The sequence below is a fragment of the Stenotrophomonas sp. 1278 genome, assembly GCF_029892765.1.
In the GTDB taxonomy this organism is placed as follows: domain Bacteria; phylum Pseudomonadota; class Gammaproteobacteria; order Xanthomonadales; family Xanthomonadaceae; genus Stenotrophomonas; species Stenotrophomonas indicatrix.
Window position 1 is genome coordinate 1 of sequence record NZ_JARXWD010000010.1, and the last position, 115,343, is coordinate 115,343.

General features: G+C 67.4%; 100 protein-coding genes and 1 rRNA gene (1 of these 101 running past the window's edge). 68 read left to right on the forward strand and 33 right to left on the reverse strand.

Annotation, left to right across the window (positions count from 1 at the left end; all coding sequences use genetic code 11):
• Window positions 1-129 precede the first annotated feature (129 nt).
• Window positions 130-244: ribosomal RNA gene (rrf, locus tag M2299_RS10940) — 5S ribosomal RNA — on the forward strand.
• 385 nt (window positions 245-629) lie between these two features.
• Here the strand turns inward: rrf and M2299_RS10945 are convergent.
• From M2299_RS10945 to hemH, 4 genes are all read right to left on the reverse strand, one after another.
• Window positions 630-2,726: a methyl-accepting chemotaxis protein gene (locus tag M2299_RS10945; protein WP_280884343.1), complete on the reverse strand. Its 2,097-nt coding sequence runs from the start codon at window positions 2,724-2,726 to the stop codon at window positions 630-632.
• Window positions 2,727-2,740: 14 nt separating this feature from the next.
• A complete protein-coding gene (locus M2299_RS10950) occupies window positions 2,741-2,890 on the reverse strand; it encodes a hypothetical protein (protein ID WP_165780423.1) in 150 nt (49 codons plus the stop codon).
• A 127-nt stretch (window positions 2,891-3,017) separates the two neighbouring features.
• Window positions 3,018-3,875, reverse strand: coding sequence for an alpha/beta hydrolase (locus M2299_RS10955; RefSeq protein WP_033832562.1), 858 nt, complete (start codon window positions 3,873-3,875; stop codon window positions 3,018-3,020).
• Window positions 3,872-4,834, reverse strand: coding sequence for a ferrochelatase (hemH, locus tag M2299_RS10960; RefSeq protein WP_033832561.1), 963 nt, complete (start codon window positions 4,832-4,834; stop codon window positions 3,872-3,874). The genes M2299_RS10955 and hemH overlap by 4 nt, the downstream gene beginning before the upstream one ends.
• Window positions 4,835-5,000: 166 nt before the next feature.
• On the opposite strand from hemH, the gene M2299_RS10965 reads away from it, so the two are divergent.
• From M2299_RS10965 to tatC, 4 genes are all read left to right on the forward strand, one after another.
• A complete protein-coding gene (locus M2299_RS10965; protein WP_025878761.1) occupies window positions 5,001-5,891 on the forward strand; it encodes a YSC84-related protein in 891 nt (296 codons plus the stop codon).
• A 74-nt stretch (window positions 5,892-5,965) separates the two neighbouring features.
• Window positions 5,966-6,193 (forward strand): Sec-independent protein translocase subunit TatA, encoded by a 228-nt coding sequence (tatA, locus tag M2299_RS10970; protein ID WP_025878762.1) that lies wholly within the window; start codon window positions 5,966-5,968, stop codon window positions 6,191-6,193.
• 15 nt (window positions 6,194-6,208) lie between these two features.
• Entirely contained in the window at window positions 6,209-6,682 is a 474-nt protein-coding gene (gene tatB / locus M2299_RS10975; protein ID WP_280884344.1) for a Sec-independent protein translocase protein TatB, read from the forward strand.
• Window positions 6,679-7,428, forward strand: coding sequence for a twin-arginine translocase subunit TatC (tatC, locus tag M2299_RS10980; protein WP_025878764.1), 750 nt, complete (start codon window positions 6,679-6,681; stop codon window positions 7,426-7,428). The genes tatB and tatC overlap by 4 nt, the downstream gene beginning before the upstream one ends.
• 90 nt (window positions 7,429-7,518) lie before the next feature.
• On the opposite strand, the gene M2299_RS10985 is transcribed toward tatC, so the two are convergent.
• The 3 genes from M2299_RS10985 to M2299_RS10995 are packed head-to-tail and all read right to left on the reverse strand — an operon-like array spanning window position 7,519 to window position 11,035.
• Window positions 7,519-8,430 carry a BPSS1780 family membrane protein gene (locus tag M2299_RS10985; protein ID WP_280884345.1) on the reverse strand — a complete coding sequence of 304 codons (912 nt, stop codon included), beginning with the start codon at window positions 8,428-8,430 and terminating at the stop codon, window positions 7,519-7,521.
• 51 nt (window positions 8,431-8,481) lie between these two features.
• Window positions 8,482-9,228: a glutamine amidotransferase gene (locus M2299_RS10990; protein WP_099785911.1), complete on the reverse strand. Its 747-nt coding sequence runs from the start codon at window positions 9,226-9,228 to the stop codon at window positions 8,482-8,484.
• Window positions 9,200-11,035, reverse strand: a complete 1,836-nt coding sequence (locus M2299_RS10995) for a GspE/PulE family protein (protein WP_280884346.1) — start codon at window positions 11,033-11,035, stop codon at window positions 9,200-9,202. The genes M2299_RS10990 and M2299_RS10995 overlap by 29 nt, the downstream gene beginning before the upstream one ends.
• Window positions 11,036-11,118: 83 nt before the next feature.
• On the opposite strand from M2299_RS10995, the gene glyQ reads away from it, so the two are divergent.
• From glyQ to M2299_RS11025, 6 genes are all read left to right on the forward strand, one after another.
• The gene (glyQ, locus tag M2299_RS11000; RefSeq protein ID WP_025878768.1) at window positions 11,119-12,030 is read left to right on the forward strand and encodes a glycine--tRNA ligase subunit alpha; all 912 of its coding nucleotides are present in this window, start codon (window positions 11,119-11,121) and stop codon (window positions 12,028-12,030) included.
• Between the two features lie 88 nt (window positions 12,031-12,118).
• Window positions 12,119-14,194 carry a glycine--tRNA ligase subunit beta gene (glyS, locus tag M2299_RS11005; RefSeq protein WP_280884347.1) on the forward strand — a complete coding sequence of 692 codons (2,076 nt, stop codon included), beginning with the start codon at window positions 12,119-12,121 and terminating at the stop codon, window positions 14,192-14,194.
• A gap of 253 nt (window positions 14,195-14,447) precedes the next feature.
• Complete coding sequence (locus tag M2299_RS11010) at window positions 14,448-16,244, forward strand: autotransporter assembly complex family protein (protein WP_280884369.1); 1,797 nt, start codon at window positions 14,448-14,450, stop codon at window positions 16,242-16,244.
• Complete coding sequence (locus tag M2299_RS11015; RefSeq protein WP_280884348.1) at window positions 16,241-20,107, forward strand: translocation/assembly module TamB domain-containing protein; 3,867 nt, start codon at window positions 16,241-16,243, stop codon at window positions 20,105-20,107. Before M2299_RS11010 ends, M2299_RS11015 begins: the two co-directional genes overlap by 4 nt.
• Before the next feature lie 168 nt (window positions 20,108-20,275).
• Window positions 20,276-22,423, forward strand: a complete 2,148-nt coding sequence (locus M2299_RS11020; RefSeq protein WP_099785906.1) for a S46 family peptidase — start codon at window positions 20,276-20,278, stop codon at window positions 22,421-22,423.
• 215 nt (window positions 22,424-22,638) lie between these two features.
• Complete coding sequence (locus tag M2299_RS11025; protein ID WP_099785904.1) at window positions 22,639-26,082, forward strand: PAS domain-containing hybrid sensor histidine kinase/response regulator; 3,444 nt, start codon at window positions 22,639-22,641, stop codon at window positions 26,080-26,082.
• Between the two features lie 39 nt (window positions 26,083-26,121).
• On the opposite strand, the gene M2299_RS11030 is transcribed toward M2299_RS11025, so the two are convergent.
• The 3 genes from M2299_RS11030 to acs form a co-directional block, all read right to left on the reverse strand.
• Entirely contained in the window at window positions 26,122-26,697 is a 576-nt protein-coding gene (locus M2299_RS11030) for a manganese efflux pump MntP family protein (protein ID WP_032976929.1), read from the reverse strand.
• Window positions 26,698-27,164: 467 nt separating this feature from the next.
• Complete coding sequence (locus tag M2299_RS11035; RefSeq protein ID WP_006477308.1) at window positions 27,165-27,830, reverse strand: response regulator transcription factor; 666 nt, start codon at window positions 27,828-27,830, stop codon at window positions 27,165-27,167.
• Between the two features lie 81 nt (window positions 27,831-27,911).
• On the reverse strand, window positions 27,912-29,855 hold the full coding sequence (gene acs, locus M2299_RS11040) for an acetate--CoA ligase (protein ID WP_280884349.1): 1,944 nt from the start codon (window positions 29,853-29,855) through the stop codon (window positions 27,912-27,914).
• Between the two features lie 245 nt (window positions 29,856-30,100).
• Between acs and M2299_RS11045 the strand changes: the two genes are divergently transcribed.
• Window positions 30,101-31,522: a DcaP family trimeric outer membrane transporter gene (locus M2299_RS11045; protein ID WP_025878777.1), complete on the forward strand. Its 1,422-nt coding sequence runs from the start codon at window positions 30,101-30,103 to the stop codon at window positions 31,520-31,522.
• Window positions 31,523-31,635: 113 nt separating this feature from the next.
• The gene (locus tag M2299_RS11050) at window positions 31,636-33,291 is read left to right on the forward strand and encodes an MFS transporter (protein ID WP_025878778.1); all 1,656 of its coding nucleotides are present in this window, start codon (window positions 31,636-31,638) and stop codon (window positions 33,289-33,291) included.
• A gap of 281 nt (window positions 33,292-33,572) precedes the next feature.
• Here the strand turns inward: M2299_RS11050 and M2299_RS11055 are convergent, their stop codons facing one another.
• From M2299_RS11055 to M2299_RS11070, 4 genes are read right to left on the reverse strand one after another with little or no spacing between them, the layout of a single operon-like run.
• The gene (locus tag M2299_RS11055; RefSeq protein ID WP_157804436.1) at window positions 33,573-34,208 is read right to left on the reverse strand and encodes a hypothetical protein; all 636 of its coding nucleotides are present in this window, start codon (window positions 34,206-34,208) and stop codon (window positions 33,573-33,575) included.
• Window positions 34,209-34,262: 54 nt separating this feature from the next.
• The gene (locus M2299_RS11060) at window positions 34,263-34,958 is read right to left on the reverse strand and encodes a hypothetical protein (RefSeq protein ID WP_280884350.1); all 696 of its coding nucleotides are present in this window, start codon (window positions 34,956-34,958) and stop codon (window positions 34,263-34,265) included.
• Window positions 34,959-34,972: 14 nt separating this feature from the next.
• Window positions 34,973-35,413, reverse strand: a complete 441-nt coding sequence (locus tag M2299_RS11065) for a hypothetical protein (protein WP_157804435.1) — start codon at window positions 35,411-35,413, stop codon at window positions 34,973-34,975.
• The gene (locus M2299_RS11070) at window positions 35,380-35,811 is read right to left on the reverse strand and encodes a hypothetical protein (protein ID WP_100437093.1); all 432 of its coding nucleotides are present in this window, start codon (window positions 35,809-35,811) and stop codon (window positions 35,380-35,382) included. Before M2299_RS11070 ends, M2299_RS11065 begins: the two co-directional genes overlap by 34 nt.
• 292 nt (window positions 35,812-36,103) lie before the next feature.
• On the opposite strand from M2299_RS11070, the gene M2299_RS11075 reads away from it, so the two are divergent.
• Together M2299_RS11075 and xth are read left to right on the forward strand one after the other, a co-directional pair.
• Window positions 36,104-37,513, forward strand: a complete 1,410-nt coding sequence (locus M2299_RS11075) for a coniferyl aldehyde dehydrogenase (protein WP_100437092.1) — start codon at window positions 36,104-36,106, stop codon at window positions 37,511-37,513.
• A 267-nt stretch (window positions 37,514-37,780) separates the two neighbouring features.
• The gene (gene xth / locus M2299_RS11080; protein ID WP_280884351.1) at window positions 37,781-38,548 is read left to right on the forward strand and encodes an exodeoxyribonuclease III; all 768 of its coding nucleotides are present in this window, start codon (window positions 37,781-37,783) and stop codon (window positions 38,546-38,548) included.
• Between the two features lie 72 nt (window positions 38,549-38,620).
• On the opposite strand, the gene M2299_RS11085 is transcribed toward xth, so the two are convergent.
• Window positions 38,621-38,872 carry a GlsB/YeaQ/YmgE family stress response membrane protein gene (locus M2299_RS11085; protein WP_025878785.1) on the reverse strand — a complete coding sequence of 84 codons (252 nt, stop codon included), beginning with the start codon at window positions 38,870-38,872 and terminating at the stop codon, window positions 38,621-38,623.
• A gap of 84 nt (window positions 38,873-38,956) precedes the next feature.
• Between M2299_RS11085 and M2299_RS11090 the strand changes: the two genes are divergently transcribed.
• From M2299_RS11090 to M2299_RS11130, 9 genes are all read left to right on the forward strand, one after another.
• A complete protein-coding gene (locus M2299_RS11090) occupies window positions 38,957-39,556 on the forward strand; it encodes a 4'-phosphopantetheinyl transferase superfamily protein (RefSeq protein ID WP_099785896.1) in 600 nt (199 codons plus the stop codon).
• A 39-nt stretch (window positions 39,557-39,595) separates the two neighbouring features.
• A complete protein-coding gene (gene rsmG / locus M2299_RS11095; protein WP_025878787.1) occupies window positions 39,596-40,234 on the forward strand; it encodes a 16S rRNA (guanine(527)-N(7))-methyltransferase RsmG in 639 nt (212 codons plus the stop codon).
• Window positions 40,235-40,346: 112 nt separating this feature from the next.
• The gene (locus tag M2299_RS11100) at window positions 40,347-41,144 is read left to right on the forward strand and encodes a ParA family protein (RefSeq protein WP_025878788.1); all 798 of its coding nucleotides are present in this window, start codon (window positions 40,347-40,349) and stop codon (window positions 41,142-41,144) included.
• A complete protein-coding gene (locus M2299_RS11105) occupies window positions 41,144-42,067 on the forward strand; it encodes a ParB/RepB/Spo0J family partition protein (RefSeq protein WP_025878789.1) in 924 nt (307 codons plus the stop codon). The genes M2299_RS11100 and M2299_RS11105 overlap by 1 nt, the downstream gene beginning before the upstream one ends.
• A 142-nt stretch (window positions 42,068-42,209) precedes the next feature.
• Window positions 42,210-42,935 (forward strand): suppressor of fused domain protein, encoded by a 726-nt coding sequence (locus tag M2299_RS11110; protein ID WP_080149550.1) that lies wholly within the window; start codon window positions 42,210-42,212, stop codon window positions 42,933-42,935.
• 64 nt (window positions 42,936-42,999) lie between these two features.
• Window positions 43,000-43,965, forward strand: coding sequence for an NAD-dependent epimerase/dehydratase family protein (locus tag M2299_RS11115; RefSeq protein ID WP_025878791.1), 966 nt, complete (start codon window positions 43,000-43,002; stop codon window positions 43,963-43,965).
• Window positions 43,966-44,055: 90 nt separating this feature from the next.
• On the forward strand, window positions 44,056-44,778 hold the full coding sequence (locus tag M2299_RS11120) for a glycosyltransferase family 2 protein (protein WP_223486998.1): 723 nt from the start codon (window positions 44,056-44,058) through the stop codon (window positions 44,776-44,778).
• Window positions 44,778-45,125, forward strand: a complete 348-nt coding sequence (locus tag M2299_RS11125) for a lipid-A-disaccharide synthase N-terminal domain-containing protein (protein WP_025878793.1) — start codon at window positions 44,778-44,780, stop codon at window positions 45,123-45,125. Before M2299_RS11120 ends, M2299_RS11125 begins: the two co-directional genes overlap by 1 nt.
• A 661-nt stretch (window positions 45,126-45,786) precedes the next feature.
• The gene (locus M2299_RS11130; protein WP_025878076.1) at window positions 45,787-47,559 is read left to right on the forward strand and encodes a DUF885 family protein; all 1,773 of its coding nucleotides are present in this window, start codon (window positions 45,787-45,789) and stop codon (window positions 47,557-47,559) included.
• 122 nt (window positions 47,560-47,681) lie between these two features.
• Here the strand turns inward: M2299_RS11130 and M2299_RS11135 are convergent, their stop codons facing one another.
• The 5 genes from M2299_RS11135 to M2299_RS11155 all read right to left on the reverse strand — a co-directional run bounded on the left by M2299_RS11135 (window position 47,682) and on the right by M2299_RS11155 (window position 54,314).
• Window positions 47,682-50,891 carry a CusA/CzcA family heavy metal efflux RND transporter gene (locus M2299_RS11135; RefSeq protein WP_223486995.1) on the reverse strand — a complete coding sequence of 1,070 codons (3,210 nt, stop codon included), beginning with the start codon at window positions 50,889-50,891 and terminating at the stop codon, window positions 47,682-47,684.
• A 9-nt stretch (window positions 50,892-50,900) separates the two neighbouring features.
• The gene (locus M2299_RS11140; protein WP_099844167.1) at window positions 50,901-52,100 is read right to left on the reverse strand and encodes an efflux RND transporter periplasmic adaptor subunit; all 1,200 of its coding nucleotides are present in this window, start codon (window positions 52,098-52,100) and stop codon (window positions 50,901-50,903) included.
• Window positions 52,097-53,350, reverse strand: a complete 1,254-nt coding sequence (locus tag M2299_RS11145; protein ID WP_100437085.1) for a TolC family protein — start codon at window positions 53,348-53,350, stop codon at window positions 52,097-52,099. Before M2299_RS11145 ends, M2299_RS11140 begins: the two co-directional genes overlap by 4 nt.
• A 56-nt stretch (window positions 53,351-53,406) precedes the next feature.
• On the reverse strand, window positions 53,407-53,751 hold the full coding sequence (locus M2299_RS11150) for a hypothetical protein (RefSeq protein ID WP_032976781.1): 345 nt from the start codon (window positions 53,749-53,751) through the stop codon (window positions 53,407-53,409).
• A 164-nt stretch (window positions 53,752-53,915) separates the two neighbouring features.
• Entirely contained in the window at window positions 53,916-54,314 is a 399-nt protein-coding gene (locus M2299_RS11155) for a RidA family protein (protein WP_059065633.1), read from the reverse strand.
• Window positions 54,315-54,424: 110 nt separating this feature from the next.
• Here M2299_RS11155 and M2299_RS11160 point away from each other — a divergent pair, with 110 nt between their 5' ends.
• Window positions 54,425-55,318 (forward strand): LysR family transcriptional regulator, encoded by an 894-nt coding sequence (locus tag M2299_RS11160; protein WP_280884354.1) that lies wholly within the window; start codon window positions 54,425-54,427, stop codon window positions 55,316-55,318.
• Here the strand turns inward: M2299_RS11160 and M2299_RS11165 are convergent.
• A complete protein-coding gene (locus M2299_RS11165) occupies window positions 55,287-56,519 on the reverse strand; it encodes a glycosyltransferase (protein ID WP_280884355.1) in 1,233 nt (410 codons plus the stop codon). The two genes, M2299_RS11160 and M2299_RS11165, sit on opposite strands and share 32 nt — an antisense overlap.
• A gap of 203 nt (window positions 56,520-56,722) precedes the next feature.
• Between M2299_RS11165 and dnaQ the strand changes: the two genes are divergently transcribed.
• The 7 genes from dnaQ (at window position 56,723) to M2299_RS11200 (ending at window position 63,585) form a co-directional block, all read left to right on the forward strand.
• Window positions 56,723-57,232 (forward strand): DNA polymerase III subunit epsilon, encoded by a 510-nt coding sequence (gene dnaQ, locus M2299_RS11170; RefSeq protein ID WP_100437082.1) that lies wholly within the window; start codon window positions 56,723-56,725, stop codon window positions 57,230-57,232.
• 240 nt (window positions 57,233-57,472) lie between these two features.
• Window positions 57,473-57,709, forward strand: a complete 237-nt coding sequence (gene rpmB / locus M2299_RS11175) for a 50S ribosomal protein L28 (protein WP_005411638.1) — start codon at window positions 57,473-57,475, stop codon at window positions 57,707-57,709.
• A gap of 10 nt (window positions 57,710-57,719) precedes the next feature.
• Window positions 57,720-57,887, forward strand: a complete 168-nt coding sequence (gene rpmG / locus M2299_RS11180; RefSeq protein ID WP_170272460.1) for a 50S ribosomal protein L33 — start codon at window positions 57,720-57,722, stop codon at window positions 57,885-57,887.
• A gap of 207 nt (window positions 57,888-58,094) precedes the next feature.
• Window positions 58,095-59,513: a cardiolipin synthase gene (gene cls / locus M2299_RS11185; protein WP_032976786.1), complete on the forward strand. Its 1,419-nt coding sequence runs from the start codon at window positions 58,095-58,097 to the stop codon at window positions 59,511-59,513.
• A 24-nt stretch (window positions 59,514-59,537) separates the two neighbouring features.
• Window positions 59,538-60,959: an FAD/NAD(P)-binding protein gene (locus M2299_RS11190; protein ID WP_280884356.1), complete on the forward strand. Its 1,422-nt coding sequence runs from the start codon at window positions 59,538-59,540 to the stop codon at window positions 60,957-60,959.
• Window positions 60,960-60,968: 9 nt separating this feature from the next.
• Complete coding sequence (gene uvrD, locus M2299_RS11195) at window positions 60,969-63,161, forward strand: DNA helicase II (protein ID WP_032976788.1); 2,193 nt, start codon at window positions 60,969-60,971, stop codon at window positions 63,159-63,161.
• 97 nt (window positions 63,162-63,258) lie between these two features.
• Complete coding sequence (locus M2299_RS11200) at window positions 63,259-63,585, forward strand: low molecular weight protein tyrosine phosphatase family protein (protein ID WP_099844158.1); 327 nt, start codon at window positions 63,259-63,261, stop codon at window positions 63,583-63,585.
• A gap of 12 nt (window positions 63,586-63,597) precedes the next feature.
• On the opposite strand, the gene M2299_RS11205 is transcribed toward M2299_RS11200, so the two are convergent.
• Entirely contained in the window at window positions 63,598-64,224 is a 627-nt protein-coding gene (locus M2299_RS11205) for a hypothetical protein (RefSeq protein ID WP_080149560.1), read from the reverse strand.
• A 141-nt stretch (window positions 64,225-64,365) separates the two neighbouring features.
• Here M2299_RS11205 and M2299_RS11210 point away from each other — a divergent pair, with 141 nt between their 5' ends.
• On the forward strand, window positions 64,366-64,920 hold the full coding sequence (locus tag M2299_RS11210; protein WP_099844155.1) for a hypothetical protein: 555 nt from the start codon (window positions 64,366-64,368) through the stop codon (window positions 64,918-64,920).
• A gap of 89 nt (window positions 64,921-65,009) precedes the next feature.
• On the opposite strand, the gene M2299_RS11215 is transcribed toward M2299_RS11210, so the two are convergent.
• Together M2299_RS11215 and rtcR are read right to left on the reverse strand one after the other, a co-directional pair.
• Window positions 65,010-65,168 carry a hypothetical protein gene (locus M2299_RS11215; protein WP_165780913.1) on the reverse strand — a complete coding sequence of 53 codons (159 nt, stop codon included), beginning with the start codon at window positions 65,166-65,168 and terminating at the stop codon, window positions 65,010-65,012.
• Window positions 65,169-65,246: 78 nt separating this feature from the next.
• Window positions 65,247-66,839, reverse strand: a complete 1,593-nt coding sequence (gene rtcR, locus M2299_RS11220) for an RNA repair transcriptional activator RtcR (protein ID WP_025878051.1) — start codon at window positions 66,837-66,839, stop codon at window positions 65,247-65,249.
• Window positions 66,840-67,026: 187 nt separating this feature from the next.
• Between rtcR and M2299_RS11225 the strand changes: the two genes are divergently transcribed.
• The 4 genes from M2299_RS11225 (at window position 67,027) to M2299_RS11240 (ending at window position 72,066) form a co-directional block, all read left to right on the forward strand.
• Window positions 67,027-68,574 (forward strand): VWA domain-containing protein, encoded by a 1,548-nt coding sequence (locus M2299_RS11225; RefSeq protein ID WP_280884357.1) that lies wholly within the window; start codon window positions 67,027-67,029, stop codon window positions 68,572-68,574.
• Window positions 68,575-69,102: 528 nt separating this feature from the next.
• A complete protein-coding gene (locus M2299_RS11230; RefSeq protein ID WP_025878047.1) occupies window positions 69,103-70,329 on the forward strand; it encodes an RtcB family protein in 1,227 nt (408 codons plus the stop codon).
• Window positions 70,330-70,410: 81 nt separating this feature from the next.
• Complete coding sequence (rtcA, locus tag M2299_RS11235; RefSeq protein WP_025878045.1) at window positions 70,411-71,427, forward strand: RNA 3'-terminal phosphate cyclase; 1,017 nt, start codon at window positions 70,411-70,413, stop codon at window positions 71,425-71,427.
• 192 nt (window positions 71,428-71,619) lie between these two features.
• Window positions 71,620-72,066, forward strand: a complete 447-nt coding sequence (locus tag M2299_RS11240) for a universal stress protein (RefSeq protein WP_025878044.1) — start codon at window positions 71,620-71,622, stop codon at window positions 72,064-72,066.
• Between the two features lie 337 nt (window positions 72,067-72,403).
• Here M2299_RS11240 and M2299_RS11245 read toward each other — a convergent pair whose 3' ends face one another.
• Window positions 72,404-72,688 (reverse strand): DUF2782 domain-containing protein, encoded by a 285-nt coding sequence (locus M2299_RS11245; RefSeq protein ID WP_025878043.1) that lies wholly within the window; start codon window positions 72,686-72,688, stop codon window positions 72,404-72,406.
• Between the two features lie 97 nt (window positions 72,689-72,785).
• Between M2299_RS11245 and polA the strand changes: the two genes are divergently transcribed.
• Both polA and M2299_RS11255 read left to right on the forward strand, forming a co-directional pair.
• The gene (polA, locus tag M2299_RS11250) at window positions 72,786-75,560 is read left to right on the forward strand and encodes a DNA polymerase I (RefSeq protein ID WP_223486982.1); all 2,775 of its coding nucleotides are present in this window, start codon (window positions 72,786-72,788) and stop codon (window positions 75,558-75,560) included.
• Window positions 75,561-75,875: 315 nt separating this feature from the next.
• Window positions 75,876-76,358, forward strand: coding sequence for a YetF domain-containing protein (locus M2299_RS11255; RefSeq protein ID WP_025878041.1), 483 nt, complete (start codon window positions 75,876-75,878; stop codon window positions 76,356-76,358).
• A 96-nt stretch (window positions 76,359-76,454) separates the two neighbouring features.
• Here M2299_RS11255 and hemF read toward each other — a convergent pair whose 3' ends face one another.
• Genes hemF through M2299_RS11285 form a run of 6 tightly spaced genes read right to left on the reverse strand, consistent with a single transcriptional unit; the run spans window position 76,455 to window position 83,198 of the window.
• Window positions 76,455-77,351 (reverse strand): oxygen-dependent coproporphyrinogen oxidase, encoded by an 897-nt coding sequence (gene hemF, locus M2299_RS11260; RefSeq protein ID WP_100437076.1) that lies wholly within the window; start codon window positions 77,349-77,351, stop codon window positions 76,455-76,457.
• 10 nt (window positions 77,352-77,361) lie between these two features.
• Window positions 77,362-78,543: a hypothetical protein gene (locus tag M2299_RS11265; RefSeq protein WP_280884358.1), complete on the reverse strand. Its 1,182-nt coding sequence runs from the start codon at window positions 78,541-78,543 to the stop codon at window positions 77,362-77,364.
• A 41-nt stretch (window positions 78,544-78,584) separates the two neighbouring features.
• On the reverse strand, window positions 78,585-79,778 hold the full coding sequence (locus M2299_RS11270; RefSeq protein ID WP_280884359.1) for a hypothetical protein: 1,194 nt from the start codon (window positions 79,776-79,778) through the stop codon (window positions 78,585-78,587).
• 37 nt (window positions 79,779-79,815) lie between these two features.
• Window positions 79,816-80,379: a hypothetical protein gene (locus tag M2299_RS11275; RefSeq protein ID WP_033832530.1), complete on the reverse strand. Its 564-nt coding sequence runs from the start codon at window positions 80,377-80,379 to the stop codon at window positions 79,816-79,818.
• A gap of 30 nt (window positions 80,380-80,409) precedes the next feature.
• Complete coding sequence (locus M2299_RS11280; protein ID WP_099785858.1) at window positions 80,410-80,829, reverse strand: NUDIX domain-containing protein; 420 nt, start codon at window positions 80,827-80,829, stop codon at window positions 80,410-80,412.
• A complete protein-coding gene (locus tag M2299_RS11285) occupies window positions 80,826-83,198 on the reverse strand; it encodes a S9 family peptidase (protein WP_280884360.1) in 2,373 nt (790 codons plus the stop codon). Before M2299_RS11285 ends, M2299_RS11280 begins: the two co-directional genes overlap by 4 nt.
• A gap of 167 nt (window positions 83,199-83,365) precedes the next feature.
• On the opposite strand from M2299_RS11285, the gene M2299_RS11290 reads away from it, so the two are divergent.
• The 26 genes from M2299_RS11290 (at window position 83,366) to M2299_RS11415 (ending at window position 108,183) form a co-directional block, all read left to right on the forward strand.
• Window positions 83,366-83,695, forward strand: a complete 330-nt coding sequence (locus M2299_RS11290; protein WP_025878030.1) for a hypothetical protein — start codon at window positions 83,366-83,368, stop codon at window positions 83,693-83,695.
• Between the two features lie 37 nt (window positions 83,696-83,732).
• Entirely contained in the window at window positions 83,733-84,377 is a 645-nt protein-coding gene (locus M2299_RS11295; protein ID WP_117311737.1) for a sigma-70 family RNA polymerase sigma factor, read from the forward strand.
• The gene (locus M2299_RS11300; RefSeq protein WP_032976798.1) at window positions 84,374-84,589 is read left to right on the forward strand and encodes a membrane protein; all 216 of its coding nucleotides are present in this window, start codon (window positions 84,374-84,376) and stop codon (window positions 84,587-84,589) included. The genes M2299_RS11295 and M2299_RS11300 overlap by 4 nt, the downstream gene beginning before the upstream one ends.
• Before the next feature lie 304 nt (window positions 84,590-84,893).
• Window positions 84,894-86,291 (forward strand): cytochrome ubiquinol oxidase subunit I, encoded by a 1,398-nt coding sequence (locus M2299_RS11305; protein ID WP_280884361.1) that lies wholly within the window; start codon window positions 84,894-84,896, stop codon window positions 86,289-86,291.
• Between the two features lies 1 nt (window position 86,292).
• Window positions 86,293-87,306 (forward strand): cytochrome d ubiquinol oxidase subunit II, encoded by a 1,014-nt coding sequence (gene cydB / locus M2299_RS11310; RefSeq protein ID WP_025878022.1) that lies wholly within the window; start codon window positions 86,293-86,295, stop codon window positions 87,304-87,306.
• Between the two features lie 229 nt (window positions 87,307-87,535).
• Window positions 87,536-88,282, forward strand: coding sequence for a beta-ketoacyl synthase chain length factor (locus tag M2299_RS11315; protein ID WP_025878021.1), 747 nt, complete (start codon window positions 87,536-87,538; stop codon window positions 88,280-88,282).
• Window positions 88,275-89,072: a lysophospholipid acyltransferase family protein gene (locus M2299_RS11320; RefSeq protein ID WP_280884362.1), complete on the forward strand. Its 798-nt coding sequence runs from the start codon at window positions 88,275-88,277 to the stop codon at window positions 89,070-89,072. Before M2299_RS11315 ends, M2299_RS11320 begins: the two co-directional genes overlap by 8 nt.
• Window positions 89,059-89,316 (forward strand): phosphopantetheine-binding protein, encoded by a 258-nt coding sequence (locus M2299_RS11325; RefSeq protein WP_005411610.1) that lies wholly within the window; start codon window positions 89,059-89,061, stop codon window positions 89,314-89,316. The genes M2299_RS11320 and M2299_RS11325 overlap by 14 nt, the downstream gene beginning before the upstream one ends.
• 16 nt (window positions 89,317-89,332) lie before the next feature.
• Window positions 89,333-89,590 (forward strand): acyl carrier protein, encoded by a 258-nt coding sequence (locus M2299_RS11330; protein ID WP_025878014.1) that lies wholly within the window; start codon window positions 89,333-89,335, stop codon window positions 89,588-89,590.
• Between the two features lie 22 nt (window positions 89,591-89,612).
• The gene (locus M2299_RS11335) at window positions 89,613-90,164 is read left to right on the forward strand and encodes a membrane protein (protein ID WP_025878012.1); all 552 of its coding nucleotides are present in this window, start codon (window positions 89,613-89,615) and stop codon (window positions 90,162-90,164) included.
• On the forward strand, window positions 90,157-91,845 hold the full coding sequence (locus M2299_RS11340) for an AMP-binding protein (protein ID WP_218788187.1): 1,689 nt from the start codon (window positions 90,157-90,159) through the stop codon (window positions 91,843-91,845). Before M2299_RS11335 ends, M2299_RS11340 begins: the two co-directional genes overlap by 8 nt.
• Window positions 91,835-92,605, forward strand: a complete 771-nt coding sequence (locus M2299_RS11345; RefSeq protein ID WP_080149573.1) for a glycosyltransferase family 2 protein — start codon at window positions 91,835-91,837, stop codon at window positions 92,603-92,605. Before M2299_RS11340 ends, M2299_RS11345 begins: the two co-directional genes overlap by 11 nt.
• Window position 92,606: 1 nt before the next feature.
• A complete protein-coding gene (locus M2299_RS11350) occupies window positions 92,607-93,548 on the forward strand; it encodes an acyltransferase (protein ID WP_280884363.1) in 942 nt (313 codons plus the stop codon).
• Window positions 93,538-95,088, forward strand: a complete 1,551-nt coding sequence (locus tag M2299_RS11355; protein WP_280884364.1) for an aromatic amino acid ammonia-lyase — start codon at window positions 93,538-93,540, stop codon at window positions 95,086-95,088. The genes M2299_RS11350 and M2299_RS11355 overlap by 11 nt, the downstream gene beginning before the upstream one ends.
• On the forward strand, window positions 95,075-95,506 hold the full coding sequence (locus M2299_RS11360) for an acyl-CoA thioesterase (protein WP_025878003.1): 432 nt from the start codon (window positions 95,075-95,077) through the stop codon (window positions 95,504-95,506). Before M2299_RS11355 ends, M2299_RS11360 begins: the two co-directional genes overlap by 14 nt.
• Window positions 95,503-96,132, forward strand: a complete 630-nt coding sequence (locus M2299_RS11365) for an outer membrane lipoprotein carrier protein LolA (protein WP_099785846.1) — start codon at window positions 95,503-95,505, stop codon at window positions 96,130-96,132. The genes M2299_RS11360 and M2299_RS11365 overlap by 4 nt, the downstream gene beginning before the upstream one ends.
• A complete protein-coding gene (locus M2299_RS11370) occupies window positions 96,125-98,470 on the forward strand; it encodes an MMPL family transporter (protein WP_088101872.1) in 2,346 nt (781 codons plus the stop codon). The genes M2299_RS11365 and M2299_RS11370 overlap by 8 nt, the downstream gene beginning before the upstream one ends.
• A 62-nt stretch (window positions 98,471-98,532) precedes the next feature.
• Complete coding sequence (locus tag M2299_RS11375; RefSeq protein ID WP_032976809.1) at window positions 98,533-99,807, forward strand: NAD(P)/FAD-dependent oxidoreductase; 1,275 nt, start codon at window positions 98,533-98,535, stop codon at window positions 99,805-99,807.
• Entirely contained in the window at window positions 99,795-100,349 is a 555-nt protein-coding gene (locus M2299_RS11380) for a DUF3261 domain-containing protein (protein ID WP_100437070.1), read from the forward strand. Before M2299_RS11375 ends, M2299_RS11380 begins: the two co-directional genes overlap by 13 nt.
• Entirely contained in the window at window positions 100,346-101,533 is a 1,188-nt protein-coding gene (locus tag M2299_RS11385) for a beta-ketoacyl-[acyl-carrier-protein] synthase family protein (protein ID WP_100437069.1), read from the forward strand. The genes M2299_RS11380 and M2299_RS11385 overlap by 4 nt, the downstream gene beginning before the upstream one ends.
• On the forward strand, window positions 101,530-101,988 hold the full coding sequence (locus M2299_RS11390; protein ID WP_025877993.1) for a hotdog family protein: 459 nt from the start codon (window positions 101,530-101,532) through the stop codon (window positions 101,986-101,988). Before M2299_RS11385 ends, M2299_RS11390 begins: the two co-directional genes overlap by 4 nt.
• Window positions 101,985-102,716 (forward strand): 3-ketoacyl-ACP reductase FabG2, encoded by a 732-nt coding sequence (locus M2299_RS11395; protein ID WP_025877991.1) that lies wholly within the window; start codon window positions 101,985-101,987, stop codon window positions 102,714-102,716. Before M2299_RS11390 ends, M2299_RS11395 begins: the two co-directional genes overlap by 4 nt.
• On the forward strand, window positions 102,716-103,954 hold the full coding sequence (locus M2299_RS11400; protein ID WP_025877989.1) for a beta-ketoacyl-ACP synthase: 1,239 nt from the start codon (window positions 102,716-102,718) through the stop codon (window positions 103,952-103,954). The genes M2299_RS11395 and M2299_RS11400 overlap by 1 nt, the downstream gene beginning before the upstream one ends.
• A 37-nt stretch (window positions 103,955-103,991) precedes the next feature.
• Complete coding sequence (locus M2299_RS11405) at window positions 103,992-104,432, forward strand: hypothetical protein (RefSeq protein ID WP_025877987.1); 441 nt, start codon at window positions 103,992-103,994, stop codon at window positions 104,430-104,432.
• Window positions 104,433-104,591: 159 nt separating this feature from the next.
• Window positions 104,592-104,852, forward strand: a complete 261-nt coding sequence (locus tag M2299_RS11410; RefSeq protein ID WP_280884370.1) for a YcgL domain-containing protein — start codon at window positions 104,592-104,594, stop codon at window positions 104,850-104,852.
• The gene (locus M2299_RS11415; RefSeq protein ID WP_025877985.1) at window positions 104,845-108,183 is read left to right on the forward strand and encodes an ankyrin repeat domain-containing protein; all 3,339 of its coding nucleotides are present in this window, start codon (window positions 104,845-104,847) and stop codon (window positions 108,181-108,183) included. The genes M2299_RS11410 and M2299_RS11415 overlap by 8 nt, the downstream gene beginning before the upstream one ends.
• A gap of 119 nt (window positions 108,184-108,302) precedes the next feature.
• Here the strand turns inward: M2299_RS11415 and M2299_RS11420 are convergent, their stop codons facing one another.
• Window positions 108,303-110,081, reverse strand: a complete 1,779-nt coding sequence (locus M2299_RS11420; RefSeq protein ID WP_280884365.1) for a monovalent cation:proton antiporter-2 (CPA2) family protein — start codon at window positions 110,079-110,081, stop codon at window positions 108,303-108,305.
• 344 nt (window positions 110,082-110,425) lie between these two features.
• On the opposite strand from M2299_RS11420, the gene mgtE reads away from it, so the two are divergent.
• Complete coding sequence (mgtE, locus tag M2299_RS11425; protein WP_093819494.1) at window positions 110,426-111,796, forward strand: magnesium transporter; 1,371 nt, start codon at window positions 110,426-110,428, stop codon at window positions 111,794-111,796.
• Between the two features lie 136 nt (window positions 111,797-111,932).
• Complete coding sequence (locus M2299_RS11430) at window positions 111,933-114,659, forward strand: bifunctional acetate--CoA ligase family protein/GNAT family N-acetyltransferase (protein ID WP_099844117.1); 2,727 nt, start codon at window positions 111,933-111,935, stop codon at window positions 114,657-114,659.
• 42 nt (window positions 114,660-114,701) lie between these two features.
• Here M2299_RS11430 and M2299_RS11435 read toward each other — a convergent pair whose 3' ends face one another.
• Window positions 114,702-115,082 carry a YbjQ family protein gene (locus tag M2299_RS11435; RefSeq protein WP_089237720.1) on the reverse strand — a complete coding sequence of 127 codons (381 nt, stop codon included), beginning with the start codon at window positions 115,080-115,082 and terminating at the stop codon, window positions 114,702-114,704.
• Between the two features lie 45 nt (window positions 115,083-115,127).
• Here M2299_RS11435 and M2299_RS11440 point away from each other — a divergent pair, with 45 nt between their 5' ends.
• Window positions 115,128-115,343: the 5' portion of an alpha/beta hydrolase gene (locus tag M2299_RS11440; protein ID WP_223482991.1), read on the forward strand. Its footprint extends 486 nt past the window's final position; only the first 216 of its 702 coding nucleotides appear in the window; the start codon lies at window positions 115,128-115,130; its stop codon lies off the right edge, out of view.

The following is a 115,343-nucleotide window of genomic DNA, read 5'->3' on the forward strand; positions in this document are numbered from 1 at the left end:
ATCCAAGTGCACGCTACGTCACAAGACCAAACGAGAGGCAGGCGCTCAGGCGCGTCTCTTTGCATCGCAGGCAGCATCATGCCCGCCCCCTGCAAGGACACGACGCCCAGGCGACACTCCAACCGCCTCCCTGGTGAAATTAGCGCTATGGAACCACCCGATCCCATCCCGAACTCGGAAGTGAAACGTAGCTGCGCCGATGGTAGTGTGGCCTAAGCCATGCGAGAGTAGGTCATCGCCAGGGTTTATACCCAAAAACCCCGCTGCTCACGCAGCGGGGTTTTTCTTTGTGCGCGGGAAACCGAGGGTAGTGCCGGCCGCTGGCGGGCAACCACGTGCAGCCGCGTGATGTTCATGAGGTTGCCGGCCAGCGGCCGGCACTACCGGGACTCAGCACCCACGCGTAGATGCGGCGCCCAGAGGGTGCCGCATTCTTTGGAGCGCAGCAGCTGGCGGATATGCTTCGCCGCAGTGGCAGGTGCCCCGCCCCTCATCATCGTGTCGCGGGCAGCCTTGAACGGATTGCGTTCGTACCCGTTGAGCCAACGAGAACCCTGTCGCGAACCACGCCCAACAAAAAGGCGGCGCCCTGCGGGCGCCGCCTTTCTTCAAGGGAGCAGGCCTGCGGCTCAGTCGATCAACGCGGCCTCGCGCTGCCGGAACACCGATACCGCCTGGTTCAGTGCACCTGCCTGCGATTGCAGTTCACGTGCCGCCGCAGTGGCTTCTTCCACCAGCGCCGCGTTCTGCTGCGTGGCCTGGTCCATCTGCACCACCGTCTGGTTGATCTGCTCGATACCGGAGGACTGCTCCTGTGACGCCGCCGAGATCTCGCGCATGAGGTGGCTTACGTTCTCCACGCCGCCGACGATGCCCTGCATGCGCTGTCCGGCATCGGCCACCAACTGGGCGCCCTCGCCGACCTGACGTCCTGCCTCGTCGATGAGGACCTTGATCTCCTGGGCCGCCGCCGCCGATCGCTGCGCGAGCACACGGACCTCGCTGGCGACGACCGCGAACCCGCGTCCCTGTTCGCCGGCGCGTGCCGCTTCAACCGCTGCGTTGAGCGCGAGGATGTTGGTCTGGAAGGCAATGCCGTCGATCACGCCGGTAATGTCGCCGATCCGCTTCGACGCGCCTTCGATGGCCTGCATGGTGTCGACCACCCGCTGCATGGCGTGGTTGCCATCACTTGCTGCGCCCTGGGTGGAGGCGGCCAGCTCGCTGGCCTGGCGCGCATGCGCTGCGTTCTGGCGCACGGTGGCGGTCAGCTCCTCCATCGAGGCGGCCGTTTCCTGTAGATGAGCGGCCTGTCGCTCGCTGCGCTCGGACAGCGCGCCGTTGCCGGCGGCGATTTCGCTGGCGGCCGTGCTGATGGTGGTGGCGCAGTGCTGGATGTGGCCGACCATGCGCGCCAGCTGGCCGGCGGTGGCGTTGGCATCGCGCTGGATGGCGGCGAACGCGCCGTGGTACTCGCCCTGCATGCGACGGTCGAGATCGCCGTTGGCCATCGCCGAAAGCATCTGCCGGACTTCGTCGACCGTGCTGCCCAGTGTGTCCAGCAGCTGGTTGATGCCCCCGGTCAGGCCGTCGAGGAAGCTGGCGCCTTCGCTGGCCTGCAGGCGCTGTTCCAGATCACCCTGCGCGGCGGCATCGACAATCCCGGCGACGGCATTCTCCAGCGTCAGTTCGTGGGTACGGTCATGCCATTCCACCGCAAAACCCAGGCGCGCGCCCTGTGCGTCGAACACCGGGGTGACGACCTGGGCGAAGTGCACCGGCCCGATCCGCACCTTGCCGTTGTGTGTCGCCTGCAGCTCATTGAGGATGCCGCGGATGCGGTCAGGGTTGGCATGGAAGCGATGGATGCTGCTGCCGACCAGCCGCTCGGCGTCGAAATCGGGGAAGGCCTGGCGCAGCGTGGCCTGCTGGTTGCGCAGCAGCGCCACCACCGAGCGGTTGACGTAGCGGATGACGTGATCGTTGTCGGCAATCATCATCGCCGTGCGCGAGGCATCCAGTGCCTGGCGGATCTGCGCGTTCTCGGCATGTGCTTCGGCCTCGCGGCCGCGCTGCGCCTGCACATGGCGTGCGGTATCGGCCAGCGCGTGGGCCAGGGAACCGGGTGCGTAGTTGCGTGCATCGCTGTGTGCGCCGAGGTCGGCGCCCGTGGCGATGTCACGTGCCAATGCGGCCAGGCGGTGCGGTCCGTGACCCAGCGCCTCACTCTGATGGCGCAGGCGCGCGGCGGTCTGGCCCAGCACCAGCGTCAGCACCGCCAGGGCCATGGCATTCAACAGCTGCGGCAGGACGGCCGCCCCATCAAGCAACGGCGCCAGCAACGCACCGACACCCACGGCGCCGGCCAGCCACAACGGCATGCGGTCACGCTGGATGAGCAGCACGCCCAGCAGCAGCGCGATGGGCAATGCGGCATTCAATCCGCTGATATGGCAGAGCAGGCTCAACTGCAGTGAAAGCACTACGGCCAGGCCGTTGCGCGCGAGCGCATGGCCGGCCTGGCGCCAGCCCAGCCAGGCGGCTGGCAGTACCGCGGCGGCAACGGCGCTCGCAGCGGGCACCGACGCGCCGCGCACGGCAAGCACAAGGCCGATCGCTGCGAATACCACGCTGCCCAGCAGCAGGCGACGATCGCCTCGCTGGGCCAGCTGTTGCAGATAAGGGACACGGCCCTGGTCGGGCGGGCGGGAGGACGCAATGGACATCGGCAACTCCTGGATCAACGGACGGCAGCGGCCATGCAACGCCCTGCGCGGATGAGCGCAACGACGGCACGGTCGGGGAATTCGGGGAATGCGGCGCAGGCAGCGACGCGGAGGACGGACACCGTGACCACATCCTGTGGATGACGGTGCAGCAGACGGGACATGCGGTCTTCCTTGCAGAACCAGGAACGAGCCGCAGGCACAAAGGGCCTGCGTGCTGTGGACGCAGGGGCCCACTACCGTTCTATCGGCCGCACTGGCGCAGAGTGAAGTGCGCGCGGCCGACGATGGTCAGCGTGCGTTGGCGTTTTCGCTCAGGAACGCATCGATGACGGCGGCAATACGCGCCGGGTGTTCCATGTGCAGGTGATGGTTGCCGGGGAATACCGCCAGGCGGCCATCACGCAGATGCTGCAGGCGCTCGCTGCGCATCGGCTCGGGATAATACGACTGTGCAGGCGTGGCATAGATCACCTGGGTAGGACAGGTGATGGCCTGCAGCAGGTTGTCGATCTGGCCTTCGCTGAGGCGGATCGCGGTGGGCAGCATCAGGCGCGGATCGCTGCACCAGCGATAGCCGCCTTCGACCGGCTCGACACCGCGTTCGACCAGCAGGCGTGCGCAGCCTTCGCTGAGCTGGTTGGTCATCATCCGCGCCCGGATCGGTGCAGCCAGGTCCGGGAACACGCGCAGCTGCTTGCGTGCCAGTGCTCGGGTGGCGTCGACGTGCTCGCGCAGGCGGCTGGCAGTTTCTTCCTCCGGCCCGCGCAGGCCGCCGAGTGCCTCGATGGCGACCAGCCGTTCGATGCGATCACTGACCGCTGCGGCGAGGCTGGCGATGCCGGCACCCATCGAATGGCCGATCAGGGTGAACCGGTCCCAGCCCAGTGCATCGGCGACATCGAGGACATGGGTGATCGCTGCTGGCGTGGTGTACACCGCCCCGATCGGCAGATGCGCGCTGTGGCCGTGCCCGGGCAGATCGATCGCCACCAGGTCCAGGTGCGGCAGATGCGGCGCCAGCGGAACGAAGCTGGCCGCATTGTCGAGCCAGCCGTGCAGGGCCAGCACCCGCGGACCCTCACCCGGCCGGCGCAGGCCGGCGACGCGGACGCCCGCGACCTGCAGCTCAAACGGCTGCAGGCTCATGCCAGCGAGGCCACGGCCAGCCGAGCCAGAGCGCGGGCGTGTTCCGGTGCGGCGTTGAGGCAGGGGATGTAGCGCATCTGTGCGCCGCGCTCGGCCAGTGTTTCGGTGAAGCCCATGGCGACTTCTTCCAGTGTTTCCAGGCAGTCGGTGGCAAACCCGGGGCAGACTACGTCGATCTGCTTCACCCCCGCTTCGGCCAGCTCCCACAGGCTGGGCTCGGCGTAGGGCTGCAGCCAGCGTTCGCGGCCGAAGCGCGACTGGTAACCCATCTGCCAGTCGTCCGCGCCCAGGCCCAGTGCTGCGGCGATCGCGCGCGCACTGGCCTCGCAGCGCTGCGGATAGGGATCGCCGGCATCGGCAAGGCGCTGCGGAATGCCATGGAAGGAGAACATCAGCTTCTGGCCGCGACCCTGCTGCTGCCAGTAGCGCTGGATCGAGCCGGCAACGGCGGCGACCCAGTCCGGATCGATCGAATAGTCCTGCACCAGGCTCACGGTGACCTGTGGGTTCCTGCGCTGCCAGGCATCCACACGATCCTCGACCGAGGCCGTGGTGGTGGTCGAATACTGCGGATACAGCGGCAATACCACGATGCGGCGCACGCCCTCGGTGGCCAGCCGATCCAGTTCGGTGGTGAGCGCCGGTTCGCCGTAGCGCATCGCGTGGCGTACGCGCAGCGTCGGCAGCAACGCTTGCATCGCCTGCGCCAACTGGCGGGTGTGGACCATCAGCGGCGAGCCTTCCGGCAGCCACACCTGGGCGTACTTGGCGGCTGAGCGGCTGCTGCGCAGCGGCAGTATCAGACCGCGCAGCAAGGGCTGCCACAGCAGTGCCGGCAGCGAGACCACGCGCCGGTCGGACAGGAATTCGGCCAGATAACGGCGAACGGCGGGAGCCGTCGGCGTCTCGGGCGTGCCTAGGTTGACCGCCAGTACGGCGGTATCGGGTGCGTCGAGCATGGGCGGTATTGTCGCCGATTCCATCGTCACGTCGGCATGCAGGGTTCGGATGGATGTCATCGATGAGGCCAATATGAGCAGGCAACGCTCATTGGGGATTCATCACAACACTACTAATTTCAGTCACTTGCTATATCTTCCTATGGACTGACTTCTGGAGCCTGCCATGCGTCGCCCGATCCAAGCCCTGCTGATCGCCGCCAGCCTGCTGTCCAGCCAGGCCATGGCCGGACCGCAGGAAGACCAGCGCGCCCGCAACGCGGTGCGTGTACTGGCTGAAATCCAGGGAATCCCTGAACAGGGCATTCCGGACAAATTGCTCGACGAAGGCCGCGCGGTCATCGTCATTCCCGACACGATCAAGGCCGGTCTGGTGATCGGCGGCCGTCGTGGCCACGGCCTGATGTCGGTGCGCATGCCCAATGGTGCGTGGTCCAACCCGGTATTCATCAAGCTCACCGGCGGCAGCATCGGCTTCCAGGCCGGTGTGCAGTCCTCCGACGTTGTGCTGGTGTTCCGCAACGACCGCAGCCTGGACAACCTCGTCAACGGCAAGTTCACCCTCGGCGCCGATGCCGGTGTGGCCGCCGGTCCGGTGGGCCGCAATGCCGCCGCCGCCACCGATGGCCAGCTGAAGGCCGAGATCTGGTCGTGGTCGCGCGCCCGCGGCCTGTTCGCTGGCGTGGCCCTGGATGGTGCGATCCTGCAGATCGACGATGCTGCCAACCTTGACGCCTACGGCAGCAACACCACCCCGCGGATGATCTTCGAGGGCCGCGCGGCTGGCTCGCCTTCAATGGATGTGGTCGCTTTCCGTGATCGCCTGGAAGAGGCCACCTACGCGGCGCGCAACAACCGCAACGGTGGCAATGACGCACCGCGTCCGGCGGCCGCTGCAGCGCCTGCCCCGCAGCCTGTTCAGGCAGCGCCGGCGGCACCTGCTGAAGCGACCACGGCGCCGCTGCAGGCCGTGCCGCAGACCCCGCCGCCGGCCCAGCAGGGTTTCCAGCCGGTCAACGACGGTGAAATCCGCACTGAAACACTGGGCAACAACTGACTTTCGTCACGCGCGCCGGCTAACAGCCGGTGCGCTATGCTCGGCAATCTGATCACTAACGTAACGAGCGACTTATGGGCAGTTTCAGCATCTGGCATTGGTTGGTCGTGCTCGCCATCGTCCTGCTGGTGTTCGGCACCAAGCGCCTGACCAGTGGTGCCAAGGATCTCGGCTCGGCGGTCAAGGAATTCAAGAAGGGCATGCACGACGACGACAAGCCGAACGCGCAGTTGGGCGACGAGTCGCGCAGCCAGGACGCCTCGCGCACCGCGCAGGACGAGCACGACCGCAAGCCGCGTTGATCCGGAGCGGTTGCGGTGTTTGATATCGGCTTCAGCGAACTGCTGGTGATCGCGGTTGTCGCCTTGGTGGTGCTCGGACCTGAGCGCCTGCCCAAGGCGGCCCGCTTCGCCGGGCTGTGGGTACGCCGCGCGCGCAATCAATGGGATTCGGTCAAGCAGGAACTGGAACGCGAACTGCAGGCCGAAGACATCAAGCGGCAGATGCAGGACGTGCGCCAGGGCATGCAGGACACCGAGAACCAGCTGCGTGCCAGCGGCGAAGCCATGCGCCGCGAAGCCGAGCAGATGCAACAGCACAGCGACACGCTGGCGCAGCAGGTGCGTGCACCGGCCCCGGCCGAACAGCCCCCACATCTGGCGGATGCGCCCGAGCCGGGGGTGGGGTCGACTGAAGGTGCAGCCATTACGCCCGCCACCGCTGAAGCTGCGGGCGATGCCGTTGCTGATACCGCGACCGAAACGCCCGCGCGCACGGAGCGCCCGTCATGAGCGAACACGACTTCGGCGAAAGTTCGCTGGTGGAACACCTGGTTGAACTGCGCTCGCGCCTGGTGCGTGCGCTGCTGGGGCTGGGCGTTGTGCTGCTGGGCCTGCTGCCGTTTACCCAGAAGCTCTACAACGCACTGGCCGAGCCGCTGATCTCGCAGTTGCCCAATGGGCAGACGATGATCGCCACCAACCCGGCCGGCGCTTTCTTCGCGCCGTTGAAGCTGACGTTCTTCGTGGCCCTGTTCGTGGCCGTGCCATGGCTGCTGTACCAGCTGTGGGCCTTCGTCGCGCCGGGCCTGTATGCACGCGAGAAGCGCTTGGCGATGCCGTTGCTGGTCTCCTCGGTGCTGCTGTTCTACACCGGCTGCGCCTTTGCCTATTTCCTGGTGCTGCCGGCGGTCTTCCACTTCCTCACCACCTTCAGCCCGGAAGTGATCGCGATCACGCCGGATGCGAATGCCTACCTGGATTTCGTGCTGGCGATCTTCTTCGCCTTCGGCGGCAGCTTCGAGCTGCCGGTGGCGATGGTGATCCTGGTGCTGCTGGGCTGGATCACGCCGCAGCAGTTCAAGGAAGGACGCGGTTACGCGATCGTCGGCATCTTCGTGCTCGCTGCGATCCTGACTCCGCCAGACGTGGTGTCGCAGCTGATGCTGGCGATCCCGATGTGCCTGCTGTACGAACTGGGCATCCACGCCGCGCGCTGGCTGGTGCCGTCTTCGGTGGTCAAGAAGCCTGCGGCCTGATCCCCGGTAGCGCCGGGCCATGCCCGGCGTTCGTGGGGCGAGGTGACATCCATCCGCCGGGCATGGCCCGGCGCTACCGTTGAGCGCCGCTCAAGCGTGGAAGACGTCGTTGGAAGGCGGCGACTGCGGCACCGGCGGTGCGCCGCGGCTGCCGCGATGCACGAACATCTGCTTCCAGGCCGCATAGACGGCGCCGACATACAGCGGCATCAGCACCGTGGTGAACACCAGCTGCGCGATGAAGGCCGCCGCCAGCGGGCCGCCCAGCAGCATGCCGAGCTGGACCACGATCACGAACAGTACATAGACGCAGAACGCGGCGATCAGGCCGAGCACGGTGAACACGGCGGTGGCGCCGATGTTCTCGATGCAGCCCTGCAGGCTCAGGCGCAGCGCGTGCATGCCGCTCTGGCGGTCGAACACCACCAGTGCCGGCTGGGTGAACATCGCCAGGGTCAGCGCCACGGCGGTGCAGAACACCAGCAGCATCCACAGCGCGATGCGCTGCGCGGGCAGGTTGGCGACCAGTTCGGCGGCGGTTTCCGGACTGATCTGCTGCCCGCTGCGGCCGAGTTCCTGCATCTTGGTCATGGTGTCGCTGAAGGCGGTGAAGCCCTCGCGGCCGATCATCAGGTACAGCAGCGCGCCCAGCAGCAGCACGGCCAGCACCTGGATTGCCAGCGGCACCAGCAGGTGGCTGACACGACGGTCGCGGATCGGCTGCAGCAGATGGGTGGCCAGGCCGGGACGGCCCTGGTCGATCTCCCCCATGGCGTACAGCATGCCGCCGAACATCACCGGTGAAATCACCAGCGTCATCATCTGCAGGGCCAGGCCGGCGGTGCCGGGCAGCATCGTTCCCAGCAGGGTGACCACCCAGTTCACCAGCAGCCAGGTCAGGCCGATCCGGGCCAGCTGCAGCGGCGCACGCCGATACAGCGAGAACGTATCCAGCAACCACTGGGCGCCCGCCGAGGCTGGCAGCTTGCGAATCTCTTTCATGGACATCCGGGGAGGGACAGGAGGGGCCGGGCGGTGTGCCCGTGCCGCCGATTATCCCTGTTTTGCCACCGGCTGGGCTGAAGACAGCCGGGCCTGGCGGACAAAGCGCCGCAACAGCTGGCGCGCCAGCGGCGCGGCGCTGACCGCGCGCTCGATGCTGCGCGCGCAACCGCCATGACGGCCGATGCAGTCGGCGCGTGCGCGCACGTAGCCACGCATGTGGTGGGTGGCGAATTCCGGATGGAACTGCACGCCCCAGGCCTGGCGGCCCCAGCGGAAGGCATGGCAGCCATCCAGCGGCGAGCGCGCCAGCACGGCGGCGCCTTCGGGTACGCGCAGCACGGTCTGCAGATGGGTGGCGTGGGCCGCGAAGTGGCTCGGCAGGCCCTGGAACAACGGGTCCTGCGCGGCCTGCGGGTCCAGTGCCAGCTCAATCGTTCCCGATTCGCGCCCGGCGGGGTTGTAGGCCACTTCGCCGCCCAGCGCGTGGGCCAGCAGCTGGTGGCCGTAGCAGATGCCGAACACCGGCACGTCATCGTGCGCGGTCTGCCGCAGCCAGGCGGCACTGCGTTCGCTCCATTCGGCGTGGTCGGTGACGAAGGCGGCCGAGCCGGTTACCAGCACGCCGGCGAACTGGCGTGGATCGGGCAGGTCGGCGCCGTGCTCGACGTCGACCACGACGGTTTCGTGATCTTCCAGGCCGGCGGCGACCCGGATCCAGTGCGGAAAGCGCCCGTAGCGGCGCAACGACGGCACGGGGCGGCCGGTTTCAAGGATCAGGAAGGGCGCTGGATTCATCCGGGGGAGGTAGTACGGACAGGACTTCCTCGATTGTAGTCAGCCCCTGTGCCACCTTTTCAAGCCCGGCCTGGCGCAGGGTTCGCACTCCTTCAGCACGCGCGACACGGTTGAAACCGGCCAGATCCATGTCCGCACGGATCAGCCCGCGCAGGCGCGAGCCCAATGGCAGCAGCTCATACAGCCCGATGCGGCCGAGGAATCCGGTGCGCCGGCACTCCAGGCAACCGACCGGCCGACAGGGCGTGGCGGCATCTGGATATGCAGCTTCGCTATCAGCCAGCACTGCCCAATCGGCCCGGCCGAGGGTGTGCGGCTGCTTGCAGTGCGGGCACAGGGTGCGCACCAGGCGCTGGGCGAGGATGCCGTTGACGGTGGATGACAGCAGGTAATGCGGTACGCCCAGGTCGAGCAGGCGGGTGATGGCCGAGGGTGCGTCGTTGGTGTGCAGGGTGGACAGCACCAGGTGGCCGGTCAGCGAGGCCTGCACCGCCATCTGCGCGGTTTCCAGGTCGCGGATCTCGCCGATCATGATGATGTCCGGGTCCTGCCGCAGCAGGGTGCGCACACCGCTGGCGAAATCCAGGTCGATGTTGGTCTGCACCTGCATCTGGTTGAATTCCGGCGCGATCATCTCGATCGGGTCTTCCACCGTGCATACGTTGACGTCCGGCGTGGCCAGCCGCTTCAGGGTGGAATACAGGGTGGTGGTCTTGCCCGAACCGGTCGGGCCGGTGACCAGCACGATGCCGTGCGGGCGCTCGACCAGGGCGGTCCAGCCGGCCGCTTCCTGCGGGCTGAAGCCGAGCAGGTCGATGCTCTTGAAGGCCGCTTCCGGGTCGAAGATGCGCATCACGCATTTCTCGCCGAAGGCGGTCGGCATGGTCGACAGGCGCATTTCCACTTCACGGCCGCCGGGCGAGCGGGTCTTGATGCGACCATCCTGCGGGCGCCGGCGCTCGGCCAGGTCCATGCGTCCGAGCACCTTGATACGGCTGACCACGGCGGTCATCACCGCCGGTGGCACTTCGAACACCTTGTGCAGCACGCCGTCGATGCGGAAGCGCATGCGGCCCATGTCGCGGCGGGGCTCCAGGTGGATGTCCGAGGCGCGCTGCTCGTAGGCGTACTGCAGCAGCCAGTCGACGATGTGCACGATGTGCTGGTCGTCGGCATTGACGTCGCCGGTGCGGCCCAGTTCCACCAGCTGCTCGAAGCTGGGCAGGGTGGTGTTGGCCTCACCCCGTACGTCGCCACGGGCACCGCGCACCGAGCGGGTGACGCCGAAGAACTCCATGGTGTAGCGGTGCAGGTCCAGCGGATTGACCACCGCCAGTTCGATGCGCAGGCGGGTCAGGTGCTGCAGGTCGCGCAGCCATTCCTGTGCCAGCGGCTCGCTGGTGGCCACCAGCACGCGTTCGCCATCCACCGCCAGCGGCAGGAAGCGATGGCGGCGCGCGTAGGCGTGCGAGGCCACGGCGGTGACCGAGGCGACGTCGACCCGGGTCGGATCGATGCGCAGGTAGCGGCTGCCGGTGCGCTGGGCCAGCCACTCGGTGAGGCGTTCCAGATTGAGGTCGCCGCCGTCGCTGGCGGCCAGCTTGAGGTTGGACAGCAGCACCAGTGGATGCACTTCACTGGCATTGCGGGCGCCCTGTGCGGAAAAACGGATGCGCTCGCGCTCGTGCGCAGCCACCACGCCGTCGGCCAGCAGGGCCGCCGCAACCTGTTCGAACTGCAGGCGACCGGGCGGCAACGGTGCCGCGCCAGGCTCGCCGGGCGTGCCCGTGGGCAGCCGATGTTCCATCCACCTGCTCCTTCCGGGTACGGAATGCCCCGCAGGTCGGCCGTTATACTAGCGCACCCCTTTGCCGGCCAAGACTCGTCCGCATGTCCGCGACCCCGACCGTTCCGATCACCTTCCAGGGCCTGATCCAGACCCTGAACCAGTTCTGGGCCCAGCAGGGCTGCGTGCTCATCCAGCCGCTCGACCTGGAGGTGGGCGCCGGTACCTTCCACCCGGCCACCTTCCTGCGTGCGATCGGTCCGGAAACCTGGAACGCGGCCTACGTGCAGCCGTCGCGGCGCCCGACCGATGGCCGCTACGGCGAGAACCCGAACCGCCTGCAGCGCTACTACCAGTACCAGGTGGCGATGAAGCCGGCACCGGACAACATCCAGCAGCTGTACCTGGATTCGCTGAAGGCGGTGGGCATCGATCCGCTGGTGCACGACCTGCGTTTTGTCGAGGACAACTGGGAATCGCCGACCCTGGGCGCCTGGGGCCTGGGCTGGGAAGTCTGGCTCAACGGCATGGAGGTGACCCAGTTCACCTACTTCCAGCAGGCCGGTGGCCTGGAGTGCCGGCCGGTGCTGGGCGAGATCACCTACGGTCTCGAGCGCCTGTGCATGTACCTGCAGAACTGCGACAACGTCTACGACCTGGTCTGGACCTACGGCCCGGATGGGCAGCCGGTGACCTACGGCGACGTCTACCACCAGAACGAGGTGGAGCAGAGCACCTACAACTTCGAATACGCCGACGTGGAAGAAATGTTCCACCGCTTCGATGCCTGCGAGCGCGAAGCGCAGAAGCTGGTGGAAGTGAACCTGCCGCTGCCGGCCTACGAACAGGTGATGAAGGCCAGCCACACCTTCAACCTGCTCGATGCGCGCCGCGCGATCAGCGTGACCGAACGCCAGCGCTACATCCTGCGCGTGCGCGCGCTGGCCCAGGCGGTGGCCAAGGCCTACTACGAGCAGCGCGAGAAGCTGGGCTTCCCGGGCGCGAAGAAGGCCTGACGGCCCGTTCTCCCATCACGCGTTTCACCTACTACCCCAGGGGCGCCGGCCGCGTCGCGCGCTGCGCCCCCACCACAGGATCGAACCGATGAGCCACTTGTCTCCCCTGCTGATTGAACTGGGCACCGAAGAGTTGCCGGTCAAGGCACTGCCGGGCCTGGCCCAAGCCTTCTTCGACGGTGTTGTCGACGGCCTGCGCAAGCGCGGCGTGGAACTGGAGCTGGGCGATGCACGCCCGCTGTCGACCCCGCGCCGCCTGGCCGTGTTGCTGCCGGGCGTTGGCCTGGAGCAGCCGGAACAGCACAGCGAAGTGCTGGGCCCGTACCTGAACATCGCGCTGGACGCCGAAGGCCAGCCGACCAAGGCGCTGCAGGGGTTCGCGGCCAAGGCCGGGATCGACTGGACCGCGCTGGAAAAGACCACCGACAACAAGGGTGAGCGCTTCGTGCACCGTGCGGTGACCCCGGGCGCGCGCACTGCTGCGCTGCTGCCGGAGATCCTGCGCGAGGCCATCGCCGGCATGCCCATTCCCAAGCCGATGCGCTGGGGCGACCACAGCTGGGGCTTCGCGCGCCCGGTGCACTGGCTGGTGCTGCTGCACGGCGGTGACGTGGTCGAGGCCGAACTGTTCGGCCTGAAGGCCGACCGCATGAGCCGCGGCCACCGCTTCCTGCACGACAAGACCGTGTGGCTGACCCAGCCGCAGGACTATGTGGAATCGCTGCGCGCCGCCTTCGTGCTGGTTGACCCGGCAGAGCGCCGCCAGCGCATCGTCGCCGAGGTGGAAGCCGCTGCAGCCACCGCCGGTGGCAGCGCACGCATCACCGAGGACAACCTGGAGCAGGTGGTGAACCTGGTCGAGTGGCCGTCGGCGGTGCTGTGCAGCTTCGAGCGCGCGTTCCTGGCGGTGCCGCAGGAAGCGCTGATCGAGACGATGGAGATCAACCAGAAGTTCTTCCCGGTGCTGGATGACGGCGGCACGCTGACCGAGAAGTTCATCGGCATCGCCAACATCGAGTCCAAGGACGTGGCCGAAGTGGCCAAGGGCTACGAGCGGGTGATCCGCCCGCGCTTCGCCGATGCCAAGTTCTTCTTCGACGAAGACCTGAAGCAGGGCCTGCAGGCGATGGGCGAGGGCCTGAAGACGGTGACCTACCAGGCCAAGCTGGGCAGCGTGGCCGACAAGGTCGCGCGCGTGGTGACGCTGGCCGAAGTGATTGCGCCGCAGGTCGGCGCCGATCCGCTGCTGGCCAAGCGTGCCGCGCAGCTGGCCAAGAACGACCTGCAGTCGCGCATGGTCAATGAGTTCCCGGAACTGCAGGGCATCGCCGGCCGCCACTACGCGGTGGCCGGTGGCGAGTCGCCGGAGGTGGCGCTGGCCATCGACGAGGCCTACCAGCCGCGCTTCGGTGGTGATGACATCGCGCTGTCGCCGCTGGGCAAGGTGCTGGCGATCGCCGAGCGCGTGGACACCCTGGCCGGCGGTTTCGCCGCGGGCCTGAAGCCGACTGGCAACAAGGACCCGTTCGCCCTGCGCCGCAACGCGCTGGGCCTGGCCCGCACGATCATCGAAAGCGGCTTCGAGCTGGACCTGCGCGCGCTGCTGGCCAGCGCCAACGCCGGGCTGGCCGCGCGCAACGTGCAGGCCGACGTGGCCGAGCTGTACGACTTCATCCTCGACCGCCTGAAGGGCTATTACAGCGACAAGGGCGTGCCGGCCAGCCACTTCAACGCGGTGGCCGAGCTGAAGCCGGCCTCGCTGTACGACTTCGACCGCCGCCTGGACGCGATCGGGATCTTCGCGGCGCTGCCGGAAGCCGAGGCGCTGGCCGCGGCCAACAAGCGCATCCGCAACATCCTGCGCAAGGCCGAAGGCGATATTCCGGGCCAGATCGATGCGGCCCTGCTGCAGGAAGATGCCGAGCGCGCGCTGGCCGAAGCTGTGACTGCCGCCATCGACGATACCGGCGCCAGCCTGCACCAGAAGGACTATGTGGCCGTGTTGGCGCGCCTGGCCCGCCTGCGTCCGCAGGTCGATGCGTTCTTCGACGGGGTGATGGTCAATGCCGAGGATCCGGCACTGCGTGGCAACCGCCTGGCACTGCTGACGATGCTGGGCGAGCGCCTGGGCAAGGTCGCGGCGATCGAGCACCTGTCCAGCTGATCGCCCACGATGGGTAGCGCCGGGCCATGCCCGGCGGCTTTTCTGCAGGCCGCGCTGCGCGCTCGCCATGAATCAGACCGTATCCACGCATGGCGTGGATCTACTGGGTAGCCGGCCGCTGGCCGGCAGCGACGCGATGCCGATATTTCCGCATGCGGCCGCGATGATCGCCACAAAGGCGCGTATTTTGACCGCCACTTAACAACCGATCCGGATTGACGTGATGCATTTCGCATCGTCACCTCCGGTCGGTATGCTGTGCCGCATGCAGCCAACGAAATACGCCCTGCCGCTGATGGTCCTCTCGCTTTGCGCCACCTCCGTGGCCCATGCGCGCGGCACCATCGACAAGGTGGACATCAAGGGATTGGACAAGGGCGACGACGCCGCGATCATCGAGAACATCCAGGAATCGCTGTCGTTGTTCGACACGATCGGCAAGGAGCAGGGCGAGTCGCGCCTGGAATACCTGCTGTCACAGGCCGAGCGGCAGACCCGCCAGGCGCTGGAACCGTTCGGGTACTACAACCCGGTGATCAAGGTCGAGGCGCCACGCCAGGACGAGCACGTCACCGTGCTGATCCATGTCGACAAGGGCCAGCCGGTGCTGGTGCGCCGCGAGCATATCGATATCACCGGCCCTGCGATGTACGACCAGTACCTGCAGGACGACCTGGCCGCGTTCAAGCCGCGCAAGGGCCAGCGCTTCGAACACACCCAGTACGAAGCCAGCAAGATCACCGTGACCCGGCGCCTGGCCGAGCGCGGCTACTTCGACGCCGACTACACCCAGCGCCAGGTGCAGATCACCCGCGCGGACAACGCTGCCGACATCGACCTGACCTGGGACAGCGGCCGCCGCTACAACATGGGCCCGGTGACCTTCGAGCAGAACTATTTCGACGACAAGCTGTTCGACCCGCTGGTGTACTGGGACCAGGGCAGCTACTTCCACGAAGGCAAGCTGGACCGCCTGCGCGAGTCGCTGACCAAGCTCGATTACTTCAGCGTGATCGACATCCAGCCGCGCCCGGACCAGGCCGATGAAAACGGCGAGGTGCCGGTCGATGTGAAGCTGACGCGGGCCAAGCGCAGCATCTATTCCTACGGCCTGAGCTACGGCAGCGAAAGTGGCGCCGGTGTGCGTGGTGGCCTTGAACGGCGCTACCTGAACAGCCGCGGCCACAAGATGAACACCCAGCTGGACTATGCGCAGAAGCGCAAGAGCCTGATCACCAGCTACCGCATCCCGGCGTTCACCTGGCTGGATGGCTGGTACACCTTCGCCGCCAGTGCCTATGACGAACAGACCGACTACATCGATCTGCGCAACTTCAAGCTGATCGCCAGCCGCAGCGGCGAGATCAACGAGAACTGGACCGCCATCGCTTCGATCAACGCGCTGCGGGAGCGCTGGCGCTATGCCTCGGGCACCGAGTTCACCGATGCGGTCTACAACACGTCCACGCTGGTCTACCCGCAGATCGTGGCCGACTACGTGAAGGTGGACGACGAGCTGTTCCCGCGCAGCGGCATCAGTGGCACCGCGACGGTGCGTGCCGGCGTCGAAGGCGTCGGATCGGACACCAGCTTCGTGCAGGCCAATGCCGTGCTGCGCTGGTACATCCCGGTGGGGCCGACCAATCGCCTGATCCTGCGCGGCGAAGGCGGCACCACCTGGACCAGCGACCTGGTGGCGATGCCGCCCAGCCTGCGCTACTTCGCCGGTGGCGACCGCAGCATCCGCGGCTATGCCTACCGTGAGGTCGGCCCGCGCACGCCGAAGCCGGACAAGTACGCGCTTGGTGCCAAGCACCTGGTGGTCGGCTCGGCCGAGTACGAGCATTACTTCAATGGCGGTCCGTGGGGTGCAGCGGTGTTCGTCGACACCGGCAGCGCCTTCGATACCAACATCGACCTGCACACCGGCGTCGGCTTCGGCGTGCGCTGGAAATCGCCGGTGGGCCCGGTGCGGGTCGATATCGCTCACGGTCTGAACAACCCTGATTCGCAGTTCCAGCTGTACCTCAACATCGGAGCGGACCTGTGAGCACGCCCGCACCGACCCCGTCGCCGAACACGCCGCCGCGCCGCGTGCGCTTCTACCGTCGTCGCCGCTTCTGGGCATGGTCCGGCGCGGGGGTAGTCGGCCTGGTGCTGGTCGCCCTGTTGGCCGTGTACTGGCTGCTGCAGACGGTGGCCGGCCGCGACGTGCTGCTGGCGCAGGTGGTGGCGCGCCTGCCGGTGGGTGCCAGCTTTACCTGGGACAAGGTCGATGGCCCGGTGGCCGGACCGCTGACCCTGTACAACGTCGACTTCCGCTACGACGACATCCATTTCCACGCCGCGCGTGCGCACCTGGAGCCGGACCTGCGCCCGCTGCTGGGCCGCAAGCTGCTGCTGGACAAGCTGGAGCTGACCAACGCCACGCTCAACCTGGCCAAGAGCGATGAGCCGTTCAAGCTGCCGTCGTGGCCGGATTCGCTGCCGCAGATCGAAATGCCGCTGGCGATCCAGGCTGATGTGATCGCCATCGACAGTTTCCGCATCAGCCAGGCCAACGAGCCGGTGATCGACATCAGCCGCGTGCGCGGTGGCATCGAGATCGCCAATGGCGAGTTCCAGGCGCGCAAGCTGGTGGTGGACAGCGACATGGGCAATTTCACTGCCCAGGGCCGCTACATCCCGGCCAAGGACTACGACACCGACGTCACCGTCACCGCGGTGCTGCCGGCACCGCGCGGGCGTACCGCGGCCACGGTCGGCCTGGTCGCGCGCGGTGACCTGGCGCATATGGAAGTGGCGCTGGCCGGCCGCGCACCGAAGCCGCTGCACGCGATGCTGGTGTTCGATGGCCGCACCGATCCGACCTGGAACGCGACCGTACGCAGCGACGAGCTGGACCTGGCGCTGTTGTCGCCGGCATTGGCCAGCTCGGCCATCGCGCCGCTGGCATTGGACTTCACCGCCTCCGGCAAGGGCGGCAACGCCAACCTGCATGGCCGGGTGAAGCAGGGTGAGCAGGAACTGGAGCTGGCGCCCTCGGTGGTTTCGCTGCAGGACCAGGTGCTGAAGGTCTCGCCGCTGGTGGTCAAGGGCCTGGGCGGCGAAGCACGCCTGGAAGGTACCGCCGATTTCAGCCAGGAAGACCAGCAGAAGCTGAACTTCTCGGTGATCGCGCAGGACCTGACATGGGTGCCGGCACCGGACCCGAACACCGCCGGCAGTTCGCCGGTGCCGGTGACGCTGAAGGAAGCGCGCTTCGGACTGGCCGGTACCTTGAAGGCGTGGGCGGCGATCGGCCGTGCCGATGTCGAGCGCGAAAAGCAGAGGGCGCAGCTGCGCTTCGATGTGCGTGGCAACGATCAGGCTGCGGAGATCCGCGAACTGCAGGCGCAGACCCCGGGTGGCCAGCTGCAGGTGGAAGGCAAGGTGGCCTGGGCACCGCAGCTGGACTGGGATGCCAAGGCCACGCTGAAGGATTTCGACCCGGGTTACTTCGCACCGGGCTGGGATGGCCGTCTGTCCGGCAATCTCGCGTCCAAGGGACGCCAGCTGCCGCCGCCGGCCAATGCGCCGCCGGGCACTGCGGGCACGCTGGAGGGCACGGTGGACCTGCCGTCGCTGAAGGGCATCCTGCGCCAGCGCAATGTGGATGCCCAAGGCAAGTTCGCCCTGCAGGGTGAACAGGGCCAGGGTGAATTGAAACTGGCCGTCGGCAGCAGTCGGGTGACCGCCTCGGGCAAGGTCGGCGACCGCCTGGACATCGACGCGCGCTTCGAGCCGTTGCAGCTGAGCGATCTTCTGCCCGGCGCCGATGGTGGCCTGCGTGGCCAGGTGCAGGTGAAAGGCCCGCGCGATGCACCGGACATCACTGCAGATCTGGTCGGCAACAATCTCAACTGGGACGGTTACGGCGCTGAAAGCCTGAGCATCAAGGGCCGCCTGCCGTGGCGTGGCGACAGTGGCACGCTGGCGATACAGGGCCAGCAGGTCAATGCCGGCTTGCTGCTGGAACGCTTGAACATCGATGCGCAGGGCAGTGTCTCCAACCTGCGGCTGGCCGCACAGACACGCAACGAACTGGGCGCGATCGAGCTGCAGGGCAGCGTTCGCCAGCAAGGCGAACAATGGCGTGGCGAACTGGCCACGCTGCGCATCGCACCGGTGAAGGGCGATGCGTGGGCACTGCGTGCGCCCGCGGCATTCGCCATCAACGGCAGCAACTACACGCTGGGCGAAACCTGCCTGGGCGCTGCGACCGGTGGCGCCCTGTGCGCACGTGCCAACTGGCCGCGCGAAGGCCTGGTGGTGCGCGGCGACGCGTTGCCGCTGGCCCTGGTGCAGCCGTGGTTGCCGCCACAGTCCGGCCGGCGCATCTACCTGCGTGGCGAACTCAACCTGGACGCGCAGATCCGTCCGCGTGGCAACGCATGGGAAGGGCATGTGGAAGTGCGTTCGGCCGAAGGTGGCGTACGCCTGGGCGAGAACCGCAACACCGGCGTGGGCGATGCCAACCGTGGCGAGCTGGTGCGTTATGACCAGTTCTCGCTGAAGCTGGACATGACCCCGGCCAGCATCAAGGGCTACCTGGGCATGGGCTTCCAGGGCAACGGCTTCGTTGATGCGAAGATGCAGACTGGTTGGGAACCGAGTGCGCCGCTCAACGGCGAGCTCTACCTCAACATGTCGCGCCTGTACTGGCTGGAACTGTTCTCGCCGGATGTGGTGCGCCCGACCGGGCTGATTGAAGGCCACGTGAGCCTGCGTGGCACGCGCGGCCAGCCGTCGCTGGGCGGTGATGCGCAGCTGAGCAACTTCAAGGGCGAGTTCCCGGCGCTGGGCCTGACCTTCGACCAGGGCAAGGGCAGCTTCGTCGCCCAGCCCGATGGGTCGGCCAAGATCACCGCGCAGGCCAATTCGGGCAAGGGCACGCTGTATGTCGACGGCGGCCTGTCCTGGTTCGGCGATGCACAGCCGCTGCAGCTGAAGATCCACGGCGAGAATGTGCTGCTGTCCAACACCAGCGAGCTGCGCATCATCGCCAATCCCAACCTGGACTTCACCCTGGCCAAGGCCGCGATGGAGCTGCGCGGAACGGTGCACGTGCCCGAGGCAGACATCGATCTGGAGCGCCTGGACCGTGGCACCTCGGTGTCCGAGGACGTGGTGGTGCTGGACCCGGCCGATCCGGAAGAGTCGCGCACCTCGCCGCTGGACATGGAGCTGGCCGTCAGCCTGGGTGACAAGGTCAAGATGAGCGGCTTCGGCCTGAAGGGCGCGCTGACCGGCAAGATGCAGGTCTGGGCCAAGCCCGGCCGCGAGATGACCGCCAACGGTGGCCTGGAAGTCAGTGGCCGCTACAAGGCCTATGGCCAGGACCTGACCATCACCCGCGGCAACCTCAACTGGAACTACAACGCGGTGTCCGACCCGCGCATCAACATCCGCGCCGAGCGCCGGATCGGTGATGTCACCGCCGGCATCGACGTGACCGGGCGCGCGCAGCAACCGCGCGCCGATGTCTGGTCCGATCCGGCGATGTCGCAGTCCGAAGCACTGGGTTACCTGGTGCTGGGGCGCAGCCTGACCGGTGCCAGCAGCGACCAGACCCAGCAGGTGAACGCCGCATCGGCCGCGCTGTCGGCGGGCAGTGGCCTGCTGGCTTCGCAGCTGGGGGCCAAGCTCGGCCTGGACGATGCCGGCGTCAGCCAGTCGCGCGCGCTGGGCGGCTCGGTGATCGGTGTGGGCAAGTACATTTCGCCCAAGCTGTACGTGGGCTACGGCGTATCGCTGGTCGGTGCCGGTTCGGTGATCACGTTGAAGTACCTGCTACGCCGTGGCTTCGACGTGGAAGTGGAATCGAGCACGGTGGAAAACCGTGGCTCGTTGAACTGGCGGCGGGAAAAATAACGGTGTGGTAGCGCCGGCCGCTGGCCGGCAACTGCACCGTATCCCGAATTCGGTGGGTTGCCGGCCAGCGGCCGGCACTACCGTGCACGCATACCCAACCATCGGCCGTTGCCCCATCCGGCCCCAGCGGCTATGGTCCCGGGCTGTTCTGTCGTACCGGATTGCCTCATGTCGCCACGCAAAGCCCTCCCCACCGCCCTGGCCCTGGGCCTGACCCTCGCCGCTGGCGCCCACGCCGATGAAGGCATGTGGATGCCGACCCAGCTGCCGGAGCTGGCCAAGCCGCTGCAGGCGGCTGGCTTCAAGGGCAACCCGGCCGATCTGGCCAACGTGACCGCGCCGCCGCTGAGTGCGGTCGTGCGTGCCGGCGGTGGCACCGGCTCGTTCGTGTCGGCCGATGGCCTGCTGCTGACCAACCACCACGTGGCGATGGGCGTGATCCAGTACAACAGCTCGCCCGAGCACAACTTCATCAATGATGGCTTCATCGCCAAGGGGCGCGCCGACGAGCGTCCGGCCAATCCGGACTTCCGCGTGCTGGTGACCGTCGGCTTCGACAAGGTGACCGACCAGGTGCTGGCACAGGCCAAGGGCAAGACCGGCCGCGCGTACTTCGACGCGGTGGATGCAGCCAGCAAGCAGATCGTGGCCGAGTGCGAGAAGGACGGCAGCGTGCGCTGCTCGGTGGCCAACATGTATTACGGCACCGACTTCTACCGCATCGCCCAGCTTGAGCTGAGCGATGTGCGCCTGGTCTATGCGCCGCCGCGCGCGATCGGCAACTACGGCGATGAGATCGACAACTTCATGTGGCCGCGCCACACCGGCGACTTCACCCTGCTGCGTGCCTACGTGGGCAAGGACGGCAAGCCGGCCGCCTACAGCAAGGACAACGTGCCCTACCAGGCACCGGCGCACCTGCAGATGTCGGTGGAAGGCCCGAAGGAGGGCGACTACGCGATGCTGGCCGGTTACCCGGGCATCACCTACCGCCATCGCACCGCCGCCGAATTCGCTGGCCAGATCGATACCGTGCTGCCGCGCCGGGTGTCGGTGTTCCAGCAGATGATCGACACCATCGAAGCGGCCAGTGCCAAGGATGCGCAGGCACGTACCCGTTATGCTTCGCAGTTGCAGTCGCTGAAGAACAACCGCAAGCGCGCCGCCGGTGAGCTGGAAGGGCTGCTGCGCAGCGATGCCAAGGCCCAGCGTGCGGCCGACGAGCAGGCGATGCTGGCCGCCACCGACCGCAAGTACCAGGGCGACATCAAGGCGCTGCTGGCCAACCTGTCGCAGGGCGCGGCGGTGGGCGAGCGCGACCTGCTGCTGGAGCAGATGGCCGGCCAGAGCCAGCTGCTGCGCTCGGCGCTGCTGCTGGAACGCCTGCGCATTGAATCGGCCAAGCCGGATGCGCAGCGCGAGACCGGCTACCAGCAGCGCGACCAGGCGATGATCGAGGGCGTGCTGAAGCAGGTGCAGCGCCGCTATGCACCCGAGGTCGAGAAGGCGCTGCTGACCACCCTGTTGACGCGCTACCAGCAGCTGCCGGATGCGCAGCGCGTGGCCGAGTTCGACACGGCCTTCGGCCGTACCCCGGCACAGCTGGCGCAGGCGCTGGACACGCTGTATGCCGGCACCCAGCTGGGTGACGAAGCGCAGCGCCTGTCCCGCTTCGCCGCTGCCCGCGAAGGCAAGGCGCTGGCCGCCGATCCGCTGATTGCCGTGGCCGGCCCGCTGGTGGCCGCGCAGCTGCGCATCGAAAACGAGAGCAAGACCCGCGAAGGCGAACAGCTGCGCCTGCGCCCGGCCTACATGCAGGCGTTGTTCGCCTGGCGTGCCAAGCAGGGCCGTGCGGTGTACCCGGATGCCAACCGCACCCTGCGCATCAGCTACGGCAAGGTGGAAGCGCTGCACCCGCGTGATGGCGTGACCTATTCGCCGGTGACCACCGTGGCCGGCATCGTCGAAAAGAACACCAACGCCTATCCGTTCGATGCCCCCAAGCCGCTGCTGGCCGCGATTGCCAAGGGTGACTTCGGCAGCACCGCCGACCCCGCGCTGAAGACCCAGACGGTCAATTTCCTGACCAACCTGGACACCACCGGCGGCAACTCCGGCTCGCCGGTGCTCAACGCCAAGGGCGAACTGATCGGCCTGAACTTCGACAGCAACTGGGAGTCGGTCAGTGCCAGCTGGTGGTTCGACCCCCGCTACAAGCGCGCCGTGCACGTGGACATGCGCTACCTGCGCTGGCTGCTGGCCAAGGTCTACCCGGCACCTGAACTGCTGAAGGAAATGGGCGTTCCGGCGGAATAACGCCGGTTCCCGGTAGGCGCCCACGATCTCCCGGCAGGTGCCCACCGTCTTCCGGTAGATCCCCACCGTTTCCTGGTGGGTGCCCACCGTTGGTGGGCACGGACGCCCCTGCCACGACCAACGGTCGTGACCCACCTTTGCGACCCCCCGTCGTGACCTACCATCACGATCAACGGTCGTGATCTACTGGCCCCTCCTCCGACGGAAACACGCGCTTGGTCTCCAGCTGGATCCTGCTGCTGGTCTCGGTTGCCTACGCTGCGCTGCTGTTCGGCGTGGCGTGGTGGGGCGACCGTCGGCCGATGTACCCGGACCGGCCGTGGCTGCGGCCGGTCGTCTACAGCTTGGCGCTGGCGGTGTACTGCTCGTCGTGGACCTTCTACGGCGCAGTCGGTACCGCCGTGCGCAATGGCGTGGGCTACCTGCCGATCTACATCGGTCCGTTGCTGCTGCTGCTGTTCGGCTGGCGCATCATCGAGCGCCTGGCGCTGATCGCGCGCAGCCAGAACGTGGTCTCCATCGCTGATTTCATTTCCTCGCGCTTCGGCCGCTCGCGGCGGCTGGCGGCGCTGGTGGCGATCATCGCGCTGATCGGCATCATTCCCTACCTCGCCCTGCAGTACAAAGCGGTGGCGATGAGCCTGCAGGTACTGACCGGCAACACCGGCCCGACCGGGTTCTTCAGCGATCCGGCCCTGTACGTGGCGTTGCTGATGGCGCTGTTCGCCACCCTGTTCGGTACCCGCCAGGTGGACGCCACCGAACACCACCACGGCATGATGCTGGCCATCGCGCTGGAGTCGGTGATCAAGCTGGTGGCGATGGTGGCGGTGGGCGTGTTCGCCTATGTCTGGCTCAGCGACCGCAACGAGGCGGTGGTGGAGTCGGTGCATACGCTGTTCACCGGGCTTCCGCCAGTGGGGTTCATTTCGCAGACGCTGCTCAGTTTCCTGGCCATCATCTGCCTGCCGCGCCAGTTCCATGTGGCGGTGGTGGAGTGCGGGGATGTGCGCGACGTGCGCCGCGCGCGCTGGATGTTCGGCGGCTACCTGGTGCTGATCTCGGCGATGGTGCTGCCGATCGCCACGGCCGGCATCAGCCTGTTCGGTACCGGAAGCGGCGTGGCCGACGACTCGATGGTGCTGGCGTTGCCGCTGGCCGAGGGCCGCAACGCGCTGGCACTGATCGCCTATATCGGCGGGTTCTCTGCCGCCACCGGCATGGTCATCGTGTCCTCGATCGCGTTGGCGACGATGGTCAGCAACGATCTGGTGATGCCGGTGCTGCTGCGTCGCAGTGGCGACCACCAGGAAGCGGCCGATGTCGCCTCGCGGGTGCTGTGGATCCGCCGGCTGGCGATCCTGCTGCTGGCACTGATGGCCTACAGCTACTACCGCAGCAGCAGCAACGACAGCACGCTGGCCTCGTACGGACTGATGGCGTTCGCCGCGGTGGCGCAGTTCGCGCCGGGCCTGATCGGTGGCCTGTACTGGCGCGGCGCCAGCCGTCGTGGCGTCGAGACCGGCATGCTGCTCGGCTTCGCCACCTGGCTGTACACCCTGCTGCTGCCGGCGATGACCATGGCCGGCTGGATGGATGCAGGCTGGGTGCAGCATGGTCCGTTCGGCATCGATTGGCTGCGGCCGCAACAGCTGTTCGGCATGACCGGCTGGGACCCGCTGACCCATGGCACGTTCTGGTCGCTGCTGGTCAACGCGGCGACGATGATGCTGGTATCGGCGCGTTGGCGTCCGGGCGTGGATGAGCGCCTGCGCGCTGCGCCCTTCCTCGATCCCTATGCCGAGCGGCCTTCAGTGGCCGGTGGTTGGCCAGGCCACGTGCACGTGGGCGACCTGCTGGCACTGGCCTCGCGCGTGGTCGGCGAACGCCATGCGCGGCGCTCGTTCTTCGAACAGGCGCAGTCGCTGGGGCGCGAGCTGCAGTCCTCGGCACCGGCGGACCGGCCGTGGGTGCAGTTCACCGAGCGCCTGCTGGCCGCATCGATCGGTGCGGCGTCCGCGCGCCTGCTGCTGACCAGCCTCCTGCGTGGCTCCGGCATGGACCTGGGCGAAGTGGTGGCGGTGCTGGACGAAGCCGGGCAGGAACTGCGCTTCAACCGCGAGATCCTGTCGACCACCCTGGAAAACATCAGCGCCGGCGTCAGCGTGGTCGACCCGGACATGCGCCTGACCGCGTGGAACCGGCGCTACCAGGACATGTTCGGCTACCCCGACGGCATGCTCTACGTGGGCCGCCCGGTGGCGGATCTGATCCGCTACAACGCCGAGCGTGGCGAGCTGGGCGAGGGCGACATCGAAGTGCAGATCAACCGCCGCATCAGCTACATGCGCGCCGGTTCGCCGCACGTGTTCGAGCGCACCCGCAGCGATGGCAAGGTGATCGAAATGCGTGGCCAGGCACTGCCCGGCGGCGGCTACGTCACCAGCTACAACGACATCACCGACTACAAGCACGCCGAACGGGCGCTGCTGGAAGCCAACGAAACACTGGAACAGCGCGTGGCCGAGCGCTCGCATGTTGCGGAAGTCGCACAGCAATCGAAGACCCGCTTCCTGGCGGCGATCAGCCATGACGTGCTGCAGCCGTTGAATGCGGCGCGGCTGTTCGCTTCGGCGCTGCGCGACAGCGACCATGTCAGTGATGAGCAGCGGCACCTGGCCGAACGCGTGGATGCGTCGCTGCGTGCGGCCGAAGAGCTGCTGGATGGGCTGCTGGACGTGTCGCGGCTGGATGCTGGTGGCCTGCATCCGGTGATCGGCGAATTCGATGTCAGTGCGTTGATGCGCGAGCTGGCCGCGCAGTACACGCCGGTTGCGGCCGGGCGTGGGCTGCGGCTGGATCTGTTCGCGCGTACCACCTGGGTGCGCAGTGATCGCCGCCTGCTGCGCCGCGTGCTGCAGAACTTCCTGGCCAATGCGCTGCGCTACACGCGGCAGGGGCGCATCGTGCTGGCCGTGCGCCAGCGCGGCGACGAAGTGGAGCTGCAGGTGTGGGATACCGGCCCCGGCATTCCCGAACACCACATGCGACAGATCTTCGACGAGTTCCACCGCTACCAGCAGCCGTTCGACTGGGGCGAGCAGGGCCTGGGCCTGGGCCTGTCGATCTGCCAGCGCATCTCGCGCCTGCTTGACCATCGCTTGAATGCCCGCAGCCGGGTTGGCAGTGGATCGATGTTCTCGATCATCCTGCCGCGGGTAGCGCCGTTGCCGGGATATACCGAAGCGCTCACCGTGGCGCAGGCCGCACCGCCGATTCGCAGCGATTCGCTGGCCGGCCTGCGCGTGTTGTGCGTGGACAACGACGAGGAGATCCTTGATGGCATGCGCGCGCTGCTGGGGCGCTGGCAGGTGCAGGTGATCACCGCATCGACGGTGGACCAGGCGTTGCAGAAGATCGCCGAGCGTCCGCAGGTGATGCTGGTGGACTACCACCTGCACGATCGCATGGATGGCCTGGATGCACTGGTGGCACTGCGCGAAGCGGCGGGCTATCCATTGCCCGGCGCGCTGCTTACCGCCGATGGCCGCGATGAACTGAAGCGGATGGCACGCGAGCGTGGCTATCGCCTGTTGACCAAGCCGATCAAGCCGGCGTCGCTGCGTGCGTTCCTGGGCGCGTTGCGCGACGCCCGGTAGTGCCGGCCGCTGGCCGGCAACCTCGCAATCGCCGGCAGGTTACGCCACGCCGTGCAGGTGTTCGTACAGGATCGTCGCACCGATGATCACCAGGATCACGCCACCGATGATTTCGGCGCGCTTGCCGACCATGCTGCCGAGTGCGCGGCCGAGCATGATGCCGGCGGTGACCATGGTCAGCGTGCACAGGCCGATGACCGCCGCCATCACGCCGATATGCACGTCCATGAAGGCCAGGCCGATGCCCACTGCCATCGCGTCGATGCTGGTGGCGAAGCCGGTCAGCGCCAGCTTCCAGAAGCCGTGATGCTGCGACGGATCCTCATCGTCCTCGCCGCTGTCAGGGCGCAGGCCGTTGTAGATCATGTGGATGCCCAGCGCGCCGAGCAGGCCGAAGGCAATCCAGTGGTCGAAGGCTTCGACGTACTGCAGGGCGGCACGACCGAGCAGCCAGCCGATGATGGGCGTGATCGCCTCGATGACGCCGAAGATGATGCCGGCGCGCAGCGCATCACGGAACACCGGCCTGCGCATGGCGGCACCCTTGCCGATCGCCGCGGCGAAGGCATCGGTGGACATGGCAAAGCCGATCAGGAGGATCGAAACAGGAGACATGGGCGGCAGCAGAAGGTCGGGCAAGGACGGACGCACGGCTCGCGCTCGCGCCCAACCTGACGTTGCGCGCGCGGGCCGCTGGTCTCGCCAACCATCATGGTTGTCCACGCCACGGCGCACTGGCCGAGTATGTTGACATGGACGATTCCTGCGTAGGAATCCGGCTACTCCCCAAGGGGACGCGAAGCTTAGCACCGCGATCCGCGCGTGGCGCATTCCGTGCGAAACGCGCAGGCATGGCTGGTTTGTATAGCGATGGCTATATCACGGGCGATACGGTAGCGCCGGGCCATGCCCGGCGGGCGTAGCGGGTAGTGCCGGCCGCTGGCCGGCACACGCAACGGCGAGAGCGTGCCAAGCAAGCTTGGCCCCCACCAAAGCAGTTTCCGGTAGCGCCGGGCCATGCCCGGCGAGCGCAGCGGTGATACAGGTACAGGCGATTGCCGGCCAGCAGCCGGCACGAAACCTCAATCCTCTTCCGGCGGCAGCACGATGGCGTCGTCGTCGATCGCCAGCTTGCCGGCCATCAGCACGGCCTGGGTGCGGTTGGTCACGCCCAGCTTGCGCAGGATCGCGGTCACGTGCGCCTTGATCGTCGCTTCGGAGACATTGAGGTCGTAGGCGATCTGCTTGTTCAAGCGGCCCGCACCCAACATCTGCAGCACGCGGAACTGCTGCGGGGTCAGCTCGCGCAGCCGCTGGCCGACTTCGCGTTCTTCGCTGCCAGTGGGCGGGACGTTGTGTGCTTCCGGCGGCGCCCAGGTCTCGCCATCGAGGATGGTGCCGAGTGCATGGCCGATGGTGTCCGAGTCGGCGGATTTCGGAATGAAGCCCAGCGCGCCATGGTCGAGTGCACGCCGCATCACCGTGGCTTCTTCGCGTGCGGACACCACCACCACCGGCAGGTGCGGATGCAGCGAGCGCATGTGTACCAGTGCGTTGAAGCCCTGTGCGCCGGGCATGTTGAGATCCATCAGGACCAGGTCGGCGTCGTTGTGCTGGTCGGCCAGCGCATACAGCGCCTCCACGCTGTCGGCCTCGAACAGTTGAACGCCCGGAATGACCCGCTGCACGGCACCCCGCAGGGCTTCGCGGAACAACGGATGGTCATCGGCAATCAGGAGGGTGGTCATGGTCGGGGGGAACCGTGGGGGGAAAGCAGATGGGGTCAGAGCCCTTTCCTTGTGGAAAGGGATCCGACCCCGGGTAGCACATCAACGCACCTTGCGTTCGTCCACCAGCGAAGCCACGACCGACGGATCGGCCAGGGTCGAGGTGTCGCCGAGCTGGTCCGGTGCGTTCTCGGCGATCTTGCGCAGAATGCGGCGCATGATCTTGCCCGAACGGGTCTTCGGCAGGCCCGGCGCCCACTGCAGGTGGTCGGGCGTGGCGATCGGCCCGATCTCCTTGCGCACCCAGGCGACCAGCTCCTTCTGCAGCTCGTCGCTGGGCGCCTCCTCGGCCACCAGGGTGACGTAGGCATAGATGCCCTGGCCCTTCACGTCGTGCGGGAAGCCGACCACGGCGGCTTCGGCCACCTTCGGGTGCGAGACCAGCGCGCTTTCCACTTCGGCGGTGCCGATGCGGTGGCCGGACACGTTGATCACATCGTCCACGCGGCCGGTGATCCAGTAGTAGCCGTCTTCGTCGCGGCGGCAGCCGTCACCGGTGAAGTAGCTGCCCGGGTAAGTGCGGAAGTAGGTGTCGATGAAGCGCTGGTGGTCGCCGTACACCGTGCGCATCTGGCCCGGCCAGGAGTCGCGGATGATCAGGTTGCCTTCGGTCGGGCCGTCCTTGATCTCGCCATCGGCATTGACCAGGGCCGGCTGCACGCCGAAGAAGGGCAGGGTGGCCGAACCCGGTTTCAGCTCCATCGCACCGGCCAGCGGCGAGATCAGGATGCCGCCGGTCTCGGTCTGCCACCAGGTATCGACGATCGGGCAACGGCTGTCGCCGACCACTTCGTAGTACCAGCGCCAGGCTTCCGGATTGATCGGTTCGCCGACGCTGCCAAGCAGGCGCAGCGAAGCGCGCGAGGTCTTCTTCACCGGCTCCTCGCCTTCGCGCATCAGCGCACGGATGGCGGTGGGGGCCGTGTAGAAGATCGACACCTTGTGCTTGTCGATCACGTTCCAGAAGCGCGAGGTGTCCGGGTAGTTCGGCACGCCTTCGAACATCAGCGAGGTCGCGCCGTTGGCCAGCGGGCCGTACACGATGTAGCTGTGGCCGGTGACCCAGCCGACGTCGGCGGTGCACCAGTAGATGTCGTCCTCGCGCAGGTCGAACACCGCTTCATGGGTGTAGGCCGCGTACAGCAGGTAGCCGGCGGTGGTGTGCAGCACGCCCTTCGGCTTGCCGGTGGAACCGGAGGTGTAGAGGATGAACAGCGGATCCTCGGCGTTCATCGGTTCCGGCTCGCAGCTGGCCGGCTGGCTGTCGACCACATCATGGAACCAGCGGTCGCGCGGGGCCTGCATGTCCACCGCACCGCCGGTGTGGCGCACCACCAGCACGGTTTCCACGGTATTGGTGCCGGGCAGCTTCAGCGCCGCATCGACGTTGGCCTTCAGCGGAATCTTCCGGCCACCGCGCAGGCCTTCGTCGGCGGTGATGATCAGCTTGCTCTGGCAGTCGCTGACACGGTCGGCGATCGAATTCGGGGCGAAGCCACCGAACACCACCGAGTGGATCGCACCGATGCGCGCGCAGGCCAGCATGGCCACGGCAGCGTCGACGATCATCGGCAGGTAGATGGTGACCCGGTCGCCCTTCTTGACGCCCAGGTTGCGCAGCGCGTTGCCGAGACGGCAGGTGCGCTCGTACAGCTCGCGATAGGTCACGTGCTGGGCCGGCGCGTCCGGGCTGTCCGGCTCGAACAGCAGGGCCGTCTTGTCGCCGCGCTTTTCCAGCTGGCGGTCCAGGCAGTTCACGCTGGCGTTGAGCTCGCCATCTTCGAACCACTTGATGTGGAAGTCGGACAGGTCGTAGCTGACGTTCTTGATCTTCGTCGGCTTGCGCGACCAGTCCAGCCGCTCGGCAGCCTTGCCCCAGAACGCATCCGGATCGGACACCGAGGCCTGGTACTGCTGTTCATAGGTGTTCTTGTCGATACGCGCCTTGGCGGCGAACTGCGGATCGACAGGGTAGAGATCAGCCATGGCACCCTCACTTGCACGTTGACTTTGTGTGTGCAGCCGCAGCATTGCAGCAGCCGTTCCCCCTCAGTTTGCCCCATCCACCCCCGGTCGCGTCACCACTTCGGTTAGACCTTGGTCGAAAGTCGGGCCCCTGCAGGCCCGGGTTCGACCAATGGCCAATAGCCGGTGCGTGCAAACGCCCCGCAGTCTCGGCTCGACCGTGCCCCACGCGCGGCATCACCTTGCCACTTGGGAGAGAGGGCAACATGAGCCACCGTACGTTGAAAGCCGTGCGCACACCTTTGGCGGCCTGCCTGTTGGTCGCCCTGGTCGCACCGGGCATGGCGTTCGCCGAGACCGCCAAAGAGAAGGCACTGGAGTCACGCGTCGCCGAACTGGAGCGGCAGGTGCAGGCGCTGCTGGCGTCGCAGCAGCAACAACAGACCCAGATCGTGCAGACCCAGCAGGCGGTCACCGACGTCCGCACGCTGCAGGCCGAACAGAAGCCGGCGGTGCCTGCGGGCAAGCAGCCGATCCAGGTCACCACCATCACCCCCGGCGCGGCGCCGGGCACCACGGTCAAGATCGGCGGTTTCATCAAGGCCGATTTCCTGGCCACCCAGACCAGCGATGGCCAGCTGGCCGACGACGCCACCGGCCGCTCGCTGTACCTGCCCGGGCAGACCCCGGTGGAAGGCGCCGGCGGCAGCGGCAAGCGCTCGGACGTGGACTACAACGCCCACGCCAAGTTCTCGCGCTTCAACCTGGGCATCGACAACGTCAGCGAGTCGGGCAACAAGGCCGGCGCGTTCTTCGAGATGGATTTCTTCGGCAACTCGCTGGGCAACCAGACCGCCACCAACACCTATGGCGTGACCCTGCGCCATGCGTACATGTACTGGAACAACTGGATGGCCGGCCAGACCTGGTCGAACTTCATGGATGCGGCGTCGTTGCCGGAAGCGGTCGACTTCGTCGGTCCCACCGATGGCGTGATCTTCGTGCGCCAGGCGCAGGTGCGCTACACCCAGGGCGGCTTCAGCGTCGCGCTGGAGAATCCGGAAACGACCACCCTCACCGGTACGCGCAATCCGGTCACCGGCGCCTGGACCAATGCCAGCGCCAATTCCGATCGCGGCAGCCTGCCGGACCTGACCCTGCGTTATGGCTGGAAGGGTGACTGGGGCACGTTCGGTGTTGGCGGTATCGTCCGTCAGCTGAAGGTCGACAACCAGGCCACCGGCGCAAAGGCCGACAAGGTGGCCGGTGGCCTGACCCTGGGCGGCAAGTGGGTGATGGGTGACAGCGATTCGCTGCACTACCAGTTCACCGGTGGCGAGGGCATCGCCCGCTACATCGGCCTGGGCATCACCGCCGATTCGGCCTATGACGTGGCCCGTGACGAACTCAACCCGACCGGTGTGATCGCCGGCTATGTCGGTTGGCGCCATGCGTTCTCGCCGAAGCTGCGCACCAACCTGATCTACGCGCGCAGCGACTACGACAACGACAGCATCCTCGGCCCGCTGGTGACCAAGAGCGTGCAGAGCATCCGCGGCAACATCTTCTACTCGCCGCTGCCCAAGGTCGATGTCGGTGCCGAGCTGATGTACGGCAAGCGCGAGATCGAGAACGGCAACAAGGGCGATATCACCCGTCTGCAGTTCACTACGAAGTACAGCTTCTAAAGGAGTGCCGACCAAGGTCGGCACCTACCAAGAATGAGTGCCGACCAATGGTGTCGGCACCTACCTAGACTGCGTGCCGACCGAGGTCGGCACCTACAGAGGGAAAGCTTCCCATGTCCACAACACCTGCACCGGCGAAAGCCCAACTAACCCAGGGACACAAGAAGGTCATCTTCGCGTCCAGCCTGGGCACCGTTTTCGAGTGGTATGACTTCTTCCTGTATGGCTCGCTTGCGGCGATCATCGCCAAGCAGTTCTTCAGTGGCGTCAATGAAACCACGGGCATGATCTTCGCCCTGCTGGCCTTCGCGGCCGGCTTCTTCGTGCGCCCGTTCGGTGCGGCCTTCTTCGGCAGCCTCGGCGATCGCATTGGCCGCAAGTACACCTTCCTGGTCACCATCCTGATCATGGGCATCTCGACCTTCCTGGTCGGCGTGCTGCCCAACTACGCCTCGATCGGCTTCGCCGCGCCGGTGATCCTGATCATCCTGCGCTTGGCCCAGGGCCTGGCCATGGGCGGCGAGTACGGTGGTGCGGCGACCTACGTGGCCGAACACGCGCCGGACGACAAGCGTGGCCTGTACACCAGCTTCATCCAGTGCACGGCCACCCTCGGCCTGTTCATGTCGCTGCTGATCATCCTCGCCTGCCGCTACTTCCTCGGCAACGAAGCGTTCGAAGCCTGGGGCTGGCGCATTCCGTTCCTGGTCTCGATCGTGCTGCTGGGTGTGTCGGTGTGGATCCGCCTGCAGCTGAGCGAGTCGCCGCTGTTCCAGCAGATGAAGTCGGAGGGCAAGGGTTCCAAGACGCCGTTCCGTGACAGCCTGAAGGGCGGCAACCTGAAGCTGATGCTGCTGGTGCTGCTCGGCGCCGCAGCGGGCCAGGCGGTGGTCTGGTATGGCGGTCAGTTCTACGCGCTGTTCTTCCTCAGCAGCATGCTGAAGGTCGACGCCACCACCTCCTACCTGCTGATCGCCGCCGCGCTGGCGCTGGGCGTGCCGTTCTTCATCTTCTTCGGCTGGCTGTCCGACCGTATCGGCCGCAAGAAGATCATCCTGGCCGGCTGCCTGTTGGCCGCCATCACCTACATCCCGATCTTCAAGGGCCTGACCCACTTCGCCAACCCGGCCATCGAAGAAGCCCGCAGCAGCTCGCCGGCGCTGGTCGTGGCCGACCCGACCACCTGCTCCTTCCAGTTCGATCCGGTGGGCCTGCGCAAGTTCACCAGCTCCTGCGACGTCGCCACCGCCGCGCTGACCAAGGCCGGTGTGCCGTATGACGTGCAGCCGGCCGCTGCCGGTTCGCTGGCGATGGTCAACGTGGGCAGCGCCAGCGTCACCTCGTACGAGGCCGCCGGCCTGACCAAGGAAGAAGGCAAGGCCAAGGCCGATGCATTCGGTGCCGAGCTGAAGACTGCGCTGACCGGTGCCGGCTATCCCGCCAAGGCTGATGGTTCGCGCATCAACTACGCCGGCACGATCCTGATGCTGTGGCTGCTGGTGCTGTACGTGACCATGGTCTACGGCCCGATCGCCGCCTACCTGGTCGAACTGTTCCCGACCCGCATCCGCTACACCTCGATGTCGCTGCCGTATCACATCGGCAATGGCTGGTTCGGTGGCTTCCTGCCGGCGATCTCGTTCGCGCTGGTGGCCGGTACCGGCAACCTGTACTACGGGTTGTGGTACCCGATCATCATCGCGCTGATGTCGGTGGTGATTGGCGGCCTGTTCCTGCGCGAGACGAAGAACGTGGACATCACCAAGTAAGAATGATGTTCATCGAATGAAGGAGAGGCCGTGGTGCAGACCACGGCCTTTTCGTTTCCCTGTAGCGCCGAGCCATGCTCGGCGACCGCGCAACGCGCGGCACAAAACTCCGCAGACACGAACAAACAGCGCTGAATGCCTTCATCGTGGTTGACAAGCATCCGAAGCCACCGCCCGTATCGCGACCGGGGTCGGATCCCTTTCGCAGGCGAAAGGGCTCTGACCTCTACCTCCAGAGGCAGTGCGAGGTAGAGCCGAGAGCGGTCGACCAACGGTCGATGCTAACCGCCGTACAGCGCTTGCCTCTGCGAGGGAGTGACGTCAAAGATCCCCGCGTCGATCAGCTTTTTGTAATGACCTCTGTTGCGTGGACCCGGCGGGTCGCAACGAAGCAGATTGTCGAGGGAACCATCGGGCGCATCCGAAGGACTCCGGTGACCTGACGCATAATCCTCTGCGGTAGCGCCTTCTTCGGTCAGGGTGACAGGTGGGAGGCCGGGAGATGCCCAGTTGCCAATGTCATTGAATGACCCGCCACAGAACTGGCCGGTCTGCCGCGTAACCATGCAACCGCTGCGCGTGTTCATGAACCCACAGTACGGAACCTCATGCATGAAGCGATCTCCATCCGGAGAAGCGACCTCACCGGATTCCACGTCAGTGACAAGCACATACCGGCCGTCAGGAGACGTCGCCGGATCGGCATCGTGTTCGAACAGAGAGTAGGAGCGCTCGCTCAGCTCTATCCGACGCACCAACTTGCCATGCCTCATGACCGACACGTTCCGGTAGCGACCGTTCTCCTCACCGTCATACCGCAGCGTGATGTCACTGCCAGCCTGTGTCCACCTCTCGTTGCCAGCTTTTGCGTCTAGTGGTGAAGCCAGTGATGCGAGCAAAGTGAAGACCAGGCTCAACATATTCATCCTCTCGGAAACTGTCATTGGCAAGCGAGGAAGATGCCATGGGCATCAGGGGCTTGCGGTGGTCTTTTCTATGCATTCGCCTTCCTGCTCAAGGGGGCGTCTTGAAAACTCCTTGATGCAGAACGCTCGCTGTTCACTCTCATCGCCCGCTTGTCTGATCCGATTGAGCAACTGATCGGCGCCGGGGCAATGCGCAACACGAGCGGCAACGAGGTTGCACACGGGAACAAAGGGGAAGTGCACGTCATGGCGTGGAATGTTCAGCTTCTCGTCCCAGGCCTGGAGCGGAAAGAGCACATGCAGCAACCCGTCCACCGCTTCATCTTCGCGTGGTCGCGTAATGGCGGTATCCGGCGCATCCTCGAGCAATCTGGCATATGCATCCAGAAAGCGACGACCGCGCCGCTCGTGTTCTGCTGGTGTCGTCGCCCGCCGCAAAGCCGCGTAGTAAGGAAAGATGCTTTCTACATCAGGTGCGCTGCAGGTGATGCCACGTGGCTGCGACTGCGCATCACCAGGTTCTGCTGGCCTGCATGAGGTGCGCTTTAGTCGCTCCTCCAAAGTGGTCAGCACCCGGTCGATGGCGGCGCCAGAAGTGGGTTCACCATCCAGCTCGCCCACAAGCGACACCAGGCTGTCGCCCACCATCGGCACATACTCTCGCTCTGTATCCAGTGCGAAACCGGCGTGAGGCGGCGGGGGTGCAGTTGACGCTGCAGGCAGAGACAGTACAGCGGCCATCGCCAGCGCTACCATCATCGATGGCACATCAGGTCGCCGATGGAATCAGGCTGCAGGGCGATGGAGCACCACCTGACCGCCTTGCGTCCCCTTCGTGAGGGAATGAATTCGACTTCTACATCCAGACGGTCATCGTGGAAATCGAGTGTCTTGAAGTCGACCAAGGCGAAGTCGCGATCGAAGCGCGCGCCACCGACGGAGCAGATGAACTTCTCGCGGTGATACTCGGCTGGATGGCCGAGTCTGAAGGACTGGACGGTCAGACATGGATTGTCAGCGATTACGACATACCTGACAGCTCGCTCCTGGACAATCGCGATATCGGCCTTCGTGACCTTTGAGTAGTCGATGCGGTGCTCTGAGGCTTTGGCGGTGCTGCCCGACAAGGGTGACGCCGCGTAAAAAACAAGCCATAGCGTGGTCAGTGGTACTCGCTTCCATACTCGAGTGAACATTCCAGATCTCCGATAGAGCTAGTTCCGATCGCGATTGAGCATTTACCTTCCTCGCGGGCACCGCCGCGAAGACCGAAGAAAACCATCTCCAGCGATAGTTGGTCTTGCTCAAACTCTATTGTCCTCACGTCGACAAACGCGAAGTCATCGTGAAAACTCATCTTTCCAAGCGAACAGATTTTCTTCTGGTGAACGAGGCCTTCCATGTTTGCGGATTTGAAAATCTGAACCGTGATACAAGGCGAGTCCCCGCTAAGCATGATGTAACGCACCCAGTGGCCCATCATTCTTTGGACGCCGGCCATACGAACCTTCTCGTAGTCAATAGGCGGAGTTGAGGCTCCGGCAGAGAAGACCATCAGCATCAAACCGGCTAGAACTGCGGCTATACCTTGCATTACATCCTGCTCTTCGGCACGTCAGACGCATACATTGGTGGACATGAAGTCGCTCCACCATGAAAGAAGTACGAAATTGCAAATGTTCTTACGCTTCCCGGATGGAACTACGTGTTTGGCCATCCCTCTGGAGGTCTGACGAGGGGTAGAGTCGACCGTTGGCCGACTATCGCGCCCAGCGTTGGGTTTCGCGTGTTCTGACCGGGGAGCGGTCGACTAACAGTCGACTCTACCCAGTCGAATCCGCGCCCTGTCATGCGGCGATGACTGCCACAGCTCGTATAGTCGCCCCATGACCACCACCGCCCCAGCCGACCTCCCCGCTATCCTGCATACCCTGCGTACTGCCTGGCAGGCCCAGCGTCCCTCGCTCGACCAGCGCGAAGCCGACCTGCGTCGCCTGCGCGCGGCGTTGAAGGACCGCCTGGACGAAATGGCTGCGGCCATCGCCGAGGACTTCGGCCATCGCGCCCACGTGGAATCAAAGCTGGCCGACGGCATGAGCGTGCTGTCGGCCATCGACCACCTGCGCCGTCACCTGCGGCGCTGGTCGAAGCCGCAGCGGGTGGGCGCCGGCTGGCGACTGTGGCCGGCGCGCGCGCAGCTGCGGCCGATGCCGCTGGGCGTGGTCGCGGTGATCTCGCCGTGGAATTATCCGGTCACGCTGGCGTTGGTGCCGTTGGCTACAGCCATCGCCGCCGGCAACCATGTGCTGTTGAAGCCTTCGGAGCACACTCCGCGCACCAGCGCCTTCCTGGCCGATCTGCTGGCCAGCGTGTTCCCGCCCGAACGCGTGGCGGTGGTGCAGGGTGGGGTGGACGTGGCTGAGGCGGTGTCTTCGCTACCGCTGGACCACCTCGTGTTTACCGGTTCCACCGCGGTCGGCCGCAAGGTGATGGCGGCGGCGGCCGAGCATCTGGTGCCGCTGACGCTGGAACTGGGCGGCAAGTCGCCGGCGATCGTCTGCCGTGATTTCCCGTTGGACAAAGCCGCCGCGCGGTTGGCCACCGGCAAGTGGTTCAACGCCGGCCAGACCTGCATCGCGCCGGATTACGTGCTGATCGACAGCGTGCGCCAGCGTGAGTTCGTGCAGGTGCTGCAGCAGCAGGTGCGCGAGCGCTATGGTGATTTCAGCGATGCCGACGATTACACGCGAATCATCAACGAGGGCCAGTACCGGCGCCTGCAGGGCTATCTGGCGCAGGCCCGCGAACGCGGGGTGCCGGTGATTCCGCTGGCGCAGGTGGATGACGCGCGCGCCGATCGCGAGCGGCTGCTGGTGCCGACCGTGGTGCTGGACCCGCCGGATGACCTGGACCTGATGCGCGATGAGATCTTCGGCCCGATCCTGCCGGTGCGCGCCTATCCGGACCTGGATGCGGCGCTGGCCGACATCGTGGCCCGCGACCGGCCGCTGGCGCTGTATCCCTTCAGCCACGACACGGCCACGGTGGAGCGCATTCTCGGCCAGGTGCTGGCCGGCGGGGTCACGGTCAACGACACCCTGCTGCATTTCGCCGCCGATGGCTTGCCGTTTGGTGGGGTGGGCGCCAGTGGCATGGGGGCGTACCACGGCCGGGCCGGGTTTGATGCGATGAGCAAGCTGTTGCCGGTGCTGTGGCAGTCGCGCTGGGCGGCCAGTGACCGGCTGCGGCCGCCGTATTCGAAGATTGCGGGGTTGTTGAAACTGCTGCTGCGGTGAAATCAGGCAGGGCGTGCACTCAGTGGTAGTGCCGGCCGCTGGCCGGCAACCTCATGACCCTTCGGCGGGGACCTGCACCTGCCGGCCAGCGGCCGGCACTACCGGGAGGGGCCAACCCGCGCGGCTCGTTCCGGTAGGGGCCAACCTTGGTTGGCGCGCGTGAACCCCAAGCGCCGACCAAGGTCGGCCTCTACGAAGGCAACAGCGGGAAGCAAAGCGCCGACCAAGGTCGGCCTCTACCAAAGCCCACCCGGGTAGAATGCCCGCATGAAAATCGCCTCGTGGAACGTCAATTCGCTCAATGTCCGCCTGCCGCACCTGGAGCAGTGGCTCAAGGACTTCGGCCCGGACATCGTCGGCATCCAGGAAACCAAGCTGGAGGACCACAAGTTCCCGGACTCGGCGCTGGTCGCCGCCGGTTACCGCAGCGTGTTCGCCGGGCAGAAGACCTACAACGGCGTGGCGCTGGTGTCGCGCGAGCCGGCGCAGGACGTGCAGATCGGCATTCCCGGCTTCGAGGACGAGCAGAAGCGGGTCATCGCCGGCACCTTCGGCGACCTGCGGGTGATCAACCTGTACGTGGTCAACGGCCAGGACGTGGGCACCGACAAGTACGAGTACAAGCTGCGCTGGCTGGAGGCGGTGCACGCGTGGATCGCCGAAGAACTGCAGCGGCATCCGAAGCTGATCGTGATGGGCGACTTCAACATCGCCCCCGATGCGCGCGATGTGCATGACCCGGAGGTGTGGAACGACAACCACATCCTGACCTCCACTGCCGAGCGCGGCGCACTGAACAAGCTGCTGCAGCTGGGCCTGCACGATGGTTTCCGCCTGCACAACGATGAGGCCGGCACCTTCAGCTGGTGGGACTACCGCGCAGCGGGTTTCCGCCGCAACCTCGGCCTGCGCATCGACCTCACCCTGGTTTCCGATGCGCTGAAGGGCAGTGCGGTGGCCTCGGGCATCGACCGCGAGCCGCGCACCTGGGAACGCCCCAGCGATCATGCACCGGCGTGGGTACAGCTGGGCTGAAACAACGAGGCCCGGCGATGCCGGGCCCCGTCCTGATGCGTTTGCCGGCTTGCGGCCGACACCACCACGCCGTCAGCGTATGCTCTTGCGGGTGAACAGGTTGACGATGGCCAGAAGGATCACCGCGCCGATCAGCGAGAACAGGAACGTGCGCAGGGTGATCGCTTCATTGATGCCGCCGCCGAACAGCCAGCCGGAAATCAGTGCGCCGACGATGCCCACCACGATGTTGAGGATGATGCCCTGCTGGCCATCGCGCTTCATGATGATGCTTGCCAGCCAGCCGACGATGCCGCCGACGATCAGCCAGATGATGATGCCCATGATCGACTCTCCGGTGGATAACCGCGTCCAGTTGACGCGCAATGCCGTGAACCCGCTGTGCAATCCTGTGACGGGTGCGTGCGGATGAGCCTGCCAGCCACCCTTGAGGGCCCCTGGCGGTTTGGTCCGGTTACCGTCTGGCGCTGCCCGCATGTCCCCGGCCAGCGCGGTGAGCCGCAGGCCCGGCAGGTGCTGGCACAGGCCCTGGGGGGCGAGCCGGATGCGCTGCCGCTGGTGCGCGACGACAAGGGCCGGCCGGAACTGAGTGGCGCGCTGGCCCACTACGGCACCGGCTGGAGCCACAGCGGCGAGGTGCTGCTGGTAGCGCTGGGCGAGGGCGTGCGGCTGGGCGTGGACCTGGAACTGCTGCGGCCGCGCCCGCGCATGCTGGAAATCATCCAGCGCTTCTTCCATCCCGACGAAGTGGCCTGGCTGCAGGGCCTGGACGAGGCCGACCGCGAACATTGGTTCTTCCGCGTCTGGTGTGCCAAGGAAGCGATGCTGAAGGCACACGGGCAGGGCATTTCCTTCGGCCTGCACCGCCTGCAGCTGGCCCCGGCCAACGATGGCGCCCTGCACCTGCGCTGGTGCGACCCGGAGCTGGGCGAGGCCGCGCGCTGGCACCTGCACGAATGGCAGGCCAGCGGACAATTCCGCGCCGCATTGGCCTGGTATCCGCAGTGAATCGGCGAATCAACGGCGAAAACCGGCGATAATGCCGGCATGAGCGAACACGATCTTCCCGCCGGCGTAGCGAACACGCTGCAGCAGGGCCTGGCCAGCATGGGCCTGGCCGCCGAGCTGGCCCCGCCGCTGCTGCGCTACCTGGCGCTGCTGCACCGCTGGAACGGCACCTACAACCTCACCGCCATCCGCGATCCGCAGGAAATGGTCACCCGCCATCTGCTCGATTCACTGGCGATGCAGCCGTTCGTGGCCGATGGCAGCCTGGCCGACCTCGGTACCGGCCCCGGGTTGCCGGGCATCCCGCTGGCGATCGCCTGCCCGGGCCTGCAGGTCACCCTGGTGGAAAGCAACGGCAAGAAGGCCCGCTTCATGCGCGAGGCCGTGCGCCAGCTGGGCCTGGGCAATGCCCGCGTGGCCGAATCGCGCGCCGAAGCGCTGGCCGAGCCGGGCAGCTACGACCAGCTGACCGCGCGCGCGATGGACACCTTGGCCGGCATCGTCCGCGTCGGTGGCCACCTGCTGCGCCCCGGTGGCGTGTTGCTGGCCATGAAAGGCGTCTACCCGCATGAGGAGATCGCAGCGCTGCCGGCCGGTTGGCAGGTGCGCGAGGTGGTCCCGCTGAGCGTGCCCGGCCTGGCCGGTGAACGCCATCTGGTCACCGTCACAGGTCCCTGAACCCCGCCGCCCGCCCCTTGTGGAACAAGCGGTTGGCGATCCACGATTTCCGCACGGGCCCGGTTGTACGCATAATGACCGGTCCCAGCACACGTCGACGAGGCACACCCGCATGGCCCGCATCATCGCCATCGCCAACCAGAAGGGTGGCGTCGGCAAGACCACGACCGCCGTCAACCTGGCCGCTTCCCTGGCCAACGCACCCAAGCGCGTGCTGTTGGTCGACCTGGATTCCCAGGGCAACGCGACCATGGGCAGTGGCGTGGACAAGCGCGAGCTGGTCTCCTCCACCTACGACCTGCTGCTGGGCGAGTCCAGCGCCGCCGACGTGCGCGTGCAGACCGCCGAAGGCTACGACCTGCTGCCGGGCAACATCGACCTGACCGCGGCCGAGATCCAGCTGATGGCGCAGAGCGAGCGCGAGCAGCGCCTGAAGCGCGCGCTGGCACCGATCCGCGATGAGTACGACTACATCCTGATCGACTGCCCGCCGGCGCTCTCGCTGCTGACCCTCAACGCACTGGCCGCCGCCGATTCGGTGATCGTGCCGATGCAGTGCGAGTACTACGCACTGGAAGGCCTGAGCGCGCTGGTGGAAACCATCGAAGCGCTGCGTGCCAACCTCAACCCGGCGCTGGAGATCGAAGGCGTGCTGCGCACCATGTTCGACGTGCGCAACAACCTGGCCAATGCGGTGTCGGCCGAGCTCACCGAGCACTTCGGCGACCGGGTGTTCCGCACCATCGTGCCGCGCAACGTGCGCCTGGCCGAGGCGCCCAGCCATGGCCAGAGCATCGTCGGCTACGATCGTGCTTCGCGCGGTGGCGTGGCCTACCTCGGCCTGGCCGGCGAGATCATCCGTCGCAACAACGAACGCAACAAGGCCACCAAGGCCGTGGAGACCGTCTGATGACCAGCAGCAAGCCTGCAGCCAAGAAGCGAGGCCTCGGCCGCGGCCTGGACGCACTGCTCGGTCCGAAGGGCGCGGTCAGCCAGGTGCAGGCCAGTACGGCGGTGATCGAGCCGCTGCCCGGTGAAGTGCTGCGCAAGCTGCCGGTAGGCCAGCTGCAGCCGGGCAAGTACCAGCCGCGTCGCGAGATGGACCAGGGCAAGCTGTCCGAACTGGCCGACTCGATCAAGTCGCAGGGCGTCATCCAGCCGATCCTGGTGCGCCAGCTGCCGGCAGGCAACTTCGAGATCGTTGCCGGTGAACGTCGCTGGCGCGCCTCGCAGCTGGCCGGCCTGGACGAAGTGCCGGTGGTGGTGCGCGAGCTGGAAGACCGCACCGTCATCGCGATGGCGCTGATCGAGAACATCCAGCGCGAAGACCTCAACCCGCTGGAAGAAGCCGAAGCGCTGCAGCGCCTCATCAGCGAATTCACCCTGACCCATGCCGAGGCCGCCGAGGCCGTCGGTCGCTCGCGCGCGGCGGTGTCCAACCTGCTGCGCCTGCTGGAGCTGCCGATCGCCATCCGCCTGCTGCTGGAAACGCGCCGGCTGGAGATGGGGCACGCCCGCGCGCTGCTGACGCTGGCCCCGGAACTGGCCAGCAAGCTGGCCCAGGAAGCGGCCGACGAAGGCTGGTCGGTGCGCGAGGTCGAGCGCCGCGCGCAGGCGTTTGCCGCCGGCAAGGTGCCGAGCAACCGTCCGCAGCCGGTGGCCAAGGTGCAGCAGGCCGATATCGCCTCGCTGGAGACCGAGCTGTCCGAAGTGCTGGGTACCTCGGTTGCGATCAATCATGGCCGCGGCGGCAAGGGCAAGCTGATCATCCATTACGCCAACCTGGACACGCTCGATGGCGTGCTGGAGCGGCTGCGCACGCGCCAGGGCTGACCCCGGCGCATCTTCATGGGCGCACGGCCCGTTCCTGCCGTGTGCCGTCGATTGCAGGGAACGCACCGCCGCGCGTGCCGGAGGCCGCGTCGTCCACCGCAGGTGGGCCGCTCCGCCCCGTGGCTCATCCAGGGAGCAGGACATGACCATTGAAGTAGACGACGTCAGCCCGGGCGGCAGCCCGATCCTCGTGCACAGCCGCGAGAAGGACTTCACCCCGGCCCAGGGGGAGTCGCACATCGAGGAGATCAGCGCGCACATCGAGCGCCATCTTGGCCCGATCTCCGGGGTCTTCCACGAAATCATCTCCGATATCGTGCACATCGACGTGCATGTGGTGCCCGCCACCGACGAGTGTCCGTACCTGCGGCTGGTGACCTCGGGCATGAGCGACCTGCCGATGTCCGTGCCTGAGGAGGTGGACGTCCCCCGGCACATGGAACTGATGGTGACCCTGCCGGCGGATTGGCCGATCACCCAGGACGCCTTCGAGGATGAGCGCAACTACTGGCCGGTGCGCCTGCTGAAGACCCTGGCGCGGCTGCCGCACGAGTACGACACCTGGCTGGGCTTCGGCCACACCATTCCCAACGGCCATCCGTCCGAGCCCTATGCACCGGGCGTGGGGTTCGATGGGGCCATCGTGCTGCCGCCGGTCACGACCCCGGACGACTTCGGCACGCTGGCGCTGGAAGACGGCACCACCATCGAGTTCATGGCGATCGTGCCGCTGTACCCGGAAGAGATGGACCTGAAGCTGAAAAAGGATTCGGAAACCCTGCTGGATCGCTTCGATGCGAAGAACATCCAGGATGTCATCCAGCCGGGGCGCACCAATGTGGCCAAGAAGCGTTTCGGCCTGTTCTAGGCCCTGCGCGTACCATCAGACGCCATCACTATTGAATTGACCGTTGAATTCCAGGCTCACCGCAATGACCATCCTGCTCACCGGCGCAGCCGGCTTCATCGGTGCCTACACCGCCCGTGCCCTGCTTGATGCGGGCCAGTCGGTGGTCGGCCTGGACAACTTCAACGATTACTACGACCCACAGATCAAGCGCGACCGCGTGGCCGCGCTGTGCCCGACGCTGGATCTGCGCACGCTGGACCTGACCGACCGCGACGGCCTGGCCGCGCTGTTCGAGGAAGTACAGCCGACCGCGGTGATCCACCTGGCTGCGCAGGCCGGCGTGCGCTATTCGCTGGAAAACCCGCACGCCTACGTCGACAGCAACCTGGTCGGCTTCGTCAACATGCTCGAGCTGTGCCGCCACCGGGGCGTGCAGCATCTGGTGTATGCGTCCAGCAGTTCGGTGTACGGCGATTCGGCCACGCCGCCGTTTTCCGAAGACCAGCGCGTGGACCAGCCGCGCTCGCTGTACGCCGCCACCAAGGCCGCCAATGAACTGATGGCCTATACCTACGCACAGCTGTATGGCCTGCGTGCCACCGGCCTGCGCTTCTTCACCGTGTATGGCCCGTGGGGCCGGCCGGACATGGCGCCGCTGCTGTTCTCGCGCGCGGTGCTGGCCGGTCGTTCGATCGATGTGTTCAACGAAGGCCGCATGCAGCGCGATTTCACACATGTCTCCGACATCGTGGCCGGTATTCTCGGCGCCCTCGCGCATCCGGCTGATGGTCCAGTGCCGCACCGGGTGTTCAACCTCGGCAACCACACGCCGGTCGAGCTGGAGCGCTTCATCGGCGTGATCGAGCAGGCCGCCGGTCGCCCCGCGCAGAAGGTCTACAAGCCGATGCAGCCGGGTGACATGGTGCGCACGATGGCCGATACCCGGCGCGCACATGACGCATTTGGCTACGAACCGGTCATGCCGATCGAACAGGGCCTGCCGCCGGTGGTGCAGTGGTGTCGCGAGTATTTTGCTGATCGCGCCTGAAAACCGATCCTCACGCCGCCGGATTCATCTTCGGATAACCTCGGCTTCGGAAAATGCGCGGTCTTTGTCCCTCCTTGGCCGAGTCCCCCCATGAGCCAACCCGAGCTGTCCGTCGTTGTCCCCGTATTCAACGAGCGCGACAACGTCGCGCCCCTGGTGGCCGAAATCACCGCTGCACTGCGCGGACGGCTGCCGTTCGAGATCGTCTACATCGACGATCATTCGCGCGATGACACCTTGGCCGTGCTGCAGGGCCTGAAGGCCACCACGCCGGAGCTGCGCGTGCTGCACCACGTCTCGCAGAGCGGGCAGAGCACCGCGGTACGTACCGGCGTCAAGCACGCGCGTGCGCCGTGGATCGCCACCCTCGACGGTGATGGCCAGAACGATCCGGCCGACATCCCCAAGCTGCTGGACGCCCGTGAAGCGGCCGACGCCCAGGTGAAGCTGTTCGCCGGCTGGCGCGTCAACCGCCAGGACAGCGGCAGCAAGCGCTGGGCCAGCAAGTGGGCCAATGCCATCCGCGCGCGCATGCTGCGCGATGACACCCCCGATACCGGCTGCGGCATCAAGCTGTTCGAGCGCAACGCCTTCCTCGATCTGCCGTACTTCGACCACATGCATCGCTACCTGCCGGCGCTGATGCAGCGTGCCGGCTGGAAGACCACCAGCGTGCCGGTCAACCATCGCCACCGTACGGCCGGCGTGTCCAAGTACAACAACCTGGGCCGCGCGCTGGTGGGCATCCGCGACCTGCGCGGCGTGGCCTGGCTGATCACCCGCAGCAAGCGCACCGCGGTGGAGGAGCGTTGATGGATCTGGAGCTTCACTGGCTGGACCAGCCGCTGACCTGGTTGTACTGGACCGGCCTGCATGTGACCGGCTGGAAGCTGATCGGCTACACCGGCGCGTTGATGTTCGGTGGCCGCTGGCTGGTCCAGTTCGTCGCCTCCAAGCGCGCCGGCAAGCCGGTGATCCCGCGCCTGTTCTGGTACATGAGCGTGGTCGGCAGCCTGATGACGCTGAGCTACTTCCTGTTCTCGGCCAAGCAGGACTCGGTGGGCGTGCTGCAGAACCTGTTCCCGGCGTTCACCGCGTTGTACAGCCTGCAGCTGGACATCAAGCATCGCGGCTGGAAGCGGGACAAGGCCAGTCACTGACGCCCTGGTAGATGCCGACCTTGGTCGGCGCTGGTTTTCTCCGGGTGCCGACCAAGGTTGGCAGCTACCAGAGCGGCCACGCAGGCACCGCTGTGGTAGCGCCGGGCCATGCCCGGCGGCTGTGGGATGGCGGCCAACATCGGCCGCGCTGCGCGCTCGCGGGGCATGGCCCCGCGCTACCACGCGCCTTCGGCGCTGGGTCTCCCCGCCTGCCAACCAAGGTTGGCAGCTACCAGGGCTAGGCCCAGGCAGAACCTGTTCCCGGCGTTCACCGCGTTGTACAGCCTGCAGCTGGACATCAAGCATCGCGGCTGGAAGCGGGACAAGGCCAGTCACTGACGCCCGGTAGATGCCGACCTTGGTCGGCGCTGGTTTTCTCCGGGTGCCAACCAAGGTTGGCAGCTACCAGAGCGGCCACGCAGGCACCGCTGTGGTAGCGCCCGGTCATGCCCGGCGGCTGTGGGATGGCGGCCAACATCGGCCGCGCTTCGCGCTCGCGGGGCATGGCCCCGCGCTACCACGCGCCTTCGGCGCTGGGTCTCCCCGCCTGCCAACCAAGGTTGGCAGCTACCAGGGCTAGGCCCAGGCAGGACCTTCGTCCCATGCCATGCGCGGTGCGGGGTGCCATGATCGGGGTCTGCCTTCCCGGGAACCTGTGCTTGTGAAAACCCGTCTTGCCGTAGCCCTGCTGATTGCCCTGTCTGCCCCTGCCGTGGCGTTGGCCGCGCCGCCCACCGCCGTCGCGCCGGCCAGCGTGGCTACCGAGTCGCCCGCCGATGCCGCCTTCCGCGCGCTGTACGAGAAGGAATGGAAGTGGCGCCAGCAAGGCGGCGGCGAGGCCAGCGAGGACGAAGACGCGCCGGCCAATGCCACCCGCATGCCCGACGTCGGCCCGGCCGCGCAGCAGGCACGCCTGGAGGTATGGGACCAGACCCTGGCCGCGCTGAAGAAGATCGACCCGAAGACCCTTTCGCCCGACAACCAGGTCAACTACGCGATCTACCGCGACCAGGTGTTCAACCTGGCCGAAGAAGTGCGCCTGCGCGGCTACGAGATGCCGTTCAACGCCGACTCCTCGTTCTGGTCCAACCTGTCCTTCATGGCCCGGCGCGAGATGAAGACCGTGCAGGACTACCAGAACTACATCGCGCGCCTGAATGATGTGCCGCGCTACTTCGACCAGCAGACCGGAAACATGCGTGCCGGCCTGAAGCGCGGCTTCAGCGTGCCGCGTGCGGTGCTCGATGGCCGCGAGGTGTCCATCGCCACTGTCGCCGAACTGAAGGACCCGACCGAATCGCCGTTGTACGCGCCGTTCAAGAAGCTGCCCAACACCGTCCCGGCTGCGGAGCAGGCCAAGCTGCAGGCACAGGCCCGCGCGGCGATCAGCGGCAAGGTGGTGCCGGCGTTCCAGCAACTGCGCACTTTCTTCGTCAACGAATACGTGCCACAGGCGCGCACCACCCTGGCCGCCGAAGCGATGCCTGACGGCAAGGCGTACTACAAGCAGCAGATCCACGAATACACCACGCTGGACCTGTCGCCGGACGAGATCCACCGCATCGGCCTGGATGAAGTGGCACGCATCCAGAAGGAAATGAACGACATCATCAAGCAGGTGAAGTTCAAGGGCAGCTTTGCCGAGTTCCTGACCTTCCTGCGTACCGACCCGCAGTTCTACGCCAAGACGCCGGAAGAACTGCTGTCGCGCGCCGCATGGATCTCCAAGCGCGCCGATGGCCAGCTCGGCAAGTACATGACATTGCCGCGCGCGCGCTTCACCATCGTGCCGGTGCCGCCGGACATCGCGCCGTTCTGGACCGCCGGCCGTGGTGGCATGGGCACCTACTGGCTCAACACCTACAACCTGCCGTCGCGCCCGCTGTACAACCTGCCAGCGTTGACCCTGCACGAATCCGACCCGGGCCATGCACTGCAGGGTGCCATCGCTGCCGAGCAGAAGAACCTGCCGGAGTTCCGCCGCAATGCCTACATCTCCGCCTATGGCGAAGGTTGGGCGCTGTACTGCGAGAAGCTGGGCGTGGAAATGGGCATCTATGAAACCCCGTACGAGGATTTCGGTCGCCTGACCTACGAGATGTGGCGCGCCACGCGCCTGGTGATCGACACTGGCGTGCACAGCAAGGGCTGGAGCCGCGAGCAGGCGCTGGCCTACCTGCGTGACCACACGGCGCTGAGTGAGCACGAAGTGACCACCGAAGTGGATCGCTACATTTCCTGGCCGGGGCAGGCGTTGAGCTACAAGCTCGGCGAGATCGCCATCGTGCGCCTGCGCGCGCAGGCCGAGAAGGAGCTGGGCGACAAGTTCGACGTCAAGGGCTTCCACGACACGCTGCTGAAGCAGGGTTCGGTGCCGTTGCCGGTGCTGGAGCAGCAGATCCAGGCGTACATTGCCGAGCGCAAGAAGGCCTGATCGCCGCGCCGCCGGGCATGGCCCGGCGCTACCGGAACGTGCGGTGGTAGCGCCGGGCCATGCCCGGCGAGCGCGAAGCGCGGTAGACGGGGTCGGATCACAGGATCCGACCCCGTGGTCCTTCAGCCCGCCGTCCGCACCTTGGCCACGCGCGCGGCGAAGGTCGGCAGCACCAGCAGGGTCAGCACCGTGGCGGTGATCAAGCCACCGATCACCACCGTCGCCAGCGGCTTCTGCACTTCCGCACCGGAACCACTGGCGATCGCCATTGGAATGAAGCCGACGATGGCCACCAGTGCGGTGGTCAGCACCGCGCGGATACGGCTGGATGCACCGTTGATCGCGGCCATCATCGGCACGTCACCGGCGTCCAGGCGCTCGCGGATCGCCTGCATCAGCACCAGGCCGTTGAGCGTGGCCACGCCGGACACGGCGATGAAGCCCACCGCCGCCGACACCGAGAACGGCATGCCGCGCAGCAGCAGGGCGAGGATGCCGCCGACCAGCGCCAGCGGTACGCAGCTGAACACCAGCACCGCTTCCTTGCCGCTGCGCAGGGCCATGAACAGCAGGCTGCCGATCAGCAGGAATACCACCGGCACCACCGTGGCCAGGCGCTTTTCCGCGCGCTGCAGGTTCTCGAACTGGCCACCCCAGGTCAGGTACGCACCGGGCGGCAGTGCCACGTCGGCCACGGCGGCCTGTGCTTGGCCAACGAATCCGCCGAGGTCGCGGCCGCGCACGTTGGCCTGCACCACCACCCGGCGGCTGCCGTTGTTGCGGCTGATCTGGTTCGGCCCTTCGCTGACGCTGATGCGCGCCACCGAGGACAGCGGAATCACCACGCCGGCCGGCGTGGCGATCGGCAGCGAGGCCAGCTGATCCGGGTCGTTGCGTGCGCTGTCATCCAGACGCACCACCACATCGAAGCGACGGTCGCCCTCGAAGATCTTGCCGGCTGCCGTGCCGCCGATGCCGGTGGACAGCGCATCGCTGACGTCGGCGGCGGTCAGCCCGTACTGCGCTGCCGCTACATGGTCGATCTTGACGTTGAGCGTGGGCAGGCCGGAAATCTGCTCCACCCGCACATCGGCCGCGCCCTCCACCGCGCGCAGCTTCATCGCCACCTGGTCGGCCACCTTCTGCAGCTGGCTGAAGTCATCGCCGAAGATCATCACTGCCAGGTCGGTGCGTACGCCGGAAATCAGCTCGTTGAAGCGCAGCTCGATCGGCTGGCTGAACTCGAAGCTGTTGCCCAGCTGCTGGCCGGCCAGTTCTTCGAAGCGGGCCACCAGCGCCTCCTTGCCCAGCTTCGGATCGGGCCAGTCCGCACGTGGCTTGAGCACGATCACGCTGTCGGAGATGTTGGTCGGCATCGGGTCGATTGCCGCTTCGGCGGTGCCGGTACGCGAGAACACCGTTTCCACTTCCGGTTGCTGGGCGATGGCCTTCTCCAGTGCCAGCTGCATCGCCAGCGACTGCTCCAGCGAAGTAGACGGGACGCGCAGTGCCTGCATCGCCACGTTGCCTTCATCCAGGGTAGGCATGAACTCGCGGCCGAGCAGGCCGAACGAACCAATGCCCACCAGCAGCATCAACGCTGCACCGGCGATCACTGCGCGCGGCCGCGCGACGGCTTGGCGGATGATCGGCTCGATGCGTCCACGCAGCACGCGGATCAGCTTCGTTTCGTGCTGGCCATCATCACTGTGTGCCTCGCCTTCCTTCGGCTTCGGCTCGCGCACCATCAGCGCGGCCATCGCCGGCACGAAGGTGAAGGAGAAGATGAAGGCACCCACCAGGGCCAGCATGAACGTGGCGGCCATCGGGTGGAACGTCTTGCCCTCCACCCCTTCCAGGGTGAGGATCGGTGCGAACACCAGCAGGATGATCAGCTGGCCGAACGCTGCCGGGCGCGCCATCTTTCGCGCCGAATCGGCGGCTACGCGCAGGCGTTCCATCGCGGTCAACGCGCGGCCCAGTTCGGCACGACGCTGGCCCAGCATCAGCAGCGTCGACTCGATCACGATCACCGCGCCGTCCACCAGGATGCCGAAGTCCAGCGCACCCAGGCTCATCAGGTTGCCACTGATGCCGAAGCGGTTCATGCCGATCACCGCGAACAGGAACGACAGCGGGATCACCAGTGCGGTGATCGTCGCCGCGCGCAGGTTGCCGAGCAGCAGGAACAGCACCACCACCACCAGCAGCGCGCCCTCGGTGAGGTTCCTGGCCACGGTCTTGATGGTGGAATTGACCAGCACGCTGCGGTCCAGCACCGGCGCGGCCACGATGTCCGCCGGCAGCGAGGCATTCACCTGCTGCAGCCGTGTGGCGGCCGCCTGGGCCACGGTGCGGCTGTTGCCGCCGGCGATCATCAGCGCGGTACCGAGCACGGCTTCATGGCCGTTGCGGCTGGCCGCACCCAGGCGCGGTGCGCGGCTGAGGCCGACATCGGCCACATCGGCCACCCGCACCACCACGCCGTTGCGGGTGGCTACCGGCGCCTGTGCCAGATCGTCGGTGGTCAGTGCCAGACCGTCGGCACGCACCACCAGGCCTTCGCCGGCGCGCTGCACGAAGCCGGCACCGGCCTGTACGTTGGAGCGCTGCAGGGCCGTCACCAGATCAGCCAGGCCCAGGCCATGCGCGGCCAACCGCGCGCTGTCCGGATGCACGCCGTATTCCTTCACGTAGCCACCGACGGTGTCCACGCCCGCCAGCCCGGGGCTGGAGCGCATCTGCGGCGCGATGATCCAGTCTTGCACGGTGCGCAGGTAGGTGGCACGTTCTTCCGGCGTGCGCAGCAGGTTGCCTTCCGGCGTGCGGTAGACCTCGCCGGCCTGCCAGCCGGCTTCACCGGGCTTGGCCAGCTTCGCAGGGTCGAACGCGGTGAAGTCCACCGTCCACATCAACACCTCGCCGAGGCCGGTGGTGACCGGCGACAGCATCGGCGAGGCACCCTCGGGCAGCGCTTCGGCGGCCTCGCGCATGCGTTCGGCCACCTGCTGGCGGGCGAAGTAGATATCGGTGGCATCGGTGAAGATCGCGGTGACCTGCGAGAAGCCATTGCGCGACAGCGAACGGGTGGTGGTCAGGCCGGGGATGCCGGCCAGCGCGGTTTCCAGCGGATAGGTCACCTGTCGCTCGATCTGCTCGGGCGTCAGTGCCGGTGCCACCGTGTTGATCTGCACCTGGCGGTTGGTGATGTCCGGTACCGCATCGATCGGCAGCTTGCCGAGCTGGAACAGGCCCACGGCGGCAACGAGTGCAGCCAGGGCCACGACCAGCCAGCGGTGGCGTACCGCGGTTTCAATGATGAGCTTGAACATGGAAGGTCCTCAGTGCCCGTGCTCGGCTTCGCCCTTGGCCAGTTCGGCCTTGAGCAGGAACGCGTTGGCGCCGACGATGCGTTCGTCGCCGTTCAAGCCGCCGAGAATCTCGATGCGGTCACCGGCACGTCGGCCGGCCAGTACCGGCTGCACCTTGAAGCCGCCCTGGACGGCGACGAATACCGCGCTGCTGCCGCCGACGTTCTGTACCGCATCAGCCGGCACGCTCAACGCGCCGTCCTTGCCGTCGGTGACCACCACCGCCGACACCGGCGAACCGGCCGGTGGCAATGCGGCATCCACCGGCATGGCACGGATCACCGCCACGCCACCCTGCTGGCGCACATCGGCGGCCGAACCGGTGACGGTGGCACTGAAGCTGCCGCCCGGCACGGTCACTTCCAGCGTCATGCCCGGCGTGACCTGCGCGGCCAGCGCCGGTGGCGCGGTGAACACCAGCTCGTTCATCGACGGATCGGCGACGTCGGCCACTGGGCTGCCGGCCGCCACCACGCCGCCGGGCGTGACCTGCACGTTGCCGACGATGCCGGCCACCGGGCTGGTGATGCGCACGCGGCCGCTGCTGTCGGGCGAACCGGTGGCGGCGGCCTGTGCCTGCGCGGCAGCGGCCTGCGCCTGCGCCGCCAGCGAGCGCGCGCGTGAGGTTTCCAGTTCCTGGCGAGCGACCACGCCCTGTTCGACCAGCGCCTTGTCGCGGCCGTGGGCCAAGCGCGCCGCCTCGGCCTCCGCGGCGGCGGCAACCGCATTGGCGCGGAACACCGCCGCCTCGCCACTGACCACGATCGCCAGCGCCTGGTTCTGCTTCACTGCCGTGCCCGGTGCGACCAGCACGCGCTCCACGCGACCGGTCACGGTGGAAGCGACCGAGGCACGTGCACCGATCGACGGTTCCACCCTGCCGGACAGCCGCGTCGAACCACCGCCGCCGCGGCCGACGGCCACCACGTCGATGCCGGATGCCTTGATCTGCTCTGGCGTCAGCTGCACCACGCCTTCATCGGCATCTGCCGCGTTGCCGGTTTCGGCCTTGGCATCGGTGCTGTCGGCGGCGTGGCCATGGCCATCGTCGGCCGTTGCCTTGCCGGCGGGCTCCGAGACTGCCGGGGCCTGTGTGTTACCAGAACAACCGGCCAGCAATGCAGTCAGCAACAAGCCGCCAACCAGCGGGAAAGAACGGAACAGGTTCATCGGGCCTCCACAAAGGGTGCGCGCCCTTCGAGGCGGGCGAGATCGATTTCCGCGCCGACGCGCGACAGGCGCGCGTCCACGGCGGTGCCGCGGGCGGCGATGAGGGCACTGCGGGTGCTGCGCAGTTCCAGCTGCGAGATGCGCCCGGCGTCGAAGCCGATGCGCGCCAGCCGATAGGCTTCCTCGGCGGCGACCACACTTTCGTCGGCGGCGCGGGTGCGGCTGCCGGCGGCCTTCAGGCCCGCCACCGCCGACAAGCGTTCGGCTTCGCTGTCGCGCCGCTGCTGGTCCAAGCGCGCTTCGGCCGCGCGCTGTTCGGCACTGGCGGCGCGGATGCCACCACGATTGCGGTCGAACAACGGGATCGAGAGACTGACGCCGAGCGTGTAGGCCTGTTCGCGGTCCTCGCGGAAACGCGTCTGCGCGGCGGTAACGCTGAGGTCGGGCAGGGCGCGCTTGCGCTCGACGTCGACCAGACGACCGGCCGCATCAACTTCGGCTTCGGCCACACGCACGGCCAGAGCCACATCGGTGGCGCCACGCGGTGCTGGCGGTGCGCGATCGAGCAGACTGTTGTCGATGGTCTGCACCGGTGCATCCAGCAGGGCCGCACCGGCCAGGCGGGCCAGCGCGGCGTCGCGGAAGGCCTGCGCCTCATCCAGCGCGGCGCTGGCATTGGCCACTTCACTCTGTGCCTGCACGGCACGCAACTGCGGCTCGCGGCCATGCTTGACCATGGCGGTGACCGCCGCCGCATCGTCGCGGGTGAGGCTCAGCGCTTCTTCGGCCAGCGTGTAGCGACGCAGGGCGCTTTCCGCCTGTGCGTAGATCGCCGCCAACTGGCTGGCGACATCGCTGCGGCTCTGCGAACCCCGCAGGGCAGCGGCCTGTGCCTGGGCGCGGGCGGCGCGGACGCGCGCGCCGCGCTGGCCCCAGACCTCCAGAGGCTGGGACAGGGTAAGCACGGTGTCGGCCCTGCCCATGCCGCCGTAGGAGCCTGTGCCCCAAGCGTTTTCGGCGGACCAGGAAAGGGATGGATTGGGCAGCGCCCGGGCCTGGTCGGCACGGGCGTCGGCCGCCTCGGCCAATGCCGCGCCGACGCGTGCGCCGGGCAGCTGGTCCAGGCGTTCAAGCAGGGTGTCGTACGAAGGTGCGGCTTGTGCGGCGACCTGTGCGGCGGGGATCAGGCCCAGCAGCACGGCGACGACCAGCCCGGCCGCGCGCGGCGACCGACGTGTCAGGATCGACATAGGGGGATTCCGGTTATGAGTGAAACGGGAGCCCGCGATTGCGGGACGCGCTCAACTCACGCCCGGGGAGGACGTGCCAGTTCGTCCTGGGCGACCGCATAGGTCGCCGCATCGCCTGCATTCGTCCAGCGCGCCGGTTGCGGCGTGCCAAAGGCGGCGAAGGTGCTCGCCGGCAGGCTCAGGTTGGAGTGGTGGCAGTGGTTGTGGCTGCAGGCAGCGGCGTGCTTGCCGTCGTTGTCAGTGTCACCGTCGGCATCTTCGGCACCGGCTTCCACATGCACCACGGTGCTGTCGTGCGGTTCCACCGCACACGCCAGCACATCAGCCACCGGCACGACCACGAATGCCGCCATCAGCAGCATCAGCAGGGTCGAACGAAGGTGGCGGGCGATCCGGCGCATGGAGGGGAGGCTAGCAAGCGGTTTTCGGTGGATACAATATCAATGGCCACCTCGGGAATTTGTCGGCGTGTTCCGTTCAGGCGAGTGTCCGGGGGTAGTGCCGGCCGCTGGCCGGCAATCCTTGAACCCTGCTGGCGCAATGCGTTGCCGGCCAGCGGCCGGCACTACCGGTCTGCGGGCAGCTTGGCGATCACCTTGATCTCGAACTGGAACCCATACAGCCAGGTCACGCCGATGCCGGTCAGGGTCGGGTGCGGCGCTTGGCCCCAGTACTCGGGCACGATCGCCCAGGCCTTCTCGAAGTTCGTTTCCGGATCGACCAGGAACACGGTCACGTCGATCACGTCATCGAACGTGCAGCCGGCCGCGGCCAGCACCGCGTTGAGATTGTCGAAGGCGCGGCGGACCTGGGTCTCGAAGTCCGGTTCGGGCGAGCCATCCTCGCGGCTGCCGACCTGGCCGGAAACGAACAGGAAGCCATTGGATCGGATCGCCGGCGAATAGCGGTTGCGCTCGTACAGCGCCTGCCGGCCGGCGGGAAAGACAACATCACGGTGGGACATGGGACGGATTCCAGACGGGAGTGGACCATCCTCCCCACTGTCGCTGTCTGGATAAACCGTGATGATCGGTCTAGATTGATTGCAAATTCCAAACAATCACAGCCGCGGCCATGGACCGTTTCGAAGCGATGCGCGCGTTCGCCCGGGTGGTGGAGACCGGCAGCTTCACCCGCGCCGCGCACACCCTGCAGCTCAGCCGCACCACGGTCACCCAGCTGGTGCAGCAGCTGGAAGCGCATCTGCGGTTGCGGCTGCTCAACCGCACCACGCGCCGGGTCAGCGTCACTGCCGATGGCGCGGCGTATTACCCGCGCATCGCTCGCCTGTTGGCCGAGCTGGAAGAGGTTGAAGGGGGGCTGGGCGAGGCCGCCGCACAACCGCGCGGGCGCCTGCGCGTCGACGTGCCGGGGCCGTATGCGCGCCTGCGGCTGGTGCCGGCATTGCCGGATTTCCAGGCGCGCTATCCGGAGATCCAGCTGGACATCGGCGTCAGCGACCGCGAGGTCGATGTCATCGCCGACAACGTTGATTGCGTGATCCGTGGTGGCGCGCCTGCCGATCCCGCGCTGGTGGCACGACCGCTGGCGCGCCTGCCGATCGGCTTCCATGCCAGCCCGGGCTATGTGCAGCGGTTCGGTGTGCCGGAACACCCGCGCGCGCTGGAAGGGCCGGACCATCACACGGTCGGCTTTCTCAGCCCGCGCAGTGGCCGCGCCCGCGTGTTCACCGCGCAGCGTGGCGCCGAGCGCGTCGAGGTGCAGGGGCGCTATTCAATCGGCTTCGATGATGGCAACGCCTATCTGGCCGCTGGCCTGGCCGGCCTCGGCGTGGTCGCGCTGCCCAGCTACATGGCCGAACCGCATGTGGCGCGCGGCGAGCTGCTGCCCGTGCTGCACGATTGGCAGCTGCCGCCGATGCCGATGCACGTGATGTTCCCGCCGAACCGGCACATGAGCCAGCGGCTGCGGGTGTTCATTGATTGGGTGGTGGGGACGTTGGGCTGAGCCAGCGCTCGAGTGCGGCCACGCCGCATGCCACTCCATCCTCGTTCGCCATTGCAGCGCCCAGCGCGGCCGCCCGTGCGCGTGTATCCGCATGCTCGGCGAACGCCAGTGCATCGGCCAACACCTTCGGCTGCAACCGCTTGGGTGACAGTGGCGCCGGTGCCACGCCCAGGTGCTGCAGTCGATCGGCCCAGAAGAACTGGTCGGCGGCGAACGGCATCACCATCGACGGTATGCCGGCGCGGCATGCCGAATGCGTGGTGCCGCTGCCGCCGTGGTGGATCGCCAGTGCGCAGCGCGGCAACAACGCTTCATGCGGGGTCGGGCCGATCACCCGTACCGAGTCGGGCAGCGTCATGTCGGGCACGCCGACCCAACCGGGAAACAGCAGCACGCGGCGTGGCGCCAGCGCCGACAACAGCGCCGGCAACACGCGTTCGCGGTCGAAGCCGGTCATGCTGCCGAAGCCCAGGTAGACCGGCGGCGGTCCTGCATCGAGGAAAGCCTGCAGTTCGCACGACGGTTGCCACGGCGCAGCAAGGGCCGACCATTGGCCGCACACGAGGTGGTCGGCCGGCCAGTCCGAAGGCGGTGGCAGCAGCTGTGGCGAGATGCCATACAGCATCGGCAGGCCAGCCCAGAGGGAACGTCGAGGTGGCTGCCCGGCGTGCTGGCGGGCCGTGTTGATCGGGCCGCGGAACTGTCGCCAGATCAGGCCGTTGACCAGGCCATAACTGGCCCGGTTCAACCAGCCCGGCGAGCGTCCGGGCGGCAGGAAGGGCGAGCGGAACGCGCGCGTCGGCGTCAGCGGGATCATGCCGGCGCCGATCACCGGAAGGCCGCGACGCTCGCCGACGCTCATGCCGACGAACGCAGCTAGGCCACCGGTCAGGATCGCATCGCAGCCGTCGGCTGCAGCATCGGCCTGGCGCATCCAACCGGCGACATGTTGCAGCGCCATCCGTGCCAGCCCGGTGCTGGCGGCGGCAACGCCATTGCCGCGTGAGACCAGCGCCACCACTTCGTCGTGGATGTCGCCTTCCAGCGCGGCGTGCGGGACGCCCAAGGCCTTCGCGCTGTCGAGGGTGCCGCCGTCGGCCAGCAGCATGACCTCGTGACCGGCCGCGATCAGCCCATGGCAGAGCATGACCAGCGGGCGCGTATCGCCTTCGGTGCCGTAGGTGAGGGCCAGCAGTCGCATTGGAGCCTCCGCAGTGAATCACCAGTATGCCGACATCGCTGTGTTCGTCCGCGCTCCTGCCGACGCACCGCGTGGGACAATCCCGCCTCATCTGCCCCCGCCGCACGGGGCGCGCGCAACAGGATCCAGCACCGCATGACCGCACTGCCATCTCTCCCGTCCCTTGTCTGCCGCATGCCGGCCGCTGCATACCGGCGTGCGCCGTGAGCCGCGTCGTCGCACTGGACACCGAAACCACCGGTATCTCGCATCGCCTGGGCCATCGGGTGATTGAAATCGGGGCGGTGGAACTGGTCGATGGACAACTCAGCGGCCGCCAGTTCCACACCTACCTGCAGCCGCAGCGGAAGGTGGACTGGGGCGCGCAGCGCGTGCACGGCATCAGCGATGCAATGCTGGTGGGCAAGCCGCTGTTTGCGAGCAAGGCCGCCGAACTGCTGGAGTTCCTGCGTGGCAGCGAGATGGTCGCGCACAACGCCACCTTCGATGTCGGCTTCCTCGACAACGAGCTGCGCCTGGCCGGCATCGCCGAAGGGCTGGCCCAGCACTGCCGCGTGACCTGCAGCCTGAAGCTGGCCCGCAGCCGTTGGCCGGGCATGCCCAACAAGCTCGACGATGTGCTGCAGCGCCTGCGTATTCCCGGCACCCGCGGCCTGCATGGCGCACTGAAGGATGCCCACCTGCTGGCCCAGGTGGTGCCGCACCTGCGCTGAGGGCAGGGCGCCGCCATCGCGTTCAGGCGTGGCCTGTGGGTAAGTTGCGCAAGGGCTTGATTGCGTGCATAATGCGCGGCTCGCTGTGTCCGGTTTCGTGCCGGGCGGCGCCCCCGGGAGCACGTCCCCGGCCGCCCAACGCCAGCGTAACCCTTTGATTCTCTTGACGTGTGGTGGGCAACCATCGAGGCCGCCGTCTCCCGGGCTACGGGCTGACACAACTTACTATCGAGGTGCGCCATGTCCCGCGTATGCCAGGTTTCCGGCAAGCGAGTGCAGACGGGTAACAACGTCTCGCACGCCAACAACAAGACCCGTCGTCGTTTCCTGCCGAATCTGCACGAGCGCCGCTTCTGGGTTGCCAGCGAGAACCGCTGGGTGAAGCTTCGTGTTTCCGCGCATGCACTGCGCACCATCGACAAGAACGGTATCGATTCCGTTCTGGCTGAGCTGCGTGCGCGCGGCGAAAAGGTCTGAGGAGTAGACGATCATGGCAGGCAAGCGCGATAAGGTCCGTATGATTTCGACCGCTGGTACCGGTCACTTCTACACGACCGACAAGAACAAGAAGAACACCCCGGGGAAGATGGAATTCTCCAAGTACGATCCGGTCGTGCGCAAGCACGTCCCGTACAAGGAAGGCAAGATCAAGTAATCCGCAAGGATTGCGGGTCGCTTCCGAAAAAACCCGCCCTCGTGGCGGGTTTTTTTGTGCCCCCCCGCCCCCGGTAGGTGTCGACCTTGGTCGACACGTTCCGACCCCGTGGGTGCCGCCCGTTGGTCGGCACGCTGTCCCCAGTGCTGCTCGACTCTGCACACCCCGCTGGGCAGAATGGCCCCACACCTCCCAACGGGCGACGCGATGCTGTTCGAGTGGCTGCTGGGCTCGTACCTGCTGTTGATCGACTGGCTGATCCGGCTGGTGGCGCTGTGCTGGATCCCCACCCGCACTACGCCGGGCGCGGCGCGCAGCTGGCTGCTGCTGGTCGGCTTCGTGCCGCTGCTGGGTCTGCCGCTCTATCTGCTGTTCGGGCATCCGTGGCTGTCGCGCGAGCGCATCCGCCGGCAGGCCGAGGCCTCGCAGGTCATCCGTGAAGAACAGGCGCTGCAGCGCCGCCTGCGCTGGACGCCCAAGCCCGATTCGGCCAGCGCCGAAGTGGTGCCGCTGGTGCAGCGCCAGGGCGATTTCATGCCGGTGCACGGCAACGCGATCGACCTGCTGACCGACTATGACGAATCACTGCACACCCTGATCGCCGACATCGACCAGGCCCAGGACCGGGTGCACCTGCTGTACTACCTGATGTTCGATGACACGGTGGGCGAGGCCATCGTCGAAGCCCTGCAGCGTGCCGCAGCGCGCGGCGTGCAGTGCCGCGTGCTGCTGGATGCGGTCGGCGCCAAGCGGGGCCTGCGCGCATACAGCAAGCGGCTGCGGTCACGTGACATCGAAGTGCGCGCGATGCTGCCCGGCGGCCTGCGTTGGCGCCGCAGCGGACGCATGGACCTGCGCAACCATCGCAAGATCGCGGTGATCGACAACGAAGTGGGTTATGTCGGTTCGCAGAACCTGGCGCGCCCTGAATTCGTTGCCGGCCACCCCAACCGCGAGCTGGTGGCGCGCGTGCGCGGGCCTGCGGTGGCGCACCTTGAAGCGGTGTTCGCCAGCGACTGGTACATCGAAACCGGGCAGCGCCTGGAGGTCATCGCCGACGTGCCGGTGTGCAGCGAGGACATCGCCACCCAGCTGCTGCCCAGTGGCCCGGCCTACCCGTACAGCAACGCGCGCGATGCGGTGGCCGCGCTGATCCATCTTGCCCGGCGACGGCTGGTGATGGTCACGCCCTACTTCGTGCCCGACGAAGCAACGCTGAGTGCACTGCGCATCGCCGCGCTGTCCGGCGTGCAGGTGCAGCTGATCCTGTCGGCCAGCAACAACCAGCGGCTGACCTCGTGGGCGCAGGAGGCCTACTACGATGAGCTGCTGCGCTGCGGGGTGCAGATCGCGCTGTACGAGCCGCAGTTCCTGCATGCCAAGCACATGAGCGTGGACGAGGACATTGCCGTGCTCGGGTCGATCAACATGGATATCCGCTCGTTCGCGCTGAATGCCGAAATCGGCCTGATCTGCTACGACCGTCAGCTGGTCACGCAGTTGTGCGCCATCGAGGACGACTACCTGCGCCAGTCGCGCCTGCTGGACCTGGAGCAGTGGCGCAAGCGTCCCGCGTGGCTGCGCAGCCGCGAGGGCATCGCGCGCCTGGCCGATGCCTTGATGTAGGCCAGCGCCAGCCGGGCAGGGCCGATGGCCTACAATCGGCGCATGACTGATTCACCGCGTAGTGGCGAACTGGACCTGGCGATCATCGGCGGTGGTGCGGCCGGGGTGCTGGTGGCGATCCAGGTGTTGCGCCAGGCCCAGGCACCGCTGGCGCTGGCCATCTTCGAGCCGGCCTCGCAGCTGGCACAGGGCATTGCCTATGCCACGCCGTGGCCGGAGCACCTGCTGAACGTGCCGGCGGCGAAGATGAGCGCCTTTGCCGACCAGCCCGGCGACTTCCTCGATTTCCTGCAGGCCGCCAACGCGTACCCGGGCGAGGCGCGCGAAGTGCTGGGCGAACGCTATGTGTGTCGCCACTACTTCGCTGCCTACCTGCAGCAGCGCCTGCGCGAGGCCGAAGCGGCCAGCGCGGCGCGATTGCAGGTCATCGCCCAACCGGTGCTGGCGATGCAGCCAGATGACCACGGTTACCAGCTGCAGCTGGGCGATGGCCAAACACTTCATGCAGCGCAGGTGGTGATCGCCACCGGCAACAGCATGCGGCCGTTGCCGGTGGACGGCGTCGACGCGCTATCTGCCGATGACGTGGTCGAAGCCTGGGATTACGACGGCGTACGCACGCTGGCCAGTGACCATGCCCTGGCCATCGTCGGCTCCGGGCTGAGCATGGCCGACACCGTGCTGGCGTTGTTGGCCGGCGGCCATAGCGGACCGCTGCACGTGATCTCGCGCCACGGGTTGCTGCCGTTGCCGCACGCCCACGGCGGTCTGCCGGCGTTCGACCCGCAGGAGCTGCTGACGATGACCCTGCGCCGGCGTCTGCGCGTACTGCGCCAGCACGCGCGGCAGGCACAGGCCGACGGCATGCCCTGGCAGGGCGTGATGGACCGCATCCGCCCGCACGGCCAAGCGCTGTGGCAGAGCATGGACGCCGCCGACCAGCGCCGCTTCCTGCGCCACGTGGTGCGCTACTGGGACGTGCACCGCCATCGCATTGCTGAACCGGTGGCTGAGCAGTTGCAGGCGCTGCAGGCCAGCGGCCAGCTGCGCGTTCACCGCGCCCGCCTGCACCGCGTGTGGCGCGACGGTGATGCCCTGCGGCTGTCGGGCCGCGAGGCGGGCGGCGGCAACGTGCAGTGGACGATCGCTGCGGTGGTCAATGCCACCGGTGTGGAGACCCGCGCCTCGGCACTGCGCAATCCCTTGCTGCAGCAGCTGCAGGCCGATGGCCTGGCCCGCTCCGGGCCGCATGGGCTGGGCCTGGACAGCAGTGTACCGGGCGACCGGTTGTGTGCAGCGGGTGGCCAGCCACAGGCGCGCCTGGGGGTACTCGGCAGCCTGCGCATCGGCAGCCTGTGGGAAAGCCTGGCGGTGCCTGAACTGCGTCAGCAGGCGCAGGCACTTGCCACGCAGGTGGTCGCAGGAGCTGCGACGTCGATGCCGTAAAATGGAGGCATGGATGTCTCCCACTTGCTTGATGGCCTGAACCCGGCCCAGCGCGAAGCCGTCTCCGCTCCCCTCGGTCACCACCTGGTGCTGGCCGGTGCCGGGTCGGGCAAGACGCGCGTACTCACCCACCGCATTGCCTGGCTGCATGAAGTCGAAGGCGTGCCGACCCACGGCATTTTCGCGGTGACCTTCACCAACAAGGCCGCCGGCGAGATGCGCCATCGCATCGACGCGCAGCTGCCGCATGGCAGCCGCGGCATGTGGATCGGCACCTTCCACGGCCTGGCCAACCGCCTGCTGCGCCTGCACTGGCAGGATGCCAAGCTGCCTGAAGGCTTCCAGGTGATGGATTCGGACGACCAGCTGCGGCTGGTCAAGCGCGTGGTGCAGGCGCTGGAGCTGGATGACGGCAAGTACCCGCCCAAGCAGATTGCCTGGTGGATCAACGCGCAGAAGGATGAGGGCCGCCGCCCGCAGCACATCCAGCCCGAGCCGAACGATGCGTGGCTGGAAACCATGCGCCAGGCCTACGCCGAGTACCAGGCGCGGTGTGACCGTGCCGGCCTGGTCGATTTCGCCGAGCTGCTGCTGCGCGCGCACGAACTGCTGCGCGACAATCCGCCGTTGCTGTCGCATTACCGCGCGCGGTTCCGCGAGATCCTGGTGGACGAATTCCAGGATACCAACGCCATCCAGTACGCCTTCGTGCGCGTGCTGGCCGGGCACGAGGGCCACGTGTTCGTGGTCGGTGATGATGACCAGGCCATCTACGGCTGGCGCGGTGCCAAGGTCGAGAACGTGCAGGGCTTCCTGCGCGATTTCCCGGGCGCGCAGACCATCCGCCTGGAGCAGAACTACCGTTCCACCGCCAACATCCTCAGCGCCGCTAACGCGGTGATCGCGCACAACCCGGACCGCATCGGCAAGCAGCTGTGGACCGACAGTGGTGACGGCGAGCCGATCGACCTGTACGCGGCATACAACGAGATGGACGAGGCGCGCTACATCGTCGAGCGCGCACGGCAGTGGGTGCGCGACGGCGGCAGCTACACCGAAGTGGCCGTGCTCTACCGCAGCAACGCGCAGTCGCGCGCGCTGGAAGAAGCGCTGCTGAGCGAACAGGTGCCGTACCGCGTGTATGGCGGCATGCGCTTCTTCGAGCGCGCCGAAGTGAAGGATGCGCTGGCCTACCTGCGGCTGCTGTCCAACCGCAACGACGATGCTGCATTCGAGCGCGCAGTGAATACGCCCACGCGTGGCATCGGTGACCGCACGCTGGACGAAGTGCGCCGCGAAGCGCGCGCCCAGGGCATCTCGCTGTGGGAAGCCACCATGCTGGTGACCCAGGGCAGCGCACTGGCGGCACGAGCCCGCAATGCGCTGGCCGGCTTCCTGGTGCTGGTCAACGAACTGCAGGCGCAGACCCTGCAGATGACCCTGGCCGAGCGCGTGGACCATGTGCTGGTGCGCTCGCAGCTGCGTGAGCACTGGAGCAAGGAAAGCCGCAACGCGCTGGATTCGGAATCGCGCACCGACAACCTCGACGAACTGGTGTCGGTGGCCTCGCGCTTCGTGCGCCGTGCCGACGACATCGAGGAAGTGGGCGAGGACATGGACGAGCTGGTCGCGTTCCTGGCCTACGCGGCGCTGGAGGCCGGTGAGGGCCAGGCGCAGGCCGGCGAGGAAGGCGTGCAGCTGATGACGCTGCACTCGGCCAAGGGCCTGGAATTCCCGCTGGTGTTCCTGGCCGGCGTGGAAGAGGGGTTGTTCCCCAGTGCACGGTCGCTGGAGGAAAGCGGGCGGCTGGAGGAAGAGCGTCGGCTGGCCTACGTCGGCATCACCCGCGCGCGGCAGAAGCTGGTGCTCAGCTACGCCGAATCGCGGCGCATCCACGGCCAGGACAACTACAGCCTGCCTTCGCGTTTCCTGCGCGAGATCCCGCGCGAACTGCTGCACGAAGTGCGGCCGAAGGTGCAGGTGTCGCGGCCGGCGTCGATGGGCGCAAGCCGGGTAATGGGACACGCCGCCATCGAAACGCCGCCGATCAAGCTGGGTGCGCTGGTCAACCATCCCAAGTTCGGCGAAGGCATGGTGACCGACTACGAAGGCAACGGTGCCCACGCACGCGTGCAGATCGAGTTCGCCGACGCCGGCAGCAAGTGGCTGGTGATGGCGTATGCCAACCTGACGGTGATCTGATCACCGCCGGGGTCGGATCCCTCCCGTAGGAGGGCCCTGACCCCGACGCGATGGAAAGCAGCCGAGCACGGGCTCGGCTCTACAAAGGCGAGTGCTCATGACCCGCAACGTGCTCTTCCTCTGCAGCCAGAACCGCCTGCGCAGCCCGACGGCCGAGCAGGTGTTCGCCGGTTGGCCGGGCGTCGAAACCGCCTCGGCCGGGCTGCTCGCCGACGCCGAGGAAGTGCTCAGCCCCGAGCTGCTGCAATGGGCCGATCTGGTGTTCGTGATGGAGCGGGCGCACCGCAACCGGCTTTCCAGCCGCTACAAGGCATGGTTGAACGGCAAGCGGGTGATCTGCCTGGATATTCCCGATGACTACGAGTACATGGACCCGGTGCTGGTGGAACTGCTCAAGCGCAAAGTGATCCCGTTCCTGCGCTGACCCGGGCGGCGATCAGTCCTGCGCCTGCGGTTGCGCGGCCGTGTCCTGTTCGGACATCGACTGCTGCAGGCTGCTGCTGAAGCTCTTCACCGCGCGTTCCAGGGCGATCTCCCAGTTCTCCCGCGAGGCTACCTGGAAGATGTTTGCGCCATGGCCGGTAGTCGTGAAGGTGCGCGTCTGGCCATCCTTGCGTGCCGTCACCTGTACCGCGATGTCTGCAAGCATCTGCTGGGTGTACGTCGCGGCGCGCCAAACATTCACCGGAGCACTTACCGAAAAATCGTTCAGCGTGGCGTCCAGATGCGTACACGATGCCTCGCACTTGTCGGCAGTCCTGTAACCCATGTTGCGCAGCGCTTGGATCATGATCTCGCGTGCCTTGTCCGGGGCTGTGGACGTTTCGAGCTCCACCAGCACGCCATTGCCGGCACGGATGACACCACCGATGTTCTTCGCACGCGCCGCCGATTGCACCTGCGGGAAGTACTGGGGGCGGTTGTCACGCACCGGGGCCACCACCACCACCGGGCCCTGCTCCGGGTTCACCCGGATGTCCGGCACGTTCACGCGCACCACTTCGGTGCGGATGCCACAGCCGGTGAGCAACAGCAGCAGTGCCAGCGTAATGATCGACTTCATGTATTCCCCCTGTTGGAATGGTGTCCTTGCGCCGCGCATTATCGCTTGCACATCGCCTGAAAGGACGAGGCGCCGACGCCGCAAAGCAGCCGGGCATGGCACGGCTCTACAATAGCGGCCAAATCTCCCAGGAACGCCCTCATGACCGAACCCACGCTGCATGTCACCGTGAAGTTGAACGCCAGGCTGCAGCCCGAGCATCGCCATGAGCTGTTCGAGGATCCGCTGGACGCGCTGTTGCAGGCGGCCGATCTGGGCGGGATCACCGGAGGCGGTACTGCGATGTCCGACGAGGGCGAAGTCGAGTACGGCGATATCGAAGTGGCACTGGTCGATGCCGCGGGCGTGCCCAAGCTGGTCGACCTGCTGGAGCAGCTGGGGGCACCGAAGGGTTCGCAGGTGCAGGGCGCAGGCGAGGCCGACCGCAGCTTCGGCGTGACCGAAGGCCTGGGGATCTACCTCGATGGCCTGACCCTGCCGGACGAGGTGTACGAGCAGTGCGATTCGAACCACGTGTTCGAGCAGCTGTCCGAGCGCATCGATGGCCTGGGCGAGATCTGCAGCTGGTGGCAGGGCCCGAGCGAGACCGCGCTGTACATGTACGGCCAGTCGTTCGAGGCGATGCGTGATGCGATCGCTGAATTTGTCGGCAGCTACCCGCTGTGCCAGAACGCACGCGTGGTGCAGATCGCCTGAAGCTGCGGTTTCGGGTGGAGCAGGCCGGCTGCTCCAGGTGCCGGGATAGCGGCGGCTGCCGGCCAGCGGCCGGCACTACCGGAGCGCGGTCAGCGTGCCGGCTGCGCGGCCGCAGCCTGCTGAGCGTTGTCGGCCTTGGCCAGTGATTTGCCGAACTGGTAGCCACCCACGAGCAGGACGAAGGCAGCGACACAGGCCAGCACGATGATCAGGCCGGTTTTGGAAGTCGAGCGGGGGCGGTCCTGCATGGGAAATCTCCGTTCAGGTAGGGGGTCGCAGCCGGAGCATGCGCCGTGACCGGTGCACGCGCAAGCCGGGCCGTCGCGCTACCGGGCCGGCCCCCGCACCTGTTCCCAGTCCAGCCCGAACTTCGCCAGGTACTTGCGCAGGCGGTCGGCGTCGTTGGTGCTGGCGCGCTGGGTGCGCGAGACCGCAAACAGCTCGCGCCCGGCGGCGGACAGCGACTTCGAGCGTGCACAGACCCGCACCACTTCTTCCAGCTGCACGCGGTCGAAACGGTCCAGCGCGTCCACGGCCTCGCCCAGCAGGGCATCCAGCGGAGACGGCGCATCGCCGCCGCGCCACTGTGCCCGCAGGCGCGCGATCTCGTCTTCCACACCCTCGATCTGGATGCGCCCGGCGCTGGCCAACGTGGCCAGGCGCATGATCGACGCGCCCAGGTCGCGGAAGTTGCCACGCCACGCCGCTTCCGGGCTGGTGGCGAATGCGAGATAGCGCGTGCGCGCCTCGGTGTTGAAGCGCACCCGCGCATGCTGGTCCAGCGACCAGCGCTCCAGCTCGAACTCGATGTTCGGCTCGATGTCTTCCATGCGCTGCGCCAGCCCGGGCAGGTGGTACGTCCACAGGTTGAGGCGCGCCAGCAGGTCTTCGCGGAAGCGGCCTTCCAGCACCGACTGCTGCAGATCGCGGTTGGTGCCGGCGATCAGCTGGAAATCGCTCTCCACTTCGCGGTCACTGCCGACCGGCAGGAAGCGCTTCTCTTCCAGCGCCCGCAGCAGCATCGCCTGTTCGTCCTGGCCGAGTTCGCCGATCTCGTCCAGGAACAGCAGCCCTTGGTGCGCTGAGCGCAGCAGGCCGGCACGGTCGCTGGAAGCGCCGGTGTAGGCGCCTTTGGTGTGACCGAACAGGGTGCTCATCGCACCGTCGCCGCGCAGCGTGGCGCAGTTCACTTCGACGAAGCGACCGGGCAGCTGGTGCTTGAGCTTCTTCAGCTCGAACACGCGCTTGGCCAGCTGGCTCTTGCCGGCGCCGGTCGGTCCCATCAGCAGCATCGGCGCACGTGAGCGGGTGGCCACCGTTTCGATCTGCTCGATCATGCGGTTGAAGGCGGCGTTGCGGGTGGCGATGCCGCCCTTCAGCAGGTCGCGATCCAGCAGCTGCTGCTGGGCGAAGCGCTGGGCGATGTGGTCGTAGCGCGACAGGTCCAGGTCGATGATCGCGTACGTGCCGGCGGCACCGTCCTGCTTGCGCGGTGGCGAGGTCTGCAGCAGCCGTCCGGGGAAATGACGGCTCTCGGTCAACAGGAACCAGCAGATCTGCGCGACGTGCGTGCCGGTGGTGATGTGGACGTAGTAGTCCTCCTCCTCCGGCTGGAACGGGTAGCGCGCGAGAAAGTCGTGCAGGGAGGCGTAGACCCCCTCGAATTCCCATGGATCGGCCAGGTAGGTGTCGTGACGCTGCACGCTGATGCCCGGCGCGGCCTGCGCCAGGTCCTCGCAGACCACGCGCGCCAGCTTGCTGTAGCGGCGCTCATCCAGCAGCAGCTCGATGCGGTCGGGCAGGAAATCCTCATGCATGCCCAGCGAAACGGTCGGGCGCCACTTCTGCCAGCGGCCCGGACCCTCGCCTGCGTCGAGCTGGGTGCCCAGCATGCCGAATACCACCTGCCGACGCGCCATATCCATTCCTATAAAAGAGGCGCAGGAAATATATATCTTTTCGCCGATGTCCGCTGGGCAGGATGGCCTTCTTCCATTGAAAGCACTTCAAAATCAATAGCATGCGATGGTTTCGCAAAAGTTGGCACGGCCATTGCTCTATATCCGGCAAGACACGACGCGGGCTGTTCCCGCCGAGGACATCAGCATGGCCAACCTTTCGCTCTTCTCCTGGATGCGCACGCCGCAGCCGCCGCAGGCAGACACCGTCAATGAAGCCGGTGGCCTGGCCTACCGCCGCGACCCGCGTGCGGCGCTGGCGCTGTATGCGGCCACCGGGTGCCTGAACAACACCTTCTACAGCGACGCCGAGGCACAGCTGCAGCAGGTGCTGGCGCTGACCGCGCAGGTCGAGCCGCGCTTCATTGCCCGCACCGCCCTGTACGCCCGCCAGGTCGCACACATGAAGGACATGCCGGCGCTGCTGCTGGCGGTGCTGAGCCTGCGCGACCCGGAGGCGTTCGCCCTGGTTTTCCCGCGGGTGATCGACAACGGCCGCCAGCTGCGCACCTTCGTGCAGATCATGCGCAGCGGCCAGGTGGGGCGCCGCTCGCTCGGCTCGCTGCCCAAGCGCAGGGTGCGTGAGTGGATCCAGCAGGCGTCGGCGGAAACGCTGGTGCGTGCGGCGATCGGCCAGCAGCCGTCGCTGGCCGATGTGATCCGCATGGTGCACCCGAAGCCGGCCAACGCCGAGCGCAAGGCGCTGTATGCATGGATCATCGGTCGTCCCTACGACGAGGCGCAGCTGCCGGCAGTGGTGCAGGCGTACGAGGCGTTCAAGCGTGACCCGCGCGGACTGCCGCCGGACCTGCCGTTCCAGTACTACAGCACGCTGCCGCTGGACGCGGCGCAGTGGTCGGCACTGGCCCGCAATGCATCGTGGCAGTCGATGCGGATGAACCTCAACACGTTCGCCCGCCATGGCGTGTTCGACGATCCGGCGATGGTGCAGGTGATCGCAGAGCGCCTGCGTGATCCGCAGCAGGTGCGTCGTGCCCGCGTACTGCCCTACCAGCTGCTGATGGCCTTCCACGCCGGCGGTGGCTTGCCGGCGCCGATCCTGGAAGCGTTGCAGGACGCGATGGAGATCGCCACGGCGTCGGCCCCGGCATTGCCCGGGCGGGTGGTGGTGGCGGTGGACGTGTCCGGTTCCATGCAGTCGCCGGTAACCGGCTACCGCAAGGGCTCCAGCACGGCGGCGCGCTGCGTGGACGTGGCGGCGCTGGTTGCAGCCTGCGTGCTGCGCGGCCAGCCGCAGGCCAAGGTGTTGCCGTTCGATACGGAGGTGCGCCACGTGCGCCTGAATCCGCGCGACAGTGTGATGACGTTGGCCCGCCAGCTGGCCATCAACGGCGGTGGTACGTCGGTCAGCGCGCCGCTGCACTACCTCAACCTGCGGCGCGAGCCGGTGGACCTGGTGGTGCTGGTGTCGGACAACGAGAGTTGGCGTGACACCCGCCAGGGCGGCCAGACGGCCACGATGCTGCAGTGGGATGCATTGAAGCGTCGCTGCCCACAGGCGCGGCTGGTGTGCATCGACCTGCAGCCGGTGGCCAGCAGCCAGACCGTGCAGCGCGGTGACGTGCTGCACATCGGTGGCTTCAGCGATGCGGTGTTCGACCTGATGGCGCAGTACGCCGCTGCGGCCGAGGACGGCAGCAGCTGGGTCGACCGCATCCAGGACATGGCGTTGTAAGGCGGCAGGGAGGCCGCACGGACCGCCCGGCTGGCAATGGGGCCAGCCGGGCAGGGCCAGGAATTCGTTTTCGCGGTGAATGCTGGTGGAACTACATTGGTTGTCCCTTCGGGGTCGGGTTCGAGTCCCGCGTTTCCTGCCTGTCGTGGGGAAGCAGACGTTCCACCTCCCTTGTCACCGCACCTTTTCAAACGGCACCGGCAACGGTGCCACCGCTTCAATGCCGGCAGCGCGAATGCCGGAGGAACTACAGCCCCTTAAGCTCCAGGTCGCGGGTTCGACTCCCGCCTGCCACGGCAACGCGGCAGTAGCTCAGTGGTAGAGCAGGATGTTCCTCCAGATTCTTGTCGTGCTGCCGGCACCTTCGCTTTCGTTGCGCGGGGAATGCAGGTGGAACTACATCGGAAGCCCTTCGGGGTCGGGTTCAAGTCCCGGCCGTCCTCCGCGGCAACGCGGGTGACGGAATGTTCCACCCCCTTTGTCACCGCACCTTCTTTGTTTTTGCTTTGGATGAAAGGAAACATCACCATGACCACCCTCAATTACGACGTGATCCAGCAGCCGGGCGCTGCACCGATCAAGCTGTGGACCCGCGGCGTGCCGCTGGAAGACCAGGCGCGCGAGCAGCTGCAGAACATCGCCAAGCTGCCCTTCATCCACAAGTGGATCTCGGTGATGCCCGACGTGCACCTGGGCAAGGGCGCGACCGTGGGTTCGGTGGTGCCGACCATCGGCGCGATCATTCCTGCAGCGGTGGGCGTGGACATCGGCTGCGGCATGATCGCGGTGCGCACCACGCTGGTTGCCAGCGACCTGCCGGACAACCTGTCGGCGGTGCGCAGCGCGATCGAGCGGGCGGTGCCGCACGGCCGCAGCGTCACCCGCGGGGGCCGTGACAAGGGCAGTTGGGACACGCCGCCCGAACTGGCGGTGGAAGGCTGGGCGCAGCTGGTGGATGACTTCGCATTGATCTGCGAGCGTCACCCGCGCCTGAAGAACACCAACAACCTCAAGCACCTGGGAACGCTGGGTACCGGCAACCACTTCGTCGAGGTCTGCCTGGACCAGGAGCAGCGCGTGTGGTTCATGCTGCACTCCGGTTCGCGTGGCGTAGGCAATGCCATCGGCACCTACTTCATCGAGCTGGCCAAGCAGGAAATGCGCCGCTGGATGATCAACCTGCCCGACCAGGACCTGGCCTACCTGCCCGAGGGCAGCCAGTACTACGGCGACTATGTGTTCGCGGTGGACTGGGCGCAGCGTTTCGCACGCATGAATCGCGAGGTGATGATGCGCAACGTGGTGGCCGCGGTGCGTACGGTGATCAGCAAGCCGTTCGAGGCCGAGGCCGAGGCGGTGAACTGCCACCACAACTACGTGAACCGCGAGACCCACTTCGGCAAGGAAGTGATGCTGACCCGCAAGGGCGCGGTGAGTGCGCGCAAGGGCGAACTGGGCATCATTCCGGGCAGCATGGGGGCCAAGAGCTTCATCGTGCGTGGCCTCGGCAACGAGGACAGCTTCCACAGCTGCAGCCACGGTGCCGGCCGCGTGATGAGCCGTACCCAGGCACGCAAGCTGATCACGGTGGATGACCACGCCAAGGCCACCGCGCACGTGGAGTGCCGCAAGGATGCGGAGGTGGTGGATGAATCGCCGGCGGCCTACAAGCCGATCGAGGCAGTGATGGAGGCCCAGCGCGATCTGGTCGAGATCGTGCACACGCTGCGCCAGGTGGTGTGCGTGAAGGGATGAGGCAACCCGTGCGCGGCGTACACTGCGCCGCGCACGGCAGCAAGGCCCGGCATCGAACAACGGGCACGGAGGAACAGACAGATGGACATGATTGAACTGGATGGCGGGCACGGAGGCGGACAGCTGCTGCGCTCGGCACTGACCCTGAGCCTGTGCACCGGCACCGGCTTCACGCTGCACAACATCCGCGCGATCCGGCGCAAGCCGGGGTTGATGCGCCAGCACCTGACCGCGGTGAACGCTGCGGCGCGGGTCGGCAACGCCTGTGTGCACGGTGCAGAACTGGGCGCTACCTCGTTGCGCTTCGAGCCGGGGCGGGTGAGCGCCGGCACCTACCACTTCGCGACCGGCAGCGCCGGCTCGGCCACGCTGGTGCTGCAGACCGTGCTGCCCGCGCTGTGGCGCGCGCAGGGGCCGTCGCAGCTGCGCCTGGAAGGCGGTACCCACAATCCGCTGGCACCCAGCGCGGATTTCATCGCGCAAAGCTATCTGCCGGCGCTGGGCCGGATGGGCGTGCAGGCGTCGATGCAGCTGCTGCAGCACGGCTTCCATCCAGCCGGTGGCGGCGTGATGGAGGTGCAGGTGCAGCCGTGCGCGGCGTTGCAGCCGCCGTCGTTGGAGGTGCGTGCACCGTTGCAGGCGATCGAGGCACAGGTGCTGATGTCCGGCCTGTCCAGCGGCATCGGCCTGCGCGAACTGCAGGTACTGGCCGAGACGCTGGGCGTGGACCCGCACCCGCGCAACGTGCAGTCGATACGGCCGGCGCTGGGACCGGGCAACGTCGCCCTGGTGCGCGTGCGTCATGGTGATCACGTGGAGGTGTTCAGCGGCCACGGCGAGCGCAGTGTCTCCGCCGAGCAGGTCGGGGCGCGCCTGGCCGGGCAGGTCAAGCAGTACCTGGACGGGACCGGTGCTGTTGGCGAGTACCTGTCCGACCAGTTGCTGCTGCCGATGGCGCTGGCGGGCGGCGGTGCGTTCACCACCCACGTGCTGAGCGATCACCTGGTCAGCAATGCGCGGTTGATCGAGAAGTTCCTGCCGGTGGAATTCGACTGGCAGCCGCACGACGGTGGCTGGCGGGTGACGGTGCAGGCCTGAGTGCCCGCCGGGCGTGGCCCGGCGCTACCGGAGCATTCCAGTCGCCTGTCGATCCTGGGCGCGTCGGCCGATCATGCCGCGCTGCGCAGGCATCGCTGCGCGCTGCCGGATTGATCCTGCGCAAGGCACGATCTCCACACAGGCTGTGTAATGGTGTCGTTCCCACTGGCTGGATCACCGCGGAGCCCCACCATGTACAAGCGCATCCTGATCGCCACCGATGGCTCGGAGCTGGCCGACAAGGGCCTGGCCAAGGGCCTGGAGCTGGCCAAGGACCTCAACGCCGAGGTCGACATCGTCACCGTCTCCGAGCCTTGGGCCGTCGGCATGTACGACGCCATGGGCTGGAGCGTGGGCTACATGAACAGCCCGGAGTACAAGGCCGACCGCGAGGAAGGCGCGCAGAAGGTGCTGCAGCCGGCCCTGGCCAAGGCGGCCGAGCAGGGCATCACCGCCAATCCGGTGCATGTGCTGGACCGCTACGCGGCCGACGGCATCATCGAGACGGCGGGCCAGCGCAACAGCGATCTGATCGTAATGACCTCGCACGGCCGTCGCGGCGTCACCCGCGTGCTGCTGGGCAGCCAGACCGCCGAGGTGCTGGCGCGCAGCACGCTGCCGGTGCTGGTCATCCGCTGATACGGAAGCGTTCCCGGGGAGGGGACCCGACGCCGGCCGCAGGATGCGCGCCGGCGTTGTTTTTTATCGGCGGCCCGAAGAGCATCCACGCATGGCGTGGAACTACTCCAGTTCACCGTCAAAGATCCACGCCATGCGTGGATGGGGCCACCGCAATGCCCAGTAGATCCACGCCATGCGTGGATGGGGCCACCGCAATGCGCAGTAGATCCACGCCATGCGTGGATGGGGCCACCGCAATGCGCAGTAGATCCACGCCATGCGTGGATGGGGCGTGCCGATTGCCTTGATGGGGTCAGAGCCCTTTTCCGGGGAAAGGGATCCGACCCCGGCCACATCACCAGCTGTACAGCTTCCAGTACACCGGCGACACGCCATCCTTGTCATTGTCGAAGCGGCCATCGCCGTTCTTGTCATACATGTAGAACGGGGCGCCGCGTGCCGGCGTCACCTTGACCATGCGCAACTGGCCGGACACCCGGTATTCCTCGATGGTGTCGCCGTTGTCCATCGTGCGCTTGGAAACATCGGCGCCCTTGACGTCCACCGGGGGAGCGCCCGCACCGCCCATGCTGGCGCAGCCAGCAAGCAGGAGCAGGGAAGCCAGCATCAGGGTCTTCATCGGCGGGGCCTTTGCCTGGAAAGAGCCTTGATTATGCCCCAACGCCGCGTCGCTGCCGTGTCGCCGCGATGCAGGAACAGGCGCGTAGAATCGACACATGAGCAGATTAGTCCTGATCGACGGGTCCAGTTACCTGTACCGCGCGTTCCACGCGCTGCCGCCCCTGTCCAATGCACAGGGTGAGCCCACCGGCGCGCTGTTCGGCGTGGTCAACATGCTGCGCTCGACGCTGAAGGAGCGCCCGGCCTACGTCGCCTTCGTCGTCGATGCCCCCGGCAAGACCTTCCGCGATGACCTGTACGACCAGTACAAGGCCAACCGCCCGCCGATGCCCGATGAACTGCGCAGCCAGGTCGAGCCGATGTGCCGCATCGTCGAAGCGCTGGGCATCAGCATCCTGCGCATCGACGGCGTGGAGGCCGATGATGTGATCGGCACCCTGGCCCTGCAGGGCGTGGCACAGGACCTGAAGGTCACCATCTCGACCGGCGACAAGGATTTCGCCCAGCTGGTCCGGCCGGGCATCGAGCTGGTCAACACCATGACCGGCAGCCGCATGGATTCGGACGCGGCGGTGATGGACAAGTTCGGCGTGCGCGCCGACCAGATCGTCGACCTGCTGGCGCTGATGGGCGATACCGTGGACAACGTGCCCGGCGTGGAGAAGTGCGGGCCGAAGACGGCCGCCAAGTGGCTGGCCGAATACCAGCATCTGGACGGGGTGATGGCAGCGGCGCCGACCATGAAGGGCAAGATCGGCGAAAACCTGCGCGCCGCACTGGAGCGCCTGCCGCTGAACAAGGAGCTGGTGACCATCCGCACCGACGTCGCGCTGGACGCCAGCCCGACCACGCTGGCCCTGCGCGATCCGGATGTGCCCACCCTGGGCGAGCTGTACCTGCGTTACGGCTTCACCCAGGCATTGAAGGAGCTGGGCGGGCCGGTACCGGCGCCTGCAGTGGCCAACGACGCGACGCCGAGCCTGCGTGGCACCGCCGCAGGCTTTGCCCGTGGCAGCGCCGAAGCGCCGCCCGTCGGCGAGCTTGATCCGGCGCTGTCGGCGCCCGGCGAGTACGAAACCGTGCTGACCACCGAGCAGCTGCAGGCCTGGGTTGCGCGCGTGCAGCAGGCTGACCTGATCAGCTTCGACACCGAGACCGACGCACTGGATGCGATGCGTGCGCGCCTGGTCGGCATCAGCCTGGCGGTGGAGCCGGGCAAGGCCGCCTACATCCCGGTCGGCCACGATTATCCCGGCGCGCCGGCACAGTTGCCGCTGGCACAGGTGCTCGATGCGCTGCGGCCGTTGCTGCAGGACCCGGCGAAGAAGAAGCTGGGCCAGCATGGCAAGTACGACCTGCACGTGCTGCGCCGCCATGGCGTGGACGTGCAGGGCTACCACGACGACACCATGCTTGAGAGCTTCGTGCTCAATTCCACCGCCACCCGCCACGACATGGATTCGCTGGCCCTGCGTTACCTGGGCTACAGCACCATCAAGTTCGAGGACGTGGCAGGCAAGGGCGCCAAGCAGATTTCGTTCTCGCAGGTGGGCATCGACGAGGCCGGCCGCTACGCCGCCGAAGACGCCGACATCACCCTGCGCCTGCACCACGCGCTGCAGCCGCAGCTGCTGGTCGAACCGACCCTGGACAGCGTGTACCGCAGCATCGAGATGCCGCTGGTGCCGGTGCTGGCCAGCATCGAAGCCAATGGCGTGCGGATCGACACCGACGAACTGCGCCGGCAGAGCCAGGACCTGTCCTCGCGCATGCTGGCCGCGCAGCAGAAGGCCACCGAACTGGCCGGGCGCAGCTTCAACCTGGATTCGCCCAAGCAGCTGCAGGCGGTGCTGTTCGACGAGCTGAAGCTGCCGGCGGTGGTGAAGACCCCCAAGGGCCAGCCCAGCACCAACGAAGAGGCGCTGGAGGCGATTGCCGAGCAGCACGAGCTGCCCCGGGTGATCCTCGAGTACCGTGGCCTGGCCAAACTGCGCAGCACCTATACCGACAAGCTGCCGGAGATGGTCAACTCCGAAACCGGCCGGGTGCACACCAGCTACCACCAGTCCGGTGCCGCCACCGGCCGCCTGTCCTCGTCCGATCCGAACCTGCAGAACATCCCGATCCGCACCGAGGATGGCCGCCGCATCCGCCGCGCGTTCATCGCCCCGGAAGGCTTCCAGCTGCTGGCGGCCGACTATTCGCAGATCGAGCTGCGGATCATGGCGCATCTGTCCGGAGACCCGGGCCTGGTGCGGGCCTTCGAGCAGGGCGCCGATGTGCACCGCGCCACCGCCGCCGAGGTGTTCGGCCGCACCCTGGAAGAAGTGACCAGCAACGAGCGCCGCGCGGCCAAGGCGATCAACTTCGGCCTGATGTACGGCATGAGTGCGTTCGGACTGGCCCGCAACCTCGGCATCGACCGCGGCCAGGCGCAGGATTACGTGGCGCTGTACTTCAGCCGCTATCCGGGCGTGCGTGACTTCATGGAGCGCATGCGCGAGCAGGCCCGCGAGCAGGGCTACGTGGAGACCCTGTTCGGTCGCCGGCTGTACCTGAACGACATTCATGCACGTAACCAGGGCCTGCGTGCTGGCGCTGAACGTGCGGCGATCAATGCACCGATGCAGGGCACCGCCGCCGACATCATCAAGCGCGCCATGGTCGATGTGGACAAATGGCTGCGTGACAGCGGCGCACCGGCGCGGATGATCCTGCAGGTGCACGATGAACTGGTGTTCGAAGCCGAGGCCGGTTTCATCGAAGAACTGCGTAGCAATGTCGTGCAGCGCATGTCGCAAGCGGCACAATTGCGGGTGCCGTTGGTGGTCGATACCGGTACTGGCAGCAATTGGGATGAGGCGCACTGAGTCGCATTCAGGCCGAAAACGCCGTGAATTCGTTCATTTGCATGATGTTTCTGACTCAAACATGAATGTTTCCCTGATGGGTGTTTATTAAATTGGGCCCCTTCACGAACCGTTAGTGTTCGGAGTGCTTCTATAACTCCCGACAGGCGCAATGCCTGTCGTGGATCTCTCCCATCCCCTGGAGCAGATCTCGGAACGGGGGCTCCTCCCCAAGCGCCCGTTCCCCGGCCCCGTTGACCTCCCCCTGGTCAGCGGGGCTTTTTATTTGTGCGCTGCTGCGCCACGCTGGGCCACCGCCCAGCAGGGAAACCCGCAATGCCCGATCTGTTCGACTTGGCGATGCCGTGGTGGGAATTCATCCTGCGCGCGGTGGTGGTCTACGCAGTCGTGCTGGGCATGGTCCGGCTCAGCGGCAAGCGCGCGCTGGGTCAGGTCACCCCGTTCGACGTGCTGCTGATCGTGCTGCTGGGCAACGCGGTGCAGAACGCACTGCTGGGCACCGACACCTCGCTGGCCGGCGGCCTGCTGCTGGCCGCCACGCTGATCCTGCTGAACTATGGCGTAGGCTGGATCACCGCCCGCAGCCGCCGCATGGAACGGCTGATCGAGGGCGAACCGGTGGTGATCGCGCGCAACGGCAAGCTCTTCGACAGTGTGCTGCGGCGCGAGCTGGTCAGCCGCGCCGATTTCGATGTCGCCATGCGCCAGCAGAGCTGCATCGGCGTGGAAGAAGTGGAACTGGCACTGCTGGAAACCAACGGCCACATCACCATCATTCCCAAGCGCAAGGACGATTGAGCGGATGCGGTCGATATCGAGCTTGCCCGACCACCTGTCGCCTCGGCCCGGTCCCGGTAGTGGTCGAGCTTGCTCGACCGCTGTGGGCGCCACGCATCACACCCAGTCGCGCGGCACCAGGTAATCGGCCAGGCGCGCCTCGGCGCTGCCTTCGTCGGGGCTGAAGCCGTACTCCCAACGCACCCGCGGCGGCAGGCTCATCAGGATGCTCTCGCTGCGCCCGCCACTCTGCAGGCCGAACAGCGTGCCACGGTCGTAGACCAGGTTGAACTCGACGTAGCGGCCGCGGCGGTACAGCTGGAACTCGCGCTCGCGTTCGCCGTAGGGCGTGTCCTTGCGCTGCTGCACGATCGGCAGGTAGGCATCGAGGAAGCCATCGCCGACCGCGCGCAGGTAGGCGAAATCGCGTTCGAAATCGCCGTGCAGATCATCGAAGAACAGACCACCCACACCGCGCGTCTCATTGCGGTGGCGCAGGAAGAAATACTCATCGCACCAGCGCTTGTGCGCGGCGTAGCGTTCGTCGCCGAACGGTGAACACAGATCGCGCGCCACCCGATGCCAGTGCTGCATGTCCTCGTCGAACGGGTAGAACGGGGTCAGGTCGAAGCCACCGCCGAACCAGCTGGCCACCACCTCGCCGTCGCGCTGGGCCTGGAAGAAGCGCACGTTGGCGTGGGTGGTCGGCACGTAGGGGTTGAGTGGGTGGAACACCAGCGACACACCGGTGGCGCGCCACGAGGCACCGGCCAGTTCCGGCCGGTTGGCCGAAGCCGACGGCGGCAGGCGACTGCCCGCCACATCGGAAAAGCCGATACCGGCCTGCTCGAAAACCGCGCCATCGCGCAGCACGCGGGTGCGGCCACCGCCACCTTCGGCGCGCTGCCACAGATCTTCCTGGAAGCGTGCCCGGCCATCGGCGGATTCGATCGCTGCACAGATGCGGTCCTGCAGGTCGGTGAGGTAGGCGCGCACGCGCTCGAATTCGTTCATGGCGCGTACTTTACCGCAGCGCCGTGCCTGCGCTGGCGCGCGCCCCGCAGGTCGGCGACGAACCGTCACGCTGGTAGCGGGCGAAGCGGGCCCAACGGTCGTTGCCGACAAGATCGCCATTGGCCAGCTGCCAGAACACGTGGTCCTCACCTTCCTCGTTCCGCACCCGGATGGCGCCCTCGCGCATGACCGCCGGCTGCCTGCCGGACGCATCGACCTGGACCTGGGCGTCGTCGCCGAACACCAGGGCGTGGCCCTGCGCCGCATAGCGGCCGCAGGGCAGCTTGGCCACGTCCACGATGACCAGGTCTGCGCTGCTCAGTGCGGCCAAGGGCGCGACGCTGCTGCAGGCCTGCGGGTCCCGACCGATGCTGCAGGCCAGCTGCAGGGCATCGCGGGCCGGCAGCAGGCGCGCCGATGCCCACAGCGCCACGGCCGCGGCATGGCAGGAACTGGCACTGGGATGCTTGCGGCACAGCATGCTGACCTCGTCCAGCCGCGCTGCCGGTAGCGGCACGTCGCGCGGGATGCTTCGCGCCACCGAGAACGCCCAGGCCGCATCACGGACCCGGCCCACCGCTTCGGCCTGTTTGCATGCTTCTGCGTCGACGTCCGTGCTGCCACGCTGGCATGCCGCAGGTTCAGCAGGCTCCTCGCGATTGCTGGCCAGGGCGATGTCGAGCACCAGGGCATTGCGGGCGTCGCTGCGATAATCCTCGATCAAGCGATTGCAGCCGGCCGGCACGCCTTCACGGCACCACTGCCGCCAGCGCTCGGGTCCGGCCACTGCCATGTCATCCATGCAGCTGGCGATATCGGCGCGGCAGCTGCCCGCTGCGAACACCGGTGACGCCTGGCAGACCGCCGTGCTTTCCAGCGTGTAGTAACGCTCTTCGCCGGCCAGCGCGTGGCCCTCGTCGATGATCTGCAGGACCTCGATGTCGCCGGTGGCCAGGTTGGCCAGCATCAGCACGTCCTGCAGCTGCTCCAGGTTGTAGGGCTCCGGGGCCGCGCCGGGGATGAGGCGGGAGCCCTGCACTGGGCTTTCCACCGTCAGCCGGGTGCCGCTGTCAGCGTCCTTGAAGGTGCCGCACAGCAGTGGTTGCGCGGATGCTGCCGGGCCGAGCGACAACAGCAGCGCGGCGATCCACCCGCGTGACAGGTGGCCGCGGTGGGCAGTGGAGGGGGGCATGCAGGAACTCCTTGCAGAAACGGTACGTGGAACGATGGTCATCATCGGCGGGCAGACGGTGCGGTATCACGGGTGGGCGCAGCCTTGCAGCGCACAGCACCCGGCTGCCGCTGGTAACGCTGGTAGCCGGTCCAGGCATCCATGCCCAGCAGGTCGCCATTGGCCAGCAGGCGCAGCACATGATCGCTGCCGTGGTCATTGCGCAGATGGATGGCACCGTCCAGCAGTCGCACCTGCGAGCGCTGGCTACCGATCGTCGCGTGGCCATCGTCGCCGAACGCAACCGCATCGATCGTGCCGCCGTCGGCCCGGTACAGGCCACAGGGCGGCTCGGTCGCATCGACCAGGCGCAGCGCGGCACCGAGTGCCTGCAGGGGCTCGACCCGTTCGCATGCGCTGTCGCGACCGCTGTCGCAGACCACCTGCAACGCCTGCACGGCCGCCCGCGGATCGCGCGCATTCAACTGCTGCTCGGCCACTTCGGTGCAGAAGCGGCCAGCGCGCTGCTGCAGGCACAGCTGCTGCAACTGGTCACGCTGCGCCGCCGGCAGTTCCACCCACGCTGGATCGATGCCACGGGCGAACGCCTGGCCGCTGGCCTGTGCCATGGCGGCGGCCAACGCGTCACGACGGGCATCACGGCAGGTCAGCACCTCCTCGCGCTCCGCATCGGTGGTGCAGGGCGCCGATGCGGCGGTAGCCAGCGCTACGCCCTTGGCAGACGCGGCGGCGAGGAGCGCATCGTCCACGTAGCCCATCAACAGGCCGCTGCAGGCCGCGCCCACGCCCTGTTGGCAGGCGGTCAGCAGCTGCTGCGGCGTCGCCGCGTGCAGGCGAGCCATGCAGCGGTTCGCATCGGCCAGGCAGCTGCCGGCGGCGTTCACGGCCACCGGCTGGCAGACCGCCGGTGCACGCAGCTGGTAGTCCTGCAGCGTGTCGTTGATGCGTCTGCCATCAGCACTGGCAGTGAGCGCTGTTGCCACGCCGTCATCCAGGTTGACCAGCACCAGGCCGTTGCCATCGCGTTCGATCTGCAGCGATTCGAGATCAAAGCCCGTCGCCAGGCGACGGCCCCGGTTGTGTGAGTCGATGACCAGCGCGGCATCATTCTGCGCATTGACGTACCGGCCACATCGCAGCGGCGCGGGCGTGGAAGCGGAGGCTGCGGCCGGCGCCGGCGGGGTGGCCAGCAGCAGCGCAGTGACGGTCAGCAACATCCGGAGCAGGGCAGGCATGCGACATCCTTGTCGAAGGCGGAACGCGGGAGGGGAGTCAGCGGAAGCGGCAGCGGATGTCCGGTCGCAGCAGGCGCCAACCCAGCCAGCCCTGCAGCCCCGCGAACAGCACCGAGGTGCCGACCAGTGTCAAGGTGAACAGCACACGCTGCACCTGCAGCTCATGCTGCGCCGTGGGGTCGCTGGCAAGCAGCGCGATCAACACCAACAGCAGGCGATCCATCCACCAGGCGATCACGAAGTTGGCCAGCGCGCTCAGGCCCAGCATCCACACATAGGCCCACAGGCCCCAGCGTCGCTCGCGCCACAGGCCCCAGCTGGCCAGGGTCGAGAACAGGCAGAGCAGGGCAACCAGCAGCGAGGTGGCCGCCGGGTGTTTGAGCATCCACCACAGGCTGCCGTCGAGCTGCTGTTCCCATGCCAGTGTCACCAGCGTGGTCCAGAACCCGGTGCGGGCCAGTGCCGCGGCCATCAGCGCCTGCGCGAGGAAATAGAGGGTGACCAGCAGGCTCAGCCAGAACGAGCCCTGCGCCACTGCGCCGACCCAGTTGCTGGGTGGCGGTGGGGCAGGTGCTGGAATCGAGGGAATCGAAGCTGACATCCGTTGTCCGGGTGAGCGATGCCTGCCGGGTCAGCGGGCCGTCGCCAGGGCAGCGACCGCTGGCAGGATATGGTGTTCACTCAAGGGTGCCAAGGGCCGGCCGTGCGGCGGCTGCAGCGGCACCCAGGCCAGTTCGGCGATCTCCGCACGCGCGCACGGCTCACCTTCGATCCACACCCGCCAGGCCTGCGCCTGCACGCGATGGCCTGGCTCGTTCACCGCCCAGTCCTCGAAACTCCCGAGTGCGATGGCCGAAGCGGTGTGCAGCCGTACGCCCAGTTCCTCGTCCAGTTCGCGTGCCAGTGCCTGCAGGGGTGCCTCGCCCGGGTCGGGCTTGCCGCCGGGCTGGATGAAGCGGCTGGCACCGTGCTTGCGCACCACCAGTGCCCGGCCACGGTCATCGAGGATGACCGCGGCCACGATGTGGATCGTGGCCGCGGCAGCACTCACTTCAGGTTCTGCTCGAACAGCTTGAGGATGCGCTTGTACTGGTCCAGCCAGGAATCGGCACGCACGTAGCCATGGCGCTCCAGCGGGTACGGCGCGATCGACCAGTTGTCCTTGTGCAGCTCGATCAGGCGCTGGGTCAGGTTCACCGAATCCTGGAAGAACACGTTGTCGTCCATCATGCCGTGGGCGATCAGCAGGTTGTCCTGCAGGTTCTGTGCGTACTCGATCGGCGAGGACACGCGGTACGCCTCCGGATCGATGTCCGGGGTGTTGAGGATGTTGCTGGTGTAGCCGTGGTTGTACTGGTGCCAGTCGACCACCGGACGCAGCGCGGCGCCGGCCTTGAACGTGCCCGGCGAGCGGAACAGGGCCATGAAGGTCATGAAGCCGCCGTAGGAGCCGCCGTAGATGCCGGCGTGGTCACGGTCACCCTGCTGGGTGTCGACCAGCCAGTCCAGGCCGTCCTTGTAGTCTTCCAGCTCCGGGTGGCCCATGTTGCGGTAGATCGCCGTGCGCCAGTCGCGGCCATAGCCTTCGCTGCCGCGGTAGTCCATGTCCAGCACGATGTAGCCCTTCTGCACCAGCAGGTTGTGGAACATCTGCTCGCGGAAGTAGGCCGGGTAGCGCTGGTGCACGTTCTGCAGGTAGCCGGCACCGTGCACGAACATCACGACCGGGTACTTCTTGCCGGGTTCCTTGTTTTCCGGCTCGTAGTACTTGGCCCAGACCACGCCGGCGCCATGCTTGGACGGCACCGCCACCAGCTTCGGCTGGATCCACTGGCGCGCCTTGTACTCGGCGGTACGGGTATCGGTCAGCACGCGCGCCTGGCCAGCGCCGGTACTCGGCACCACCGCCAGCTGCGCCGGCAGGTAGGCGCCGGAATAGCGCACCAGCAGCTGCTGGCCGTCCGGCGACAGCGAGAAATCTTCCACGCCATTGAGGCTGGTCAGCTCGCGCACCTGGCGGGCAGCGGTATCGACCGCGCAGACTTCGTAGTCATGCGGGGCCTGCTGGTTGCACAGGAAGTAGAAGCCCTTGCCGTCGGCCGACAGCACCGGCGCCGAGGTTTCCCACTTGCCGCTGGTCAGCGCCTGCGGCTTGCCGCCACCGGCTTGGGTGTACAGGTGCGAGAAGCCGGATTCCTCGGACAGCAGCCACAGCGTGCGGCCATCGGCCATCCAGCCGAAATCGTTGAAGCCCCAGTTGATCCAGGCGTTGTCGGTCAGCCGGTGGCGGTTCTGCACGCGGCCGTCGGCGACAGCAACGCTGACGATCCAGCGGTCCTTGTTGTCGTTGGCGCGCAGCATCACCGCGGCCTGCTGGCCGTCAGCGCTCCAGCGGATGCCACCGCCCATGAAGTCGCTCATCACCTGCACGCTGCGGTCGCCCTTCAGTGCGTCCTTGCCGGCCTTGCGGCGCAGCTCGGCCAGCGGATCGGTGCCGATGCCCGGCAGGCTGGACAGCGACAGCTTCTCGGCCTTGCCGCTGCGTACATCCACGAACCACAGGGTATGCGGCTCGAAGCCGTTGCGGCCGACGCGCTGACGGGTGTCCTCGGTTTCCTCATAGCCCGACTCGGTCACGTACAGCGGCATCTTGCCGCCGCGGCCGTCATCGAAGTCCTTCGGCTTGGTGGTCACGATCAGGTGGCCCAGGTCCGGCGACAGCACGCTGTCGACGATCTCCACGTCGGCACCCAGGAATACCGGACCCGGTGCGCGGGTCGGGTCGGCCTGGCGCCAGCGCTGGTCCTGGTCCTTCAGCGCCTCGCGCTGTTCGCGGTCGCGGCGCAGGGTTTCCAGCGTGCGCAGCTGCTGGTCGCGCAGCACGTCGGCCTTCGGCGGCGTGCTGGGATCCTTTTCGGCCTTCAGGCTGGCAACCTGCTGCACGCCGCTGGCGGCGGTCCAGTGGAACCAGTTCTGGCCGACGCGCCAGATCACGCCATTGTCGGCGGCGAAGTTCACGCCGCTGGCGCGCTCGTTGCTGCGGGTCAGCTGGGTCAGTGCGCCGCTGCGCAGGTCGCGCACGAACACGTCGCCGTTGCGCACGAACGCGCTGCGCGTGCGGCTGCGGTCGTACACCGGATCGGCCACGTCCAAGCTGCCGCGCTGGTCGTCGGCCACCTGCGCGGCCACGCCACCGGCGATCGGCTGGCGGAAGGTGTCGCGCACCGGGCTGCCGTTGCGCTTGAGCTGGTACTCCACCTGCTGGCTGTTCCACGACCACCAGGCCTTCTCCACCGGCGGACCGATCCAGTCCGGGTCGGCCATGGCCTGTTCGATGGTGATCGGTGTCGGCGCAGCCTGCGCGGCCGGAGCGGCCAGCACGGCAGACAGCAGGAGGGACAGGGGCAGCACTCGGGACATGGGCGGACAGCACCAGAAGAGGAAACCGGGCAAGCGTAGCAGCCGTCCCGGCCCCGGGCAGGGGCCACAGGTCATGGCAGCGGAATCGGCAAAGCGGTGCAACCGGTCGGCAGGGTCGCGCATCCAATCTCCTGAACCCGCATCATCCACCGGACAGGAGCACGACCATGCAGGAACTCATCCCGATCACCCTTTTCATCTGCATCGCCTATGCGATCCATGCCATCGCCGATGCGCGAGCGCGCAGCAAGCTGGTGGCGCCGCACGTGCCGGAGGAAGTCATCCGCTCGCTGGCGGTGCTGGAGGAGGAACGCCGCCGCCAGGGCGCGCTGCGCTGGGGCATCAGCCTGGTCTGCCTGGCGCTGGCCATGGCGCTGCTGGAGGCCATCGGCGCCCGCGACCTGACGTTCGGCGCAGCTGCCGCGCTGGTCGGCAGCGCAGGGCTGGGCCAGCTGCTGGCTTGGCACTTCACCCGCCCCGCCACGCGCAAGGGCTGAGCCGGCGCATGCTGCGGGCACAGGGGGAGTCCCACGCATGAGCCTGCTGGGGGAAGCGCTGGCTGCACTGCGGGGGCGGCGGCGCAATGTCCCCGTTGAGGAGCCCTCTGCGTGGTCGGACGACCGCGCCCTGGTGGGCGCGATCATCGACGGCTCACAAGCGGCCTTCGCGCAGTTGGTGGAAACACATCAGCGCACCTGCGCGCATGTGATCGGGCGCATGGTCGGCGACCGCGACCAGGTGGCCGACCTGCTGCAGGAAACCTTCCTGGCCGTGTTCCGCCAGCTGCACCGGTTCCGTTTTGAATCTTCGTTGCGGACCTGGATTTCGCGCGTGGCCTACACCACCGCGCTGCAGCACCTGCGGCGGCGGCGACTGGAAGCGCAGTGGATGGTGGCGGTGGAAGCGCCGGAGAAGTTGGGGGCCGGTGACGAGGGTCCGGGCCCTTCCGAACTCAGCGAGGCATTGCAGGCTGGCAGCCACTTGGGAGCAGCGCTGGAGCGGCTGAGCGCACCGCAGCGGCTGATCGTCGGGCTGCACTACCTGGAAGACTTCGATCTGGCCGAGATCGAGCAGGTGACCGGGCTGGCCCGGGGTACCATCAAGAGCCATCTGCACCGTGCGCGCCAGGTCCTGAAACAGGAGCTGGTGAAGCACGCCACCGCCGGAGAACTGTTGTGAGCCGACCAACCGATTCCCGCGAACCCGACGAGCGTGCGCTCTCGCAGGCCTTGCATGAACAGGTAAGGCAGGACGAGGTGCCGGATGTGAGCGAAGCGCTGCAGAAGCGGATTGCGTCCGAGTCGCGCGACAGCAGCGTGGGCTATGCGGTGGTGCAGATCGTGTTGCTGGGCGCGTTGCTGGCGATGGGCGTCTGGTATTTCTGGCGGTGAACGCCCCGCCGGGCATGGCCCGGCGCTACCGCGTGAATCAGCGCCCCGCCGGGCATGGCCCGGAGCTACCGCGTGAATCAGCGCCCCGCCGGGCATGGCCCGGGGCTACCGCGTGAATCAGCACCTCGCCGGGCATGGCCCGGAGCCACCAATGATGAAATGACGTGTAGCGCCGGGCCATGCCCGGCGGCTTCCACGCACCCTGCGACAAAGTGAAGCAGCGCGTCACCCGGTCGCATCCCGGCTTAACGATATCCCCCTAAAGTGGTCTGGTATCCCACCGGCACCTGGCAGGAGGCGTCCCTTGGACGCGTTGTTGTTGTCGCGGATCCAGTTCGGATTCGTCATCAGTTTCCACGTACTGTTCCCGGCCTTCACCATCGGTACGGCCAGCTGGCTGGCCTTCATCGAGTGGCGCTGGCTGCGCACGAAGTTGCCCGTGTGGCGCGAGCTGTATTTCTTCTGGCAGAAGATCTTCGCAGTGTCCTTCGGCATGGGTGTGGTCAGCGGCATCGTCATGGCCTTCCAGTTCGGCACCAACTGGCCGAGGCTGAGCGAGGTCGCTGGCACGGTCATCGGCCCGCTGCTGACCTATGAAGTGCTGACCGCCTTCTTCCTGGAAGCCAGCTTCCTCGGCGTGATGATGTTCGGCTGGGGCCGGGTGTCGCCGCGCCTGCATTTCCTGTCCACCTGCATGGTGGCGCTGGGCACGCTGTTCTCTACCTTCTGGATCCTCTCGTCCAACAGCTGGCTGCATACGCCGGCCGGCTACGAGATGGTCAACGGCGTCGTGCACCCCGTCGACTGGTGGCAGGTGGTGTTCAACCCGTCCTTCCCATACCGGCTGGCGCACATGGCGCTGGGTTCGTTCATCACCACCTGTTTCGTGATCGGTGGTGTGGGCGCATGGTATCTGCGCAGGGGAACGCACGTGGAAGCGGGGCGGCGGATGTTGATCGCGGCGGTGGCGTTCGCGGCGCTGACCGTGCCGGTGCAGATCTTCGTCGGCGACATGCATGGCCTGAACACGCTCAAGCACCAGCCGATGAAGATCGCGGCGATGGAAGCGCACTGGCATGAGACCAAGGAGGGCGAGGGTGTGCCGCTGGTGGTGTTCGCGCTGCCCAACGAGAAGGAGGAGCGCAACGATTTCGAGGTCGCCATTCCCAAGCTCGGCAGCGTGATCCTCACCCACACCCTGGACGGTACGTTCGATCCGCTGACGTCGGTGCCGGCCAGCGAACGGCCGCCGGTGACGCCGGTGTTCTTCGCCTTCCGCATCATGGTCGGGCTGGGCACGCTGATGCTGGTGCTGGCCTGGGTCTCGGCCTTCCAGCTGTGGCGGAAGAAGCTGCTGGCCTCGCCGTGGCTGCTGCGTGGCTGGAACTGGATGCTGCCCAGCGGTTTCATCGCGCTGCTGTCGGGCTGGTTCGTCACCGAGATGGGGCGGCAGCCGTGGGTGGTCTATGGCGTGCTGCGTACCGCCGATGCCGTTGGCCCGCAGAGTGCATGGATGACCGCGCTGTCGCTGGGTGTCTATGTGATCGGCTATGCCTTCGTGTTCGGCTGGGGCATCTGGTATCTGGTGAAGATCCTGCGCCACGGCCCGCAGCCGTACGACGAAGGCCCGTCGCTGGACCATGGCAGCCACACCCCGGCGCGGCCGCTGTCGGCCGCCGACGAACCGCTGGAGGAGCGCTGACATGGACCTGATGACCTGGCTGCCGGTGGCATGGTTCGCGGTGATCGGCTTCGGCGTGCTGATGTACGTGGTGCTGGACGGCTTCGTGCTCGGCATCGGCATCCTCGCTCCGTTCGCCGAGGACGAGGAACAGCTGGACCTGATGATGAACACCGCCGCGCCGATCTGGGACGGCAACGAGACCTGGCTGGTGCTCGGCGGCGCCGGCCTGATGGCCGCCTTCCCGAAGGCGTATGCCGTACTGCTGTCGGCGCTGTACCTGCCGGTGCTGCTGCTGGTGGTGGCGCTGGTGTTCCGTGGCGTGGCCTTCGAGTTCCGCTTCAAGGCGCACCGTTCACGGCGGCTGTGGAGCGTGGCGTTCGGCCTCGGTTCGCTGCTGGCCACCTTTGCCCAGGGCGTGATCCTCGGCACGCTGGTGCAGGGCCTGCCGCTGGTCGATGGCGTGTACCAGGGCGGCGCGTTCGGCTGGTTCAGCCCGTTCGCGATGCTGACCGGTGCCGCGCTGGTAGCCGGCTACGCACTGCTGGGCAGCACCTGGCTGATCCTGAAGACCGAAGGCCGCGTGCAGGCGCTGGCCCGGCAGATGACCCGCCCGCTGGTGGTGGCGGTGATCGCGGCAATGGGCCTGGTCAGCAGCTGGCTGCCGTTCCTGCAGTCGCGGCTGATGGACCGCTGGTTCAGCGACGGCAACTTCTGGTGGTTGTCGCCGGTGCCGCTGCTGACCTTGGCGGTGGCCATCGCGCTGTGGCGCAGCGCCACCCATCCGCGTCGCGACCTGCCGCCGTTCCTGCTCAGCCTGGCCTTGTTCGTGCTGGGCTTCGCTGGCCTGGTGCTGGGCATGTGGCCGTACCTGCTGCCGCCGTCGATGACGCTGTGGCAGGCCGCCGCGCCGGCCTCGTCGCTGGGCTTCACCCTGGTGGGGCTGGTGGTGCTGCTGCCGGTGATCCTGGGCTACACGGCATGGTCCTACCGGGTGTTCCGCGGCAAGGTACGCGCCGACGCCGGCTACCACTGAACCGGCTCGCTGGATCGGTCCATGCGGGGGGCGGTCGCTGACCGCTCCCCGTTGTGCTTTGTGAAACATGTCATCCCTGTGTCGGACGTGCTAGCGTGCGCTCCTTTCCGGCAGCCAGGGGGGCAGCCGGCGACGTCCTGGACGGATGCATGGCTGCAGGAATGGGGGGCAGCCGCGTGTCGCCGTAATGGCTCGAGACTCTCGTTCGCCCATCGAAACATCACCGGTAATGATCGAATTTTCCGTTGTCGACTGGGCCGCCTGGGCGCCTGGCCTGACCGAGCGTAGCCAATGGATGGGCTGGGCCGGAGCACCGTTCCTGCCGCAGGGTGAGGACACGCCGGCGCTGGCCGAGATTCCGGCCATGCAGCGCCGCCGGATCGAGCGCCTGGGCCGCATGGCGATCCAGGCCGCGTGCTGGTGCGAGGACGGGCAGGGTGCTGACAGCCAGGTGCCGCTGGTGTTCGCCAGCCGCCATGGCGATGTCGCCCGATCGATGGACCTGCTGGGCTCGCTGGTGGCCGATCAGCCGCTGTCGCCCACCGGCTTCGGCCTGTCGGTGCACAACGCGATCGCCGCGCTGTATTCGATCGCCCGCGGCCACCGGGGCAACTACCTGGCGTTGTCCGCTGGCCAGTCTACGGTGGAAGCGGCGTGCCTGGAGGCCGTCGGCCTGCTTGGTGATGGTGCCAGTGAAGTGCGGATCGTGGTCTATGAGTCGCCGTTGCCCGACGTTTACGCCGAATTCGCCGACGAACCCGACCCGTTCTTCGCCTGGTGCTGGCGCCTGGCACCCGCCGGTACTGCCGGCGGCAGCGATCTTTCGCTGTCCTGGCAGGTCGCCGGCGACGCCGGGCCGACCGCGCCGGGCGTGTTGCCGCATGCGCTGGACCTGCACCGCTTCCTGCTGGCCGGGGATCCGCAGCTGCAGCACGTGACCCAGGGCCAACGCTGGTCCTGGCGCCGCCGTGGCTGAGGCGCTGCGCCGCCTTGATCATGCCTGGCGGGTGTTCGGCACCGGCCTCAGCTTCGCCGCGTTTGGCGTCGGCGGCCTGTTGCTGGGCGTGTTGGTGATGCCGGTGCTGCTGCTGATGCGCGACCCGGTGACCCGCCGCCGCCGGGCCCGCCGGCTGGTCCAGCGCGCCTTCGCCAGCCATGTGTGGCTGATGTGCCGGCTGGGCGTGATGACCCTGCAGGTCGACGGGCGCGAACGCCTGCAGCGCGACGGCCTGCTGGTGCTGGCCAACCACCCGACCCTGATCGACGTGGTCTGCCTGATCGCCCTGCTGCCCAATGCCGACTGCGTGGTCAAGCGGGCGGTGGCCTGCAACCCGTTCATGCGCGGCCCGGTGCGTGCCGCCGGCTACATCTCCAATGACGACGGCGCTGGGCTGGTCGATGACTGCGCGGCGGCCGTGCACGCCGGCGGCACCCTGGTGATCTTCCCGGAAGGCACCCGCAGCGTGCCGGGGCAGCCGTTGCGGCTGCAGCGTGGCGCGGCCAACATCGCCGTGCGCGGACGCCTGGACATCACCCCGGTGCGCATCACCTGCACCCCGCCGACGTTGACCAAGGGCCAGAAGTGGTATCGTGTACCCTCACGTCGTTTTCACGTTCAGCTGCAGATCGGCGAAGATATCCCGATCGCGCCGTTCCTGGCCGAAGATGACTCGCCAAGGGGGGATGCCCTGGCGGCCCGTCGCGTCACCGACCACCTCACTCGTTATTTCGACCTGTCTGGAGATCCGACCCGTGCAAGCACTTGAGCACGAGATCAAGGAATTGATCATTTCCTCGCTTTCACTGGAGGACATCACCCCGGAGGACATCGATCCGACCGCGCCTCTGTTCGTGGAAGGCCTCGGCCTGGACTCGATCGATGCACTGGAACTGGGCCTGGCGCTGCAGAAGAAGTACGGTGTCAGCCTCTCGGCCGACTCGGAAGAAACCCGTCGCCATTTCTCCAGCGTGCGCGCGCTCGGCGAGTTCGTCGCCGCCCGCCAGTCGTAAGGCGCCAGGAACTGCCATGACCAAGAATGAACTGTTCGAGCGCATCGTCCGCATCCTGACCGACAGCTTCGAGATCGAGCCGGCGCGGATCAGCCCGGAATCGCGCCTGTACGACGACCTGGACATCGACAGCATCGATGCCGTGGACCTGATCGTGCAGCTCAAGCCGCTGCTCGGCCGCAACCTGCAGCCTGAAGCGTTCAAGGCCGTGCGCACCGTGCAGGACATCGTTGATGTCGTGCATGGCCTGCTGCCCGGTCAGGCCGCTGCCTGACAGCAGCACGGACGCCGCGACCATGGCACGGGCACGCATGGTCGTGGTGGCAGCGATTTCGCTTGCCTATCCGGTGCTGGTCTACCTGGCGATGGGCCGCTTCGAGCCACGCTGGCTGTCGCTGCTGCTGTTCGCGCTGGCCCTGCTGCGCGCGCTGAGCACCCGCCAGCCCTTGTGGTGGGCCGCCGCCGCCGGCGCGGGCCTGCTGGCCGGGCTGGCCACCGTGCTCAACCAGGCCCTGCCGCTGAAGCTGTACCCGGCGCTGGTGAACGTGGTGATGCTGACGGTGTTCGCCACCAGCCTGCGCTTCGGTCCGCCGCTGGTGGAACGCCTGGCGCGCCTGCAGGAGCCGGACCTGCCACCGTTCGCGGTGGTCTATACCCGCCGCGTCACCCAGGTGTGGTGCGGCTTTTTCGTTCTCAATGGTGGTCTCGCCCTGCTCACCGCGCTGTATGCGTCGGACCGGGTCTGGATGCTCTACAACGGATTGTTGGCGTACGTGATGATGGGATTGTTGTTCGGGGGCGAATGGCTGGTACGGCGTCGGGTCAAGGCAGCGCACGCGCATGGCTGACTGGATTGCCCTGGACCGGCTGCTGATCGCGGCGCAGCCCGGTCGTGACATCGGTATCTGCGATGGCACTGCCCTCGACCATGTCGCCTTCCGCCTGCGCGTACTGGCCTGGCATGACGCTTTCAGCGCTGCCGAAGGTCGTGACTGGGCGCTCTACTTCGATGACACCGTGGCCTTCGCTGCGGCGTTGTTCGGTGCCTGGCATGCCGGCAAGCGGGTGTTCCTGGCCGCCGACAACCTGCCCGCGACATTGCAGGCGCTGCAGCCGCAGGTGAGTGGCTTCGCAGGTGACCTGTCGGCGGATTACCAGCCGTTGCAGGCCACCAACAGCGCCGCCGCCGACGTGGCGCTGCTGCCGTTGGACGAGCGCGCCTGCGAACTATGCGTGTTCACCTCCGGCAGCACCGGCCAGCCCAGCGCGATCAGCAAGCGGCTGGACCAGCTGGCACGCGAAGTCGATGCGCTGCAGGCCGCCTTCGGCGCCCAGCTCGATGGGGCCCAGGTGCATGGCACCGTGTCCCACCAGCATATCTACGGCCTGCTGTTCCGCGTGCTGTGGCCGCTGGCTGCCGGCCGTGCGATCCAGCCCCGGCGCTTCTTCCACGAAGACCTGGTGGGCGCGCTGGCCGGTACCGACACGGTGCTGGTGGCGACCCCGGCCCATCTCAAGCGCCTGCCCGAGCAGCTCGACTGGGCCAGCCTGCACGGCCGCCTGCGTGCGGTGTTCTCCTCCGGCGGCCCGCTGCCCGAGGACGCCGCGCGCCAGGTCCGCCAATGGTTGGGCGTGGCGCCCACCGAGGTTTACGGCAGCAGTGAAACCGGTGGCATCGCCTGGCGCCGCTGGGACACCGATGCACCGCCGTGGCAGCCGTTGCCGGGCGTGCAGTGGCGGATCGAGGAGGACTGCCTGGCGGTGGCCTCGCCGCACCTGGAGACGTTGGACTGGTGGCGCACCCAGGATCGCGTGGAAGCACTGGCCGATGGCCGCTTCCGCCTGCTGGGCCGTGCCGACCGCATCGTCAAGATCGAAGAACGCCGCGTTTCGCTGGATGCACTGGAGCGCGCGCTGCGCGAGGATCCAGAAGTCGAGGACGTGCGCGTGCTGGTGCTGCAGGGCCAGCGCGAGCAGTTGGCGGCCGTGGTGGTGCCGGCCGATCCGGCGTTGGCACGTGCCGGTGACGGCGCACGGCGTGCGCTGGGACAGCGGCTCGGTGCGCGGTTGGCGCAGGGCCACGATGCGGTCACCCGGCCGCGGCGCTGGCGCCTGGTCGAATCGCTGCCGATCAATGCCCAGGGCAAGGTCACCCAGGCCGCACTGGTGGCGTTGTTCCAGCCGATGATGCCGGTGCCGGTCTGGGACTGTCGCGACGAGGCGGCGGCCACCCTGCGGATGACGCTGGACCCCGCGCTGCGCGCGTTCCAGGGCCACTTCCCGCAGGCGGCGATCCTGCCCGGCGTCGCCCAGCTGGACTGGGCGGTGCGCTTCGGCCGCCAGGCCTTCGTGTTGCCGGTTGGTTTCCAGCGCATGGATGCAGTGAAGTTCCAGCGCGTGGCCCGCCCCGGCGACGAGCTGACCCTGCACCTGGACTGGGACACCGGGCGCGGCGTGCTGACGTTCCGCTACACCTCGGTGCATGGCGTGCACGCCAGCGGCAGGGTGGTGTTCGCCGATGCGCATTGAGCCGGCCACCGCTGGCGGCGCGTTCGCGCCGCTGGTGGTCATTCCCGTGTACGACCACGAACACGCCATCGGCGCGGTCGTCGATGGCGTGCAGGCTGCGGGCCTGCCCTGCCTGCTGGTCGACGATGGCTCGCAGCCGTCCTGCGCGCTGGTGCTGCGGGAACTGGCACAGCGAGCGGGTGTCGACCTGCTGCGGCTGGACGTGAACCAGGGCAAGGGCGGTGCGATGCTGGCTGGTTTCGCCGAAGCGCAGCGTCGTGGGTATACCCATGTGCTGCAGATCGATGCCGACGGCCAGCACGACACCGGCGACCTGCCGCGCTTCATCGACGCCGCCCGCGCGCGGCCGGACGCCGTGATCTGCGGCATTCCCGCCTACGATGCCAGTGTGCCGAAGGCGCGCCTGTATGGTCGCTACGCCACCCACATCTGGGTGTGGATCAACACGCTGTCGCTGCACCTGCGCGACACCATGTGTGGATTCCGGGTGTATCCGCTGCCGCCGGTGCTGCGCCTGGTCGGCGAGGAAACCATCGGCCGGCGCATGGATTTCGACACCGAAGTGATGGTGCGCCTGTACTGGCGGCAGGTACCGGTCGACCACCTGGCTACGCGGGTGACCTATCCCGCCGACGGCGTTTCGCATTTCGATGTGTGGCGCGACAACGTGCGCATCAGCCGCATGCATACCCGGCTGTTCTTCGGCATGCTCTGGCGCGCGCCGCGCCTGCTGTGGCGCCGCCTGCAGGGGCAGGGCTGAGATGAGCCACGCGCACGACGCCCCGCACTGGGCCGACATCGGCGAGTCCACGTCGGTGGCCGGCGTGCTGTTCCTGTGCTGGGTGCACCGCTGGTTCGGGCGCTGGCCGTTCCACCTCTGCGTGTGGCCGGTCGTGGCCTGCCACTGGCTGGGCAACCGCGTCGGTCGCCAGGCCTCGATGCAGTACCTGCAGCGGCTGCAGGCCCATGCCGGTGCGCTGGGCCATGCGCCCACCCGGCGTGACAGCCTGCGCCACTTCTTCAGCTTCGCCGACACGATGCTGGACAAGATTCTCGGCCTCGGCGGCCGCTATCCGCCCGAGCGCATCCGCCTGCAGCGTGACCTGGTGCTGGGCAGGATCGCGCGCCGCGAAGGCGGCCTGATCCTGACCGCACACATCGGCTGCCTGGAACTGTGCCAGGTGCTGGCCGAGCAGGTGCCGGGCTTCCGCATCACCGTGCTGGTGCATACCGCGCACGCGCAGCGCTTCAACCGGCTGCTGCAACGGCTGGACCCGCTGGCCGCGGTGGAGCTGGTGCAGGTTACCGAGATGGGCCCGGCCACGGCGATGATGCTGGCCGACAAGGTCGCCTCGGGTGGCTTCGTCGCCATCGTTGGCGACCGCGTGCCGGTGCAGGGCGGGCGCAGCGTGATGGCTGATTTCCTCGGCCACCGCGCGCCGTTCCCGATCGGCGCCTATGTGCTGGCGGCCGCGCTCGGCTGCCCGGTCTACACGATGTCGTGCCTGCACCAGGGCGACGGCTATCGGGTGGCATTCGAACAGTTCGCCGGCCGCGTGGTGCTGCCGCGCGGTTCACGCGATGCCGCACTGGCCGAACAGGCGCAGCGCTTCGCGCGCTGGCTGGAACTCCAGGTCATCCAGTCCCCGTTGGACTGGTTCAATTTCTTCCCCTTCTGGGATCAGGCTCCTCATGACGATTGACGCCGTACCCGTGTGCCGTTTCGGCGATGCACCGCTGACCATCGAAGACGTGGTCGCCCTGGCCCAGCGCAAGTGCGAGGCCGCGCTGAGCGATGTGCCGGCGTTCCGCGCACATATCCGGCGTGGTGCCGACTTCCTCGACCGCCTGCTGCGCGAGGATGGCGTCATCTATGGCGTGACCACCGGCTACGGCGATTCGTGCACGGTGAACATTCCGCCGGCGCTGGTCGCCGAGCTGCCGCACCACCTGTACACCTACCATGGCTGCGGCCTGGGCCGTTACCTGGACCCGGCCGAGACCCGCGCCGTGCTGGCCGCGCGCCTGGCCTCGCTGGTGCGCGGCATGTCCGGCGTCAGCGTGCCGTTGCTGGAAGGCCTGGCCACGCTGCTGCAGCACGACGTGCTGCCGTTGATTCCGGCCGAAGGCTCGGTGGGCGCCAGTGGCGACCTGACCCCGCTGTCGTACGTGGCGGCCGTGCTGTGCGGCGAACGCGAGGTGCTGCACGACGGCCGCGTGCAGCCGGCTGCCGACGTGCTGGCGAAGATCGGCATGACGCCGCTGAAGCTGCGGCCGAAGGAAGGCCTGGCGATCATGAACGGCACGGCGGTGATGACCGGCCTGGCCTGCCTGGCCTGGCAGCGCGCCGATTACCTGGCACGCATGGCCACGCGCCTGACCGCGTTCAATGTGCTGTCCAGCGATGGCAACGCGCACCATTTCGATGAAACCCTGTTCGCCGCCAAGCCGCACCCGGGGCAGTCGCGCATTGCCGCACGCCTGCGCAGCGACCTGCACAGCGAGCGCCCGCCGCGCAACGAGCAGCGCCTGCAGGACCGCTACTCGCTGCGCTGCGCGCCGCACGTGATCGGCGTGCTGGAAGACACCCTGCCGTTCCTGCGCCAGCTGATCGAAACCGAACTGAACAGCGCCAACGACAACCCGCTGATCGATGCCGACGGCGAGCGCATCCTGCACGGTGGCCACTTCTACGGCGGGCACATCGCGCTGGCGATGGACACGCTGAAGAATACGGTTGCCAACATCGCCGACCTGCTCGACCGGCAGCTGGCGCTGGTGGTCGACGCCCGCTACAACCACGGCCTGCCGGCCAACCTGTCGGCGGCCACCGGCCCGCGCGCGGCGATCAACCATGGCCTGAAGGCGCTGCAGATCAGCGTTTCCGCATGGACGGCCGAGGCCCTGAAGCAGACCATGCCGGCCTCGGTGTTCTCACGGTCCACCGAATGCCACAACCAGGACAAGGTCAGCATGGGCACCATCGCCGCGCGCGACTGCCTGCGCGTGATCGAACTGACTGAACAGGTGGTGGCGGCCATGCTGATCGCTGCCCGCCAAGGCCTGGCGCTGCGCGAACGGGTTGGCATGAACGCGCAGCTGCATGGCAGTCTGGCCGACATGTACGCCGACCTGGGGCAGCGCATCGCCCTGGTCGAAGAAGACCGCGCGCTGGATCGCGAACTGCGGGAACTGCTGGTGGAGATCCGCGCGCAACGCTGGGAGCTGTATGTCGGTGAATGAAGGCAACGAACTGGTCGGCGAGGTCGAGCTGGCCCCCGCTTTCCATGACTGCGATCCGATGAACGTGGTCTGGCATGGCAACTACTTCAAGTACTTCGAGATCGCGCGCTGCGCGTTGCTGAAGCGCTACGACTACGACTATCCGCAGATGCTCGAATCGGGCTACCTGTGGCCGGTGGTAGACGCGCGGGTGAAGTACGTGCGGCCGCTGCTGTTCGGCCAGGCGCTGCGCGTGCGCTCGCGCATCGTCGAGTGGGAGAACCGGCTGAAGATCGAATACGAGATCCTCGATGCGGAAAGCGGCCAGGTGCTGACCCGCGCAATGACCATCCAGGTCGCGGTCGACGCGGCCAGCAAGGAAATGCTGTACCAGTGCCCGCCGGTGCTGTGGCAGCGTCTTGGAGTGCCTGCCCCGTGAACCGATCCCTTCGTCTTCCGCGCGTGCTGCTGTGCGCGCTGCTGCTGGTGGCCGCACCGCTGGTGCAGGCGGCTGATGCCGCCGTCGATGCCATCACCCAGGCCGTCGCCCGACCGGATGTGCTGCGTGGTCAGTTCACCCAGGAAAAGCAGGTCAGCGGTTTCAAGAACCCGCTGCGTTCGCAGGGCCAGTTCGTGGTCGCGCGCAAGCACGGCGTGATCTGGTCCACGCTCAAGCCGTTCCCGTCGGAGGTGGTGGTCACTGCCGACCGAATCCTCAGCCGCCAGCGCGATGGCAGCACCCGCGTCGAACTGGACGCGCGCCAGCAGCCGGCGATGCGCTCGGTCAACGCGATCATGTTCGCGTTGATGAGCGGTGACGTGCAGGCACTGTCCAGCCAGTTCAACGTCGAGGCCACCCGTGAAGGGCAGGGCTGGCGCCTGAAGCTGACGCCGAAGTCGGCGATGCTGGCCAAGGCCTTCCAGTCGCTGACGTTGCAGGGCGACCGTTACGTGCGCCAGGTCGAGATCATCGAAGCCAACCAGGATCGCACCCGCATCCAGTTCACTGCGCTGAGCGAAGCGCCGGCCACGTTGAACGCCGACGAGGCGCGCCGCTTTGAGTGACAGCGCCGCACCGGATCGCCTGCGCCGCTGGTGGCACTGGCTGGGCATCGCCTGGCTGCTGCTGTTGCTGGTGCTGGGTGCGCAGCAGTGGCGACTGTGGAGCCAGGAGTCGCGGATCGACACCGACATCCTCGCCCTGCTGCCGCAGGACGCGCACGACCGCCTGCTCAGCGACGTCACCCGGCGCATCGCCGATGGCAGTTCGCGGCAGGTGGTGGTGCTGCTCGGCAGTACCGACGGTGCCGCTGCCAAGCGCGCGCAGGCCGCGTTCGCCGCGGCGATGGCCAGTGATGCCGACAGCGCGCTGCTGGTGCCCAGTGGTTCGATCGAAGGCTGGTTCGATGAGGCACGTGCGTTCTACGCACCGTACCGCGATCGCCTGCTGACCCCGGCCCAGCGCGAGCAGTTGCAGCAGGCCGAACCCGGTGCGTTGGCCGAACAGGCACTCGGCGCGCTGTACGGCCCGATGGGCGCGCCGCGGTTGACCGAGTGGCGGCAGGATCCGCTGTCGCTGTGGCCGCAGTGGTGGCAGCAGCAGGCCCAGGGCTCCGGCCTGCGCCTGGGCGATGACGGCCTGCTCGAGGCCGAAGGCAAGCACTGGGCGGCGCTGCAGTTCGATACGCCGGGCTCGGCCTTCAGGCTCGATGGCGAGCGTCATCTCGATGGCCTGCTCGAACGCGCCGGACAGGCGGCCAAGGCCGCTGCGCCGGATCTGGAGATCCTGCATGCCGGCGTGCCGTTGCATGCCGAAGCGGCTGCCGTGCAGGCCAACCAGGAGATCAACACCATCGGCTGGGGCTCGCTGGCGGCGGTGCTGCTGCTGGTGTGGCTGGCGTTCCGCTCGCTGCGGCCGATCCTGCTGGTTGCCGCCTCGCTGCTGATCGGTTGTGGCGTGGCGCTGGCGGTGACCGTGCTGGTGTTCGACAAGGTGCATGTGCTGACCCTGGTGTTCGGTGCCTCGCTGGTTGGCGTGGCCGAGGACTACGGCATCCACTGGTTCGCTTCGCGCCAGGCCGAGCCGGCCGACCGTCGCTGGAAGCTGCTGCGGCATCTGCTGCCGGGCCTGTGGCTGGCGCTGCTGACCAGTGCGCTGGCGTACCTGGCGCTGGGCCTGGCGCCGTTCCCCGGCCTGCGGCAGATGGCGCTGTTCTCGGTGGTGGGGCTGGCCGCTGCCTTCCTCACGGTGATCTTCTGGTTCCCGTGGCTGGACGGTGGCGAGATCCGTACCACCCGCTTCGCGCAGTGGCTGGGCAACACGCTGGAGCGTTTCCCGCGCCTGCACGGGCGTCGCCCGGTGGCGATCTTCCTCGGCGTGGCCGCGCTGGTGTCGGCCATCGGCATCGCCCGCCTGCAGAGCAACGACGACCTGCGCAGCCTGCAGTCGTCGCCGCCGGCGCTGATGGCCCAGCAGATCCGCCTCAGCCAGTTGCTGGGCATGCCCAGCCCGGCGCAGTTCTACCTGGTGCAGGGCAGCGATGCCGCACAACTGCTGCAGCGCGAAGAAGCGCTGACCACGCGCCTGCGTGAACTGACCCACGACAAGCGCATCGGCGGTTACCGCGCAATCAGTGACTGGTTGCCATCGCCCGCGCGGCAGCAGGCCGATGCGGCGTTGACCGCCAGGGTGGAACCGGGCGTGCTGGCCGCGGTGGGCGAAGCGGTGGGCGAGCCGCTGCAGCGCCCCGCATTCGCAGCGGCGCCGCTGAGCGCCGAGGCCTTCCTCGCCTCGCCGGCGTCGCAGCCGTTCCGCCACCTGTGGGTCGGCAACGTGGGCGGGCAGATGATCAGCGTGGTGATGGTCGATGACCTGTCGCGTGCCGATGCACTGGCCACCCTGCGCGGTGCTGCCGAAGGCCTGGACGGCGTGCGCTGGGTCGACCGTACGGCCGATTTCTCGCAGCTGCTGGGCCACTACCGCAAGCTGATGGGCGGCCTGCTGCTGGTCGGCATCGTGCTGGTGTTCGGCGCCCTGTGGCTGCGCTACCGGCGCCAGGCCTGGCGCGTATTCGCACCGACCCTGGTGGCCGGCGCGCTCACCCTTGGATTGCTCGGCCTGTTCGGCCAGCCGCTGCAGCTGTTCAACGTGCTGGCACTGATGCTGCTGCTGGGCATGGGCATCGACTACGGCATCTTCCTGATCGAGCACCGCGGCGATGCCAGCGCCTGGCTGGCGGTGTGCGTGGGTGCGGCCAGCACCTGGCTGTCGTTCGGCCTGCTGGGTCTTTCGCAGACGCCGGCGCTGCGTGCGTTCGGGCTCACCCTGCTGTTCGGCATCGGCCTGGTGTGGCTGATCTCGCCGCTGTTCCGGCCGCCACCGCATGACGCTCCGCCGGCCTGACCGGGCACGCTTCATTCCGATTCCTCCGCTTTTCCACCTGATCGAGCAACAAGGACGCACCGATGACTACTGCTGTGGATGCCGCTGATTCTTCCCGCCACGAAGACGTGGAACGTACCGAGATCCTGATCATCGGCGCCGGCCCGGCCGGTTCGGTGGCCGCGGCGATGCTGCGCCAACAGGGCCGCAAGGTGCTGATGCTGGAGCGCCAGCAGTTCCCGCGCTTCTCCATCGGCGAGAGCCTGCTGCCGCAGAGCATGGAATACATCGAAGCGGCCGGCCTGCTGCAGGACGTGGTCGAGGCAGGCTTCCAGTACAAGAACGGCGCGGCCTTCGTGCACGGGAAAGCGCGCACCGCGTTCGACTTCAGGAAGAAGTTCTCGCCGGGCTGGGGCACCACCTACCAGGTGCAGCGCGCCGACTTCGACAACGTGCTGGCGCGTGGCGCCGAGCGCATGGGCGCGACCCTGCGCTTCGGTGACGAAGTGCTGTCCGTCGAGCCGGGCGAGCAGCCGCTGGTGAGCGTGCGCCGCCCCGATGGCAGCGAGTACCGCATCGAAGCCGATTTCATCCTCGACGCCTCCGGCTTCGCGCGCCTGCTGCCACGCCTGCTGGACCTGGAATCACCGTCCAACTTCCCGGTGCGCGGCGCGATCTTCTGCCACGTGCGCGACAACATCCCGGCCGAAGCGGAATTCGACCGCAACAAGATCCTGATCACCACCCATCCCGAGCACATCGACGTCTGGTACTGGACGATTCCGTTCTCCAACGGCTGCTGCTCGCTGGGCGTGGTCGCCGAGCCATCGTTCTTCGAGCGCTACGAAGGCGACGACCTGCAGAAGCTGCAGGCCATCGTCGGCGAGGATCCGAACCTGACCTCGCTGCTGGCCAATGCCGAATGGGCGGTGCTGCCGGTGCGCCGCATCACCGGCTATTCGGCCAATGTCAGCTCGCTGTGGGGCCCGGGCTATGCGCTGCTGGGCAACGCCGGTGAGTTCCTCGACCCGGTGTTCTCCTCCGGCGTCACCATCGCGTTCAAGTCGGCGCAGCTGGCCAGCGAATGCCTGAAGCGCCGTTACGCGGGCGAGACCGTGGACTGGGAAAGCGAATTCTCGATTCCGCTGCGTGCCGGTGTGAAAACCTTCCGCCGCTTCGTCGAAAGCTGGTACCAGGGCGGCTTCCAGAAGATCATCTACCACCCCGACCAGCAGCCGCAGGTACGCGACATGATCAGCTCCATCCTGGCCGGCTACGCCTGGGACACCAATAATCCGTATGTGGCCGACGACAGTGGCCGTCGCATGCGCGTGCTGGAGGAACTGTGCAGCGCCTGATCGTCCGCCTCTCCGCGGTCCTGCTGTGCCTGCTGCTGGCCGCCTGTGCCAGCCGCATGCCGCGGCCGCTGGTCGACCTGCCGCCGCTGCGGCTGGCACCGTCCAGCCTGCCGGCGCCGTTGGCCCTGCAGCAGCAACTGCACTTCCGCTTCGGCAGCCACGAGCGTGATCTGGATGCGCTGCTGGAAGCCGATGCGCAGCAGGTGCGGCTGGCCGTGCAGGCGATGGGCCAGACCGGCGTGCGCCTGCAGTGGGACGGCCAGCAGCTGACCCAGCAGCGTGCACCGTGGCTGCCGCCACAGGTACGTGCCGAACGCGTACTGGATGACCTGCAGTTCGCGCTGTGGCCGACGGACACCATTGCCGCCGCGCTGCCGGCCGGCTGGCAGGTGAGCGACGACGGCCGCCAGCGCAGCCTGTCCCGCGACGGCACCGTGTGGCTGCAGCTGCAGCGCCTGGGCGATGGCAGCGTGCAGCTGGACAACCGCGCCGAGGGCTACACCCTGCGCATCGAATCGATCGACATGGCCGGCCAGGAATGAAGAGCGCTCCCATTTTCCTGAACGACCTCGGCGTGGTCTGCGCGTTGGGCGAAGGCCGCACCGCGGTGGCTGCCGCGCTGTTTGCCGATGCGCCCGGCGGCCTGAGCGACAACGCCAGCCTGCTGCCAGGTCGCACCCTCGCGCTGGGCGAAGTGCACAGCCCGCTGCCGACGCTGGAAGAACTGCCGGTGTCCCTGCGTGGCCGCAACAATGCTCTGCTGGACGTGGCACTGGCGCAGATCGCGCCGGCCGTTGCCGATGCCATCAACCGTTACGGCGCCGAGCGTGTGGCGGTGGTGCTGGGCACCAGTACCTCGGGCATCGGTGAATCCGAACAGGCGCTGCGTACCCGCGCCGAACACGGCCATTGGCCTGAAGGGTTCGACTACGCACAGCAGGAAATGGGCACCGCCGCGCAGTTCGTGCGTGAGCGCAGCGGTGCGCTGGGCCCGGCCTGGACGCTGTCCACGGCCTGTTCGTCCAGCGCCAAGGCGTTGATGTCGGCCGCGCGCATGCTGCGCTCGGGCATCGTCGATGCGGTCATCGCCGGTGGTGCCGATTCCCTGTGCCGGTTCACCGTCGCCGGGTTCAGCGCGCTGGAATCGGTCTCCGCAGTGCGCTGCAATCCGTTCTCGCAGCATCGCTGCGGGATCAACATCGGCGAGGGCGCCGCGCTGTTCCTGCTGACCCGCGATGCAGGCCCGGTCAGCCTGGCGGGGTGGGGTGAGTCGGCCGACGCGCACCATATGTCGGCACCGGACCCGCAGGGTCTGGGTGCCATCGATGCCCTGCAGCAGGCGTTGCAGCGTGCTGGCTGGGCACCTTCGGAAGTGGATTACGTGAACCTGCATGGCACCGCGACAGGCCACAACGACGCCATGGAAAGCCTCGCCGTGGCGCAGGTGCTGGGCACCGCCGTGCCGGCCAGTTCGACCAAGCCACTGACCGGCCACACGCTGGGTGCGTCCGGTGCGATCGAAGCGGCGCTGTGCTGGATCCTGCTGGCCGAGAATCCGCAGCAGCAGCTGCCGCCGCACTGGTGGGACGGCGTGGCCGATCCGGCGCTGCCGGCGTTGCCGCTGGTAGCCCCGGCGACCTTCCTGCAGCAGCTGCCGCGGCGGGTGCTGAGCAATTCGTTCGCCTTCGGCGGCAGCAATGCCGTACTGGCACTGGAGCGCCGATGAACATGCCGCTGTATGCCATCGAAGAAGTGGTGCCGCACCGCCAGGACATGTGCCTGCTGGACCGCATCCTGCGCTGGGACCAGGACGGCATCGAGGCGGAACTGGTGGTGCCCGAGGCCGGCCTGTTCATCGAAGACGGTGCGGTCCCGGCATGGGTCGGCATCGAATACATGGCCCAGGCCATCGCTGCCTGGGCCGGCTGCCGCGCACGCACGGCCGGCAACCCGCCGCAGCTGGGCTTCCTGCTTGGCAGCCGGCGCTATACCAGCACGCGCAGCAGTTTCCCCAGTGGCACCCGCCTGCAGGTACAGGCGCGTTGCGAGCTGTTGGGCGACAATGGATTAGGGATGTTCGCCTGCCGCATCCTGGCAGGCGAAGAAGAATGGGCGGTTGCCAACGTGTCGGTGTTCGAACCGGCCGACTCGATGGCCTATCTGGAGAGTGGACAGGCATGACAGGGAATCCAAGCGTGCTGGTGACCGGCGCGAGCCGGGGCATCGGCCGGGCCATTGCGCTGCGTATCGCGCGCGATGGCTTCGACGTGGTGGTGCATTGCCGCAGCCGTGTGGAAGAAGCACAGGCGGTGGCCGACGAGATCCAGGCGCTGGGCCGGCAGGCGCGCGTGCTGGCCTTCGACGTGGCCGACCGTGCTGCCGCGCGTGCTGCGCTGGAGGCTGACGTGGAGGCACATGGCGCCTATTACGGCGTGGTGTGCAATGCCGGCATCGCCCGTGACGGCGCGTTCCCGGCATTGTCCGAGGACGACTGGGACCAGGTGATCCACACCAACCTGGACGGTTTCTACAACGTGCTGCATCCGCTGATCATGCCGATGGTGCGGCGGCGCAAGCCGGGCCGCATCGTCACCCTGTCCTCGGTGTCCGGCGTGGCCGGCAACCGTGGCCAGGTCAATTACAGTGCGGCGAAGGCCGGCATCATCGGTGCCAGCAAGGCATTGGCGTTGGAACTGGCCAGCCGCCAGATCACCGTCAACTGCGTGGCCCCGGGCCTGATCGAGACCGACATGCTCAACGAAGAAGTGGTCGAACATGCATTGAAGCTGATCCCGGCCGGCCGCGTCGGCCGTCCCGAGGAAGTGGCGGCCACGGTCGCGTTCCTGCTGTCCGAGCCGGCCGGCTACATCACCCGCCAGGTGATCTCGGTCAACGGAGGGATGATCTGATGGCCGCCGATCGTCGCGTGGTGGTCACCGGTGCTGCCGCCATCAGTCCGCTCGGCCACGACTGGCCGACCATCCAGGCCCATCTGCGCAGCTGCCGCAATGCGGTGCGTTCGATGCCGGAATGGGATGTGTACGCGGGCCTGAACACCAAGCTTGCCGCGCCGGCGCAGGACTACGAGCTGCCGCCGAACTACAACCGCAAGACCACCCGCTCGATGGGCAAGGTGGCGATCATGTCGGTGCGCGCCACCGAGGTCGCCCTGCGTGAGGCGGGCCTGTTCGAGCACCCGGTGCTGCGCAGTGGCCGTACCGGCGTGGCCTATGGCTCGTCGTCGGGCAGCCACGAAGCCACCGGCGAATTCGGCCGCATGCTGCATGAGTTCACCACCGACGGCATCAGCGCCACCACCTACCTGAAGATGATGAGCCACACCGCGCCGGTCAACATCGGTGTGTTCTTCGGCTTGTCCGGGCGTGTCTACACCACTTCCAGCGCCTGTACGTCGGGCAGCCAGGGCGTGGGCGCCGGCTATGAAGCGATCCGCAGCGGCAAGCAGACGGTGATGGTGGCCGGTGGTGCCGAACAGCTCGACGCCACGGCTGCGGCGGTGTTCGACACCCTGTTTGCCACCAGCACGCGCAACGACGCACCGCACACCACCCCGCGCCCGTTCGATGCCGGCCGCGATGGCCTGGTGCTGGGCGAGGGCGCCTGCACGCTGATCCTGGAGGATCTGGAACACGCGCAGGCACGCGGCGCGACCATCCTCGCCGAGATCGTCGGTTACGGCACCAACAGCGATGGCCAGCACGTCACCCAGCCCAGCGCCGATACCATGGCCCAGGCCATGCGCCTGGCGCTGGAAGACGCCGGTCTGCAGCCGGCGCAGATCGACTACGTGAACGCCCATGGCACCGCCACCGACCACGGCGACATCGCCGAGACCCAGGCCACTGCCCAGGTGTTCGGCAGCCGCGTGCCGATCAGCTCGTTGAAGAGCTACGTCGGCCACATGCTGGGCGGTTGCGGCGCGTTCGAAGCCTGGATGAGCATCGAAATGATGCGCGCCGGCTGGTTCGCGCCCACCCTGAACCTGGTCGAGGTGGACCCGCGTTGCGGCCAGCTCGACTTCATCACCGGGCAAGGCCGCGAGCTGCAGGCCGAGTACGTGATGAGCAACAACTTCGCCTTCGGCGGCATCAACACCTCGCTGGTGTTCCGCCGCTGGAGCGCGTGACCCCGCCGTACCCGCACCCCAACAAGGAGACGTTCCGATGCGCCGCACCCTGCTGATCGCCACTGCCACCGCGCTGCTGGCCCTGACTTCCACCGCTTCGGCGCGCGATACCCGCGTCGAACAGTCCCTGCGCGAGCTGATCAGTTCGCAGGCCGCCAAAGATGCCGGCATCGACGGCAGCGTGCGCTTCTACCTGGCCGGCCAGCCGGTCAGCGTGCAGCAGCGCCTGGGCGAAGACGTGACCAACAAGAAGACCAACGCCGCCAACAAGAGCGACGTCGAGGCCTGCAACTGGGTCGCGCTGTCGGCACTGCTGGCCCTGCAGGACGGTGCCAAGTCGCGCGGCGCCAACGCCGTGGTCGACATCGTCAGCTACTACAAGAAGAACGAGTTCAAGAGCGCGACCAACTACGAGTGCTGGGCCGGCACCTTCGTCGCCGGCGTGGCCCTGAAGGGCACCTACGCCAAGGTCAAGTAAGCGCTGCCGACCGGTGGCGCAGCCTGAACGGCGCCGCCACATTGCTGAACCTCAACGGGGAAACGCCGTCGATCGCGCCGCCATCGTCGCGTGACGGCTTTCCCCGGTGTCGGCTTTCCGACACAATCACGGCTCTTCCCGGGTTATCGTCCCGTGGACATGCACGCCTACGTCTATAAAAGCCAACTCAAGCCGGACACCTACGTCTATCTCGCCCGACGCGATGACTTCAGCGCTCTGCCTGCGCCGCTGTCGGCGTCGTTGGGTCCGCTCGTCTTCGTGCTGGACGTGACCCTGGACGCGGAGCGCCGGCTGGCCCAGGCCGACCCGGCCAAGGTGCGCAGCGAACTGACCGAGCACGGGTTCTACCTGCAGGTGCCGCCGCCGGTGAGCAGCATGATGCTGCGCCACTATGACTGAGCTTTCCCGATCCCGCGCCCTGTCGCTGGCCTTCACCCTGGGTGCCTTGCTGGCACTGGGTTCGGCGCTGGGCGGCCTGCCCGGTGCGGTGCTGGCCGCACTGGCACAACCGGCGTTCGCATTGGGAATCTCGTGGTGGCGGCGCAGCCGTGCGCTGCTGCCGCCGAAGGTGATCGTCCGCCAGGACCTGCCGGCGCTGCTGGCACTGTGGATCGCCGCGCCGTTGCTGCTGGCCCTGTTGCTGGCCTGGCCGCTGGCCGCGCTGCGCGACAGTGGCAGCCTGGCTGCGGTGCTGGGCCTGAGCGTGCTGGTCAGCGCTGGCCTGCTGGCGGCTTGGCGCACCTGGCCGCTGTGGAACGATGTCGAGCGCCTCGATGGTGGCCTGGCCCAGCATTGGCAGGCGCTGGCCGGCCGCGACCTCAGCGCCTGGCGTGGCCTTGGCGTGGCCGCACTGGTGATGGCCCTGGCCGCACTGGTCGTACTGCCGACCTGGCCGGGCCTGCTGCCGGAAAGCGCGCGTTGGCCGTCGGCACTGGCGGTGCTGCTGCTGTCGCCGCTGCTGCACCTGCTGCTGCAGCGCATCGCACCGGCGCCGCTGGTCTCGCTGCGCGGCCCGGTTGGCGCTGAACTGCCGGTCGATCGCGAAACGCTGTTCAGCACTGCGGTGGACACCACGCCGCTGGAAGCATTGGCGCCGCAGGAGCTGACCCCGGCCCTGTACGAAGCCGCACGCCACGGCCGCATCGACCGCGCGCTGCAGTTGCTGCAGGCCGGCGCCGATCCGCATTCATTGCCTGACCCGAACTGGCGCGACCAGCGCAGCCTGGCTGTACTGGCCGCAGTATTGCCGGACCTGCGCCTGCTGCGCGAGCTGATCGGCCGCGGCGTCGATGTGAACGCGCCGCACCGTGGCATGACCCCGCTGCTGGCCGCGACCCGCGACAGCTGGCATGGGCGTCCGGAAGCGGTGATGACCCTGCTGGCCAACGGTGCCGATTCGCGCGCCACCGACAGCGAGGGCAACACGCCCCTGCACCACGCCGCGCGCAGTTCCGACCCGGGCGTGGCCGCACTGCTGCGCGATGCGGCGGCTGAAGTGGACGCACTGAACCGTGATGGCTGGTCGCCGCTGGCGGTGGCCTGCCAGGTCGGCAACTGGCGCCTGGCGCGCTTCCTGCTGGAGCGTGGCGCGCGCAGCGAACCGGCTGACGGCACCCCGGTGCTGCTGGCCGCGGCCGCCACCGAGGACGACGATCCGGCCGGCGTGCAGCTGCTGCTCAAGCACAAGGCACGTGCCGACGCGCGCGACCGCCAGCGCCGCAGCGCGCTGCATGAAGCCGCATTGGCCGGCCACGTGGACATCATCGGCGTGCTGCTGGCCGCCGGTGCCAACCTGGAAGCGCGCGATGCGCTGGGCCGCACCCCGTGGCTGGAAGCCGCACGCGCCGGCCGCGCTGCCGTGGTCGAGCACCTGCTGCCGCACAAACCCGACCTGGTTGCGGTCGACACCGATGGCCGCAACGCGGTGCTGCTGGCCACGATGGCCGAGGACGTTTCGCCGCTGTTGATCAAGCGCCTGCTGGAACTGGGGATCGCCGCCGACGGCAGCGATCCGGCCGGCCGGCGCGCGGTGGACTATGCCGCCGAAGCCGGTCGCTGGGCGATCGTGGCCCTGCTGGACCCGTCCTACCCGCTGCCCGCCGCCGTCAGCGATGGCCTGGCCGAGCGCGGTGAGACGGCCAGCGCCAGCGGCCTGTTGCCCGACCGCCCGCCGTTGACCCTGCTGCGCGAGGCGCTGGGGTTCGGCAATACCGATGGCATGGCCGCATTGGCCAGGCTGTGCCAGCCCGAAGAACTGGGTGGCCTGCTGCTCGATCCGGAGCTGGCGCTGGAGCCGCGTGCGGTCGACTGGCTGCTCGCCCATGGTGCCGATCCGTACGTGCGCGACGCCTGCGCAGATACGCCGATGTTCGCGCTGCTTTCGCGTGGCATCGATGCCGTGCCAGCCCTGCAGGTGATGCTGCAGCACGGCCTGTCGCCGGCCGGGCGCGGTGGCCTGGCGCGTTTCCTGGCCGCCTGTGCGCAGCACGACCAGGCGGCGCGTGGGCTTGAGCAGCTGGCGCTGGAACTGCTGGAGCGGGGCGCCGATCCGTTTGCCGCCTCGCCAGCCGGTGATCCGCCGTTGTCGCTGGCGGTGCGCCTGGGCTGGCTGCGCCTGCAGCAGGCCCTGCTCACCACCGGCGTGGACCGCGAAGCACGCGACAGCCATGGCATGACCGCGTTGCATCTGGCCACCGCACTGGCGCGCGAAAGCGCCTTGAAGCTGTTGGTGCAGCACGGCGCCTCGCCGGAAGCGCGTGCAGCCGATGGGCAGACACCGCTGGGCGTGGCGTTGTCGATCGGTCGTCGTGATCTGGCTGATTGGCTGGACTGGCGCGTCTGGCCGCTGCCGCGCCGGACCCTGCGCGAAGGTGATCTTCCGGCCGCCGCGATGGCCGGTGATGTCGACGCCGTGCGTCGTTTGAATGATCTGGGCTTTGCCGTCGACGCCGTCGATGCGCAGGGCTGCACCGCGCTGCTGCGTGCTGCCGGCGGTGGCCACCTGGCCGTGGTCGACCTGCTGCTGGCGCGCGGCGCTGATCCGCAGCATGCCGCCGCCAGTGGTGCCACGCCGTTGTCGGCGGCGGTCAGCATGCGCCAGGTCGAGATCGTCTCGGCCCTGCTCGACGCCGGTGCGCAGCTCGAACACCGCCTGCCAGGCGGGGTCACCGTGCTGATGCTGGCCTCGGCGCTGGGGCTGCCGGACATCGTGGCGCGCCTGCTCACCGCCGGTGCCGATGTGCACGCCGGCGATGCCCAGCAGCTGGCGCCGCTGCACTGCGCAGCCCTGTATGGCTTCAGTGCGCGCGACCGTTCGCGCCTGCTGGCGCTGCTCGATACCCTGCTGCTGGCTGGTGCAGAGCCGGACCAGGCCGCCGCCGGTGCGGTCACGCCGTTGCTGCTGCTGCTGGGCGCACGCGCCGAACCGGGCACTGCCTGCGACGAGCAGGTGGTGATGGCCGCCGTCGAGCGCCTGCTGGATGAAGACGTCAGCCTGGACGTGCGCGATCCGCGCGGCTTCGGCCCGCTGCACCTGGCCGCCCTGCACGGGTTGCCGCTGCTGGTGCAGCGCCTGCTGCGCGCCGGTGCCGACCCGGAAGCGCGCGATGGCTTGAACCGCAGCCCGCGCGAGATCGCGGTGATGCGCGGCTTCATCGACGTCGCCGCCGAGTTCGAGCCGCGCGTGCCGGGTGTCTCTTCGATGGCCAGGTTCCTGCGCGACAACGGCTGAAGGTCGCCTTCCATTGGGTGGGTGCCGACCGTTGGTCGGCAGGATGCCTTCAGTAGATCCACGCCATGCGTGGATGATCGCCGCGCACGGAAACAAAAACATCCACGCATGGCGTGGATCTACTTGTCGTCGCTTTCCGCGTCCGCTTCGAACAGGTGCATCAGGTCGTTGCGGGCATCGCGCGAGGTCTGGATCACGGCGGCCTCGTCGTCGTAGACCAGGTACTGGTCGCGCAGCAGCTTCTCGTCGTGTTCGCGGAACTGCTGCACATGGCGCTCGGCCACGTTCGGTGCCACGCCCAGCGCGGTCAGCACGCGCCCGCTCATTTCCAGGCTGGTACCGAATACTTCGCGGAACGGTTCGGCCGACATGTCCATCAACCGCCAGGCATGCTGGCGGTTGCGCGCACGCGCCAGCACCGTCGCGTCCGGGTACAGGCGGCGCACCATGCGCACCGCCCGCAGGTTGGTTTCCGGGTCGTCCACGGTGATCACGAACACGTCGATGTGCTCGCCACCGGCGGCGCGCAGCATCTCCGGCCGGGTCGGATCGCCGTAGTACAGCTGGTTGCCGAAGCGGCGCAGGTCGGCCACCGTGTCCGGGTTCGCCTCCAGTGCCACGAACGGCACCTTCTGCGCGGTGAGCAGGCGCGCGATCACCTGGCCGAAGCGGCCCATGCCGGCAATCAGCACCTTCGGGCGATTGTCCGGCGCCACCTTGTCGGCCTCCGCCGCCTGGCGGGGCGCGACCTTCTCCTCGCCGAGCAGGCGCATCAGGGCGATCATCAGCAACGGGGTGATCGCCATCGACAGGCCGACGATCGCCACCAGCCGGTCATGGTTGGCATTGCCCAGCAGATGCGCACGCTGGGCTTCGTTGAACACCACGAAGGCGAATTCGCCGCCCAGCCACAACACGCTGCCCAGCAGCAACGACTGCCGCGAGCTGAGTCTGGCGATGCGGCCGATGGCGTACAGCAGGCTGAACTTCACCACCAGCAGGATCGCCACGCCCGCAGCGATCATCCACGGTTCGGCGGCGATGCGGTCCAGGTCGATGCCCATGCCCACGGCAATGAAGAACAGGCCCAGCAGCAGGCCCTTGAACGGCTCGATCTGCGATTCCAGCTCATGCCGGAATTCCGAATCGGACAGCAGCACGCCGGCCAGGAATGCCCCCAGGCTGGGGCTCAGGCCGGCTTCCTGCATGAACCAGGCGGTGCCCAGCACCACCAGCAGTGCGGTGGCGGTGAACACCTCCGGGCTGCGGGTGCGGGCGATGATGCCGAACACCCGGCGCAGCACCGGCCGCCCGCACAGGATCACCACCGCCAGCGCGCCCAGCGCGACGGCCGCATCTTCCCAGCGCAGCGTCTCGTTCTTGACCCCGCCCAGCAGCGGAATCGCGGCCAGCAGCGGAATGGCGATCAGGTCCTGGAACAGCAGGATGGCAAACCCCAGCCGGCCATGGTCGCTGTTGATCGCCTTGTGTTCGGACAGCAGCTGCAGGCCGACCGCAGTCGACGACAGCGCCAGCGCCACGCCCACCACCAGCGCGCTCTTCCACTGGAAGTGATCGAGCAGCAGCAGGCCGCCCAGCACCAGCCCGGACAGCGCCACCTGCGTCGCGCCCGCACCGAACACCGAGCGCCGCATCACCTTCAGCCGGGCCGGGGACAGCTCCAGCCCGATGACGAACAGCAGCATGACCACGCCGATCTCGGCCGCGCCGAGGATGCGGTCGGCGTCCTGTACGAAGCCCAGACCGTCCGGCCCGAGCACCACGCCGGCCGCCAGGTAGCCCAGCACCGCGCCGAAGCCGAACTTCTTGAACACCGGCACCGCGATCACCGCGGCCAGCAGCAGCACCAGTGCCAGTTCCAGACCACCGCTATGCATGGGAATACCTGGTCATCGGGAGGCCGGCTGTGCGTCCGTTCGGCGGGGAGGGGAAGCGCGGCGGATGCCACCTGGTCATTATGCGCGCGCCGCTGTGTACGCACGAGAACGGCAGTGGGCCCATTGTCCGGTCAGCGTGGCGGGTTGACCTGCACCGACCGCAGGTCCAGACTGCCCGCCGCTGCCGGCGTGTCCGGCAGTACACCCCTCCGGAGTCCCCAACCCATGTCCAGCGACAGTAGAAGTCGACCTCGGTCGACGCCAGCGATGGCCACCGCCTGACACCGGGACGGTTTGCCTGCGTTGGCGTTGCGCGAGGTCGCACCCCATGAAGGCGAATCACCATGAACCAGAAGCAATTGCTGCGTCCGGTGGCCGATGCCGCAGCATTGTCGGCACCGCTGGCGAACTACAACACCGCCGACGCGGTGGAATTCCTCAACACGCTCGAACTGGAGCGCGCCGCCGAGACGCTGGCCGCGCTGTCGCTGCCGCGCGCAGTGAAGATGCTCGAGGCGCCGGAGCTTCACCGCAGTGGCGAACTGGTTGCCGCACTGCCGCCGGCACGCGCCGCCGCGCTGCTGGGGTTGATGGCCGACGACCGTGCCACCGATATCGTCCACGAGCTGGATGAAGAAGAACGCGCGCGGCTGATTCCGCTGCTGGGCAACGAAGCCCGGCAGACCATCCAGAAGCTGCTGAGCTACCCGCCGAACACCGCCGGTGCGCTGATGACCACCGAGTTCGTCGCGGTGCCCGCCACCTGGACCGTGGCCCAGACCCTGCAGCACATCCGCCAGGTCGAACGCACGCGCGAGACCGTGTATGCGATCTACGTGCTCGACCCGGCCAACCAGCAGCTGCAGCAGGTGGTGACCATGCGCCGGCTGATCACCGGCCTGCCGGAGGAATCGATCCTGGACGTGGCCCAGGTCAATCCGCCGGTGATGGTGGATGCGCAGATGGACCAGGAAGACGTGGCGCGGCTGATCCGCCGCCACGATCTGCTGGCCATTCCGGTGGTGGACGCGCAGCAGCACATGCTCGGCATCGTCACCGTCGATGACATCCTCGATGCGCTGATCGAAGAGTCCACCGAAGACGCGCACAAGTTCGGCGGCATGGAAGCGCTGGACAAGCCGTACATGCAGATCGGCTTCTTCGAGATGCTGCGCAAGCGCGCCGGCTGGCTGAGCGTGCTGTTCGTCGGCGAGATGCTGACCGCCAGCGCGATGCAGCACTACGAGGACGAACTGGCGCGCGCGGTGGTGCTGACCCTGTTCATTCCGTTGATCATGAGCTCGGGTGGCAACTCCGGTTCGCAGGCGACCTCGCTGCTGATCCGCAGCCTGGCGCTGCGCGAACTGCGCCTGCGCGACTGGTGGAAGGTGGCCCTGCGCGAAGTGCCCACCGGCATGGTGCTCGGCGCCATCCTCGGTTGCCTGGCCATCGTACGCATCGTGATCTGGCAGCTCGGTGGCTTCCATGACTACGGCGAGCACTGGATCCTGCTGGCGATCACCATCGGCGCCGCGCTGGTGGGTATCGTCACGTTCGGCTCGCTGTCCGGGTCGATGCTGCCCTTCATCCTCAAGCGGCTGGGCTTCGACCCGGCCAGTGCCTCGGCCCCGTTCGTGGCCACCCTGGTGGATGTGACCGGCCTGGTCATCTACTTCAGCATCGCCGCAATGATCCTGCACGGGACGCTGCTGTAACGGGGGGCGTCATCCACGCATGGCGTGGATCCACTGGTTCTGGCCGGCGTAGCAGATCCACGCCATGCGTGGATGCGATGCCAGGTTCCTGCGCGCGATCATGCCGCCGCAGCGCCGGTCCGTGTAACGTAGGCACATGAGTACCTACCACCTGCAGTCCGTGTTCCGTCCGCAGTCGGTCGCGGTGATCGGCGGCAGCCCGCGTGAGCGCTCGGCGGGCCGCGCAGTGATGCGCAACCTGCGCGGCACCGGCTTCCCCGGCAAAGTGGCATGGATCAACCCGCGCCATGCCGAGATCGATGGCATCCGCACGGTGAAGCGGCTGAAGGACCTGGACTGGGTGCCGGAACTGGTGGTGATCACCGCACCGGCCGCCATCGTGCCGCAGGTGGTACGCACCGCTGCCGAACGTGGCGTGCAGGCCGCGATCATCCTCACCGCGCACCTGGGAGAAGGCCCGGGCTCGCCATGGGCACAGGTGGAGGCCGCCGCGCGCGCGCATGGCCTGCGCATCCTCGGCCCGCACTGCCTGGGCGTGATCGCACCACATGCACGGCTCAATGCCAGCATCGCCGCGCATTTCCCACAGGCCGGCGACCTCGCGCTGATTTCCGAATCCTCGGCGATTGCCGCCGCCCTGGTGGAATGGGGCGTGGCGCGCTCGGTGGGGTTCTCCGCCGTGGTTTCGCTGGGCGACACCATGGACGTGGACTTCGGCGATCTGCTGGATTATTTCGCCACCGACTACCGTACCCGCGCCATCCTGCTCTATGTCGAGCAGATCAAGGACGCGCGCAAGTTCATGTCGGCCGCGCGCGCCGCTGCGCGTGCCAAACCCGTGGTGGTGGTGAAGTCCGGGCGCGCCGAACGGGTACAGCCGGGCAGCGCCGATACCCACGTGCAGGCACTGGCGCGCGCCGATGATGTGTACGGCGCGGCATTCAACCGTGCCGGCCTGCTGCGGGTGAGCGCGCTGGACGAACTGTTCACCGCGGCCGAGTCGCTGGGCCGGCTTGGCACCTTCCCCGGTCGTCGCCTGGCCATCCTCAGCAACGGCGGTGGCGTCGGCCACCTGGCGGTGGACCAGCTGATCGCCCTGCAGGGCACGCTGGCGCAACTGTCCGACAGCACCGTGCAGAAGCTGGATGCGGTACTGCCGCAGGGCTGGACGCGCAGCAACCCGGTCGATATCGTGGTCGACGCCGATGGTGATCGCTATGCCACGGCCATCGAAGCGTTGCTGGCCGACAGCGAGAACGATGCGGTGCTGGTGGTCAACGTGCCTACCGCGTTCACCTCGTCGGCCGATGCGGCGCAGGCGCTGACCCGCACGCTCGGCCTGCGCCCGCGCCATCACCGCGACAAGCCGGTATTCGCGGTATGGCTGGGCAACGACGACCAGGCCACCGCCACCCTCAATGCCGCACGCGTGCCGACCTATCCCACCGAAGCGGAGGCCGTGCGCGGCTTCCAGCATCTGGTGCGTTACCGGGAGGCACAGAGTGCGTTGATGGAAACGCCGCCGAGCCTGCCGCAGGATTTCAGCGTGGATACCGCGCGTGCGCGCGCGCTGGTCGAAGCCGCGCTGGCCAATGGCCAGGGCTGGCTGGACCCGTTGGCCACCCATGAACTGCTGAAGGCCTACGGCATCCCCTCTGCACCGGTGATGCACGCGCGCGATGCGCACGAGGCGATGGACCTGGCGCAACCCTTGCTGGAGCGTGGCGCGACCGTCGCGCTGAAGATCCTGTCGCCCGATATTCCGCACAAATCCGAAGTGGATGGCGTGCGCCTGAATCTGGCGACGCTGCCGGCGGTGCAGAGCGCGGCCAAGGCGATCCTTGCCCGTGCACGCCAGCTGCGGCCGGACGCGCGCATCGACGGCCTGCTGGTGCAACCGACCATCGTCCGCCCGAAGGCGCGCGAGATCATCGTCGGCATCGCCGACGACGCCACGTTTGGACCGGTGATCGTGGTCGGGCGCGGTGGCACGGCGGTGGAAGTGATCAACGACAAGGCACTGGCGCTGCCGCCGCTGGACCTGCGCCTGGCCCACGAGCTGATCGGCCAGACCCGGGCTTCGCGCATTCTCAAAGCCTATGGCGACGTGCCCGCCGCCGACGAGCGCGCACTGGCACTGGCGCTGGTCAAACTGGCGCAGCTGGCGGCGGACATTCCCGAAGTGCGCACGCTGGACATCAATCCCCTGCTGGTGGACAGCAAGGGCATCCTCGCGCTGGACGCGCGCGTTGCGGTTGCGCCGTCGCGCATCCTGCACAAGGGCCGTGGCCATCCACGCTTCGCCGTGTTCCCGTATCCGAAGGAATGGGAGCGCACCATCGAGCTGTCCGATGGCGGTCGCGCGTTCGTGCGCCCGGTGCGGCCGGAAGATGACGCGCTGTTCCGTGCGTTCTTCGCGCGTGTCAGCGACGAGGATCTGCGTCTGCGTTTCTTCCAGTCGGTGAAGCATTTCAGCCACGAGTTCATCGCCCGCCTGACCCAGCTGGACTACGCCCGCTCGATCGCATTGGTGGCGCTCGAACCGCGCAGCGGCGAAATGCTCGGCGCGGTGCGACTGCATGCCGATGCGGATTACCACCGTGGCGAGTACGGCATCCTGATCCGTTCGGATCTGAAGGGACACGGCATCGGCTGGCGCCTGATGGCGATCATGATCGAGTACGCCAAGTGGCTGGGCCTGGATGTGGTGGAAGGCCAGGTGCTGCGCGAGAACAGCACCATGCTGGCGATGTGCCAGAGCCTGGGCTTCAAGACCCGGCTGGACCCGGACGACCCGACGGTGATGATGGTGACGTTGCCGGTGCAGCAGGTGGAAGTGCCCGACGTCCCGCCGGTGGCGTGACCGTGACCGTAGCGCCGGGCCATGCCCGGCGGAACATCGGATTCAACGCAGCGGCTCGACCACCACCGCCGTGCCATAGCACAGCACTTCGGTCAGGCCGGTCATCACATCGGTGGCGTCGTAGCGCATGCCGATGACCGCGTTGGCACCCAGCTGCCGCGCGTGCTTGACCATGTCGCGATAGGTTTCCTCGCGCGCCTGTTCGCACAGCTCGGTGTAGATGGTGATGTTGCCGCCGAAGATCGTCTGGATGCCGCCAAGGAAGTTGCCCACGATCGAGCGCGAGCGCACGGTGATGCCGCGTACCACGCCCAGGTTGCGCGCGATGCGGTAGCCGGGCAGCTCGAAGGCGGTGGTCACCATCGAATCATCGAAGCGCGCTGCGGACGTGGTCGGGGTACCGCTGTTGTAGGGGTCGGCCATGGGTGTCTGGTCGTGTTGTGGGTTTGAAGACGCCACAATACCCGCATGACCGACCGTATTCCCCTGCTCCTCCTCCCGGGTCTGCTCAACGACGCCGAACTCTGGCGCGCGCAGCTGGCCGACCTGGCCGATATCGCCGACTGCACCGTGGGCGACCAGACCCGCGGCGAGACCCTGCAGGCCGTTGCCGAGGAGGTACTGGCGCAGGCGCCGGAACGGTTTGCGCTGGCCGGTTTCTCACTGGGCGGCTTTGTCGCCCAG

Coding starts and splice junctions, on each gene's coding strand:
- cls (WP_032976786.1), top strand. CDS start 58,095: ATGCTGTTCGAGTGGCTGCTGGGCTCGTACCTGCTGTTGATCGACTGG.
- M2299_RS11400 (WP_025877989.1), top strand. CDS start 102,716: ATGGCCGCCGATCGTCGCGTGGTGGTCACCGGTGCTGCCGCCATCAGT.
- M2299_RS11125 (WP_025878793.1), top strand. CDS start 44,778: ATGGATCTGGAGCTTCACTGGCTGGACCAGCCGCTGACCTGGTTGTAC.
- M2299_RS11070 (WP_100437093.1), bottom strand. CDS start 35,811: ATGCAAGGTATAGCCGCAGTTCTAGCCGGTTTGATGCTGATGGTCTTC.
- M2299_RS11065 (WP_157804435.1), bottom strand. CDS start 35,413: ATGTTCACTCGAGTATGGAAGCGAGTACCACTGACCACGCTATGGCTT.
- M2299_RS11230 (WP_025878047.1), top strand. CDS start 69,103: ATGACCACCCTCAATTACGACGTGATCCAGCAGCCGGGCGCTGCACCG.
- M2299_RS11110 (WP_080149550.1), top strand. CDS start 42,210: ATGACCATTGAAGTAGACGACGTCAGCCCGGGCGGCAGCCCGATCCTC.
- M2299_RS11330 (WP_025878014.1), top strand. CDS start 89,333: ATGACCAAGAATGAACTGTTCGAGCGCATCGTCCGCATCCTGACCGAC.
- M2299_RS11355 (WP_280884364.1), top strand. CDS start 93,538: ATGACGATTGACGCCGTACCCGTGTGCCGTTTCGGCGATGCACCGCTG.
- M2299_RS11155 (WP_059065633.1), bottom strand. CDS start 54,314: ATGTCCCACCGTGATGTTGTCTTTCCCGCCGGCCGGCAGGCGCTGTAC.
- polA (WP_223486982.1), top strand. CDS start 72,786: ATGAGCAGATTAGTCCTGATCGACGGGTCCAGTTACCTGTACCGCGCG.
- M2299_RS11200 (WP_099844158.1), top strand. CDS start 63,259: ATGACCCGCAACGTGCTCTTCCTCTGCAGCCAGAACCGCCTGCGCAGC.
- M2299_RS11115 (WP_025878791.1), top strand. CDS start 43,000: ATGACCATCCTGCTCACCGGCGCAGCCGGCTTCATCGGTGCCTACACC.
- M2299_RS11435 (WP_089237720.1), bottom strand. CDS start 115,082: ATGGCCGACCCCTACAACAGCGGTACCCCGACCACGTCCGCAGCGCGC.
- M2299_RS11415 (WP_025877985.1), top strand. CDS start 104,845: ATGACTGAGCTTTCCCGATCCCGCGCCCTGTCGCTGGCCTTCACCCTG.
- M2299_RS11120 (WP_223486998.1), top strand. CDS start 44,056: ATGAGCCAACCCGAGCTGTCCGTCGTTGTCCCCGTATTCAACGAGCGC.
- M2299_RS11265 (WP_280884358.1), bottom strand. CDS start 78,543: ATGCCCCCCTCCACTGCCCACCGCGGCCACCTGTCACGCGGGTGGATC.
- cydB (WP_025878022.1), top strand. CDS start 86,293: ATGGACCTGATGACCTGGCTGCCGGTGGCATGGTTCGCGGTGATCGGC.
- M2299_RS11345 (WP_080149573.1), top strand. CDS start 91,835: ATGCGCATTGAGCCGGCCACCGCTGGCGGCGCGTTCGCGCCGCTGGTG.
- M2299_RS11165 (WP_280884355.1), bottom strand. CDS start 56,519: ATGCGACTGCTGGCCCTCACCTACGGCACCGAAGGCGATACGCGCCCG.
- M2299_RS11150 (WP_032976781.1), bottom strand. CDS start 53,751: ATGCGCCGGATCGCCCGCCACCTTCGTTCGACCCTGCTGATGCTGCTG.
- M2299_RS11335 (WP_025878012.1), top strand. CDS start 89,613: ATGGCACGGGCACGCATGGTCGTGGTGGCAGCGATTTCGCTTGCCTAT.
- rtcA (WP_025878045.1), top strand. CDS start 70,411: ATGGACATGATTGAACTGGATGGCGGGCACGGAGGCGGACAGCTGCTG.
- M2299_RS11075 (WP_100437092.1), top strand. CDS start 36,104: ATGACCACCACCGCCCCAGCCGACCTCCCCGCTATCCTGCATACCCTG.
- M2299_RS11160 (WP_280884354.1), top strand. CDS start 54,425: ATGGACCGTTTCGAAGCGATGCGCGCGTTCGCCCGGGTGGTGGAGACC.
- M2299_RS10990 (WP_099785911.1), bottom strand. CDS start 9,228: ATGAATCCAGCGCCCTTCCTGATCCTTGAAACCGGCCGCCCCGTGCCG.
- M2299_RS11295 (WP_117311737.1), top strand. CDS start 83,733: ATGAGCCTGCTGGGGGAAGCGCTGGCTGCACTGCGGGGGCGGCGGCGC.
- M2299_RS11315 (WP_025878021.1), top strand. CDS start 87,536: ATGATCGAATTTTCCGTTGTCGACTGGGCCGCCTGGGCGCCTGGCCTG.
- M2299_RS11275 (WP_033832530.1), bottom strand. CDS start 80,379: ATGTCAGCTTCGATTCCCTCGATTCCAGCACCTGCCCCACCGCCACCC.
- M2299_RS11085 (WP_025878785.1), bottom strand. CDS start 38,872: ATGGGCATCATCATCTGGCTGATCGTCGGCGGCATCGTCGGCTGGCTG.
- M2299_RS11420 (WP_280884365.1), bottom strand. CDS start 110,081: ATGCATAGCGGTGGTCTGGAACTGGCACTGGTGCTGCTGCTGGCCGCG.
- M2299_RS11225 (WP_280884357.1), top strand. CDS start 67,027: ATGGCCAACCTTTCGCTCTTCTCCTGGATGCGCACGCCGCAGCCGCCG.
- M2299_RS11405 (WP_025877987.1), top strand. CDS start 103,992: ATGCGCCGCACCCTGCTGATCGCCACTGCCACCGCGCTGCTGGCCCTG.
- M2299_RS11215 (WP_165780913.1), bottom strand. CDS start 65,168: ATGCAGGACCGCCCCCGCTCGACTTCCAAAACCGGCCTGATCATCGTG.
- M2299_RS11350 (WP_280884363.1), top strand. CDS start 92,607: ATGAGCCACGCGCACGACGCCCCGCACTGGGCCGACATCGGCGAGTCC.
- M2299_RS11290 (WP_025878030.1), top strand. CDS start 83,366: ATGCAGGAACTCATCCCGATCACCCTTTTCATCTGCATCGCCTATGCG.
- M2299_RS10955 (WP_033832562.1), bottom strand. CDS start 3,875: ATGAGCCTGCAGCCGTTTGAGCTGCAGGTCGCGGGCGTCCGCGTCGCC.
- M2299_RS10945 (WP_280884343.1), bottom strand. CDS start 2,726: ATGTCCATTGCGTCCTCCCGCCCGCCCGACCAGGGCCGTGTCCCTTAT.
- M2299_RS11145 (WP_100437085.1), bottom strand. CDS start 53,350: ATGTCGATCCTGACACGTCGGTCGCCGCGCGCGGCCGGGCTGGTCGTC.
- M2299_RS11390 (WP_025877993.1), top strand. CDS start 101,530: ATGAACATGCCGCTGTATGCCATCGAAGAAGTGGTGCCGCACCGCCAG.
- tatC (WP_025878764.1), top strand. CDS start 6,679: ATGAGCGAACACGACTTCGGCGAAAGTTCGCTGGTGGAACACCTGGTT.
- hemF (WP_100437076.1), bottom strand. CDS start 77,351: ATGAACGAATTCGAGCGCGTGCGCGCCTACCTCACCGACCTGCAGGAC.
- M2299_RS11020 (WP_099785906.1), top strand. CDS start 20,276: ATGTCGCCACGCAAAGCCCTCCCCACCGCCCTGGCCCTGGGCCTGACC.
- rtcR (WP_025878051.1), bottom strand. CDS start 66,839: ATGGCGCGTCGGCAGGTGGTATTCGGCATGCTGGGCACCCAGCTCGAC.
- M2299_RS11035 (WP_006477308.1), bottom strand. CDS start 27,830: ATGACCACCCTCCTGATTGCCGATGACCATCCGTTGTTCCGCGAAGCC.
- rsmG (WP_025878787.1), top strand. CDS start 39,596: ATGAGCGAACACGATCTTCCCGCCGGCGTAGCGAACACGCTGCAGCAG.
- tatA (WP_025878762.1), top strand. CDS start 5,966: ATGGGCAGTTTCAGCATCTGGCATTGGTTGGTCGTGCTCGCCATCGTC.
- glyS (WP_280884347.1), top strand. CDS start 12,119: ATGAGCCACTTGTCTCCCCTGCTGATTGAACTGGGCACCGAAGAGTTG.
- M2299_RS10995 (WP_280884346.1), bottom strand. CDS start 11,035: ATGGAACATCGGCTGCCCACGGGCACGCCCGGCGAGCCTGGCGCGGCA.
- M2299_RS11010 (WP_280884369.1), top strand. CDS start 14,448: ATGCTGTGCCGCATGCAGCCAACGAAATACGCCCTGCCGCTGATGGTC.
- M2299_RS11360 (WP_025878003.1), top strand. CDS start 95,075: ATGTCGGTGAATGAAGGCAACGAACTGGTCGGCGAGGTCGAGCTGGCC.
- M2299_RS10985 (WP_280884345.1), bottom strand. CDS start 8,430: ATGAAAGAGATTCGCAAGCTGCCAGCCTCGGCGGGCGCCCAGTGGTTG.
- M2299_RS11340 (WP_218788187.1), top strand. CDS start 90,157: ATGGCTGACTGGATTGCCCTGGACCGGCTGCTGATCGCGGCGCAGCCC.
- M2299_RS11205 (WP_080149560.1), bottom strand. CDS start 64,224: ATGAAGTCGATCATTACGCTGGCACTGCTGCTGTTGCTCACCGGCTGT.
- M2299_RS11430 (WP_099844117.1), top strand. CDS start 111,933: ATGAGTACCTACCACCTGCAGTCCGTGTTCCGTCCGCAGTCGGTCGCG.
- M2299_RS11375 (WP_032976809.1), top strand. CDS start 98,533: ATGACTACTGCTGTGGATGCCGCTGATTCTTCCCGCCACGAAGACGTG.
- M2299_RS11270 (WP_280884359.1), bottom strand. CDS start 79,778: ATGCCTGCCCTGCTCCGGATGTTGCTGACCGTCACTGCGCTGCTGCTG.
- M2299_RS11255 (WP_025878041.1), top strand. CDS start 75,876: ATGCCCGATCTGTTCGACTTGGCGATGCCGTGGTGGGAATTCATCCTG.
- M2299_RS11210 (WP_099844155.1), top strand. CDS start 64,366: ATGACCGAACCCACGCTGCATGTCACCGTGAAGTTGAACGCCAGGCTG.
- acs (WP_280884349.1), bottom strand. CDS start 29,855: ATGGCTGATCTCTACCCTGTCGATCCGCAGTTCGCCGCCAAGGCGCGT.
- M2299_RS11045 (WP_025878777.1), top strand. CDS start 30,101: ATGAGCCACCGTACGTTGAAAGCCGTGCGCACACCTTTGGCGGCCTGC.
- M2299_RS11245 (WP_025878043.1), bottom strand. CDS start 72,688: ATGAAGACCCTGATGCTGGCTTCCCTGCTCCTGCTTGCTGGCTGCGCC.
- glyQ (WP_025878768.1), top strand. CDS start 11,119: ATGTCCGCGACCCCGACCGTTCCGATCACCTTCCAGGGCCTGATCCAG.
- mgtE (WP_093819494.1), top strand. CDS start 110,426: ATGAACCAGAAGCAATTGCTGCGTCCGGTGGCCGATGCCGCAGCATTG.
- M2299_RS11135 (WP_223486995.1), bottom strand. CDS start 50,891: ATGTTCAAGCTCATCATTGAAACCGCGGTACGCCACCGCTGGCTGGTC.
- hemH (WP_033832561.1), bottom strand. CDS start 4,834: ATGCTCGACGCACCCGATACCGCCGTACTGGCGGTCAACCTAGGCACG.
- uvrD (WP_032976788.1), top strand. CDS start 60,969: ATGGATGTCTCCCACTTGCTTGATGGCCTGAACCCGGCCCAGCGCGAA.
- xth (WP_280884351.1), top strand. CDS start 37,781: ATGAAAATCGCCTCGTGGAACGTCAATTCGCTCAATGTCCGCCTGCCG.
- M2299_RS11285 (WP_280884360.1), bottom strand. CDS start 83,198: ATGTCCCGAGTGCTGCCCCTGTCCCTCCTGCTGTCTGCCGTGCTGGCC.
- M2299_RS11060 (WP_280884350.1), bottom strand. CDS start 34,958: ATGGCCGCTGTACTGTCTCTGCCTGCAGCGTCAACTGCACCCCCGCCG.
- M2299_RS11240 (WP_025878044.1), top strand. CDS start 71,620: ATGTACAAGCGCATCCTGATCGCCACCGATGGCTCGGAGCTGGCCGAC.
- M2299_RS11105 (WP_025878789.1), top strand. CDS start 41,144: ATGACCAGCAGCAAGCCTGCAGCCAAGAAGCGAGGCCTCGGCCGCGGC.
- M2299_RS11395 (WP_025877991.1), top strand. CDS start 101,985: ATGACAGGGAATCCAAGCGTGCTGGTGACCGGCGCGAGCCGGGGCATC.
- rpmB (WP_005411638.1), top strand. CDS start 57,473: ATGTCCCGCGTATGCCAGGTTTCCGGCAAGCGAGTGCAGACGGGTAAC.
- M2299_RS11190 (WP_280884356.1), top strand. CDS start 59,538: ATGGCCTACAATCGGCGCATGACTGATTCACCGCGTAGTGGCGAACTG.
- M2299_RS11090 (WP_099785896.1), top strand. CDS start 38,957: ATGAGCCTGCCAGCCACCCTTGAGGGCCCCTGGCGGTTTGGTCCGGTT.
- M2299_RS11100 (WP_025878788.1), top strand. CDS start 40,347: ATGGCCCGCATCATCGCCATCGCCAACCAGAAGGGTGGCGTCGGCAAG.
- M2299_RS11410 (WP_280884370.1), top strand. CDS start 104,592: ATGCACGCCTACGTCTATAAAAGCCAACTCAAGCCGGACACCTACGTC.
- M2299_RS10965 (WP_025878761.1), top strand. CDS start 5,001: ATGCGTCGCCCGATCCAAGCCCTGCTGATCGCCGCCAGCCTGCTGTCC.
- M2299_RS11050 (WP_025878778.1), top strand. CDS start 31,636: ATGTCCACAACACCTGCACCGGCGAAAGCCCAACTAACCCAGGGACAC.
- M2299_RS11030 (WP_032976929.1), bottom strand. CDS start 26,697: ATGTCTCCTGTTTCGATCCTCCTGATCGGCTTTGCCATGTCCACCGAT.
- M2299_RS11140 (WP_099844167.1), bottom strand. CDS start 52,100: ATGAACCTGTTCCGTTCTTTCCCGCTGGTTGGCGGCTTGTTGCTGACT.
- M2299_RS11385 (WP_100437069.1), top strand. CDS start 100,346: ATGAAGAGCGCTCCCATTTTCCTGAACGACCTCGGCGTGGTCTGCGCG.
- M2299_RS10950 (WP_165780423.1), bottom strand. CDS start 2,890: ATGTCCCGTCTGCTGCACCGTCATCCACAGGATGTGGTCACGGTGTCC.